The following is a 115343-nucleotide window of genomic DNA, read 5'->3' on the forward strand; positions in this document are numbered from 1 at the left end:
TTTATTTTGCAAATTTAATCGCTGTCATAGTTTTCGAAATCGTCGCTTTTAATGATAACGCTGTCATGTATCCTTCATTACAATGCAACATTTCGTACGTTATCAGTATCTGAGCAAAAAAAATGAAGTTAAAAAATCAGACATATTTATTATCTCTAATTATCCTTGTTGCCGTCGTCGCTGTTGCGATATCAGGCCTTTGGTCACTTCGTGTCGCTAGCGACAGTGACAATAAATCTCGAGTGACTGAGATTTTTACGAGTACTTATTCAACGATCGCTGAACTAGAAAAGTTAGCAATAGAAGGTACCCTCGCTGAATCAGAAGCTAAAGCAATTGCAACACGCATACTTAGGAACAATGTCTATAAGGACAATGAGTATGTGTATGTCGCCGATGATCAGATGACCTTTATTGCTGCTCCTTTGGATCCTCAACTGCACGGTACAAGTTTCCACGATTTCAAAGATAGCAGCGGTCGCAGCGTCGCTGACATCATTTTGAGTAAGCTAGGTAATACGTCAGGCTCTCTCATTGAGTATCATTGGTCTCAGGCTCTGCCAGATGGCTCGGTAGAGGACAAACTGTCTATTGCTGAGCGTACACCTCACTGGAACTGGGTCGTAGGTACGGGGATTGGTTTTAATGAAGTGAACGAACGTTTCTGGTCAACCGCTAAGTGGCAGTTGTCATTCTGTTTGGTCATAATTGTTGCCATCGTCGGTCTTTTGCTGACTTCTCTAAATAGAATGACTTCTATCTTAGGTGGAGAGCCTTCGGATGTGCTTAAAGCCGTTCGAGATGTTGCAGATGGTAAGTTAAAGACAAACTTTAAGCATAAAGCTATTGAAGGCAGTATTTATCATTCAGTGCAGACCATGAACCTCTCACTTGCTTCATTGCTGTCTAGTATCGAGAAGGTAACTGCCTCTATTACGTCTCAGCTTTCAGATGCTGATTCTCGTTCTTCGGTTATAGCGACACTTACATCAACTCAACAACAAAGCACAGAGATGATTGCTACGGCGATGACGGAAATGGCGTCCTCTGCTTCTCATGTGGCTCAATCGGCGACTGATGCGGCGCAAAGTACGGATGAAGCAGATAAACAGAGCCAGCAAGTGAGCCAGCTTATTCTGGCGACAGTATCGAATATCGAAGGTCTAGCTACCCAGCTGGAGGGAGCGAGTACCGCAGTCTCAGAACTCGATAGTGATGTGCATAATATCGCGCGCGTTCTTGATGTTATTGGCGATATTGCAGAGCAAACGAACCTTCTTGCATTGAATGCCGCAATAGAAGCTGCACGTGCGGGCGAACAAGGAAGAGGCTTTGCAGTGGTGGCTGATGAAGTACGTAATCTAGCAGGCCGCACTCAGCAAAGTACTAAAGAGATCCAAGAGATGATAGGTAACTTACAATCTGGCTCTCAAAATGCGATTCAGAGCATCTTACTTTGTGCTGAAACAAGTCAAGCGACAGTATCGGAATCTCAAACCGCCTCACAAGCACTACAAGAGGTGGTATTGAGTCTCGAAGCCATCACTGAGAAAAGCCAACAGATCGCGACAGCTGCTGCTGAGCAAACAGAAGTGAGTGATGATATCTCCCAACGCATTAATATGATTGAACACAGTGGCAGCGAATTAAGAGGTGTTGTCGACGAAACTAAGCGTGCCACGCAAACATTGAACCAGCTTTCTGAAGACCTAAGTTCGAAAGTCTCTCGTTTTGAAGTGGCTTAACACAAAATAAGGTCTGCTGTAGGCGTTAAAATTGATACTTTTTTGGTGCTTGGGAACTGTCTCAAGTCCAGTAATAACGTGGTCTACAATTGTCTGATCCACTGCTAGGGCTTGTTTTTGAGCACCAAATGAATAAAAATAGAACGCTAAGTATATAAAAGCAACAAACGATATTTTTTTTGCAATTTAGTGTTGACCTAAAGGCTGAAAAACCGTTTAATACACCTCGTCGCCCGGATAGCTCAGTCGGTAGAGCAGAGGATTGAAAATCCTCGTGTCGGTGGTTCGATTCCGCCTCCGGGCACCACAATTTAGATTGTTGGTGCTAAGACAATTAGTACGAGCAATAACAAAATAAAGTGTCGCCGACTTAGCTCAGTAGGTAGAGCAACTGACTTGTAATCAGTAGGTCACCAGTTCGATTCCGGTAGTCGGCACCATTTATTTACGTAAAGTAATTCCCCCTTAGTTCAGTTGGTAGAACGGCGGACTGTTAATCCGTATGTCGCAGGTTCGAGTCCCGCAGGGGGAGCCACTTTTAAAAGTAAGCGAAAGCTTGCTTTAAGTGCCGACTTAGCTCAGTAGGTAGAGCAACTGACTTGTAATCAGTAGGTCACCAGTTCGATTCCGGTAGTCGGCACCACTTTATTGCGAAAGCAATTCCCCCTTAGTTCAGTTGGTAGAACGGCGGACTGTTAATCCGTATGTCGCAGGTTCGAGTCCCGCAGGGGGAGCCACATTTAAAAAGGCCGTATCGAAAGATACGGCCTTTTTGCATCTAGCTCATATCTATTTTAATACCAGTTAATCGACCCTGTTGTTTAGAGTCGCTCGCTTGAAGCTTTAGCATCAGTCGTAGGTCGTTTGGTGAGTCTGCACTGTGAAGAGCATCGCTTTGATTGATTTTATTTGCCATAACAAGATCATATAGGGCTTGGTCGAAGGTTTGCATTCCGACTTCCTTGCTTTTGCTCATCGCTGTTTTGATTTCGTGGAGGTCCCCCTTGCGTATGAGTTCTGCCACCCTCGGACTGTTCAGTAAAACTTCGAATACCCCATGTCTACCGCGACCATTTTTGTCCCGTATGAGTTGCTGGGCGACAATGCCTCTTAAGTTGGTTGAGAGATCAAACAGAAATTGCTCTTTGCGCTCTTTGGGTACTAGATGAAGTATTCTTTCCAATGCTTGGTTGGCGTTATTAGCATGAAGAGTCGCCATACAAAGGTGGCCTGTTTCTGCGAATGCCATCGCATATTCCATGGTTGAGCGCGTGCGAATTTCACCAATTAGGATCATATCAGGTGCTTGCCTCAGCGAATTCTTCAAGGCGACGTCGTAGCTTTCAGTGTCTAAACCGACTTCTCTCTGGGTAACAATGCATTTGTGGTGCTCATGAACAAACTCAATGGGATCTTCAACCGTTAGGATATGTCCACTTCGATTGTAGTTGCGATAACCTGTCATCGCAGCCATCGTGGTTGATTTTCCAGAACCGGTTGCACCAACAACAAGTACCAGCCCACGTTTCGCGATCGCTAAGTCTTGGAGAACATCCGGTAGTGCTAGCTCTTCAAAGCTAGGTATTTTGGTTTCGATGCGGCGTATTACCGCACCAGGGAGCTCTCGTTGAAAAAAGGCACTGACGCGAAAGCGGCCAATCGCTTTTACGATCGCGAAGTTTGCCTCTTTGGACGCGAGATAATCTTGTCGAAGATTAGTATCCATGACGGCGTTTAATAGTTCGTGAATCGCTCGTTCGGTAAGCGTTTCTCCCCGGGATTTTAGCTCCCCGTCGACACGATAAAGAACAGGTGCCCCAACCGTTAGATAGAGATCGGAAGCTTTGAGCTCTAGCATGTGATTTAGAACGTCATCAATGATTATCATGGTGCTTCCTTACTGAAACAGATTGTCATTTTGAACCACTTTCTTACCGATCTCTTCAATATCGATTAGGCCTTGAGAAAGAAGCTGCCTTGCGTGCTGCTCCATGGTTTGCATTCCATTCGCAGCTCCAGTCTGAATAACCGAAAACATTTGAGCCACCTTGTCTTCTCTGATGAGGTTACGTATCGCTGGGGTACCAACCATGATTTCATGACACGCAACTCGGCCACCCCCTAGGCGCTTAAGTAGTGTTTGTGCAATGACGGCTCGCAGTGACTCAGAGAGCATAGAGCGAACCATGTCTTTATCTTGGCCAGAAAACACATCAACTATCCTATCTACAGACTTAGCCGCAGAGTTGGTGTGCATAGTGGCAAACACTAAGTGCCCGGTTTCAGCCGCTGTCAACGCAAGGCTAATGGTCTCTTGGTCGCGAAGCTCGCCGACAAGAATAATATCGGGGTCTTCCCTCAGAGCAGAGCGAAGCGCGGATTTAAAGCTATGAGTATCCCGGTGCACTTCTCGTTGATTTACCAGGCACTTTTTGTTTTTATGAATAAATTCGATAGGATCTTCAATGGTCAAGATGTGCTTGTTCTGATGTTCGTTGATGTGATTGACCATAGCTGCGAGTGTGGTGGATTTACCTGAGCCAGTTGGCCCGGTTACCAGTACTAGTCCATTCTCGAGGTTCGCAAGCTCGGCAAACTTGCTCGGTGCACCAATACTGTCGAGTGTCGGTATTTCGGTCGGGATAGTTCGAAACACGGCTGAGCAGCCGCGTGATTGATTAAACGCATTGGCGCGAAAGCGGCCGATATTGGGTAGCTCAAACGAAAAGTCAATTTCTAAATGCTCTTGGTACTCGTTGCGCTGCTTGTCATTCATGATATCAAAGATGAGTTTATGAACTTCAGAATGCTCTAACGCCGGGATGCCCAGTTTTCTCACTTCTCCATCGATGCGTATCATGGGGGAAACCCCTGCAGAAAGGTGTAGATCTGATGCATTATGTTTTACACTGAAGTCTAGTAACTCGGTGATATCCATTCATTTTCCTTTTGACTTTAAATCTATGACTAGCATTCAGAACAATATACAACTAATTAACTCGCAAATTGCGGCTACAGAGCAAAACTGCGGGAGAGTGCAAGGTGAGGTGCAACTGCTCGCGGTAAGTAAAACTAAGCCTGTGGAAGCGATTCTAGAAGCCTGTGAAGCTGGGCATCGCATGTTTGGTGAAAACTACGTGCAAGAGGGTGTTGCTAAAGTAGCGTTATTCAGAGAGCAGCATCCAGAGCTAGATATCGAATGGCACTTTATTGGCCCAATTCAATCGAATAAGACCCGACCAGTCGCTGAGCACTTTGATTGGGTACATACCATCAATAGAGATAAAATTGCTCAGCGCCTGAATGAACAAAGGCCTGCAGACATGCCGCCACTTCAAGTACTCATCCAGGTGAATACCAGTGGTGAAGCAAGCAAGTCTGGCGTTGATGATGAGCAGGTGTTTGAGCTTGCCCAGTTGATATCCGAGCTTCCCAACCTCACGTTAAGAGGAGTGATGTCCATTCCTGAAAACGTTAGTGACTATCAATCTCAGCTTGTTGCCTTTAAAGCTCTAGCAAAACTGAAAAATGCACTGGCAGAACGCTATCCGCAGGTTGATACGTTATCGATGGGAATGAGCGGAGATATGCAAGCGGCGATTGAAGCGGGCAGTACCATAGTACGTATCGGCACTGCAATATTCGGCGCAAGAGATTACAGTAACAAAGCATAGGCAGCATCTAGCTTAGCTTTCATTTTAGGATTAGTTTCATGGAACAAAGAAAAGTCGCCTTTATCGGAGCGGGCAATATGACGCGCTCGATAGTTGCAGGCCTGGTCGCTAGTGGATACGAGCCAAGCAAAATCATTGCTACCAACCGCAGTGAAGAGAAGCTTACTGCATTGCAACAAGATTATGGTGTACGGGTAACCACAGACAATGTTGCTGCGGCTCAGCAAGCTGATGTTGTCGTCATGGCGGTAAAGCCTCAATTAATGGAAGAGGTGACAAAACCGCTTCAAGCCGTCGATTTTAGTAATAAGTTGGTTGTCTCAATTGCTGCGGGAATTAACATTGCGAGAATGCAGCAAATGTTTGCATGTGAGTTAAACCTCATTCGCGTTATGCCAAATACACCATCACTGGTTGGTGAGGGCATGAGTGGCCTGTTTGCTTCCCAAGAGACGCCTGAGGCTGATAAACAGTTTGCTAGTGAATTAATGCAAGCTGTCGGTAAGGTATGTTGGGTTGAGCAAGAAGCAGGTATCAATGATGTGATTGCAGGCGCTGGCAGCGCACCTGCTTATTTCTTCTTGTTTATGGAAGCGATTCAGCAGCAAGCAATAGCAAGTGGTTTTGATACGGAAACCGCTCGTTTGTTGGTTCAGCAAACAGCATTAGGAGCCGCAACTATGGTGGCTGCTAACCCAGAGACCGATCTTGCGACATTGCGTCAGCAAGTGACTTCTAAAGGTGGAACGACTGCAGAAGCGGTACGCACCTTTGAAGAAAGCGATATTCGTGGCATTGTAGCCAAAGCGATGCAGGCGGCAGTGGCGCGTGCAGAAGAAATGGAAAAACTGTTCTAATCCCACTAATGATTATTCGTAAGGGTTTTATATGAATTCAATGAGTTTTTTAGTTTCGACCTTGTTTGATCTTTACATCATGGTCGTTATTTTACGTATTTGGCTGCAGGCTGCGCGAGCGGATTTTTACAACCCGTTCTCTCAGTTTATCGTCAAGGCAACGCAACCTGTGGTCGCGCCATTGCGTCGTGTTATCCCATCGATCGGCAGTCTCGATATGGCTACGCTACTATTTGCGTATTTGCTCTGTGTCGGTAAGTATGTGACGCTGGTTCTGATTGCCTCTGGTGGTAACTTCAGCTTTGGTGTTGATTTCCTATTTTTGGGGCTGTTATCTCTTATTAAAGCTGCTGGCGGCCTGCTATTCTGGGTGTTGTTGCTTCGCGCGATTCTGAGTTGGGTTAGCCAAGGCCGCAGTCCAATTGAATATGTGTTCCATCAACTGACTGAGCCAATGCTCGCGCCAATTCGTCGCATTATCCCTGCAATGGGCGGCTTTGATCTGAGCGTATTAGTGCTGTTTATCGTACTGCAATTTGCCAACATGCTTATGGGTGATGTCATCGGGCCAGTCTGGTTCCGACTATAATGTCAGCCGCTACTTTAGTGGGCGATGACCTAGTGTTAGGTATCTACGTACAACCTAAGGCAAGCCGAGATAAGTTGGTGGGAGAGCATGGCGATGAGTTTAAAGTCGCCATAACCGCCCCTCCCATTGATGGCAAAGCCAATGCACACTTAAGTAAATACTTGGCCAAGCAATTTAAAGTGGCGAAAAGCCAAGTGTTGATAGAAAAGGGCGAACTCGGTCGCCATAAACAAATCAGGATAATTGCGCCCTCGCAAATACCCAAGGAATTCCAAGCCCTCTTATGAGGGCTTTTTACAAGGAGATAACGGATGAAAAAGTCGTTGTTATTCATCTTTGCTGTACTTATGAGCAGCGCTGCAGCAGCAGGGCAGTTTAAAACCATCAAAGATGCAGAAGTGCATTATGTTGTATTTAACTCGACGTTTATGACGCCAAAGATTGCCCGCAGTTACGATTTAAAACGTAACGAGCATATTGCTACCGTCAATGTGAGTGTGCTCGATCGAGCTAGCGCAGGTAAGCCGGCGATGGAAGTAGGTATCAAAGGGGTTGCTAAGAACCTTATCGGTCAAATGAAAACTCTAGAGTTTAAGCAAATTAAAGAGGGAGATGCGGTATACTATCTCGCTCAATTTCCGATCGTGAACGAAGAGATGTACCAGTTTACGATTGATATCGATGCGGGAAACAAAGGCCGTGGTCCGGTTTCCTTTAGTCAAAAGCTTTATGTAGAACCTTAACCCTCGAGAGACTCTCATGAACAAAAAAATCGTCCTAGCAACCGGTAACCAAGGGAAAGTCAAAGAGATGGCAGACCTGCTGTCAGACTTTGGCTTTGAGGTTCACGCTCAAAGTGAGTTCAACGTTTCTGAGGTCGCCGAGACAGGAACGACGTTTATTGAAAATGCCATCATAAAAGCCAGACACGCGGCACAAGAAACGGGTCTTGCAGCGATTGCGGACGACTCAGGTTTAGAGATTGATTATCTGAAAGGTGCGCCTGGTATCTACTCAGCGCGTTATTACGGTGAAGGCGCGACAGATAAACTTAACCTAGAAAAAGTGCTTACTGAAATGCAAGGCGTACCAGAAGAGCAAAGAACGGCGCGTTTTCACTGCGTACTGGTATTAATGCGTCATGAGAACGACCCAACGCCACTGGTTTGTCATGGTAAGTGGGAAGGCAGGATCTTAACGGAAGCATCGGGCGAAAATGGCTTCGGCTACGACCCGATTTTCTTTGTTCCTGAGGAAGACTGTGCTTCTGCAGAGCTAGAGCCAGTGTGTAAAAAGCAGCTTTCTCACCGTGGTAAAGCGCTAAACGAGCTTTTCGCGACTATCAAGGCTCAAGGTCTGTAAACGATGTCGACTCTTTCTGCCATCACTCCACCGCCTCTTAGTTTGTACATTCATATCCCATGGTGTGTACAAAAATGCCCTTACTGTGACTTTAACTCTCACGCTCAAAAGGGTGAGATACCACAGCAGGCATACATTACTGCACTTCTTGAAGATCTGGATGCTGATATCGCTCGCTATCAACTTGCTGATGATGAGCGTCCATTGCACTCGATCTTCATTGGTGGCGGTACGCCAAGCCTAATTACGCCTGAGCTTATTGCGGAGCTGCTGGATGGTGTGAGGCAGCGCATTCCATTTCGTGATGATATTGAAATCACCATGGAAGCCAATCCAGGCACTATCGAAGCGGCGAGGTTCAAACGCTATCAAACTGGCGGTGTGACTCGTATTTCTATTGGTGTACAGAGTTTCCAGCAACAAAAACTGGAGCGCTTGGGGCGTATTCATGGTGAGAGTGAAGCGATCAATGCAGCCAAGCTGGCTCATACCATTGGTCTAAATAGCTTTAATCTAGATTTGATGCACGGCCTTCCTGAGCAGTCAGTGACTGATGCACTGAGTGACCTTCAGCAAGCCATTGACCTTAAGCCGCCGCACCTCTCTTGGTACCAGCTGACCATTGAACCGAACACCCTGTTCTACTCAAAGCCGCCGACCTTGCCAGACGATGACGATCTTTGGGATATCTACGAGCAAGGTCATAAGATGCTTGAAGAGGCTGGCTATCAGCAATATGAAGTCTCCGGCTACAGTAAGCCTGGTTATCAATGTCAGCACAATCTGAATTATTGGCGATTTGGTGATTATCTAGGAATTGGCTGTGGTGCTCACGGCAAGCTGAGTTTCTCAGATGGTCGTATTGTTCGCACCACTAAGGTGAAACACCCTAGAGGTTATCTCAATATGATCAAGCCTTACTTGGACTCTGAGATGGAAGTCGAAGCCCAAGATAGACCGTTTGAGTTCTTCATCAACCGTCTGCGCCTGTTAGAAGCTTGTCCTAAAGTAGAGTTTACCGAGCGTACCGGGTTAAGCTTGAGTGTTATTGAGGCTCCGATGACGCATTGTATCAACAATGGTTATATTGATGATCTAGGTGATCGCTGGGTAGTTACCGAGAAAGGCAAGCTGTTTCTCAACGATGTATTAGAGCAATTTGAACTGGAATGATGACCAACCATTACCGTAACTTACTTCTGTTGAGGTAACGGTTTGGCTATAATTCGCGCCCAGAAAGATATGTTACTGTAATGAAACAGTAACCTTTTGAAATTACTGGGCGCAATATGATCCTTTCTTTAGTAAAAATTGTCGTGATGCTGACACTCTTGTCGGTTATTTCTAAAGTTACTTTTCTTGGTTGGCATGAAATCAACTATTCAGACTCTTCATTGGTCGAGTTCCTGAAAGCCGTTATTTGGGGCGTCCGATTCGACCTGACGGTTTCCCTTCTTCTGACGGGCTTAAGCTTACTTTTGCTCACTCCATTTGCCTACTTTAAGCGCGTCTATCAAGGTTTGTTTCACACTTGGCTGTTAGTTTGTGGTGCATGGATCATTTTCTCGACCATGGGCGATACTATATACCTTAGCCAAGCAAACCGTCATGTGACCGTTGATTTGCACTTAGGCAAGGGAATGGAGTTTGAGCTGCTATCAACCGTCGCGACTCAGTTTTCTGGTCTTATCATCTTAGCGCTTGCTATGCTAGCCGTCTTCGGCCTATTGCTCCGTAAGTACCCGCTAAAGATTACTTTTAGTCAGCGTTGGTATCAATCGGTGTCTATCGCAATGGCAACTATTGTTGCTGTCGTTGTTGCGGTGCGCGGAGGTTTTAGCGATAAACCACAAACACCTATGTACGCCTATAAAATTGGTGATATCAACCAAGCTCGTATTGCCTGGAGTGCTCCATATGCCATTACTTATTATTCACTAGTAGGTGAAGATAAGTCGGGGCATCGCTGGACACCAGAACAAAGCTCGCAGCAAATGGCTGAGCTTAAAGCCAAGATAAATTCGAAACCGAAAACTAGGGTCAATCGACTTAAGCAACATGACGTCGTGTTAGTACTGCTGGAAAGTTGGACTGCCTATGATATGCAAAGCTACGGCGCTGATGTTAATGCCACCCCGAACTTTGATGCACTTCGTGATAAATCGTTATCGACAGAGGCGTTTTATTCCAACGGTTTTCGAACCGTAGAAGGTGTTTTTGCTACCATGTGCTCACAGCCTAACCCGGTTGGCGGCAGCGTGGCCGGAACCCGTTTAGAGAGCATGCCGTACCGCTGTTTGCCGCAACTACTAAAAGAGCGCGGCTGGGAAACGTCTTTTGTTCAAGGTAGTGGTGAAGGCATGGTCGGTGCCTTTGCTCAATCGCTAGGGTTTAGCGATTCCTACGGTAAGTTTGACTACCTAGATAAAGGGCAAGATCAAAACTATTGGGGCTATATGGATGATGGTATTTATGATTTCGCGTTAGATAAGTTGGCGAGCGCCAGTGATGCGCCGCAGTTTGTTGCGATTAACACAGGGACTACGCATGATAGCTATTTACCGCATGAGTCCGACTATGTATTTGGTGATGAAACAGATGAGCAAACGCGCCGTAGTGTGTTGCACCATGCTGACCAGTCGCTAGGACGTTTTGTTGAGCGTTTGAAAGCGCAAGCTACGCGCCCAACGCTCTTAGTGCTGGTGGCTGACCACACTATGGTGGGGGCGAAAAACGATCTCAGACATGTTTCTATTCCATTTTTGATTCACGGTATCAATATGGATATACCGACAGGCACCTTACCGTTCGCAGCTTCTCACAAAGATGTCGCACCAACTGTGGTCGATCTATTAGGAGGGCAAGTCGGTTGGTTCTCAGGACAAAGTCTCTTGGCGAAAAACTACGAAGAAGGTGCAGATTTTACCGTGAATAACCAGTTTTATTGGTTAGCTAACAACAAAATGATCCGAATTAACGCAGAAAACGGTCAAAAAGAGGCGTGCTATCGAGTCGGTAGTGATACAGTGAGTTTGGAACCATTTGATTGTAGTGAATCGAAACGCACTAAGGCTATGTATGAAAAGGGCCTTAATTACCTGCTTTACAGTCAGCAGCGCTTGTTTGATGGCAGTACGGCACGTTACTAAAGTTGGGTTGCAATCGATAAAAAAGAAGCTGGTGGAGGCCAGCTTCTTGCGTTTTGAATCTTGGAGACGGCATTAGAAAATTGAGCGACCGATTCGTTCAGAAAGCATTTCTAATGCGCGAGTGCCGGCGAGTGAGTTACCAGACTTATCCAGTTCAGGTGACCATACGGCTATGGTCATCTCACCCGGCACAATCGCGATGATCCCGCCGCCCACGCCTGACTTGCCTGGCATGCCGACGCGGTAAGCAAATTCGCCCGCACCATCATACAATCCACAAGTCGCCAGTAGTGCATTGAGTTGCTTGGTTTGTGTTGGTGTGATGATCTGCTTTTTGGTGTTGACCGACTGACCTTGGTTAGCAAGATAGCTAAAGGTCTTAGCAAGGTCTACACAGCTCATTTTAAGCGCGCAAGCGTGAAAGTAATTATTCAGTACTGGGATAACATCATTGTTGAAGTTACCGAATGAACGCATCAGATAGGCGATTGCGGCATTACGGTCGCTGTGCATCATCTCAGATGCAGCAACAATCTTGTCGTAGACAATATGGCTATCTCCAGACAATACACGTACAAACTCCAGCAGACGCTGTCTAGGGGCTGACAGGCGGCTTTGTAGCAAGTCTGCCACCACAATGGCGCCAGCGTTGATAAACGGATTACGAGGAATGCCTTGCTCCATTTCAAGCTGGATCAGCGAGTTAAATGCCTGTCCTGATGGCTCTTTGCCAACGCGTTGCCAGATTTCCTCTGGCTTATACAGCATCATGGCAAGCGTTAGGCTTAGCGCTTTAGAAATAGATTGAATTGAGAAGTTCTCTTCCGCATCACCTGCGGTGATCACTTCCCCTTCATTGGTATACACCGCGATACCCAATTTGGTATTGGGCACATTGGCAAGTGCAGGGATGTAGTCGGCGACTTTACCTTGTCCAATTAGCGGTTTTACTTCGCTTAGGATGGTAGAAAGGATCTGTTTTGTTGGTTTCATGGTTATTGTTCTCCCAACATTAGCGCTAAAAAAAGCCAACGTTGGGTTGGCTTTTCATTAATAAACTTTCGCGTTTTGCTTACGCAGTGCGACGGTATTTGATATCCCAAACACCGTGACCAAGGCGGTGACCACGAGCTTCAAATTTGGTCAGTGGACGCTCTTCAGGGCGCGGTACGAAATCACCATCAGTGGCAATGTTTTCAAAGCCCGGTGCTTCGTTCATGACTTCGACCATGTGCTCCGCGTAGTTTTCCCAGTCAGTTGCCATGTGGAAAATACCAGATTCAGGGATAAGTTTAGTTCTTACCATTTCTGCAAAATCTAGCTGAACAATACGGCGCTTATGGTGACGCTTTTTGTGCCATGGGTCTGGGAAGAACAGTTGCATTGTGCTTAGGCTGTTCTCTGGAATCATGTTAGCAAACACTTCAACTGCGTCGTGACACATTACACGTAGGTTGGTGACACCAGCATCGCGTGCTGAAGACAGGCAGGCGCCAACACCCGGGCTGTGTACTTCAATACCGATAAAATTCTTTTCGGGTGCGTTCTTTGCCATTTCGACTAAAGACGCGCCCATGCCGAAACCAACTTCAAGTACAACAGGGTTTTTGTTGCCAAATACCTGCTCCCAATCGAGTAGTGACTCTTGGTAATCAATACCCATTGTAGGCCAGCACTCTTCCATTGCCGATTCTTGGCCTTTGGTTAGGCGTCCTTCACGACGAACAAAACTGCGAACTTTGCGAATCAGTTTGCCATCTTCAGTGTATTCGTTAGTAGTCACTTCACTCATTGGTTTAGCCTGTTCATTCAATAATCAGAGCGGGAATTATCCAAAGAATTTGCCATCAAGCAAGCATTATCGGATCAGAAATTCACGCGGTTTTACTTCTGTTACTAAGTGTGGTGCAATTTCCGGCAAATTATAAGAGAGAAGAGAAACATTGTGACGCCTTTTGCACGCTCAATATTAGACTGGTACGACAAATTTGGTCGTAAACAGTTGCCGTGGCAGCAAGACAAAACCGCTTATAAAGTGTGGCTGTCTGAGATCATGCTGCAGCAAACCCAAGTCGCGACGGTCATCCCATACTACGAGCGATTCCTAGAGCACTTCCCAACGGTTGAATCTTTGGCTAACGCGCCACAAGATGAGGTATTGCACCTTTGGACTGGGCTTGGCTATTACGCTAGAGCTCGCAATCTTCATAAAGCAGCCAAAGTGGTTGTAGAGCAATATGGTGGGGAGTTTCCGTTAACGTTAGAAGAGATGAATGCGCTGCCAGGTGTTGGCCGCTCAACCGCCGCCGCAGTGCTTTCTTCGGTTCATAAACTCCCACATGCGATTCTAGATGGGAACGTAAAGCGAACGCTGGCTCGCAGTTTTGCCATAGACGGTTGGCCTGGTCAGAAGAAAGTAGAAAATCAATTATGGGAAATTGCTGAGCAGCATACGCCAGATATTGATACCGATAAGTACAACCAAGCTATGATGGATATGGGAGCCATGGTGTGTACGCGCAGCAAGCCGAAATGCACGCTATGCCCAATCGAATCACTTTGCGCGGCGAATAAGCAGGGTAACCCGCTTGATTATCCCGGTAAAAAGCCTAAAAAGCAGAAGCCAGAGAAGGAAACTTGGTTTGTGATTGTTATGCATAATCAAGAGCTTTGGCTTGCACAGCGTCCGCAAACGGGCATTTGGGGCGGGTTATTTTGTTTTCCAGAAAGCCCAACAGCGGATATTGAGCCGGTACTTGAAGGGTTAGGCATCGGTGAGGCGATGATAGCCTCTACGGACGTTGAGATAGCATTTAGACATACCTTTAGCCATTATCACCTAGATATCACCCCAATCGTCGTGACGCTGAACCAGCTTCCGACAATGATGATGGAACCGTCTAAAGGTCTTTGGTATAACATTACCCAACCAGAAAAAGTGGGGCTGGCTGCGCCAGTAAAGCAGCTTATAGACACCTTACAACGATATTAATTGAGGATAACATTATGAGCCGTATGGTTTTTTGTGCTCGTCTACAGAAAGATGCTGAAGGCCTAGACTTTCAACTGTACCCAGGTGAACTGGGTAAACGTATCTTCGATAACATTTCTAAACAGGCGTGGGCTGAGTGGCAATCTAAGCAAACGATGCTGATCAATGAAAAGAAGCTGAATATGATGGATCCTGAACATCGTAAGCTGCTTGAAGCAGAGATGGTTAACTTCTTGTTTGAAGGGAAAGACGTCATTATCGACGGTTACACGCCACCATCTGAGTAATTGACCAAGGAATAATTCAAGCACCACCTCACAGGTGGTGTTTTTAAATGGTATCTATGAAGAAGCTAATCTATTTTTTAACGCCGCTACTATTGCTCGGTTGCAGTCGTGAGTTCATCGAAAAAATCTACGATGTGAACTACGAACCAACCAACCGTTTTGCTAAGAACTTGGCACAGTTGCCGGGTCAATACGTCAAAGATGTTGCAGCGCTTGATGCACTCATCAGCAGCTTTAATGGCAACATTGAGAAGCGATGGGGTAGCAGCGAGGTTAAAGTTGCAGGTAAAAGCAACTACGTTAAATACATAGATAACTATTTGAGCCGCGCTGAGGTTAACTTTAGCAAAGGTTTGATTACCATTGAGACCGTTTCCCCAACGGAACCTGAAAAGCACCTTAAAACGGCGATTGTGACCACGCTGCTTACGCCAGACGACCCGTCTAGCGTTGACTTGTTCTCATCAAAGGGTATTACCTTAGAAGGCCAGCCGTTTCTGTATAACCAGGTTGTAGATCAAGAGAAAAAGCCTATTCAGTGGACTTGGCGTGCGAATCGTTTTGCGGACTACTTGATAGCTAACAAACTAAAAACCAAGAATGTGGATTACAAGAAGGCGTATTACGTTGAGATCCCTATGGTGGCTGATCACTTTAAGCAGCGCAGCTACCAGTATTCGGACATCGTTCGTCGTGCTTCTCAGCGCTACGATATTCCTGAAGACTTGATTTATGCCATCATCAAGACCGAGAGTAGTTTCAACCCGTATGCCGTGAGTTGGGCCAATGCCTATGGTTTGATGCAGGTGGTGCCGAAGACCGCAGGGCGAGATGTATTTAAACTGGTTAAGAATAAGCCTGGGCAGCCAACACCAGAGTACCTGTTTAATCCAGAGCAGAATATTGATACAGGGACCGCGTATTTCTACATTTTGAAAAACCGCTACCTTCGCGCAGTACGTCATCCATTGTCGTTGGAGTACAGCATGATCTCGGCGTACAACGGTGGTACTGGCGGTGTATTGAACACCTTCCACCGAACAGACAGAAAGCGGGCGATGAACGATCTTAATTCACTGCAGCCGAATCAGGTTTATTGGGCACTGACGAAGAAACACCCAAATGCAGAAGCACGTCGTTATTTGGAGAAAGTAACTAAATTCAAAAAAGATTTTAATGCTGGAAAAGGCTAATTTTGCCAAATTTGTCTAAAACAAATACGATTCGCTGAAAAATGCAGCGCTTGAACGCTTTTTTAAAGTTTTTTTCCAAAAAGCGTTGACGGGAGGCCCGAAAATCCGTTTAATAGCGCCCCGTTGCCCGGATAGCTCAGTCGGTAGAGCAGAGGATTGAAAATCCTCGTGTCGGTGGTTCGATTCCGCCTCCGGGCACCACAATTTAGATTGTTGGTGCTGTTAACAGAAGCACGAGCAATAACAAATAAAGTGTCGCCGACTTAGCTCAGTAGGTAGAGCAACTGACTTGTAATCAGTAGGTCACCAGTTCGATTCCGGTAGTCGGCACCATTTATTTGCCTCGATAGCTCAGTTGGTAGAGCAGCGGATTGAAAATCCGCGTGTCGGTGGTTCGACTCCGCCTCGAGGCACCATTATTTGGTGTTAAGCTGATAATGGTCTTACGACCTAGCTTGCACAAATAATTCCCCCTTAGTTCAGTTGGTAGAACGGCGGACTGTTAATCCGTATGTCGCAGGTTCGAGTCCCGCAGGGGGAGCCACTTTAAGAAAAAAGCCGTATCGAAAGATACGGCTTTTTTCGTTTCTACGTCTGTCTCCTGATTTCAAAGCTGTAAAAAAGCCCCGCAAATTCTGCGAGGCTATTTTGAATAAGCTTGCTACTAATCCTGCTGAGCTTTTATCTCGCCCTCAGGCTGCGTTTCTTTCTGCATCTCTTTCTCAGCTAATTTAGCCTTCTCAATCATAGGTGTAATGGTTGAGCCTTGAATCAAGATTGAGAACACCACAACCGAGTAGGTCATGACCATGATGATCTCTTTAACATCAATGAGCTTGTCCTCAATCACCCAGATGCCGGATGGGATAGAGAGTGCCATTGCTAGAGCAAGGCCACCGCGTAAGCCACCCCACGTTAAAATGCGCACCGACCAAGGGTTGTAGCGGCGGTAGCGCTTAAAGCCTACGTAGGCCAGCGCTACACTCAAATAACGCGCACAAAGCACAAGCGGTACCGAGACGGCCATCATAATCCAGTCTTCTTGGTGGAATTGGAATAGCAGCATTGACATACCGATAAGCAAAAATAGTACGCCATTCAAAAACTCATCGACTAACTCCCAGAAGTGATCGAGGTGCTCTTCAGACTGTTTTGAAAAGCCAATGTAGCGTGTCCAGTTACCAATCATAATGCCCGATACCACCATAGAGAGTGGCCCAGAGACATGCAGGAACTCAGCAAAGGCGTAGCCTGCGGTTGGGATACCGATAGTCAGTAGCAGTTCCATCGAATGATCGTCAGTGGAGCTGATGAGGTAATGGAATACTAAGCCGAGTACAAAACCATAAACAATGCCGCCAATGGCTTCCTGGAGGAACAGAGCCGTTACGCTGCCAAGTGTGGGTGCTTCACTGCCAAATGCAATGGTAAATAGAGTGACAAAGATAACCAGACCAAAACCGTCGTTGAATAGCGATTCGCCCTCAACTTGGGTCGAGACTCGCTGCGGAGCATCGAGCTTTTTGACAATGGCAAGAACGGCGATGGGGTCGGTAGGGGAGATCAGTGCGCCAAACAGCAAACAGTAGATAAGATCAAACTGAATGCCAATCAGTAAACAGAAACCATAGAGCACAAAGCCAATAAAGAAGGTGGAAAAAAGCGTCGCACCTAAGGCAAGAACGGTGATCTCCCATTTTTGATCTTTAAGGTGGGGTAGTTTGATGCCTAAACCGCCGGCAAACAATAGAAAGCCAAGGATTCCTTGAAGTAGGAAGTCTTCAAAATCGATATCAGCAACGGTCTCGGTTGCCAGCTCAGTTAAGTGGAACCAATCGTTTTGACCAGCAACTAAGATGAGTAGTGATAGCATCATAGCACCGGCAGTAATCGCGATGGTGGTTTGCATTTTACCTATCTTGCTGTTTATTAGGGCTATTAACATAGCTGCTGCGGACAGAAAGCATAAAGTCTGATAGACGGACATCACTTCACCTAAGTGTGTAAAAAAATGTTAATGGGATTTTGTTCTTCTCCCTCGTGAATATCAATCACTATTTGTGAAATCATTTGTCAATTTTATAGTTTAGAGTGGCTCAGGCGATGTCGTTGTTTTTTATTCGTTCCGTGGACTTACTAGATCATGAACAACTTGTTTCTGCTTCAAGAGTCCGATAGTTTGAGGGATAACAAGTCAGTAAAGATTTTTTAGACGTCTAGATTTCTAAAAAATCTATGATACGATGACAGCATTAGCAAGGAATGAGGCAGTATCGTGGGAAGCAGTAAGTACGTTGAAAGCAACTATGCTCAAGGCAAGAAAGCTCTTAGCAAAAAAACTCAGATAGAAAATCAGCTCAAGCAGCGTATTCTTTTGATCGATGGTGGTATGGGCACCATGATCCAAGGATACAAGCTTGAAGAAGATGACTATCGCGGCGAGCGTTTTGCAGATTGGCAGTGTGATCTTAAAGGCAACAATGATCTTTTAGTTTTAACTCAGCCAGATCTTATTAAAGAAATCCATAGCGCTTACCTAGAAGCGGGTGCGGATATTCTTGAAACCAACACTTTCAACGCCACCACGATCGCCATGGCCGATTACGAGATGGAATCTCTGAGTGATGAAATTAACTACGAAGCGGCTAGGCTTGCTAGAATTGCTGCCGATGAGTGGACGGCAAAAACGCCAGAACGCCCTCGTTACGTAGCCGGTGTACTTGGTCCAACAAACCGCACTTGTTCAATCTCTCCTGACGTTAATGATCCAGGCTACCGCAATGTAAGCTTTGATGAGTTGGTGGAAGCTTACTCTGAGTCAACTCGCGCGCTGATTCGCGGTGGCAGTGACTTAATTCTTATTGAAACCATCTTCGATACCCTAAATGCAAAGGCCTGTTCATTTGCGGTTGAATCCGTATTTGAAGAGCTAGGTATCGAGCTTCCGGTCATGATCTCAGGTACCATCACCGATGCCTCTGGTCGTACTCTTTCAGGGCAAACCACCGAAGCTTTCTATAATGCCCTGCGTCACGTGAGGCCACTTTCTTTCGGCCTTAACTGTGCACTCGGTCCAGATGAGCTAAGACAATATGTTGAAGAGATGTCTCGCATCTCTGAAGGCTTTGTTTCTGCTCACCCGAACGCCGGTCTACCGAATGCCTTTGGTGAATACGACCTCTCCCCAGAAGACATGGCTGAGCATATTGGTGAGTGGGCACGAAGCGGTTTCCTAAACCTAGTGGGTGGCTGTTGTGGTACCACGCCTGAGCATATTCGCCAAATGGCAAAGGCTGTTGAAGATGTGGCGCCTCGTCCACTTCCAGAACTGACGACGGCTTGTCGACTATCCGGTCTAGAGCCGCTAACTATCGAGAAAGAATCCCTATTTATCAACGTTGGTGAGCGTACTAACGTAACTGGTTCTGCTCGCTTTAAGCGTCTTATCAAAGAAGAACTGTATGATGAAGCGTTAGAGGTTGCTCGTCAGCAGGTTGAAAATGGCGCACAAATCATCGATATCAACATGGATGAAGGCATGCTTGATGCTGAAGCCTGTATGGTTCGATTCCTAAATCTTTGTGCTTCTGAACCAGAGATCTCCAAAGTACCTATCATGGTTGACTCTTCTAAGTGGGAAGTCATTGAAGCGGGTCTTAAGTGTATCCAAGGCAAAGGCATTGTTAACTCAATCTCGCTAAAAGAAGGCAAAGAGAAATTCGTTGAGCAAGCTAAGCTGATCCGCCGGTATGGCGCAGCGGTTATCGTGATGGCGTTTGACGAAGTGGGGCAGGCGGAAACTCGCGCGCGTAAGCTAGAAATCTGTACTAAGGCTTATCGTATTCTTGTTGATGAGGTTGGCTTCCCACCAGAAGACATCATCTTTGACCCGAATATCTTCGCGGTAGCGACAGGTATTGAAGAGCACAATAACTACGCCGTCGACTTTATTGAAGCGGTAGCAGATATCAAACGTGACCTACCACACGCAATGATCTCTGGTGGTGTCTCCAACGTTTCCTTCTCGTTCCGTGGTAACAACTATGTACGTGAAGCGATTCATGCCGTGTTCCTATACCACTGCTTTAAGAACGGTATGGACATGGGTATCGTTAACGCCGGTCAACTTGAGATCTACGACAACGTTCCTGACAAACTACGTGAAGCGGTAGAAGATGTAGTACTCAACCGTCGTGATGATGGTACCGAGCGACTGCTTGATATTGCGGCTGAATACGCTAACAAAGGCGTTGGTAAAGAAGATGATGCCAGTGCGCTAGAGTGGCGAACATGGCCAGTAGAGAAGCGTCTAGAGCATGCTCTCGTGAAAGGTATCACTGAGTTCATCGTTGAAGATACCGAAGAAGCGCGCGTCAATGCCTCAAAACCTCTCGAGGTAATTGAAGGCCCACTAATGGATGGCATGAACGTGGTCGGTGACCTGTTTGGTGAAGGTAAGATGTTCCTTCCTCAGGTAGTAAAATCGGCACGTGTTATGAAGCAGGCGGTAGCGCATCTAGAGCCTTATATCAACGCTTCTAAGCAGGCGGGTTCGACCAACGGTAAGATCCTACTTGCGACGGTTAAAGGTGACGTTCACGATATCGGTAAGAACATCGTTGGCGTGGTTTTGCAGTGTAACAACTACGAGATCATCGACCTTGGCGTCATGGTGCCTTGTGAGAAGATCCTCAAAGTTGCCAAAGAAGAAAACGTCGATATTATTGGCTTGTCAGGTCTAATCACTCCATCGCTAGATGAAATGGTTCACGTTGCCAAAGAGATGGAGCGTCAAGGCTTCGACCTTCCGTTACTGATTGGCGGCGCGACGACATCAAAAGCGCACACTGCGGTTAAGATTGAGCAGAACTACAGCGAGCCTGTGGTATACGTAAACAACGCGTCACGTGCGGTGGGTGTGTGTACTTCGCTACTCTCCAATCAACTAAAACCTGCGTTTGTCGAGAAGCTGGATATCGATTACGAACGCGTTCGTGACCAGCACAACCGCAAGAAGCCGCGCACTAAGCCAGTAACACTGGAAAAGGCGCGTGAAAATAAGGTCGACATCGACTGGGAAAACTACACGCCGCCAAAGCCGGCTAAGCCGGGCGTGCACGTATTTGAAAACTTCGATATTGCGACACTACGTAATTACATCGACTGGACACCATTCTTTATGACTTGGTCGCTGGTGGGCAAGTACCCAGCCATTCTAGAACATGAAGAAGTGGGAGAAGAGGCAAAGCGTTTGTACAAAGACGCTAACGACCTACTTGATCGCGTTGAACGTGAAGGGTTGCTAAAAGCTGCGGGCATGTGCGCACTTTTCCCTGCTGCTTCTGTGGATGACGATATCGAAGTCTACACAGATGAAACGCGCAGTGAAGTTCGCACTGTACTTCACAACCTTCGTCAGCAGACTGAGAAGCCAAAAGGCTTTAACTACTGTCTATCGGACTATATTGCGCCGAAGGAGAGTGGCAAGCAAGATTGGATTGGCGCCTTTGCGGTAACTGGTGGCATTGGTGAGCGTGAACTTGCCGATGAATACAAGGCGCAAGGTGATGACTACAATGCCATCATGATCCAAGCAGTAGCAGACCGATTGGCGGAAGCTTTTGCTGAGTGCTTGCACGAGAAGGTTCGTAAAGAGATCTGGGGTTATTCTGCGGATGAAGCGCTGTCGAATGACGACCTTATCCGTGAGAAATACCAAGGCATTCGCCCTGCACCGGGTTACCCAGCGTGTCCGGAGCACACAGAAAAAGGCTCGCTTTGGGAAATACTCAATGTAGAAGAAACCATTGGTATGTCGCTAACGACTAGCTATGCGATGTGGCCTGGGGCGTCGGTATCTGGCTTCTATTTCTCTCATCCGGATTCTCGCTACTTTGCGGTTGCTCAAATTCAGCAAGACCAAGTAGATAGCTACGCAGATCGTAAAGGTTGGAGCTTAGAAGAAGCTGAGAAGTGGCTTGGCCCTAACATTAACTAGTCTCGATATCTCAAATATCTGCAAGCAAATTAAAGCAAAACGGCACCTTTCGGTGCCGTTTGTTTATGTGTTCATAGTGTCTTGATAGCGGTATTGAGTTTGCTGATTAACTCTTGTTTTTCGCTTTTGGGAAAACCTTTACCATCTTGATGCGGTTCTCTTCTAGCTCAACAATTTCCATCTGATGCTCAGCAACTTGTACACTTAGGTGACTCTCAGGAATATCTTCTAAGTATTCTAAGATAAGGCCATTTAGCGTGCGCGGTCCGTCGGTCGGTAGCGTCCATTTTAGACCTTTGTTGATATCACGGATGTTGGCACTGCCTTCAATTAGGAAGCTGCCATCACCTTGCGGTGTGATTTCATCGGACAATGTTGGTGCCATGGATGTGGTGAACTCACCGACGATCTCTTCCAGAATGTCTTCAAGCGTCACTAGACCGTTAATATCGCCATATTCGTCAACAATGAGACCAATGCGTTCTTTGTTGCGCTGGAACTTGAGCATCTGCACGTTGAGTGGTGTCCCTTCCGGAATGAAGTACACCTCATCAGCACTGCGAAGTAGGGTTTCTTTAGTGAACTCGTTTTTCTCCAGCATCAAACGATACGACTCACGTAGCCTTATCATCCCTACCACTTCGTCGATTTGGTCACGATAAAGTACTACACGGCCATGAGGAGAGTGTGTTAACTGGCGAACTATCGATTTCCAGTCATCATTAATGTTGATGCCGGTGATCTCATTGCGCGGGATCATGATGTCATTCACGGTCACATGCTCAAGATCGAGGATCGAAATCAGCATATCTTGGTGACGACGAGGGATAAGCGAGCCCGCCTCATTTACCACGGTGCGCAGCTCTTCCGAGCTCAAATGGTCTTCATCGTTATGATCGACCCGAAGCCCAAGCAGGCGGATAAAGCCGTTAGTAATGAAGTTAACCAAGATAACCAGAGGCGAAAGCAGCTTCATCAGGATAGTGAGTACGATACTGCTCATAAACGACACTCGCTCTGGATAGAGAGCGGCAAGCGTTTTTGGTGTTACTTCCGCAAACACCAAGATGACCATGGTCAGTGCACCGGTTGCGATTGCGACACCTAAGTCACCAAATAGACGCAGGCCAAGTACCGTAGCGATTGCAGACGCCAATATATTAACTAGGTTATTTCCGATTAGGATCAGGCCGATGAGTCGGTCAGGGCGGCTCAGCAGTTTCTCAACGCGCTTTGCACCTTTGTGGCCTGTTTTAGATAAGTGTTTAAGTCTGTATCGGTTCAAAGACATCATCCCTGTCTCTGAACCCGAAAAATAGCCGGAAATTACAATTAGACCTGCAAGGATTGCAAATAAAATACCGGTCGAAATGTCGTCCAATGCCCTAGAATTCCTTTAGTAAATAGCTGGTTAATTTATGAACTACTTAATCCCTATTGTCAACGCGCCTTTAGTTGTAGTGCGTCTAAGGTCGACTTAGTTCAAGATGATCTCTCTTACAAAGCGGCTGCCAAAATAAGCGAGCGTGAGAAGTGTGGCGCCCGCGACAGCGAACCATGTGACTTTTTTGCCGCGCCAGCCTTTTTGATAGTGACCCCAAAGCAGCACAGAATAAACAATCCACGCCATGAAGGACAAAATGCCTTTATGCGCCTTACCTTGAGCAAACATATCTTGGACAAATACAAAACCTGTGATCAAGGTAGCGGTTAATAAGGCGGTACCGATCAAGATGATATTGAAAAGTTGTCTTTCCACCATCATTAATGGAGGAAGGTTAGGGTTGATCGTTAGCGCTTTCTTGTTTTTAAGCTTGTGATCAAGCCACGCCAGTTGCAGTGCATACAGTGCGCCAATAGACAGCGTTGAGTAAGAGAACAGTGCCAGTGAAATGTGAATCAACAGTTTCGGGTTGTGCTCGAGGTGCGTGATAAAGGCCGTCGGTACAAATGTAGCTGCGCTTAGGTTGATAGCCGCGAAGCTGTAGACCACAGGAAGCAAGAACCAAATACGAGTTTTCACCATCGCGACGCTCATAAATAGCGAGATTATGAAGCTAATCAGTGAAGCGACGTTAAGAATACTTAGGTTCTGGCCGGTGCCACTGAAGATTAAGTCGCTGAGCAATACTGCGTGAAACGTCAGCGCGAGAACAGCACTAACCAGAACAGTTTTCGTACGGATCCCGACCTGATTTACCAAGCCTGGGATGATTGTTGCGATGGCCAAGCCATAAAGTATGGCGGCCGCAATTGCGATTAAACTGTCCATTTTTCCTAAAAAATCGATTGCTTAGAGCACGAATTATACCCTGCATCGTCCTATTGGGCTACGTCAGATGTAAAAACTATTGACTCGTATTTGATCTTGTTAGATATGACTCTCACTGCTGGCTAAGGTATACTCACTGCAATTGATCGCCCAGTTTGAAGCGAAGAGAAAGAAATGTTTGAGAATTTAACGGATCGTCTATCCAAAACGCTGAAGAACATCAGCGGTAAAGGTCGTCTGACCGAAGACAACATCAAAGACACGCTACGCGAAGTTCGTATGGCGCTACTTGAGGCGGACGTCGCTCTGCCAGTTGTTCGTGAGTTTATCAAAGGTGTTAAAGAGCGCGCTGTTGGTGTTGAGGTGTCTAAATCACTCACGCCAGGTCAGGAGTTCATCAAGATTGTTCAAGCTGAGCTTGAGCAAGTCATGGGTGAATCGAATGAAGCGCTTGACCTTGCTGCGCAGCCGCCAGCTGTCATTCTTATGGCGGGTCTACAAGGTGCCGGTAAAACCACCAGTGTGGGCAAGCTCTCTAAGCTTCTAAACGAGCGCGAGAAAAAGAAAGTATTGGTTGTGTCTGCCGACGTTTACCGTCCAGCGGCAATCAAGCAGCTTGAAACGCTAGCTGGTGATGTGGGTGTGGACTTCTTCCCATCGACAGCCGATCAAAAGCCTATCGATATTGCTAATGCTGCAATCGAGCACGCTAAGAAGAAATTCTACGACGTACTGATTGTCGATACCGCAGGTCGCTTAGCGGTTGACCATGAAATGATGGATGAAATCCAGCAGCTTCATGCGGCAATCACCCCAGTTGAAACCTTGTTCGTGGTTGATGCCATGACAGGTCAAGATGCGGCGAACACAGCCAAAGCTTTTGGTGATGCACTGCCACTAACTGGTGTGGTTCTGACTAAGGTGGATGGTGATGCTCGTGGTGGTGCGGCACTGTCTGTTCGCCATATTACAGGCAAACCAATTAAGTTCTTGGGTGTAGGTGAGAAGACCGACGCACTAGAACCGTTCCACCCAGACCGCGTGGCTTCACGTATCCTGGGTATGGGTGACGTACTTTCTCTTATCGAAGACCTTCAGCGTAATGTCGATACTGAGAAAGCAGAAAAGATGGCGAAGAAGTTCAAGGAGAAGAAAGGTTTTGACCTTGAAGACTTCCGTGAGCAGCTTGGTCAGATGCAGAACATGGGCGGCATGATGGGCATGATGGACAAGCTTCCAGGCATGTCTAACCTTCCAGACAACGTCAAAGATAAAGTTGACGACAAGATGTTCAAGCAGATGGAAGCCATCATTAACTCGATGACAATGAAAGAGCGTCAGCGTCCTGAACTCATCAAAGGCTCTCGTAAAAAACGTATCGCGGCAGGTTCTGGTACTCAGGTACAAGATGTGAACCGTCTGCTTAAGCAATTCACCCAAATGCAGAAGATGATGAAGAAAATGCAGAAAGGTGGCATGCGCGGCATGATGCGTAATATGCAGGGTATGATGGGTAGCATGGGCGGTATGGGCGGCGGTGGTAATCCGTTTGGCCGATAGTCTTGCGATTCGCGCAGGGTAGCAGAGCGACTGAAAGCAACTCATTGATCTTTCAAACTGTTACCCAGCTCACATCTTCATCAGTGCCCGAAAACTGGTGAAAAAATAGCTAAACCCCTTGCAATGCCTCGGAATAAGAGTAAAATTCCGAGGCTTTATTTTGGCACGAGACCTCAGGTTGCTCATTAGAGAAACATTTCTGAGGTCATTTTTATTATTGAGAAAGCAAAGAGGACGATATGGTTACCATTCGTTTGGCACGTCACGGCGCTAAGAAGCGTCCATTCTATCAAATCGTAGTAGCGGACAGCCGCAATGCAGCAACTGGCCGTTTCATCGAGAAAGTGGGTTTCTTTAACCCTACTGCTACTGGTCAAGAAGAAGGTCTACGTCTAGACCTAGAGCGCGTTAACCACTGGGTTGGTCAAGGCGCAACAGTTTCTGACCGCGTTGCTAAGCTAGTTAAAGACGCTCAAAAAGCGGCTTAATTCTAGTTAAGTAAGCAGTATGTCGTCGATGAAAGGTAAAGACACAATGAGCAATCAAGACGAAAGAATTGTTGTAGGTAAATTTGGTTCTACTTACGGCATTCGCGGATGGCTTAAGGTGTTTACCTACACAGACAATCCTGAAAGTATTTTCGATTACAGCCCTTGGTATATTAACCAAAAGGGTGAATGGGTAGAGTACAAAGTCGAAAGTTGGAAGCGCCATAACAAAGGTATGGTGTGTAAACTAGAAGGTCTTGAGATTCGTGAAGAAGCTCACCTACTGACCAACTTTGAGATTGCAATCGACCCAGCTGTGCTACCAGAGCTGTCAGAAGATGAATTCTACTGGCGCGAATTGTTCGGAATGAAAGTAGTGACCACGAAAGGTTATGACCTCGGGGAAGTAACTGACATCATGGAAACTGGTTCGAACGATGTTTTGGTTGTGAAAGCAAATCTGAAAGATGCTTTTGGGCAAAAGGAACGGTTAGTACCGTACCTTGAAGAGCAAGTGATCAAGAATGTTGATCGCGAAGCTCAACGGATCGAAGTTGACTGGGATCCTGGATTCTAATTCATTTTTAGTAACTTAATAGAGCGAGAGAACAGATGTGGGTTGGCGTAATTAGCCTGTTTCCAGACATGTTCCGCAGCGTTACTGATTATGGAGTAACAGGTCAAGCGGTTAAAAAAGGTCTACTGTCGATTGAGACATGGAATCCTCGTGATTTCACTCACGACAAACATCGCACTGTCGATGATAGACCTTACGGTGGTGGTCCTGGCATGTTGATGATGGTTCAGCCATTGCGCGATGCCATTCACGCAGCCAAACAGGCATCACCGGGTAAGACGAAAGTCATTTACCTTTCTCCTCAAGGTCGTAAACTCGACCAAACTGGGGTAGAAGAACTAGCGAAAAACGACAACCTTGTGTTGATTTGTGGACGCTACGAAGGGGTAGATGAGCGCATCATCCAAACTGAAGTTGACGAAGAATGGTCAATCGGAGATTTTGTGATGACAGGTGGGGAAATCCCAGCCATGACGCTAATCGACTCAGTCTCACGGTTTGTTCCGGGAGTACTAGGCGATTTTGCTTCAGCAGAAGAAGATTCTTTTGCTAATGGCTTACTCGATTGTCCGCACTTTACGCGCCCTGAAGTGTTAGAAGATTTAGAGGTACCAAGTGTCCTCAAGTCTGGTAACCACAAGGATATTCGTCGCTGGCGACTAAAACAGTCGTTAGGCCGTACTTGGCTAAGAAGACCGGAGCTCCTGGAAAACCTAGCTCTGACTGACGAACAGGAACAATTACTTGCCGAGTTCATTAAAGAAACTCGAAATAACAGCAAGTAACCTATTTAATTTAGTATCAGTTTATTCTAGGAATTTAAGAACATGAGTAACATCATCAAGGCTCTTGAAGAAGAGCAAATGAAATCAGGCCTACCTAAATTTGCACCAGGTGATACTGTTGTAGTTCAGGTTAAAGTAAAAGAAGGTGACCGTGAGCGTCTACAGGCTTACGAAGGCGTTGTAATCGCTATCCGTAACCGTGGTCTTCACTCTGCTTTCACTGTTCGTAAGATCTCGAACGGCGAAGGTGTTGAGCGTACGTTCCAAACTCACTCTCCAATGGTTGATAGCATCGAAGTTAAACGCCGTGGTGCAGTACGTCGTGCCAAGTTGTACTACCTACGTGAGCGTTCTGGTAAGTCTGCTCGTATCAAAGAGAAACTTGCTAAGAAGTAATGCTATTTTACTAGCGTTCTCAAATATTAAGCGGAGTCCTTGGACTCCGCTTTTTTTGTGTTTGAAGCAAAGGAAGAACGTTAATGTTGTGTCTTTTATTGACTTGCACGTACTGGCCGTGCGCTTACGCAGGCAGGAATCTACTTAAGGCTTGGTGAACGCTTCAATAAGATCCCTGCCTACGCAGGGATGCCGATAATTTTGAGTTATTGTGCTCACAACGTGTGTCATTCCTGCGCAGGCAGGAATCTATTTAAGGCTTGGTGAACGCTTCAATAAGATCCCTGCCTACGCAGGGATGCCGATAGTTTTGAGTTATTGTGCTCACAATGTGTGTCATTCCTGCGCAGGCAGGAATCTATTTAATGGTGAACGCTTCAATAAGATCCCTGCCTACGCAGGGATGACGATAATTTAGGTCGGGATGACTATAGATTGGTAGGGATTACGATAGCTCTAATTGGGACAAGGCATCCCACGTGGTTAGTAATTGTCTTCTGACCAGCCATCGCTGTCCGACATATCGGGAGCACCCGGAATGGTGTTCTCTTCATCCGCCCATTCACCAAAATCAATCATTTGGCACTGCTTAGAGCAGAATGGACGAAACGGGCTCTCTTCACCCCATACCACGTCTGTTTGACATTGTGGGCATGGGACAACAGTTGGTTTACTCATAATAATTCCTGAGTGTGACAGTTCACTGAGTTTGCAGTTAAATGAGTGGGCAGTTAACTGCAAATCGCTAATTCAAATTCAACATCGTTAGGGTAGGCTTGCCCAGACTCAAAAGCAATAAACTTCACCGTAAAGCGGCTCTTATGGCCTGATACCATTGGGTAAACGCCGTAATGCATTGGAATATTGAGTCTGATGATATTCGCCTCTTCAGCTTCACTTTGAAGCAGGCCTGAACGCGCTATTTGCGGTTTAAAGCGGCCGGTTTCGCGAGTGAGTTTTAGCCACAAGTGCAGTGCGTTCATCAGTGGCTTGAGTGATGTCAGCCACATTTCAGCATCATGCATACGCTTGTCGATAGGCAAGTGCAGCCAATGGTGCAGTGTTGGCAAATCAAAACAGCAGGCGCCGCCTGGCAGACCAAAACGCTGACGAATCGCACTTAAGAATCGGTCTTCTTTAAAGGACTGACCGAAACGTTCTGCGCCCATCAGTTCGCGGTGAACGCTATCGAGATCGCCTAGGATCGACCCAAGCATCTCTTGATCGACATCGTCGATGTTGAGCCAGGCTCGATAGGTTTGCCTCTGCTTTTCAAGATCCTTAGCCAGCTCGCTTTTAAGCTGGATCTGCTCAAAAATCTCTAATAAATCAAACAGAGATTTAAAGAAGATCTGGTGCTGGTAGTTATCTGAAAAAGACGAGGAATGCTGTAGCTGTCTCAGTAGAGATTCAACTCTTAGATATATTCTGGTTTTTTCGTTAAGAGGGTGTTCGAATCTATTTGTGATCATGTGCTAGCCTTTAAACGCTTCCTTGCTATTTTCACCGATTTTTACCGCATAATGCTAGGTACTTTTGGTGCAATTGTGTGACTTGGGGCAAAAGTTGAGCGTTATCAGTATTATTATCAATCACATCATCTGCATGCATTAGTCGGGTATCTCTATCGACTTGTGCTTTGAGTATAGAACGCACCTGTTGTTCGGGCACCCCGTCACGTGTCATTGTTCGGTAAATTTGTGTGTCAGCGGCAACATCGACCACAAGCACGCGATCAGCCATGCTCTGCAAGCCGTTCTCGATAAGCAGCGGTACCACGAGTAAGGTATATGGGCTGGTTGAGGCATTAAGACGCTGCTGCATCTGCTGGCGGATCATCGGATGCAGTAAGTTGTTTACCCACTGTTTTTCTTCATCATTGGCAAAGATGCGCGCCCTAAGTGCAGCGCGATCCAGCGAGCCGTCAGTTTGCAAAATATCACTACCAAAATGCAGTGCTAATGCGTTTAGACCCTCTGAGCCAACCTCAACTACATCGCGGGCTACCACGTCAGCATCGACCAGCTCGATGCCAAACTCATGATGAAACAGATTGGCCACGGTAGTTTTTCCGCTCGCAATGCCACCCGTTAAGCCGACTACAAATCCCACTAGTATACTCCCGTTACCGTCGCCAAATAGAAGTGCGTGATGGCATCACCCCATAGAGCGCTAACCCAGCCTGCAATTGCTAGGTAAGGACCAAAAGGAAACGCCACATCTAAACCTTTGTTTTGCATTCTAAGCTGAATCAAACCAAACACAACGCCAACAACTGAGGAAAGTAAAATAATCACTGGCAGATGTGCCCAGCCAAGCCAAGCGCCCAGAGCCGCGAGCAGCTTGAAATCGCCATAGCCCATACCTTCTTTACCCGTCACTAGCTTAAATAGCCAATAGACAGACCATAAACATAGGTAACCGGCGATAGCGCCAATCACGGAATCTTGCAGTGTAATTGGTGAGATGCCGAATAGCGCAAGGGCTATACCTGTCCAGAGTAGCGGTAGAGTTAGTTGGTCGGGCAGTAGCATAGTATCAAGGTCGATAAAGGTTGCCGCGATAAGCACAAACGTCATGGCAATCAGCGCCACACTGTAGAAGCTAAAACCCAGCTGCCAAGCGACAGTGCCGCTAAGGACGGCGGTGAGCAGCTCGACTAGTGGATAGCGGATACTGATTCTGTTGTCACAGTGACGGCAGCGACCTTTGAGCAACAGCCAGCTTAACAGCGGGATGTTGTCGACAATACGGATGGGCGTGTTGCATGATGGGCAGCTGCTTCTTGGAATGCTGAGATCAAAGCGTCCTTCTGGTGGCGTAATCTTGTATTCAGGGAAGGCTTCTGCACACTCTTCGCGCCAGCCGCGCTCCATCATGATGGGCAATCGGTGGATCACCACATTGAGAAAGCTTCCGACAATAAGGCCAAGAATGGCTGCGAATAAAACAAACAACCAAGGGTAATAAATCAACACGTCCATTTGCGGCTACACAGGAAATAAATCAATAAGTTAATGTCTATGTTAGCCTATTACGGTCATTAAGTTAAAGATAGGAAGGTACATTGCGACCACAAGCCCACCAACGAGGGTTCCTAGAAAAACAATGATAAATGGCTCGAGGATCTTACCCAGATTATCAACGGTATTATCGACTTCCGCTTCATAGATGGCCGCCACGCGATTGAGCATGTCATCAAGGGTGCCGGACTCTTCACCAATCATTACCATTTGCAGCACCATTTCGGGAAAGGCATCCGCTTGACGCATCGCTAGATGGATTGGTGTACCGGCAACAATATCGGAATGGATCGATTGAATCACTTGTTGGTAATAGAGATTGTCAGCGGTTTTTGCACTGGCTTGTATGCTCGATAATATCGGTATTCCGGCGCTAAAGCTGGTAGATAGAGTGCGACTGAACTTGGCAATGGAGGCTTTAGTGATCACTTGGCCTATGATAGGTATTCGCAATACAAGGCGACTGGTGTAAAGCCGCACGCTAAAACTGCGCTGACGAGCGACCTTTAGGCCAAAAGTGGCAAGAATAAACAGGTTAATACTCAGAAAACCATTCTGTTGAAACCACGCTGAAAGATTGAGCACTTGCTGAGTAAACCAAGGAAGGTCGGCATTAAAGCCGCGAAACATCGATTCAAACTCTGGCACTACGGTGGTGAGCATCAGATAGGTAACACCAAGTGAAACCAATAGGATCATGACTGGATAAATCAGCGCTTTAACCACTTTGGAACGCAGCATCTCTTGCTTTTCACGATAGTCCGCTAAGCGATCAAACACACCCGCTAAGTTACCTGAGTTTTCTCCGGTGGCGACCATATCGACATAAAAGCTATCAAAGTGGCGGCTAGCCACCTGCATTACGCGTGAAATGGGTGTACCGGCTTCCAGTCCTTTGCTGATTTGCGACAGTATCGATTTCATCTCTGCCTTGGCCTGATTGTCAGCTATCAATTTGATGGCATGAACAATGGGAATACCTGTGCTCAGCATGGTGGCAAGCTGGCGGGTAAGGATGGTGATGTCTTTGCCTTTGATGCGTTGAGTCAGCTTAGTCCAAGTAGAAATGCTGCGTTTTCTGAGTTTACGAACCTGGATATGTTGCTGCTTGAGGGTTTCACGCGCCTCAGGCTCGGTCAGAGCCAATGTTTGACCTGAGACTTTCTTACCTTGGCTGTTCACGCCTTTCCAGTGAAACGCTTTGAGCGTTGGTTCGAGCTTTTTACCCATACTGCTTAACCCATGATTAGAAATAGAGCACGCGCTGCAACTCTTGATAGCTGGTCACGCCATCTCGAAGCTTTTCAATGCCCGATTGTTTGAGAGTGGTCATCCCTTGAGATTGTGCCAATGCTTCTATCTCTTGCATGCTTGCACCGATAAGCAAAGCATTGGCGATTTCGTGGGTACACTCCATCACTTCATAAATGCCTGTACGCCCCAAATAGCCATAGTTACAATGATTGCAGCCCTGCTCGCTGGCTTGATAGATAAGTTCATCGTCACTAATGGCGAGGGAGTGACGCAGTGGCGGTAACATAGGGTCGATAACCTTACAATGCTGACACAGCTTGCGGGCTAGGCGCTGAGCAATGATGAGTGAGAGTGAAGAGGCGAGGTTAATGCTTTCAACGCCCATATTTTTAAGTCGCATCACCGTCTCTGCCGCTGAGTTGGTGTGCAGAGTAGAAAGCACTAAGTGGCCGGTTTGCGCTGCTTTCACCGCGATCTCCGCCGTTTCAATATCACGGATCTCTCCCAGCATCACCACATCCGGATCTTGACGTAGAAACGATCGCAGCGCGGTCGAAAAATCAAAGCCGATCTTTGGATTGATTTGCACCTGATTGATCCCATCTAGGTGGATCTCAACCGGATCTTCCGCCGTTGATACGTTGCGCTCAGCGGTATTGAGGATATTGAGTCCAGTATACAAAGAAACGGTTTTTCCGCTTCCCGTCGGCCCTGTCATTAAGATCATACCTTGTGGCTTTTTAAGTGCAGCAAGGTAGAGGGATTTTTGCAGTTCGTTATAACCCAGTTGATCGATATCGAGATTAGCAGAATCGCCATCCAGCAGACGTAATACGATCTTCTCACCCCACATAGTAGGTAAGGTCGATACGCGCATATCAATCGAAGCAGTTTCCGATAGCCTCAATTTCAAACGCCCATCCTGCGGCAATCGGCGCTCGGCGATATCTAGCTTTGCTAGGATTTTGATCCTCGCCGCCAAACGTCGACTCAACTGAGTGGCAGGCTGGTGGGTCTCAATCAAGATCCCATCGCAGCGTAAGCGAATGCGGTATAGATGCTCATAGGGCTCGAAATGGATATCAGAAGCTTTTTTGCGTACCGCATCCATGAGGACTTGGTGGATAAAGCGACTGACTGGCGAATCATCTTGGGAGAGATCTTCGATGTTGTCGATTTCGGCATCGCTGACTTGGACTAGGTTGGCGAGATCGTCTGAGGTGAGTTGTTTGGTTTCTGAGCTGGAGTCTAGGTTATTGTCACCGAAAAGTTTACGTATTGTAGAGCGAATGTCTTGGCAATTAGCTAGCACCAACTCAGTTTGCAGCCCCGTAGCAAAGCGAAAGTCATTTTCAGTTTCTACTACAGTAGGATCGGATATTGCGATAGTTAAACAGTGATTTTCGAGGCTCAAGGGAAGAGCACGATGTTTAATGATTGTATCGCGAAGGCCTATCTTTTGGCACAAATCAGAAGGGTTGTAGTCATGCAGTTCTTTAATGGTGAGAGAGAAAAGCTTTCCTAGGAAGCTATTTAACTCTTGGGCTGAGATCCAGCCCAAGTCTACAATCCTCTCCGGTATTGAACCTGCATTTAATGAAGCCCACTCAACCAATTGCTCTTTTTGAGTAGTGGATATTAGATGGGCATCATTAAGTACAATTGGAAGGCGAGAATTTATCAAAACCTAATTACAGCCTTTCGGTAATAGGTCTGCGTCAATATTATTAGTTGTACAACTCCAGGCCCCAGCGTCCGTTCTTTGCAAACTTAGAGTATTGGTAGCTATTTTAGGGCTAGAATCACCAGACCTGAACTGAATGTTTATGGTTCCAGCGCCACTACTTTGAGGTGTCAATGAAATGTTACCTAATGCATAAGAGATAGAAACTCCAGCAGCACTGAGATCTGCGGGAAACGCTCCTGTCTCTAGAGTTGTTGTTTCAATAGGTGTTTTAAGGGCTGTAAGTGTTGCAAGCGCAGATGCTGTCTCACTCTTAGCAATGTAGTTTTGGTAAGTTGGAACAGCCACAGTAGCCAGCACCCCAATCACCGCCACCACAATCATCAACTCAATCAAGGTAAAACCTTGTTGTTTTGTTGTTTTTCTCATTTTTTATCCTTAATAAATTAGTTGTACAAGGAAAACATACTCTTGAGGTTTACCCCAATAAAGTTAATGACTTAGCGCGCTAGAGACGGTTCTAAAAAATGAAGAGGCGTTGCAGTAGGTTGCAGTTTGAATGCGAGTGATATTGAAGTGAAAGGTCTAGCACTGACTGATAAATAGTCAGTAAAAACAGTGACTCACGGAGTGATGAGATCAAAAAAGCGAAGCTGTTTGCTTCGCTTTTCGTAACGCAGATTTATGGTCTTGGATGATTAGTCCTTAAACCTCATCGACAAATCCATCGCCTTAAGATGCTTAGTCAACGCACCAACAGAAATGTAGTCGACGCCTGTTTCAGCAAACTCAGCGATAGTGTTTAGAGTAACATTGCCTGAGTTTTCAAGTGCTGCGCGGCCAGCGTTGATTTCAACGGCTTTGCGCATCATGTCGGTGGTGAAGTTGTCGAGCATGATGATGTCTGCGCCAGCATCGATTGCTTGTTGCAGCTCTTCCAGTGATTCTGTTTCCACTTCAACCGGTTTGCCTGGGTTTAGCTGCTTAGCGGTTTCAATAGCTTTAGTGATGCCGCCACATGCGATGATGTGGTTCTCTTTAATTAGGTAAGCATCAAACACACCGATGCGGTGGTTGAAACCGCCGCCACAGGCTACAGCGTATTTTAGTGCGCTACGCAGACCCGGGATGGTTTTACGAGTATCAAGTAGGCGACATTCAGTATGAGCGATTTTTGCCGCGTACTTCGCCGTTACTGTCGCGCAGCCTGATAGCGTTTGAATGAAGTTCATTGCGTTACGCTCACCAGTCAATAGCGTGCGCGCAGGACCGGTTAGTGTGCAAAGCACTTGGTTTGGCTCAACTTTGTCGCCATCTTGCACGTGCCATTCAATGCTGACTTCGCCGCCAAGCTGTTTAAACACTTCATCCGCCCACATTTGTCCGCAGAATACGCCGTGTTCACGAGTGATGATCGTGGCTACGTTCTGAGAGTCTGCTGGGATCAGGCTTGCCGTGATATCTGTAGTGACATCCAGTGTTCCGCCCAGATCTTCACGAAGCGTGTCGGCCACGGCACGTGTGATTTCTGAAGGAAGTTGCTGCTTTAGATATTCAAGACGTTCTTGGCTGTTATGTGTGTTTTTCATCGCTTAACGTGTTTAGTGGGGGAACGAAGTGGGCATGATACTCTTGCTTGTGCGGAATTTCAGCATCAAATCTCGCATTTTATTGGCCGTCGGATAAAATCAAAGCGATAGCGATGTAGATGAGCTCAAAATATATGCAAAACCAAGATAGAACCTATGCCAATCAAGCCGCGGTGAGCGATGCTATGCCAGATACTGTTTCAGGTGTTATCGATGAGCAAGGCTGGTATCCACGAGCAAGGCGAGTGCCTTCTCCCCATTTTGATGCCAGACCCGATAAGGAGGATGTCTCCTTGCTGGTGGTGCACAACATTAGCCTTCCTCCAGGGCAGTTTGGTGGGGGCTATATAGAAGACTTTTTCCTTGGCAAGCTTGATTCGGCTATCCATCCTTTTTTCCACGTGATTAAAGACATGCGTGTTTCGGCGCACTGTTTAATAAGGCGAGATGGTGAAGTGGTTCAGTTTGTTCCTTTTCATGCTAGGGCTTGGCATGCGGGGATGTCGAGCTTTGCAGGCCGAGCAAGGTGCAATGATTACTCGATTGGTATTGAGCTTGAGGGCACAGATTATGTGGCATATACCGAAGCGCAGTATCAGAGCTTGCAGTGCTTAACCTTGTCACTACAAGCGCGTTATCCAGCAATGACTCGTGAACGCATTACCGGGCATCAATACATTGCGCCGCTTAGAAAAAGTGACCCTGGTCTCGTTTTTGATTGGCGTCGTTTCAAAAATTCTCTGTCATAAAAGATTCACTCCACCTCATAATGATGATTTCATGGCCGTTTTGCCGTGCCATGAAATATTTTGTTATTCAAATTATTAATAACCAGTGATGCGGTTATTCCTTTCTTTCTTGATATTGGTCAATTTCCTTTGTCTGACAAATAAGGTTCTTTGTTATTGATTTATAAGGATTTTTATAGCACGTAAATTACCCGGTAAGTTTCTTTTATGTAATTGGTCTGACCATGGGTGTTGATGTTTTAATCTATAAATGTTTCATCAAGGTTAACGCAAGGCCAGTTCTATGATGTGAATCAATTTTTCACTAGACATTGGTGTTTTAAATGTGTTAATTTTTACCCCAACTTATAAATTGGTAATACCAATTAACAGCTCAAGCAAGTAGAAGAAAAAAGAATAATAGTTATGGCTTATCAAAGGATCCGTCAGCCGAAACTTTCGGATGTTATCGAGCAAGAATTGGAGCGCTTGATTGTTGAAGGGACACTTTCAGCAGGACAGCAGCTTCCACCTGAACGCGAGCTGGCAAAACAATTTGATGTTTCTCGTCCTTCTATTCGAGAAGCCATTCAGCGACTTGAAGCGAAAAAGCTTCTTACTCGTCGTCAAGGCGGTGGCACGTTCGTTAGCGAGAACATCTGGAAAAGCTTCTCAGATCCCTTGTTAGACCTTCTATCTTCTCACAACGAGACTCAGCTAGATTTGCTTGAGGCTCGTCATGCTATGGAAGGTATTTCTGCTTACTTTGCCGCTTTACGTGGTACTGATGAAGATTTTGCTCAAATCGAGACTTGTCTAAGCAACATTCGCATCGCTCAGGAAGCGGATGATGTGGAAGCTGAAGCTTCAGCTGTGATGGCATTTCTGGTGGCACTTACGGAAGCGGCACACAACGTTGTGTTACTGCATATTGTGAGAAGCTTAGCTCCGCTGCTTGAGCAAAATGTTCTACAGAATTTAGAGCTATTACATCGCCGCTCTGAGGTGGTGGAGAAAGTCAGTAAACACCGAGCTAATATCGTTGAAGCGATCGTCGCTGGTCAGCCAGAAAAGGCACGTGAGATGTCGCATTCGCATTTAGCTTATATCGAAGAAACATTGTTGGATTTGACCCGAGAAGCGTCTCGTCGCGAGCGCTCTTTAAGACGAATTCAACAAGATAGTGATTCTTAAAACTAGAAACGCTTACTTTAATTAAGTAGATCCAACCAACAGAAGGATAGATCGCCATGTCTGACATGAAGCATGACGTAGATGCACTGGAAACTCAAGATTGGCTTCAAGCACTTGAATCCGTTGTTCGTGAAGAAGGTGTAGAACGTGCACAATTTCTACTAGAAACTGTTCTAGAGAAAGCTCGTTTAGATGGCGTTGATATGCCAACAGGCATCAACACTAACTACATCAACACCATTCCAGCAGCTCAAGAACCAGCATACCCTGGTGATACCACACTTGAGCGTCGTATTCGTTCGATTATTCGCTGGAACGCAATCATGATCGTATTGCGTGCTTCTAAGAAAGACCTAGACCTTGGTGGTCACATGGCTTCTTACCAGTCTGCAGCAGCATTCTACGAAGTTTGTTTCAACCACTTCTTCCGTGCTCCAAACGAGACGGATGGTGGCGATCTAGTTTACTACCAAGGTCACATCTCACCGGGTATCTACTCTCGTGCGTTCGTTGAGGGTCGTCTAACTGAAGAGCAGCTAGACAACTTCCGTCAAGAAGTAGACGGTAAAGGTGTTCCTTCATACCCACACCCTAAACTGATGCCTGAGTTCTGGCAGTTCCCAACAGTATCTATGGGTCTTGGTCCAATTTCTGCTATCTACCAAGCGCGTTTCCTTAAGTACCTAAACGGCCGTGGTCTGAAAGATACGTCTGCTCAACGCGTTTACGCCTTCCTAGGTGACGGTGAGATGGATGAGCCAGAATCACGTGGTGCTATTTCTTTCGCTGCGCGTGAGAAGCTAGACAACCTATGTTTCCTAATCAACTGTAACCTACAGCGTCTAGACGGTCCTGTAATGGGTAACGGTAAGATCATTCAAGAGCTTGAAGGTCTATTCAAAGGTGCTGGCTGGAACGTAGTGAAAGTTATCTGGGGTAACAACTGGGACGCACTACTGGCTAAAGATACGACGGGTAAGCTACTACAGCTTATGAACGAAACGATCGATGGCGACTACCAAACATTCAAATCTAAAGATGGCGCATACGTACGTGAGCACTTCTTTGGTAAGTACCCAGAAACAGCTGCACTTGTTGCAGATATGACTGACGACCAAATCTTCGAATTGAAGCGTGGTGGTCACGATTCTTCTAAGCTGTTTGCTGCGTTTAACAATGCAAAAGAAACAAACGGCAAGCCAACGGTAATCCTAGCTAAGACTGTTAAAGGTTACGGCATGGGTGAAGCGGCTGAAGGTAAGAACATCGCTCACGGTGTTAAGAAGATGGACATGACTCACGTACAATACCTACGTGATCGTCTAGGTCTACAAGACCTTCTTTCTGATGAGAAAGTGGCTGAACTGCCTTACCTAAAACTGGAAGAAGGTTCTGCTGAGTACGAATACCTACATGCTCGTCGTAAAGCTCTGAAAGGCTACACGCCACAGCGTCTACCTAAGTTTACTCAAGAGTTCAAAGTACCAGAGCTAGAAGAGTTTGCTCCTCTACTAGGTGCTCAGAAGCGTGAAATTTCAACGACAATGGCTTATGTACGTACGTTGAACATTCTTCTTAAAGACAAGAACATCGGTAAGAACATCGTTCCTATCATCTGTGATGAAGCGCGTACGTTCGGTATGGAAGGTCTATTCCGTCAGGTTGGTATCTACAACCCTGACGGTCAAGAATACACACCTGAAGATAAAGGCATCGTTTCTTACTACAAAGAAGCAACATCAGGCCAAGTTCTTCAAGAAGGTATCAACGAACTAGGTTCAATGGCATCTTGGGTTGCTGCTGCTACTTCATACAGCACAAACGATCTGCCAATGATTCCGTTCTACATCTACTACTCAATGTTCGGTTTCCAACGTATTGGTGACATGGCATGGCTAGCAGGTGACCAACAAGCTCGTGGCTTCCTACTAGGCGCTACAGCTGGTCGTACAACACTGAACGGTGAAGGTCTACAGCACGAAGATGGCCACTCGCACATTCAAGCGAACACTATCCCTAACTGTATCTCTTACGACCCAACATTCGCTTACGAGCTAGCAGTAATCATGCAAGATGGTATCCGTCGTATGTACGGTCCTGAGCAAGAAAATATTTACTACTACCTAACAGTAATGAATGAAAATTACGCGATGCCAGCAATGCCAGAAGGCGCTGAAGAAGGCATCCGTAAAGGTATCTACAAGCTTGAGTCTCACCTTCCTCAAGGCGAACAGGCTGCTAAGGGTAAAGTTCAGCTAATGAGCTCTGGTACTATCATGAACGAAGTACGTAAAGCAGCGACTATCCTGAGCGAAGAGTACGGTGTTGCGTCTGACGTGTTCTCTGTAACATCGTTCAACGAGCTAACTCGTGACGGTCAAAACGTAGAGCGTTACAACATGCTTCACCCAGAAGCAGAGGCGAAAGTACCTTACATCACAACAGTTCTAGGTAACGAGCCAGCAATCGCTGCGACCGACTACATGAAGAACTACGCTGAGCAAGTACGCGCATTCATGCCTACTGAGTCATACAAAGTACTTGGTACCGATGGTTACGGCCGCTCAGACAGCCGTGAAAACCTACGTCGTCACTTCGAAGTTAACGCTGGCTACGTGGTAGTTGCAGCGCTAACTGAACTAGCGAAGCGCGGTGATGTTGAGAAGTCTGTTGTGGCTGAAGCAATCGCTAAGTTCAACATCAACACTGAAAAGACTAACCCACTTTACGCTTAATACAGCGCTTAATTAGAAGGTAAATAAGCAATGGCAATCGAAATTAATGTACCTGACATCGGTGCGGATGAGGTTGAAGTTACTGAGATTCTTGTAAGCGTTGGCGACAAGGTGGAAGAAGAGCAGTCTCTTATCACGGTTGAAGGCGACAAGGCTTCTATGGAAGTTCCAGCGTCTCAAGCAGGTATCGTTAAAGAAATCAAAGTAGCAGAAGGCGATTCTGTTACTACTGGTTCTCTAATTATGATTTTCGAAGCCGAGGGGGCAGCTGACGCTGCTCCTGCTCCTGCGACGGAAGCGGCTCCAGCAGCGGCTCCAGCTCCAGCAGCAGCGGCTGAACTTAAAGAAGTTCACGTTCCAGATATCGGTGGCGACGAAGTAGAAGTTACTGAAATCATGGTTAAAGTTGGCGATGCAGTAGAAGAAGAGCAATCTCTTCTAACTGTAGAAGGCGACAAAGCTTCTATGGAAGTACCAGCTCCATTTGCAGGTACGGTTAAAGAGATCAAGATTGCTGAAGGTGATTCAGTAACGACTGGTTCTCTTGTTATGGTATTTGAAACTGCCGGTTCTGGTGCGCCAGCAGCTGCTCCTGCAGTTGAAGCAGCTCCTGCAGCAGCTCCTGCGGCGTCTGCTGAAAAAGAAGTTAACGTTCCAGATATCGGCGGCGACGAAGTAGAAGTTACTGAGATCATGGTTAAAGTTGGCGATACAGTAGAAGAAGAGCAATCTCTAATTACTGTAGAAGGCGACAAAGCTTCTATGGAAGTACCAGCACCATTCGCAGGCACAGTTAAAGAGATCAAGATTGCTGAAGGTGATTCAGTAACAACTGGCTCTTTAATCATGGTATTTGAGGTGGCCGGCACTCCGGTGGCTGGCGCAGCTCCAGTAGCAGCTCCTGTTCAAGCGGCGGCACCTGCGGCAGCGGCTCCGGCTCCAGCAGCGAAAGCGGATGCAGCACCGCAAGCGAACGACTTCCAAGAAAACAACGACTACGCACATGCGTCTCCTGTTGTTCGTCGTCTAGCTCGCGAATTTGGCGTTAACCTATCTAAGGTTAAAGGTACTGGCCGTAAGAGCCGTATCCTTAAAGAAGACGTTCAGTCTTACGTTAAAGATGCACTTAAGCGTCTTGAGTCTGGTGCTGCGGCATCTGGCAAAGGCGGTGACGGCTCTGCTCTTGGTCTACTACCTTGGCCGAAGGTTGACTTCAGCAAGTTTGGTGAGACTGAAGTTCAGAAGCTTTCTAAGATCAAGAAGATCTCTGGTGCTAACCTACACCGTAACTGGGTAATGATCCCGCACGTTACACAGTGGGATAACGCGGATATCACAGCGCTAGAAGCGTTCCGTAAAGAGCAAAACGCTATCGAAGCGAAGAAAGATTCAGGTATGAAGATCACGCCACTAGTGTTCATCATGAAAGCTGTTGCTAAAGCACTTGAAGCCTTCCCAGCGTTTAACTCCTCTCTATCTGAAGATGGCGAGAGCATCATTCTTAAGAAGTACGTAAACGTTGGTATCGCAGTGGATACACCAAACGGTCTTGTTGTTCCTGTATTTAAAGACGTGAACAAGAAGGGCATCTACGAGCTATCTGAAGAGCTAATGGTTATCTCTAAGAAAGCACGTTCAGGCAAGCTAACTGCTGCAGATATGCAAGGTGGCTGTTTCACTATCTCAAGCCTAGGCGGCATCGGTGGTACTGCATTTACACCTATCGTAAATGCACCTGAAGTTGGTATCCTTGGTGTGTCTAAGTCTGAAATGAAGCCAGTATGGAACGGTAAAGAATTTGAACCGCGCCTACAGCTGCCACTTTCACTATCGTACGATCACCGTGTGATTGACGGTGCGGAAGGTGCACGTTTCATTACTTATCTAAACAGCTGCTTGAGCGATATTCGTCGCTTGGTGCTTTAAGGTAGCTGACTGACCCCCTCTAGCTCCCCCGGCTACGCGCCGCGTTATTAAGGGGGAGAACTACGGGCTAGCTCCTAGCGTCGCATCACCTTTTCAAACAAGCGATGCGCAGCGAGCCTAAGTTCCTTCCCTTAATAAGGGGAGGCCAGGAGGGGTTAAAAACCAAATTCATACAACAATTCCCCGTGAATTGTCGTCTAGCTCACAGGCTAAATTGATTTACTTTTCACACCATTAACATCTCTGTAAAATGTTGGCGGTCTGAAATCATAAATATTTAAACTCATTACGCTATAAACGTTGTCATAAGGCGTTTGAGCGAAGTTTATAAAAAAGAAAATCAATACCCACTCAGCCTGTTAGGGATAATGACTACAAGAGGTCAAAATGAGCAAAGAAATTAAAGCCCAAGTTGTTGTACTTGGTTCTGGTCCTGCTGGTTACTCTGCCGCATTCCGCTGTGCAGACCTAGGTCTTGAAACTGTTCTTATCGAACGTTATAGCACCTTAGGTGGTGTGTGTCTGAATGTGGGTTGTATCCCATCTAAAGCGCTTCTTCACGTTTCAAAAGTTATCGAAGAAGCCAAAGCAATGGCTGAACATGGTGTTGTTTTCGGTGAGCCACAAACAGACATCAACAAGATCCGTATCTGGAAAGAGAAGGTTGTAAACCAGCTAACTGGTGGTCTTGGCGGTATGGCTAAGATGCGTAAAGTTAACATCGTTAACGGTTACGGTAAGTTCACTGGCCCTAACTCGATCCTTGTTGAAGGTGAAGGCGAGTCAACAACAGTAACGTTTGACAACGCTATCATCGCAGCAGGCTCTCGCCCGATCAAACTGCCATTCATTCCACACGAAGATCCACGTATTTGGGACTCAACCGACGCTCTTGAGCTAAAAGAAGTACCAGGAAAACTGCTTATCATGGGTGGTGGTATCATCGGTCTAGAAATGGCTACGGTATACCACTCTCTAGGTTCTAAAGTTGACGTGGTTGAGATGTTTGACCAGCTTATCCCTGCAGCGGATAAAGATATGGTTAAGGTTTACACCAAGCGTATTAAGAACAAGTTCAACTTGATGCTTGAGACCAAAGTAACGGCCGTTGAAGCGAAAGAAGACGGTATTTATGTTTCAATGGAAGGCAAGAAAGCCCCTGCTGAAGCTGAGCGTTACGATGCAGTTCTTGTTGCTATCGGTCGCGTGCCAAACGGTCTGCTTCTTGATGCCGAGAAAGCGGGTATTGAAGTGGATGAGCGCGGCTTTATCAATGTTGATAAGCAAATGCGTACTAACGTTCCACATATTCACGCTATCGGTGACATCGTTGGTCAGCCAATGCTTGCTCACAAAGGTGTGCATGAAGGTCACGTAGCGGCTGAGGTTATTTCTGGTAAGAAGCACTACTTTGACCCGAAAGTGATTCCTTCAATTGCTTACACTGAGCCAGAAGTGGCATGGGTTGGTAAGACAGAAAAAGAAGCGAAAGCGGAAGGCATTAACTACGAAGTGGCGACATTCCCATGGGCAGCATCAGGCCGTGCTATCGCGTCTGACTGTGCTGATGGTATGACTAAGCTTATCTTTGATAAAGAGTCTCACCGTGTTATTGGTGGTGCTATCGTTGGTACTAACGGTGGTGAACTGCTTGGTGAAATCGGTCTAGCGATCGAGATGGGTTGTGATGCAGAAGATATCGCTCTGACTATCCACGCTCACCCAACACTACACGAATCTGTAGGTCTTGCAGCAGAAGTATTTGAAGGCACAATCACTGACCTTCCAAATGCGAAAGCGAAGAAAAAGAAGTAAGTTCTGAATAAAGAAAAACGGCCAGTAGCAATACTGGCCGTTTTTTTATGGTTTTGATTTATCGCTTTGAATTGTCACTTCTATTTGCGCGAGGCAAGTAGCTAGCGAGGTTCTAGTCGCGATGAGCAAACTAAGATGCGTGCGCTTCACCGTTGTTGTAAATACACACCATGTCCATATAGCAATCAGTGAGTGATTTTACGATATCGCTATCGTTAGTGCGCATTGCTTCTACAAATAGTGAGTAGCAAAGACCATGGAATAGGCTAGTTAAGTGTTTTGGATTGTGGTGTGGGCACACTTCACCGCGTTCAATGGCTTTAATGAACATGTTTTCAATCAAAGCTTGGCTGGTTTTGTTTGAGCTAACAAACAGCGGCCAAACTTCATCACGTGTCGATGTGCTCCACTCAAACCAGACTTTACTCCAGTGACAATCTTCGACCACCATGTCGACCACACCATCTAGGATGTTCGCCAAGTTGTCTTTGATGTTCACATCAAGATCAATCGTGTTAGATAGAAAGTTTGAGTACTGGCATACGACGTGATTGAGTACTTCATCCACCAAGTCTTCACGAGTTGGGAAATAGTTGAATACTGTTGCCACCGAGACCTGTGCGATTTCAGCGATATCGGCGTGTCCCCCGCGTCCAATGCCACGCTTTGCAAATACTTCAAGCGCTATCTCCATAAGCTGTAGTTTACGCTTTTGTGGAGACAGACGAGTCCTAGGTCTTTTTACTATAGAGTCCATATTGTTTTTCCTTGCCAACGATTGTCGAGGTGGTGACTTTTTATTAGTCGCCTTATTCCTCGTTTATTATGAGTCAGCCATTTCACATGACGGAAAACCACATAAACCCTTTGACCGATGACGTTATACCAGTCTTTGTAGGGTTATTTCCAAAATGGAAATTAACTGCTCCTATTTTTCTAATTCCAAATAAGTGTAATGGTGCATATGTTAATGGTCAATAGTCATACACTGATAATTATCATAATTAAGAGTAATTTATCTGCGTATCACATTTTGTTGTGAAATTAATAAAATATTTCAACAGAAGTCGTTAACAGTGGGGCGGTTATTGTAGTTGTTACCAAGGACTATGAGCGTGCTGCGGGTTTTTATCGGATGGTATAAAGTGATACTATTGCGCGCAAATTGACAGGCATGCCTAGGCGAGCGACTTTATCTTGATGTTTTATACTCTATCAAGGTGCGCGGTCATGGCTGCGTTTGTTCTACCCATATACCAACATCGAGATAGATATGAAACATACTGTAGAAGTCATGATCTCTGAGCAAGAAGTTCATGAGCGCGTACAAGTGTTAGGCAAAGCCATCACCGAACATTACCAAGGCAGCGAAGATCTAGTGATGGTCGGTCTGCTTCGTGGCTCATTTGTGTTTATGGCGGATTTGGCTCGTGCGATTGATTTGACCCACTGCGTGGACTTCATGACCGCTTCTAGCTACGGCAACACGATGAAAAGCTCTCGCGATGTGCGCATTCTTAAAGATCTTGATGATGACATTAAAGGTAAAGACGTACTGCTAGTAGAAGACATTATTGATACAGGTAACACGCTAAACAAAGTGAAAGAGATTTTGTCGCTGCGCGAGCCTAAGTCTATCGAGATTTGTACTTTACTGGATAAGCCTTCTCGCCGTGAAGTTGACGTTGATGTAAAGTGGATTGGTTTTGAGATCCCAGACGAGTTTGTTGTGGGCGTGGGTATCGATTACGCTCAGAAATATCGTCACCTGCCATATATTGGCAAGGTAGTGCCTCAAGAGTAATCTCTCGAGTAATAAAAAAGCCCACTAGTGGGCTTTTTTTGATTCTGTGTGGGCTTATTACTCAGCGCCGAGGATTGTCTGCATTGCCGTTTGGTAGTTTGCTTCCAATGTTTCACGGCTTGAGCAACGAACACCTAAATCTTCAAGTTTGCCATCACCAATACCATAAACCACACCATGCACTTCTACGTCTTGGCCTCTTTCCCACGCATTTTGCAGAATCGTTGAGTTGCCAAGGTTATAAACCTGTTCAGCAACGTTGATCTCGCATAGCTTGTCACCCCACGTCTCACGCGGTAAATCATTTAAGAACTTACGGTGCTTGAGGTACAAATCGCGAATATGCAGAAGCCAGTTATTGATAAGACCTAGTTGAGGATTGTCGATAGCCGCATTTACACCACCGCAGCCGTAGTGGCCACATACAATAATGTGCTTCACTTTGAGAACGTCAACCGCGTATTGCACCACGGACAAGCAGTTCAGGTCGGTATGAATGACTTGGTTAGCCACGTTTCGATGAACAAAAAGCTCACCTGAATAGAGGCCTGTGAGTCGCTCTGCTGGGACTCGGCTATCGGAACAACCGATCCAAAGAAAGCCCGGGCTTTGTCCCTCTTCAAGCTTAGCGAAATACTCAGGGCGCTGAGAGGTGATCTCTTGCGACCATTTTGAGTTGTTGTCAAAAAGTTGTTTGATTTCCGGCATGGTACTTCCCTTCAATGATTCGCCACACTATACACAATGTTACAAATTGAATCTCGTTAAAAAGTGTCACAAATTCACTCATCTGACGTGTTCTTGCACGTAAAATCAGATATTTAACGATTGCGTGACAAACTGTCATAACTTATGTCGAATGAGCAGTATTTAATAAATATTAACTCATCGTCACATTTGTTAACCTGAATCAATTTTTTGGTTATTTTTCAGGGATAGTAATGAAGTTAGGACGTCGTTTTGAAGATATTAACCTAAAAGGAGATCTGTTTGGTGGTGTGACCACCGCGATTATCTCTTTGCCACTTGCGCTCGCATTTGGTGTTGCCTCTGGAGCAGGCGCGGAAGCGGGTTTATGGGGTGCGATCATGGTTGGCTTGTTCGCCGCGCTATTCGGCGGTTCATCCACTTTGATCTCTGAGCCGACCGGCCCGATGACCGTCATCATGACGGCCGTGTTAACCAGTATGATGGCCAAATACCCAGAAACTGGTCTGGCGATGACCTTTACCGTCGTCATGATGGCGGGTGTATTTCAGATATTGCTTGGTACATTAAAGCTGGGGAAATACGTCACCTTAATGCCATACAGTGTGGTGTCGGGCTTCATGTCAGGGATTGGCGTTATTCTTATCATACTCCAGTTAGCGCCACTGCTTGGGCAAGCCGCACCATCTGGTGGAGTGATTGGTACCTTAACAGCGTTGCCAGATATGTTGGCGAACATAGATGTAGCGGAGCTGTTTTTAGGCGTGTTAACACTCGCAATTTTGTTTCTTTTACCTAAGAAGTATCGTCAACACGTGCCGCCGCAGCTTGTTGCACTGGTGGCTGTGACGCTGCTGTCGGTACTGCTGTTTGACAATGAATCCATTCGCCGCATTGGTGAAATTCCAGCAGGTCTACCTTCACTGGTGATGCCGCATTTCAATGCAGAAATGTTCACAGAGATGGTGATTGATGCTCTAGTTTTAGGCACGCTGGGCTGTATCGATACACTGCTTACCGCGGTTATCGGTGACTCATTGACTCGTAAAGAGCACGATTCAGACAAAGAGCTGCGTGGTCAAGGGCTTGCTAATTTACTGGCGGGTTTATTTGGCGCACTACCAGGTGCAGGTGCGACCATGGGGACAGTAACCAACATTCAAGTTGGAGCTCGTTCACCTCTTTCTGGCGTGGTTCGCGCTTTGGTACTCATGCTGGTGGTATTGGTCGCCAGTGGTTTAACAGAACCGATCCCAATGGCGGTACTGGCAGGTATCGCAGTGTACGTCGGTTTCAATATTTTGGATTGGAGCTTCATTCAACGAGCTCATAAAGTCAGTATCCCGGGTATGGCCATCATGTATGGTGTGATGCTTCTGACGGTGTTTGTCGACTTGATTGTCGCGGTCGGACTTGGGGTGTTTATCTCAAACATTATTATTATCGAGCGTTTGAGCCGTGAGCAAGCAAGGCAGGTAAAAGCCATCAGTGATGCCGATGATGACGATGTACCATTAACGGATGCGGAAAAAGCACTGCTCGACAAGTCGCAAGGCAAAGTACTGTTTTTCTATTTGTCGGGACCGATGATCTTCAGTGTATCGAAAGCGATTTCTAGGCAGCACTCGAGCATTGCTGATTACCAAGCAATGATCCTCGATTTGACTGATGTTCCTATGATCGACGTAACGGTCGGGTTGGCATTGGAAAATGCGATTAAAGATGCACAAGATGCTCACTGTCATGTCTACTTACTCTGCCCACACGATAAGATCCGTCAACAACTTGATAAATTCCACGTTGTTGATTTGGTGCCGGATGACAATATCTTCATTGAACGTGAGGCGGCTTTAGAGGCGGCACATGTGGCTACGGCATAGAGACCGATAACTTTACCGAAAAGCGAGTGCGGATTTATCCACACTCGCTTTTTTATATTCATTTTTGCTAATTGACTTGAAAACTGGTGCAGCAATCATCATGTGTAGTACCATCAGATAACTTTTCGATATTGATGGAAATATTCCAGTTTCTATCAAGGCAGATTTTGGAAACAAGCTATGGTCGCATTAGAAATAGAACAGCTAAAAAAAACATACGCCGGTGGCTTTGAAGCGCTTAAAGGTGTGAGCCTGACCGTTGAGCAAGGTGACTTCTACGCATTGCTTGGGCCTAACGGAGCGGGGAAGTCGACCACCATCGGCATTATCACTTCATTGGTTAACAAAACCTCAGGCAAAGTGAGCGTGTTTGGTCATGATATCGATAAAGAGCTAGAGCTCGCGAAGCAGCAACTAGGTTTAGTGCCGCAAGAGTTCAACTTCAACCAGTTTGAAACGGTGGAGCAAATTGTCCTCCAGCAAGCGGGTTACTACGGTGTACCGAAAGATGTCGCTAAACAAAGAGCACAGAAGTACCTATCTCAGCTTGATTTGTGGGAAAAACGCAGCGAGCGTGCTCGTCATTTGTCGGGTGGGATGAAACGTCGTCTGATGATTGCTCGCGCCTTAATGCATGAGCCTAAACTGCTGATCTTGGATGAACCAACCGCAGGGGTGGATATTGAACTGCGCCGCTCCATGTGGGATTTTCTTAAAGAGATCAATCGTCAAGGTATTACTATTATTTTGACGACTCACTACCTTGAAGAAGCGGAGCTGCTGTGTCGTAACATCGGTATTATTCAGCGCGGTGAGCTGATTGAGAACACGTCGATGAAAGCGCTGCTGAATAAACTGCATGTCGAGACCTTCATTCTTGATATCGAAGGTGATGCAGATATCCCTGAGCTTGAGGGTGTGAATGCACAGCATCTGGTTAATGGCTCTTTAGAGATTGAAATTGAGAAGACTCAGGGGCTTAACCATATCTTCAGTCAGCTATCGGCTTCTGGCATTAAAGTATTATCAATGAGAAACAAAGCGAACCGACTTGAAGAGCTGTTTGTCTCCATTGTTCGTGAACAAACGGAGGCAAAATAATGAACATGTATGGTTTGTATTGGACGGCTTTTAAGAGCTTACTGACCAAAGAGATCAATCGCTTCACACGTATTTGGGTGCAAACTTTGGTACCGCCAGCGATCACCATGACGCTGTACTTTATTATCTTTGGCAGCCTTATCGGCTCACGCATCGGCGAGATGAACGGCTTTAGTTACATGGAGTACATTGTGCCGGGTCTTATCATGATGTCGGTAATTACTAACTCTTACTCTAACGTGGCATCGTCATTCTTCAGCGCTAAGTTTCAGCGCAATATTGAGGAGTTGCTCGTCGCACCGGTGCCAAACTACATCATCATTGCAGGCTTTGTGATGGGCGGCGTAGTGCGTGGGTTACTCGTAGGTACCATAGTGACGATTGTATCGCTGCTGTTTGTCGATCTGCGTGTAGAGCACTGGGGCATCATTATTGCGACGGTATTTTTAACCTCGGTAGTATTTTCACTGGGCGGTCTTATCAACGCCGTGTTTGCAAAGACATTCGATGATATCTCTATTATTCCAACGTTTGTGCTGACCCCTCTGACTTACCTTGGCGGCGTATTCTATTCCATAAGCTTGCTGCCTGATTTTTGGCAGGGCGTGTCGAAAATCAATCCTATAGTCTACATGGTCAACGCGTTCCGCTACGGATTTTTGGGTGTGTCGGATGTAGGGATTGTGACATCTTTTGGCGTACTCTTAGCGTTTATCGTGGTACTTTATGGTGTAGCCCATCATTTAGTGACCAAGGGAATTGGCTTGAGAAGCTAAGGCTTTTTAGCAAGTTCCAAATGATCACAGCGACAAGCGAATGAAACAAGTGGTGGCCTCGGTCACCACTTTTGTTATGAGTCGAGACAAGGACGACAAATGCAACTGCCTCCCGAATTACAACAAGACGCTGATAAGGCGTTAGCGCAACTCAAAGACACCTATTCCGATTTCTCCCAGTGGTCTCAAGAGAGACTAACTCAGCTTCAACAAGTGACGGCAATGAGCAAGTTTGTCACTGAAGCGCTGCAACAAGATCAAACGCTGTTTGAACAACTGCCAGTGATGCTCGCTGAATCAAGCCGCGAGCAGGCGTATCGAGAACGCTTGGCGGCTTTACTGGCTGTATGTGAACAAGAAGTCGATGGTCACCGTGTGTTGCGCCGCTTCCGAAATCGGGAAATGGTGTATATCGCTTGGCGAGATTTCCTCAATGACTGGACGCTGGAAGAGAGCCTAAGTCATTTGTCGATGCTTGCTGAAGCGATGATTGTTGAGACTTACCAATGGCAATACCAAGTTTGTTGTAAGGAGTGGGGCACGCCGTGCAATGCTGAAGGCGAAGCGCAGCCAATGCTGATCATCGGTATGGGTAAGCTTGGCGGTGGCGAGCTTAACTTCTCCTCCGACATCGACCTTATCTTTACCTATCCAGAAAATGGTGAAACTCAAGGTGCTCGCCGCTCGATCGCCAATGCCCAGTTCTTCACTCGCCTCGGTCAGCGCATCATAAAGGCGCTTGATCAGCAAACTTTTGATGGCTTCTGTTATCGCGTAGATATGCGTCTAAGACCATTTGGGGAAAGTGGCCCTTTGGTAATGAGTTACGCAGCACTGGAAGATTATTATCAAGAGCAGGGGCGTGACTGGGAGCGTTACGCCATGGTGAAAGCTCGGGTGATGGGGCGTGAGATGTACCCTGAATACCAGGAGCTTAGACAGATGCTGCGCCCCTTTGTGTTCCGTCGTTACATCGACTTTAGCGCCATCCAATCTTTGCGTCGAATGAAGTCGATGATCAGCAGCGAGGTAAGACGTCGTGGCTTAGGCAACAACATCAAACTCGGAGCCGGTGGCATTCGAGAGGTCGAGTTTATTGCTCAGGTGTTTCAGTTGATCCGCGGTGGCCGTGAGCCAAGTCTTCGTGGCCGAGGCTTGCTGGAGACATTGGACGCCATTGAAACGTTGAAGCTGCTTGAGCTAGGCGAAGTCGATCAACTAAGAGACGGATATTGTTTCTTGCGCCGTCAAGAAAACCTTCTGCAAGCGATGGCTGATAAACAGACTCAAACTCTGCCAGACAACGAGCCCGAACAGCGTAGGCTTGCCTTTGCTATGGGCTTTGACGACTGGCAGAGTATGCTGAGCGCCACTGAGCAGCATATGCTCAACATCCATAATGTGTTTGCTAATCTGATTGGTGAAGATGAGGAAGACGAAGACGCTAATCCAATCGCCAAGCACTTTCATGAACTATGGGACATGGTTGGCCGTGCAGAAGTAATCGAACACATTTTGCAGCATGACCTCAATGTGGAAAATGCACACGACAAGTGTGCGACTATTCAGCAGTTCAAAGCCGATCTGGCTAAAAAGACCTTAGGTCCAAGAGGACGTGAGGTGCTCAACCGATTGATGCCAAAAGTCTTTAGCGCCATTTATAGCCACAAAGACGCTGAGTTCGGTTTACCGCGCGTGTTGCATGTTCTGCATCGAATAGTCACTCGTACGACATACCTGGAGCTGCTCGATGAGCACCCAGCAGCACTGACTCAGCTTGTACGATTGTGTACCGCTAGTCCGATGATTTCAGAGCAGTTGGGGCGCTATCCAATTCTTTTAGATGAGCTTCTCGATCCTGCTCATCTTTATAACCCAGTGCCTTTGGAGTCCTATAAAACTGAACTGCGTGACTACCTAGCTCGTATCCCTGAAGAGGATATGGAGCAGCAGATGGAGGCGCTAAGGCAGTTTAAACAAACCTGTATCCTTCGAATTGCCGCTGCCGATATTGCGGGCGTACTGCCAGTGATGAAGGTAAGCGATCACTTAACTTACCTAGCTGAGGCGATTGTCGAGGCGGGTATTAACCAAGCTTGGCAGCAAATGGCAGCCAAGTATGGTGAACCAACGCATCTAAAAGACCGTGGCAGCAAAGGGTTTGCTGTTATTGGCTATGGCAAAGTTGGCGGCTGGGAGCTTGGCTATAATTCAGACTTGGATATCGTATTTATGCATGACTGCCCTGTGAGTGTGTATACCGACGGTAAGAAAGAGATTGATGGTCGTCAGTTCTACCTGCGTTTAGCGCAGCGCATCATACATATCTTCTCGACACGCACCGCATCGGGCATCCTGTATGAAGTAGATACTAGACTGCGCCCATCTGGTGCGTCAGGGCTACTGGTAAGTCCAACTGATGCGTTTGATGACTATCAGCACAACGATGCTTGGACTTGGGAGCATCAGGCATTAGTACGAGCACGAATGATTTATGGGGACGCGCAATTGGAGCAAGCGTTTGGTGCTACTCGCCACAATATTTTGTGTAAGTCTCGCGATAAGGGTGCTCTGATCGAGCAAGTGGTCGATATGCGTGAGAAAATGCGTGACCATTTGGGCGGTAAGAAAGCGGGGCGCTTTATGCTTAAGCAAGATCCTGGTGGTATCACTGATATTGAGTTTTTGGCTCAGTACTTGGTGCTGCAATACAGCCATGACAAACCGAAACTGACGCGTTGGTCTGATAATGTGCGTATCTTTGAGTCGATGATGGCACAAGGGGTGATGGCAGAAGGGCAGGCGATGGCACTGACTTGTGCTTACACCACATTACGTGATGAGATCCATCACCGTAACCTTCTCAATTTGGATGCGGATGTGGCCGAAGAAAAGTTTGAACCGGAAAAAGCCATTGTGGTCGAAGCATGGAATGCCTGGCTTGGAACCCGCTAGCGAAAAGCATGGCTTGTTTTAGTAGTGCATCGATGAGTTGTGCTACTATCCCATCAAAGGCTTACTGAGATAAAGCCAAAGTAAATTATGATAAGAAGATGCTATGGCATCTTCTTTGTCACTATGTGGAGTACAGAAATGAAACCCATCCTACCGAATTACAGCGACTCTGGCGTATTAATTGTTGGCGATGTGATGCTTGATCGCTATTGGTATGGCCCAACAGGGCGTATCTCACCAGAAGCGCCAGTACCTGTAGTGAAAGTAGAAAACAACGAAGAGCGTCCGGGCGGTGCTGCGAACGTGGCTATGAACATCGCTTCTCTTGGTGGTCATGCTCACACTATTGGTTTAGTGGGTATGGATGAACCAGCGAAAGTGCTTACCGAGACTTTGACTTCACTGAAAGTGAAATGTGACTTTGTTGCTTTGCCAGACTACCCAACCATCACCAAATTGCGTGTATTGAGCCGTGGTCAACAGCTTATCCGTCTTGATTTCGAAGACAAATTTGAGAACACGGATCCAGAGTTGGTACTGGCGAAAATGGAACAAGCGTTACCTGATGTTCGCGCCGTGATCTTATCGGATTATGCCAAAGGCGCACTAGAACACGTTCAGCGCTATATTCAAAAAGCTAAAGCAGCCGGCGTTCCAGTATTTATTGATCCGAAAGGTGCGGATTTTGAACGCTATCGCGGCGCAACGTTGCTGACACCAAACATGACAGAGTTTGAGCATGTTGTCGGCAAGGTGAAAAACGAACAAGAGTTGATTGAAAAAGGTAATGCACTTATCGAACAGTTCGACTTTGAGGCGCTATTGGTGACGCGAAGCGAGCACGGTATGACCTTACTGCGCCGTGGCCAAGAGCCATTCCATCTACCGACCCAGGCTAAAGAAGTCTATGACGTAACAGGTGCAGGCGATACGGTAATATCAGTATTGGCGGCATCGGTTGCAGCAGGTAAACCGCTGGATGAAGCGTGTGCACTTGCTAACGCAGCGGCAGGTGTGGTTGTGGGTAAACTGGGTACGTCAACGCTTTCAACTATTGAGCTTGCGGAAGCTATTCACGGTAGTCAAGATACCGACTATGGCGTGATTAGTGAGCAAGCACTTATCGAAGCGGTTGCTAAAGCGCGCGCGAAAGGCGAGAAAGTAGTCATGACCAATGGCTGCTTTGATATCTTACACGCTGGCCATGTTTCTTATCTGAACCACGCAGCAGAGCTTGGCGATCGCTTGATTGTTGCGGTGAATACTGATGAATCTGTGCGTGAACTGAAAGGCCCTGGTCGCCCGGTGAATCCAACCGATCGCCGTATGGCAGTACTTGCTGGTCTCGGTGCTGTGGATTGGGTGGTTCCGTTTTCGGAAGAGACGCCACGTCGTTTGATCTCTGAAGTATTGCCTACACTTTTAGTGAAAGGCGGCGATTACAAACCAGAAGAGATTGCTGGTGGTAAGGAAGTGATTGCTGCGGGCGGTGAAGTGAAGGTGCTTAACTTCGAGGATGGCTGCTCAACCACAGAAATCATTGAAGCGATTAAAGGTGGCAGAGGCTAATTTAATCCTTTATACCAAGCTAAGCAAAAGGGACGCCGAGGCGTCCCTTTTTGGTATTACTAACTATGAGTTAGTTCGCTTTCTTAAGGCCAGCATTGATATCAATGATATCTTGCTCACTCAAGGTGCCAACTGATTGACGTAGGTTTAGAACACTCACAATGTAGTCGTAACGAGCATCAGACAGGTTGCTTTCTGCATCGTACAGCGCCTGAGTTGCTTCTAGTACGTCAACGATAGTACGCGTACCCACATCAAAACCTGCTTTGGTTGCTTCCAGTGCCGATTCAGCAGAAATTACTGTCTGCTCAAATGCACGGATTGCACCGATGGAAGAGTTGATGTTGTTGTTATTCGCACGAACATTACGAACTACCGAGCGGTAAGTTTGCTCTAGCTGTTCGCTTGACTCAACGTACGCAAACTCTGCCTGGCGGGTTTGCGAGGTAATGTTACCACCTGTATATAGCGGCACAGACAGGTTGATACCGGCGTTGAACACATTTGTTGTATCATTTCCGCCTAAAACACGAGTGTTGCTTGAGTTACGCTCATTGTCATAACCGTAACCACCATCAAGTGTAAGCTTAGGTAAATGACCAGAGCTTGCTAACGTGATGTTGTCTTTCGCAATATCTTGACCGATACGTGCTGAGAGTAAATCCAAGTTCTTCGACTGTGCTTCTTCTAGGAAGAAGGTAACGTTTTGCTCTGGGCGAGCCGCTGCGAAACGATCCGTATCAAGGACATCGATATTGTTGTGCTCTTGACCTGTGATTTCACGTAGTGCTTCGTATTGGTTCAGTAGGTTGTTTTCTGCAACCACTTCATCGGCAAGTACGCGGTCATACTGAGCTTGCGCATCGTGTACGTCAGTAATTGCTGATAGACCTACTTCAAAACGCTGTTTAGTCTGCTCTAGCTGGCGAGCTACTGCTGCCTTGTTGGCGCGAACCGATTCAAGAGCATCTTTAGAACGCAGCACTTCAAAGTATGCTTGCGCGGTACGAAGGATTAGGGATTGTTGCGCCGCTGCATATTGAGAGTCCGCTTGACGTGCTGTTTTCTCAGCCGTGTCTAGCGTGATCCAACTTGTACGGTTGTACAGCTCTTGAGAAAAGCCAACGCCAGCTGTTAGGTTATCACTGTCTCCACCTGTGTAGTCCGCACGAGTAAAGTCATACCCAGCGGTCAAGTTGATTTGTGGTAGAAGTGTTGCACGAGCAGAATTGATCGCTTCAAATGCACGATCACGCTGAGCCGCTGCACGCAGCAACTGAGGATCGTTTTGCTTTGCTTGATCGTAGATCTCGGTTAGGGAGTCGGCCCATGCCGCTGCACTTACGCTTCCTAATGCAGCTGTAATAAAGAGTGGAAGCAGTTTTTTTCATTTGTCCTAATCCTGCCTAATACTAATAAAGGTATGATTCACAGTTTAACTTAAATTGGCCGTAATTCACTCGAAACTTTGCACTTTTTTACGCAAGCTCACCAAAAGTTGAGACAAATAATTAACCAGAATCAAATTAATTTTGAATTTTTACGTGAAAAATTGAGCCGTGTCCTTGGTAGTCGCTCTATTCCTTGAGTAAACTATAAGGTTCACGGAAGCCAGAGGTCGATGATGAAAGACGGATTACAGCCAAACGAACAGTATACGTCGCAAGACGTAGAGGTTGTGTCAAAACAAACCGTATTTAAAGGTTTTTTTGAAATGGTTCAGTTTCGCTTCAAGCATAAACGCTTTGAAGGGGGCTGGAGTGCATTAATTGACCGAGAAATGTTTGTTCGTGGTGATGCAGCCGCTATGCTGCCTTATGATCCGATTACTGACCAAGTCGTGCTTATTGAACAAATCCGTGTTGGCGCTCTCGAGCATCCTAATCCGTGGCAAATAGAAATTGTTGCCGGCATTGTCGATAAGCAAGAGAGTATCGAAGAGCTGGTTTGCCGTGAAGCAGTGGAAGAAGCGGGCGTTGATGTAAAGCAATTGGTGCCGATCACGCGCTATTACCCATCTTCAGGTGGCTGTAATGAGCGTATTTCCGTGTTTGTTGGCTATGTTGATGCGACGCAAGCGTCTGGCGTACATGGTCTGGAAAGTGAAGGTGAAGATATTCGCGTAAGCGTGGTATCTCGCGAACGTGCATACCAAATGGTGGAGAGTGGCGAGATTGAAAATGGCGCCTCCATTATCGCCTTACAATGGCTACAACTGAATTACCAAAAGCTCAAGCAGCAATGGTAGAGGGAATTTTTATGGCTCGCGTTGTCGATACTAATACGTATCATGTTGATCTTGCTGAGTTAATGCGTGTCTATGAAACCAACTACGCTAAGCTCAATCGCTTGATCCCGACACAGCCAGAAGTTGGGGATGTACGCTGTTATCAAGCGGGCTCACTGACTTACCAGTTAGAAGTGCGAGAAGTGACGAAGTACACAACATTGGTTGAAATTTTCCAAGATGATGAGCTTCCTGTTTTCCCATTGCCTAAAATGACCGTTAGGCTCTATCACGATGCAAAAGTGGCAGAGGTAAGTGATTGTGAAAACGCGTCTCGCGTCCAAGCAAGGTACGATTACCCCAACGCAAAAATGCATCAAAAGGACGAAAAATTTCAGTTTAATCAGTTTTTAAGTGATTGGCTGACGTTCTGTTTAAAAAATGGCATTAGTCGAGCTCCGATCATGTATCGCAGCTAACAAGAATTATAATTTCAGGTTTTTAATATTTTGAACACAACACCCAGTGATGAATCTCAGTTAAGTAGCGTTAGGTTGCTGCAATTAACGGACACGCATCTGTTTGCGCCTGATGATGGTTGCTTACTGAGTGTTAATACCCAAGATAGTTTTCACGCCGTCGTAGCGGAAGTTATGCAGCAAGGCATACCGTTTGATGCCTTGCTTGCGACGGGCGATATTTCTCAGGATCATACCGAAGCGTCGTATCAAAAATTTGTCGATGGTATCGAACCGTTAGGCTTGCCTTGTTATTGGCTGCCTGGCAACCATGACTATAAGCCGTGCATGAACAGTGTCGTGAGCGCACCGCTTATTCAAGATGTGACTTACGCATTGCTCGGTGAGCATTGGCAAGTATTGTTGCTTGATTCGCAAGTGGTTGGTGTGCCTCACGGTAGGCTCAGTGACAGTCAGTTGGACTTTTTAGATCGTAAACTGACCGAGCACAGCGACAGACATACATTAGTGCTATTGCATCACCACCCGATGCTGGTGAATAGTGCATGGCTTGACCAACACTCGCTCAAAGATGCGCACGAGTTTTGGCAGGTAGTTGAAAAGCACAACAATGTACGCGCTGTATTGTGTGGCCATATCCATCAAGAGTTGGATCACATTCGCAATGATGTTCGCGTGCTTGCAACACCATCAACGTGTGTGCAGTTTAAACCAAACTCTAATGAGTTTGCGCTTGATACTTGCTCACCAGGTTGGCGCGAGTTAGAGCTTTGTGCTGATGGAGAGGTAAAAACAACGGTAAAAAGGCTGCCGCATGGCGCATTTCGTCCTGACTTTAACGCGGAAGGTTACTAATGAGCGTAAAGCGTCCACTGCTTCTTTATATCCACGGCTTTAACAGCTCACCCAAGTCGTTTAAGGCGCAAGCCATGTTGGCGTATTGTCAGCAGGCGAGACCCGATATCAAAGTTGTCGTACCGCAAATGCCGTGCTTTCCAGAGCAGGCTGCCCGTTACCTTGAGCAGATCGTGACGCAATACCAAGCGGACTACCAGATAGCACTGGTTGGGAGCTCACTGGGGGGATACTTGTCAACCTGGCTCAATCATCATTATGGCTTTAAAGCCGTATTGATAAACCCAGCGGTTAAACCTTACGAGTTATTGCTCGACTTCCTCGGTGAACAGCAAAACCCATATACTAACGAACGTTACACGTTGGAAGCGAAACACATTGATGATCTAAAAGCACTCGATGTCGAGACCATTCAATCACCTGATGATTTTTGGCTGTTGCAGCAAGAGGGCGATGAAGTTCTAGATTATCGCCAGGCAGTCGACAAGTATCGCCAATGCATGCAAACTGTCGAGGAAAATGGCGATCATAGCTTTGTCGGTTTTGAACGATTCCCTGAACAGATTATCCGCTTCTTAGGCCTGTAATCGTCGCTTTTTTCGTCTCCCCTTGAGGAGACAGTCATAATTTTCCCTCCAACTTCTGCGTGAAACTTGACAACACCTGCATTGGGCCAGACTATGATGTGTCTGTACTTACGCGTAGCCCGCAGTGGTGCACTAGTCAACGATGCACGACTGAACAAACGGGCCAGCGACTTTAAGTCGCAATCTCTATTTTTGCTGCTAAGTATCAATCATTATTTGAGTAAAATTTCCGTATTATGACAGAACAATATAATGCTGGAGCCATTGAGGTTCTCAATGGTCTTGAGCCAGTACGTCGCCGACCAGGGATGTATACGGATACAGCGCGCCCAAACCATTTGGGCCAAGAAGTTATCGATAACAGTGTCGATGAAGCGCTAGCCGGACATGCCTCTAAGGTACAAGTCATTCTGCATGCCGACCAATCGCTAGAAGTGATTGATGATGGTCGTGGTATGCCCGTCGATATCCACCCTGAAGAGAAGATTTCAGGTGTTGAGCTTATTTTCTGTAAGCTCCACGCGGGTGGCAAGTTCTCGAACAAAAACTATCAATTCTCCGGCGGTTTGCACGGGGTTGGTATCTCCGTGGTTAACGCACTTTCGAAACGCGTTGAAGTGGCAGTGCGTCGCGACGGCCAAGTGTATGAAATGGCCTTTGAGCACGGTAATAAAGTTCAGGAGCTGACAGTCACTGGCACTTGTGGTCGCCGTAATCGCGGTACCAGCGTTCATTTCTGGCCTGATGTGAGCTATTTTGACTCGGCGAACTTCTCGGTCACTCGTCTGGTGAACAACCTGCGTGCGAAAGCGGTGTTGTGTCCGGGTCTGGAAATTACCTTTACCGATAAGGTAAATGGCAAAGACTATAACTGGTACTACGAAGATGGTCTAAAAGACTATCTAGCGGAAGGCGTAAAAGGTTACGCAGTCCTACCTGAAGCACCATTTACCGGCGAATTTACCGCAGAGACTGAAGCGGCAACCTGGGCTGTGATCTGGCAGCCAGAAGGCGGTGAGATGATCACCGAAAGCTATGTTAACTTGATCCCAACAGCTCAAGGCGGTACGCACGTTAATGGTCTGCGTCAAGGCTTACTGGATGCGATGCGCGAGTTCTGTGAGTTCCGTAATTTGCTTCCTCGTGGCGTTAAGCTAACCGGTGATGACGTATTTGAGCGATGCTCATACGTACTGTCTATTAAGATGCAAGATCCGCAGTTTGCAGGACAAACTAAAGAGCGCCTCTCTTCTCGTCAGTGTGCTGCGTTTGTTTCTGGCGTGGTCAAAGATGCGTTTAGCCTATGGCTAAATGAAAAGCCTCAGCTTGCTGAGCAATTGGCAGAAGTCTGTATTGCCAACGCGCATCGTCGTATGCGTGCCAGTAAAAAAGTGGTGCGTAAGAAGGTAGCTTCTGGTCCTGCACTACCGGGTAAGCTGACGGATTGTTCACAACAAGATCTTAACCGCACCGAAATTTTCTTCGTGGAGGGTGACTCGGCGGGTGGCAGTGCCAAGCAGGCACGCGATCGTGAGTTCCAAGCAGTGATGCCATTGCGTGGTAAAATCCTCAATACATGGGAAGTATCGGCAGACCAAGTTTTGGCGTCGCAAGAAGTACACGACATCTCCGTGGCTTTGGGTATTGACCCAGATACCGAAAACCTTGATGGTCTTCGCTACGGTAAAGTCTGTATCCTTGCCGATGCGGACTCGGATGGTCTGCACATTGCGACGCTTCTATGTGCACTCTTTACTAAACACTTCCGTTCATTGGTTGCCGCCGGGCACGTCTATGTCGCAATGCCACCACTGTATCGTATCGATTGTGGTAAAGAGGTGTTCTACGCCCTTGATGACGATGAAAAAGATGGCGTGCTTGAACGTCTGAGCAAGAAAAAAGCGAAGATCAACGTCCAACGATTTAAAGGTCTGGGTGAGATGAACCCATTGCAGCTGCGTGAAACCACGATGGATCCAAATACCCGTCGCTTGGTGCAGTTGACCATTGATGATGACGAAGCCACCAATGAGATGATGGATATGCTGCTTGGTAAAAAGCGTGCTGACGATCGTCGTAGCTGGCTACAAAACAACGGTGACATGGCTGAGGTATAACAATGTCGACTGAAATGTCTTTTGATGGTGTAGAACAGCTGCCTCTGCGAAAGTTCACTGAAGACGCCTATCTGAATTACTCAATGTACGTGATTATGGATCGTGCATTGCCTTACATCGGTGATGGATTAAAACCCGTGCAACGCCGCATTATCTATGCGATGTCTGAGCTGGGTCTGTCCGCATCGGCGAAATACAAAAAATCTGCACGTACCGTTGGTGATGTGTTGGGTAAATATCACCCACACGGCGACTCTGCGTGTTATGAAGCCATGGTATTGATGGCTCAGCCATTCTCATATCGCTACCCATTGGTGGACGGTCAAGGTAACTGGGGTGCCCCAGATGATCCTAAATCGTTCGCGGCAATGCGTTATACCGAAGCCAAGCTGTCTAAGTTTGCTGAAGTTTTGCTGGGTGAAGTTGGCCAAGGCACGGTTGAGTGGCAGCCAAACTTTGACGGCACGATGAAAGAGCCGAAGATCTTACCGGCACGATTGCCCCATATCTTGCTTAATGGCATTACGGGTATCGCAGTTGGTATGGCTACTGATATCCCACCGCATAATATGCGTGAGATTGCCGACGCGACAATTCATCTTATTGATAAGCCAAAATCTGAGCTTGCTGAGGTGATGGAGTTTGTTAAAGGGCCGGATTACCCGACTGAAGCTGAAATCATTTCACCGCAAGCCGACCTAGAGAAAATCTATCGTACGGGTCGTGGTAGCGTGAAGATGCGTGCAGTGTGGCACAAAGAGGGCTCGGAGATTGTGATCACTGCGCTGCCACATCAGGTTTCTGGCGCTAAGCTTTTGGAGCAGATTGCAAACCAGATGCGAGCGAAGAAGCTGCCTATGGTAGACGATCTTCGTGATGAGTCTGATCACGAAAACCCAACGCGTATCGTTGTGGTGCCGCGCTCAAACCGCATTGATTGCGACCAGCTTATGAATCATTTGTTCGCATCGACCGATCTTGAGAAGAACTTCCGTGTGAACCTCAACATGATTGGTCTCGATAACCGTCCACAAGTGAAAGGTCTGATACAGATCTTAACAGAGTGGATTGAGTATCGCCGTGAGACAGTGCGCAAGCGTCTTCAGTATCGTCTAGACAAGATCCTTGCTCGTTTGCACATCCTTGAAGGTTTGTTGGTTGCGTACCTCAACCTTGATGAAGTGATTGAGATTATCCGTACTGAGGACGAACCAAAAGCCGTACTGATGGCGCGCTTCGGGATTACGGATATTCAAGCGGATGCGATTCTGGACACCAAACTTCGCCACCTTGCGAAGCTAGAAGAAATGAAGATCCGCGGTGAACAAGGCGAGCTTGAGAAAGAGCGTGAGAAGCTTGAAAAGCTACTTGGCTCTGAGCGTCGTATGAACACGCTATTGAAGAAAGAAATCCAAGCTGACGCTGAGAAATACGGTGACGATCGCCGCTCTCCAATCGTTGAGCGTGCAGAAGCGAAAGCGATGACCGAGCGTGACTTGGTACCAAGCGAACCAATCACTGTTGTGCTTTCGGAGAAAGGTTGGATCCGTCACGCGAAAGGCCACGATGTGGATGCGAGCGGGCTCAACTACAAAGCGGGCGATAAATTCTTAGCCTCCGCTAAAGGTAAGAGTAGTCAGCCAGCGGTATTCCTTGGCAGTGATGGGCGCAGTTACTCGTTGGAGTCACACTCGTTGCCATCGGCTCGTAGCCAAGGTGAACCAATTACAGGTCGACTCAACATCAGTGCTGGCTCAACAGTGCGCCAAGTCGTGATGGGTGAAGAAGATCAGCTATGGTTGATTGGCTCAGATGCGGGTTATGGCTTTGTGTGTAAAGGTAGTGATCTGCTATCGAAGAACCGCAGCGGTAAAGCGTTGGTGACTCTGCCACAAGCTTCTGAAGTGATGACGCCAGCAACGGTTGGCGATCTTGAGTCAGACGAAATCTTAGCGATCACCAACCAAGGCCGTATGCTACTGTTCCCGATTAAAGATTTGCCGCAGTTAGGCAAAGGTAAAGGGAACAAGATCATCAACATTCCATCGGCTAAGGCTAAAGCGCGTGAGGAGTTTGTCTCTCACTTGATGGCATTGCCACAAGGTGTATCCATTACCCTTTATGCGGGTAAGCGCAAGCTTGGACTGAAAGCGAGTGATCTGGATAACTTCCGTGGTGAGCGTGGGCGTCGTGGCGGGCTACTACCAAGAGGTCTTCAGCGTGTGACTCGTATTGAGGTAGATACTGGTAACGCACCAGAAGCTGCTATCGAAGAATAGTAAGCGAATAAAACAAAAAACCTCCGACACTGTCGGAGGTTTTTTTATATCTGCTATAAAGTACTAAGTCTAGCGATGCGCTAGTCTCGGCTGTCTTCACCCACAGTGACCGGTAAGATAAGCTCCTTGCCGTCCCGCAGCAGTTTCACGTCAACCGTAGTGCCGGGTCTCAGGTCGGTAACTAAATCCAAAACGCCTTGACGGCCATTCAGTTTATTGCCGTCAATCATTAGGACGATGTCTTGCACTTCAATACCGGCTTTGGCAGCCGGCCCTTCAGGATCAAGCCCTAGCACTATGATGCCACCAATGTGTTCATTGCCGAGTAGGCGAGCAGTGACGGAGTTAATATCTTGGCCATCAATGCCAATATAGCCGCGGATAACGCGTCCATCAGCGATGATTTTTTCCATGATTTTACTCGCCAACTGATAAGGAATAGCAAATGAAATACCGTAGGTTTCTAAATCAGTTGCTTGCTGGAATGAGGCGGTGTTAATACCAACAAGCTCACCAAGCGTATTTACCAATGCACCCCCTGAGTTACCTTGGTTGATAGCTGCGTCGGTTTGGATGAAGGCTTGAATACCGCCAGCGCTAATGGATGAGCGTCCAGTGGCAGAGATGATGCCGAAGGTGGTGGTCTGTCCTAAGTTGTATGGATTACCAATCGCCAGTACCACATCGCCAACTTTTGGTGAGTAGTTTGGATTGAGTGGGATTACAGGGAGGTTCCCCCCTTCAATGCGCAGTACCGCAATGTCGGTGCGCTGATCTTTACCAACAAGCTGGGCAGCAGCAACGCGCCCATCTTGCAGTGCGACAATGATCTGGTCAGCATTGGCGACGACGTGATAATTGGTAATGATGTAGCCTTTATCACTGACGATTACGCCTGAGCCTAGACCTTGTGTTGACAGTGTGGTGCGATCGCTCTCTTTATACTGACGACTGTAAATATTGACGACTGCAGGCGCCGCCTTGCGTACTGCTTGATTAAATGAGACTTGCTGAGATTGATCGTATTCAGGTTGCGAGACGATATTATTCGGTATGACGTTTTGTCTGAGGGAAGGTACCGCTAGTAGCACTAAGAGCGCCGTAATAAGACCCATAGATACAGAGCGGATTAAAAAGTTCAGCATTTTTCCCTCGAGTTGAATCGAAAATATAGCCGCAATGTCAGACTTAGCAAACGGTCACCTTGTTAAGTTAGTATTAACTAACTCGCAAAACGAGATAATTTTTTGAAATCAACCAAAAAAGTAAAAGACGTACAGCAGAGTTCGAAAGGATATCATTTATACCGCTGAGAATAAAAGAGCAGCCTCAACAGGGCTGCTCTATGACACAAAATTAACCAAGTTGAGTCGTGATTATCGAACGACTAGGTAGATGGTTCTGTCTCCGCGCTGAATGTTCAGTGCTAATACACCAGGTTTTTTCTCAAGCAGCTTACGCAGCTGTGCGACGTTTTTCACTCGAGTACGGTTCACGCCGATGATGATGTCATCTTTTTGCAGCTCGTATTGAGCGGCAGGAGAGCCTTCTGCAACCGATGTCACCTTGACCCCTTCAATGGCATCACTGCTGGTCGTGTTGGCAAACTCTGCTCCAGTGAGTCCTTCATGAAGCTTGTCCGCTTTAGTTGCTGATTGTGTGGACTCTTTCAGCGTCGCTTCGAAAGACTTTTCTTTGCCATCACGAACCACGCCAAGCGTGACCGTTTTGCCCGCCCCGAGAGTGGCGACTTTGGCACGTAGTTCGCTAAAGGTGGAGATTTTCTTACCATTTACCGAGACGATGATATCGCCAGCTTCCAGCCCTGCTTTGTCTGCTGCACTATCAGGTACGACTTGGCTAACAAACGCACCTTTGCTTGAATCATAGCCGAGTGCTTCTGCAAGCTCTGAGGTGACTTCGCCACCTTGAACGCCCAGCATGCCACGTTTCACCTCACCAAACTCAATGATTTGACCGGTAAGGTTGGTCATCATGTTCGATGGGATGGCGAAACCAATACCAACGTTGCCACCATTTGGTCCTAAGATGGCAGTGTTGATACCAATAAGCTCACCGTTGAGGTTTACCAAGGCACCACCAGAGTTACCGCTGTTAATAGCCGCATCGGTCTGAATGAAGTTTTCAAAGTTTTCAATGTTGAGGCCACTTCGCCCTAGCGCGGATACAATACCGGAAGTAACAGTTTGTCCTAGACCAAATGGGTTACCAATCGCGACGGTAAAGTCACCGACACGAAGCCCGTCTGAATCAGCCACTTTAATTTCTGTAAGGTTCTTAACGCCATCCACTTTTAGCAGGGCGACGTCCGACATTTCATCACCGCCAACAAGTTCAGCGTCGAACTCACGTCCATCACCAAGTTTGATGCGGATTTCTTCCGCGCCATTGATGACGTGATAGTTCGTCACGATGTAGCCTTTATCGGCATCAATGACGACACCGGAGCCTAGCCCGCGGAATGGGCGCTCTTGAAGCTGTTCTGTAGGAAAGTCAGGACCAAAGAAAAAGCGAAACTGGTCTGGCAGTTGTTGTCGAGAAACTTGTGTCCCCTCTACGGCGATGCTGACCACCGCTGGGGTGACCTTTTCTAACATAGGTGCAAGGCTTGGTAGTTGTTCACCGTTAACAGACAGTGGTAGAGCGGCCGTCGCAGGTAGTGGGGCGATGATTGCACTTAGGCTTAACGAAAGAACAGTTAACACAAGTACGGGTTTTTTCATCATAAAACTCCTCATAGGATCAGTAAGGTTTATGACTCAACGATTGTAGTAAAGTTCAGCCTTAATATAAAAACGGCCAGCGATTGATTTAATGGCTGGCCGATTCCGGTGTTTCTAATTAAGAAGCTTTGGCTGTGGTTACGGGCTCTTGAGCGATGGCCGAAGGGGCTTCGACCACTTCTTTTTTCTCTTCTCTCAATAGACCGGTTGCACCGTTAACATAATCTTTAGGTGGCTGATCAGTAGAATCGTTAGCGTCAATGACTTCTACGTTGTGTTCAGCAATTTTCTTCACAAATGGATTATCTTGCTCAGGAAGGTTAGGCATTAGCTCAGTTGAAGTTTTAGCCATGTGTTGATAAAGCTTAGTGTAGTCTTTGCCCAGCGTGTCGAGCATTTCTGCGGTTTGCGCAAAATGATCCGACAGTTCTTGTCTTTGCTGTTCTAATGCAAATTTAGCGGATTCGAGGTCTTTTTGTAGCGTCTTTTGTTTTTTGTATTGTGGAGTAGTCAGTCGGGAAATCACAATTCCTAGAATAGCACCAACTAGCAAGCCGACAATGGCATAGATCCAAGGCATAACAGCTCCTTTATAATGATTATTAACATGCGCGTTACCAAGTGGTTACACACGTCGTATAGCCATGTTACTATGAGAGTTCGAGCCAATAAAGCAAAAATACGCGCTCTTTAGCCCTTGGATCAGTGTTGCGAGTAATCCATGACGCCCATAGAAAGATATGAACACGATATTGAAACAAATGGTTTCCAGGCAGACCCTGCCCAACGCACTGCAGTGGAAGCCTTAGACAAACTACACCATCAATTTAGTGACTATTTAAAATTTGAAGCGCCTCCGCTTTCAATGATGCAAAAGCTGCTAGGAAAGAAGCCAGAACAAGCAATACCTCCGAAGGGGCTGTATTTCTGGGGTGGAGTAGGGCGAGGCAAAACCTATTTGATGGACGCATTTTTTGATAGTTTGCCGACATCGAGAAAAATGCGAGTCCACTTCCACCGCTTCATGTATCGCGTACATGATGAACTAAAACGACTTGGAGACGTTGAAAACCCGTTAGAGAAAGTCGCAGACATCTTTGAATCCGAAGCTAAAATTATTTGCTTCGATGAGTTTTTTGTCTCTGATATTACGGATGCGATGATTCTAGCGACCTTGCTACAAGAGCTGTTTAAGCGTGGGGTTGTTCTTGTCGCAACGTCCAATATCCCTCCGGAAAACTTGTATCGCAACGGCTTGCAGCGTGCCCGATTTATGCCGGCCATTTCGCTGATTCAAAGTCAGTGTGTGGTGCTAAATGTCGACAGCGGTATTGATTATAGACTTCGAACGCTTGAGCAGGCAGAGATTTACCATTTCCCACTCGATGAGGCGGCTAACCAAAATCTTGAGCGCTATTTCAATCAGTTGGTAATGGACGATCGCGTTCATGACGCTAGTATTGAGATTAATCACCGTGATGTTGACGTGTTTGCCGCCGCTGACGATGTCTTGTTCGCAAGTTTCGCACAGTTGTGTCAAACCATGCGTAGTCAAAACGACTATATAGAGATGTCTAAAATTTATCACACGGTGCTGCTGGCTGATGTGAAGCAGATGGATGCGAAACTGGATGATGCCGCTAGGCGCTTTATCGCGTTAGTGGATGAATTTTATGAAAGACGGGTAAAGCTGATCATTTCAGCCGAAGTCGCTTTAGAGGAGTTGTACACTCACGGTCAATTGGAGTTTGAGTTTAAGCGATGTATTTCGCGACTCACCGAGATGCAAAGTCACGACTATTTGGCTTCTGAGCACCTCCCTTGATGTTTTTGGCCAATTTGTCCAAAAAATAGATGATTTTTTCCGCGAGCTTCTCTATAATCCTGCGACCCACCGTTACTGCAGGCGAGTTTCTTCAAATTTTTTGAGGAACGATGCCGAGAGTTTCAACACTCGAAGGGGTGATGTATGGGCTCTTAGACAGTGGGAGCGAAAGCTCCTTAAGTGTAAATTAAATTAACGGGTTATTATTAGCATGAAAACTTTCGTTGCTAAACCAGAAACTGTAAAACGCGACTGGTACGTTGTAGACGCTGAAGGTAAAACTCTTGGCCGTCTAGCAAGTGAAATTGCATCTCGCCTACGTGGCAAACACAAAGCTGAATACACTCCGCACACTGACACTGGTGATTACATCATCGTTGTTAACGCTGAGAAAGTTACTGTAACTGGTAACAAGGCTAAGAACAAAGTTTACTACCGTCACTCTGAGTTCCCAGGCGGCCTAAAATCAATCACTTTTGAAAAGCTGATCGATCGTAAGCCTGAAATGGCTCTTGAGCTAGCGGTTAAAGGTATGCTACCACGTGGTCCTCTAGGCCGTGCTATGTACCGTAAGCTTAAGGTTTACGCTGGCGCTGAGCACAACCATGTTGCTCAACAACCACAAGTACTAGACATCTAATCGGGGATTTCGAAAATGGCAGAGAATCAATACTACGGCACTGGCCGTCGCAAAAGCTCAGCTGCTCGTGTTTTCATCAAACCAGGCACTGGCAATATCGTAGTTAACAAGCGTGAACTAGAAGTATACTTCGGTCGCGAAACTTCTTGCATGGTAGTTCGTCAGCCTCTAGAGCTAACTGAACTAACTGAGAAGCTAGACCTATTCGTTACTGTAAAAGGTGGCGGTATTTCTGGTCAAGCAGGTGCTATCCGTCACGGTATCACTCGCGCGCTAATGGAATACGATGAGACTCTACGTCCTGCTCTACGTGCAGCTGGCTATGTTACGCGTGACGCTCGTTGCGTTGAACGTAAGAAAGTTGGTCTACGTAAAGCACGTCGTCGTCCACAGTTCTCTAAGCGTTAATTTTCTCCTTACCGAGAAGATTATGCTTTCCAACTATATGTTGGAATGTGGATTCAAAAAGCTCAGCTTCGGCTGGGCTTTTTTGGTTTTATACGTCCAATAACCCTACTAAATTCAGAAACTCTGATCTTCACTCTCTCCTTTTCCCTCCTTTTGTGAACTAGCAAGCGAATTCCCGCTATAGATGTTACGAAAAGGTAGCTTTATCTTGTCAAAAAGTAGGGTTTTCTTTATCATTTGCTATCAAATAAATACAACTAAAATTCGTATTTTGTTAGCCATGCTCTACTGGTCGGAATCGATGTCTGAGCAGACTCAAGTAGCCAAAAATAATTAGTACTATTGGCTCGTTCAATTTGAAGGAAAATAGCCCAAGGAATGGTTCCCCAATGGGTTATTCCATCTAAAAGAGCAACTTGGATTCGCTCAGTATTGACCCAAAGGAGCAAATGGGAGAAATGTTGGATGAGCAATGCGCCTTTAAATAACGGTCGCAGGCGTTTCCTTACTGCGACAACTGCGGTTGTCGGTGGTTTGGGAGCAGCTGCAGTCGCCGTTCCTTTTATTAAATCTTGGAACCCAAGTGCCAAAGCTAAAGCCGCTGGTGCCCCTGTTGAAGTGGACGTCAGCAAGCTTGAAGAAGGTCAAATGGTTCGTGTTGAATGGCAGGGTAAGCCGGTATGGGTTGTGCGCCGCGCACAGTCTGTTTTGGACAACCTAAATAACCTAGCCGCTCAATTGCGTGACCCAGACTCAGGGGAAGAACAGCAACCAGAGTATGCACAAAACGTGTACCGCTCCATTAAACCGGAGTACTTTGTCGCTGTTGGTTTCTGTACCCACCTAGGTTGTTCGCCTACCTATCTTGCTGATTCCTTTAGTGAACAAGTTCAGGGTGTGAAATCGGGTTTCTTCTGCCCATGTCATGGCTCTAAGTTTGATATGGCTGGTCGTGTTTTCCAGAACGTACCAGCACCACTCAACCTAGTCATTCCTAAACACATGTACTTGAGTGATACCAGAATCCTTATTGGTGTTGATGAGGGGGATGCATAATGCAAGCGTTACTTGATTGGGTAGAAAAACGTCTACCTGCGATGAATGCTTATAAAAAGCATCTATCCGAATACCCAATGCCAAAAAACTTTAACTTTTGGTACCTGTTTGGTTCACTAGCGATGCTAGTGTTGGTCAACCAAATCCTAACCGGCATTTGGCTGACAATGAACTACGTACCTTCTGGTGAAGGTGCATTTGCCTCTGTTGAATACATCATGCGTGATGTGGAATACGGGTGGCTACTCCGCTATATGCACTCAACGGGTGCCTCGGCCTTTTTCGTTGTTGTCTACCTACATATGTTCCGTGGTCTTATCTATGGTTCTTATCAGAAGCCGCGTGAGCTGCTTTGGGTGTTCGGCATGCTGATCTTCCTTGTGTTGATGGCAGAAGCATTCATGGGTTACCTACTGCCTTGGGGACAAATGTCTTACTGGGGTGCACAGGTAATCATCTCGCTATTTGGTGCGATTCCAGTTATCGGTGATGACCTAACGCTTTGGATCCGTGGTGACTACATCATCTCTGGTGCAACGCTAAACCGCTTCTTCGCACTGCACGTGATTGCGCTACCAATCGTGCTACTACTGCTGATTGTGCTGCACGTACTCGCTCTACACGAAGTGGGTTCAAACAACCCAGATGGTATTGAGACTAAGCTTCCGAAAGGCAGCATGGGCGATGACTACAAGACGCAGTTCAAGTTCCACGACTACTACAGCAAGAAATACGACATCATCGATTCGATTCCTTTCCACCCTTACGGTACGGTAAAAGATCTCGTTGGTGTAGCTGGCTTCTTCTTCCTGTTCTGTTATGTGTTGTTCTTTAACCCAGAGATGGGCGGTTATTTCCTTGAGCCACCTAACTTTGAAGCTGCGAACCCGCTGAAGACACCTGAGCACATTGCTCCAGTATGGTACTTCACTCCGTTCTACGCGATTTTGCGTGCGGTACCAGACAAGCTACTTGGTGTTGTTGCAATGGGACTATCGATTGTATTCCTGTTCCTACTTCCTTGGTTCGACCGTTGTAAAGTTCGCTCTTATCGCTACAGAAGTAAGATTCACCTAATCAACATCATCCAGTTCACCATTAGCTTTATTGCTTTGGGTATTCTTGGTGCGCTACCAGCGACGCCAACGTACACGCTACTGGCTCAGATCTTCAGTTTAGGTTACTTCATGTTCTTCGTTCTGCTGTTCTTCTACAGTAAGAATGAAAACACCAAGCCATTGCCAGAGAGGGTGACATTCAAATGAAAAAGTGGATTGTAGTACTTTTCGCATTGCTGCCATCTCTAGCACTAGCCGCTGGTGGTAATGTAAATCTTGATAAAGCAAACAATGATTTGACGGATAAAGCGTCGCTTCAAAACGGTGCTAAGCTGTTTATGAACTACTGCTTTGCGTGTCACTCGACGCAGTATCAGCGCTATGAGCGTGTAGCAACTGACTTGGGTATCCCTGTTGATCTAGCTAAAGAAAACCTAGTTTTCGATCCAGAAGCAAAGATCGGTGACCTGATGGTTAACGCAATGCCTCAGAAACAAGCAGCAGCTTGGTTTGGTGCTGCGCCACCAGATCTTACTTTGGTTGCTCGTGTTCGTGGTGTGGACTGGTTATATACTTATCTACGTACGTTCTACGCCGATCCAAGTCGTCCGTTTGGTGTGAACAACACCACATTCCCAAATGTTGGTATGCCGCATGTTCTTGAAGAGCTACAAGGTATCCCAACGCCGATCTTCGAAACGAAAGTGGTTGATGGTGAAGAAGTTCAGGTGATTGTTGGTACTGAAACTGATGGTCGTGGTGAACTCAGTTCAAGCGAATATGACGATGCGGTACGTGACCTAGTTAACTTCCTTGAGTACTCAGGTGACCCTGTGAAACTCGAGCGTCATGCACTAGGTTGGTGGGTGATGGCGTTCCTAGTCATCTTCACTATCGTTGTAGTGCTGCTCAAGAAAGAGTATTGGCGTGATGTTCACTAATTGTGCTATAATAGCGCGTTAATTCCAATTTGTTCACAATGGAGGCCTTGCCTCCATTGTTTTTTGTAAGTATCCCGGAGGGCTCCATGGCTGTAGCTGCCAATAAACGTTCTGTGATGACTCTTTTTTCCAGTGCTACTGATTTATATAGCCACCAGGTTCGAATCGTTCTTGCGGAAAAAGGGGTTAGTGTTGAAGTCGAGTTAGTGGATGACGTGAACATCCCAGCTGAGCTTGCTGAGCTAAACCCATACAAGACTGTTCCAACTTTGGTCGATCGTGAGCTAGCCCTTTACGACTCAAAGATCATCATGGAATACCTAGATGAGCGTTTCCCTCATCCACCACTAATGCCAGTATATCCGGTAGCTCGTGGTAACAGCCGCTTAATGATTTATCGCATTGAGCGTAACTGGTACTCGCTTGCAGAGAAGGTAATGAAAGGTTCTGCAGAAGAATCAGAAGCGGCACGTAACAAACTTCGTAACGACCTACTGACTCTCGCGCCTATTTTTGCTGAGTACGAGTACTTCATGAGCGAAGAGTTCAGCCTAATTGATTGCTACCTAGCTCCACTATTATGGCGTTTGCCAGAGATGGGCATCGAGCTTGTTGGTCCTGGCTCAAAAGAAATCAAAGTGTATATGAACCGTGTATTTGAACGTGATTCATTCCTAGCTTCTCTAACAGAAGCTGAGCGTGAGATGCGTTTGGTTCGCTAGTCCTTATAGGTTTCTCTCGAGACGATGGATATTGAAAAAATGACACCTCGCCGACCATATATGCTTCGTGCATTTTATGATTGGCTAGTTGAGAATGATTTAACCCCGCATATTGTTGTTGATGCAAATATGCCGGGTGTGCGAGTTCCTTTGGAATTCGTGCAAGATGGTCAGATCATTCTTAATATTGCTCCAAGAGCGGTCGGCCAGCTTGAGTTGGGTAATGAAGCGATTACGTTTCATGCTCGATTTGGTGGTAAGCCGCACTCTGTGATTGCTCCTTTGTATTCGGTACAAGCGATTTATGCTCGTGAAAACGGTGCAGGCACTATGTTCGAACCTGAAGATGCGTATCTTTCTATTGAGGAAGAAGACATCTCAGAGCCAGAAGTGGTGACCGGTTTGTCCGTGGCCGCAGAAACTGAGCAGCCAGAGCTAAGCAGTGAAGAGCCTAACGGAGATGATGAACCGCCTAAACCAAAAGGGCGACCAAGTCTTCGTGTAGTCAAATAGCAAAAAGCCGCATTGATATGCGGCTTTTTTGTACCTCTAACACCTTACCTTTTTCTCATCTTATTGCTAACAGCGACTTTCTTCTTGCTTTTGAGACGTGTAAAAAACGTGCCACTGTATTAGACTTTAGTCTAATGCTGATTAAAACTTGACCTGTTAAGTGTAATCAGTAAACTAGGCGTTCTTGGAGTAAGGTCACACTTTTGGGTTCACATTTTCTCCTTCCTCAAGAATGGAATTTACTTTTGATTGGACAGTATTCACTTGGATGTCAATGGGTTAGGTGATAGAGGTTTGTTATGTACAATCACTTTTTGGTAAGGCTCACCGTCGGCGCTTTGGTCGTACTGGGCATCAAGTTGAGCGCATTATACTTTTTGCCTATGGTGCTTCTGCTCAACACGCATCACAAAGAATTCTTTGGATGGTAAAAATCGGGGCTAGCCCCGATTTTTTGTTTAATTCATTTCGATTTCGCTGACCGTTGGTTCGATGTCTTTCATCATATCATTGAGATATTGGGTCAGTTGCTGACGAGCTCCGTCGATGTCTTTATCGAGGGTCAGCTTCATCATCTTCTCGTGCTCTTCAAGGTTAAACAGCTCTGAGAAAGCTTTAGGTGAGTGACTTAGTGAGATGCGGCGATAGCGTTTGACTTGTCTGATGATGTCATTAAAAAAGTCGAGCATGTTCTTAGAGAAGCATCCGCTGAGCAAAGAACTATAGAAAGCTTCATGACGATCTTCCCATTCCTGCCAGTTAAAATTATCCCCTTGGAACTTAAAGCGAGATAGCTTGTGGAACTCTGTTAGGATCTCTAACTCCCAACTTTCGCTGCCTTGTTGGATTGACTTCTCTAACAGTACTGACGAGACAACCTTCAAGCTTTCATACAAATCATACAGCTCTAACTTTGAAATAGGCGCTACCCAGCAACCTTTTTGTGGTTCGAGTTTGACGTATTTAATCCACGAAAGTTGAATCAGTGCTTCTCGAATAGGAGAGGCTCCTACGTTGTACTTTTCCTTAAGCTCAGCAACCACCAGTTTTTGGTTTGGCTTGAGCTCCCCCGATAGAATATCCTGACAGATCATTTTAGCGACTTTGTCTGTCAATGTTGGGCTTGACACGTTACACCTCTTAACTCAGAAAATAAAATCTGGAAACGCACGGCGGTATGCCGTGTTGTAAAGCATGTCTGATAGTACAGCGTGTTGAAAATTTGGGCAAGAAAATTATAAAAAAAAGAGGGCGTAAGCCCTCTTTTTATAGATATTTTGTATATATCTTCGGAATTATAGTACGTGAACAGACGCTGTGTTCGTTGTACCAGATGCTACTAGAGCACCAGAAACCATAACTACGATGTCGCCTTTCTTACCAAAACCAGACTCTAGAGCGTACTCTTTACCGTTTTTGTAGAACTCATCAGTGCTGTCGATTGAATCAACAAGAACTGGACGAACACCTTTAGTCAGAACTAGCTGTGCAGCTGTCTTAGAGTTAGTCGTTAGTGCAACGATGCTTGCTGTTGGGAAGTACTTACGTACAGAACGTGCAGACTTACCACCTTCAGTAGCAACGATGATTAGTGGAGCAGCTAGCTTCTCAGCTGTGTCTACTGCACCTTTACATACTGCTTCAGTGATACGTAGGCGTGGGCTGTCTAGACGAGAACCTAGTTCAGCTTTTAGTGCACCGTCAGTACGGTTCGCGATTTGAGCCATGATAGTTACCGCTTCAACAGGGTACTTACCTTTCGCTGTTTCACCAGAAAGCATTACTGCATCAGTACCGTCCATGATTGCGTTCGCAACGTCACCCGCTTCTGCACGAGTTGGACGTGGGTTTTGAATCATAGAATCAAGCATTTGAGTTGCAGTGATAACAGTCTTACGTGCACGGTTACACTTCTCGATCATCATCTTCTGAGCGAAGATTACTTCTTCAGCTGGGATCTCAACACCTAGGTCACCACGTGCAACCATGATGCCGTCAGAAAGCTCAAGGATCTCGTCGAAGTTATCTACACCTTCTTGGTTCTCAATCTTAGAGATGATGTGGATGTTCTCGCCGCCGTTTGCGTTTAGCACGTCACGGATTTCTTTAACGTCTGCCGCTTTACGGATGAAAGATGCAGCAACGAAATCAACGCCTTGCTCACAACCAAATTTAAGGTCGTTCTTATCTTTTTCAGATAGAGCTGGAAGCTGAACAGAAACGCCTGGAAGGTTAACACCTTTGTTTTCACCAAGTGCGCCGTTGTTAAGAACTTTACACTTAACTTCAGTGTCAGTTGTAGAGATAACTTCCATTTCGATTAGACCGTCGTCTACTAGGATAGTGTTACCAGCAGAAAGGTCTTTTGCGAAACCTGCGTAAGTTACAGCAACAGTGTCTTTGTTACCTACAACAGCGATGTCAGTTGTGAAAGTGAATTCTTGACCAGCTACTAGATCAACGTCGTTGCCGCCTTCTAGCTTGATAGTACGAATTTCTGGACCTTTAGTGTCTAGAAGAATTGCAAGTTGCTTACCTACGTTTGCCATTACTTCACGGAAGTTAGCAATACGAGTGCCGTGCTCTTCGTAGTCACCGTGAGAGAAGTTTAGACGCATAACGTTCATGCCAGCGTTTACAAGCTCAGTTAGCTTCTCTACTGATTCAGTTTTAGGGCCAATCGTACATACGATTTTGGTCTTTTTCATGGAAGATACTCTCCGGTAAATATTATTACAATTTGAAAGTTAGTATTAGTCTCTCTAGAAGGCTAGGGATGCCCACAAATAATTCACGTGAGCTATCAATCTTTTCTCTAGTTTCGCTTCTTCTAGAAGTGAAAGTCTTTCATCAAGTTTAGTCATTTTATGACTAAATGAGGCGCTTTCTAGGCCACTTTTTTGGCCGCTTACTAGGGTAATTCAGTAAGATTGCAAAAAAATAACCGCTAATTCTGTAATTTTTTTTCTTTTCGGGCACGAATTCTACCACCGAATTGATCGGATTTCACTGTGCATAAGTTGTTTTAGAGCAAGGTTTCGGCGCTTAAGATTTAATTTTTGGATCAAAATAAATAAACCGGATGAATCGACACCATTTGGTAACTTTTTTTCAAAATGGTTACCAATACGGTACATAATCCTGTCCATTGAAGAGGCTCATTGCTGGTGATATTGTGTACTCAGCATGGCTGTTTACTGTTCAAAAAGAGCCAGTTGGGATCGAGAGGTGCAGTAAAATATGGCTTCAAATCACATCAAATGTGTAATTTTTGATTGTGACGGTACGCTTATCGATAGCGAACGTCTATGTATACAGGCAATCGTCGAAGTACTTGAGGGTGTTGGCGTTCATGTTGATTATGTGAACGTGAAAGATCAGTTCCAAGGGGTGAAGCTTGAAAAGATTTTTGGCGAACTTATCGCTGGTAGTTCATTGCTTAGTGATGATGGCTTAACAGGACTTGTTCGGCACTATCGTCAGCGCTGTCAGGAGCTGTTCACTGAGCAGCTAACGGTCATTGATGGCGTTTATGAGGTTTTAAATGAGCTCAAAGCCAACAACATTGCGATATGCATAGCGTCAAATGCCCCTCACGAAAAGATGGCGTTCACCCTGCCGCTGACAAAACTCGACCACTATTTCGAGGGCACGGTGTACAGCGCAATAGACGCACATGCCTGGAAGCCAGATCCTAAACTTCTGCACTTTGTCATGGACAAAATGCAAGTGAGAGCAGAAGAGTGTCTATTTATTGACGACTCTCTTGTCGGTGTTCAAGCAGGCATAGGCGCACAAGTAACCACCTTGTATTTCTCACATGCAGAGCCTCATAAAAAGATTGAAATCGATAGCCCTTACCTACACTACATTTCCGATATAAGACAATTGCTATCCTTTGTTCAATGATTTTCAAAGCATAGGTCAGTTGTGCTTGTCTGGGCGATTGGCAGATTGGTTGAGTAACTGATTAGCGGCGAGTAATTTGCTACGCATGCTGACAACAGATGCATCCAGTATGTCGATAGCCCATAGCGGTAACTTATCTGAGATGGAATAAAACGCCCATTGTCCTCGGCGTCGATCACTAACCACCCCACAGTTTCTAAGCACGCCAAGCGCTCTGGAGATCTTTGGCTGAGATTCTTGCAGCGCGTCGCACAACTCACCCACGCTGAGTTCCACTTCGGTAAATATCATTAAGGTGATGAGAAGCCTTGTTTGGTCGCTCAGACACTTATGAATCACCAGTGGGTCAAAATCTAAATCATTGCTGTCACTGTGCACGGCCACAAACAGTTCGATTCGCTTGTACAGGTCATATAAAGAGGCGTCAAAAGAAGTCTCTGATAAAGAGGTGGGGGAGGGAAGATCCCAAAACAGGCTCTCTTGGCTGTTTTCAAATACCCCGCATTCCTTATGCGCCGAGGAACATAGCGTGATGACATAATCAAAATGCTGTCCGTCGAACTCTTCTACCGACTTTGAGCGCAGACCCCCGCTATCAAAACCAGACTCTTTGAGTGTTGTTAGCGTTCTATTGTCGACATGACTTGGATTGCTACCAGCGCTAAATGCTTGGTATTGATCCGCATAATCTCTGTTGACGATCGCCTCTGCGAGCTGCGAGCGTGCCGAGTTTCCTCTGCAAACAAAGAGTATTTTTTTTGTCATGGTGTCCTCATCAAATCGGCTTGTACTAGCGCACACAATATTATGAAAGCTTATCGGTGCGAATGAAAGCATTGTATACCTCTGTTGTCCCTCAATCGTTTTAACCTGTATCGGCTACATTCTGTAAGAATCTTTTATGACAGTATAAAAAGATCCTTGACTCGCTCGTGATATTTTTTAATATATACGCATATCCATATATGAGTATTTAAAGATGCTTCCACATGAGTTTTTTAAATTGATGTCTGATGAAACCCGTATTCGAACCCTACTTTGGGTATCGGCCAACGGCTCTGTCTGTGTCAACGATCTGGTGGAGGCATTGGGAGAGAGCCAACCTAAGGTATCGAGGCACCTTGCTATGCTACGACAAGCTGGTGTGCTCAAGGATACGAGGCAAGGGCAGCATGTCTTTTACAGCTTAGCTGAAGGATTGCCGGGTTGGCTTTATCGAACATTGAAAGGGCTTGAGCAATCGAACTGTTTGCAAAGCGCTTATCAACTAAACTTTAACGAGCTTGCGTCATCATCAAACGATGCCTAGGGCTTGACGGTACAACCGAATATTTTACGTAATTAAGAGATTAAGTTATGGCGATTAAAGTAGGTATTAACGGATTTGGTCGAATTGGCCGTTTGGCGCTTCGCGCAGCATTTGATTGGGACGAGCTAGAGTTCGTATTGATCAATGACGTTGCAGGTGATGCAACCACACTAGGTCACTTATTGGAGTTCGATTCAGTGCAAGGCACATGGCACCACGGCGTAACCGTGGAAGGTGATGAGCTTGTGGTGAACGGCAAGCGTATTAAGACGACTCAAGAGCGTGATATCGACGCGATTGATTGGTCTGGTTGCGACGTTGTGATTGAAGCAACAGGTGTGCACCGTAAAACCAAATTCCTAAACAAATACCTCGACCAAGGCGTTAAACGTGTTGTGGTATCCGCGCCAGTGAAAGAAGAAGGCATTGCCAACATCGTTGTCGGTGTGAACGATGAAATCTTTGATGCAGCAGCTCACCGAATCGTGACAGCGGCGTCTTGTACTACAAACTGTATCGCTCCAGTGGTGAAAGTGATCCACGAGAAACTCGGTATTGAACAGTCGTCGTTCACGACTATCCACGATCTAACGAATACCCAGACTATCCTTGATGCGCCGCACAAAGATCTGCGCCGTGCTCGTGCATGTGGTATGAGCCTTATCCCAACTACGACGGGCAGCGCAACAGCGATTGTTGAGATTTTCCCTGAGCTAAAAGACAAGATCAATGGTCACGCGGTTCGTGTACCTCTAGCAAATGCGTCACTAACGGATATCATTTTTGACGTGAAGCGTGATACAACGGCTGAAGAAGTCAACGCGCTACTGAAAGAGGCATCACAAGGCGAGCTAAAAGGTATTCTTGGTTTTGAAGAGCGTCCACTTGTGTCTATCGATTATCGTGGCGACCAACGCTCAACTATCGTCGATGCGCAATCGACTATGGTGGTCGGTACTCGCATGGTGAAAATCTACGCGTGGTATGACAATGAAATGGGCTATGCAACACGCACAGCTGAATTGGTTCGTAAAGTCGGTCTAGCGGGGTAATGATGATGCATCCAACATGGGAATTAAACGTAGATAACGCAGCGTTAGTGCTAACGCCTTGTCCAGGTACCAAAGAGGCGTCGTTAGACGACTCATTAGCGCAACTTAAAGAGCAAGGTGTCACGGTTATCGTGACTGCTCTGGATAATCACGAGATGGCAGAAGCAGGCGTGGCTGAGCTTGGAGAAAAAGCACAGGCGCTAGGCATCAAGTGGTTCCAAACGGCAATTGAAGATGACCGAGCGCCTGGCGCTGAGTTTGCTGCTAACTGGAAAGCGATCTCTCCAGAGCTTCATCAAGCAATTGAAGCGGGCGAGAAAATTGTGATGCACTGCATGGGCGGCTCTGGTCGTACTGGCCTTCTTGCTGCAAACCTTTTGCTTGAGAAAGGTTGGGAACTTGAGACCATTCGCCGTGAAGTTCAGGCGCTACGCCCGGGCGCTTTCACAAAGCAGCCGCAAATTGACTACGTAGAGAAGCTTGCTGCGACTTTCTAACCCGAGTCTCCTTAGCGAGTAAAATCAGCGAGTAAAGCCCTCTGATGAGGGCTTCTATTCCTGAACCCTTATCCCTGTTATTAGGCAGAATAATTATGTTGTCTAACCTTAGCAAAAGCGTTCGCCAGTATATGCTGGTGACCTTTAACTACTGGAATTTCACCATTACCGATGGTGCCTTGAGAATGCTGGTGGTGCTTTACTTCCACGATCTCGGCTACAGTTCACTCGCCATTGCCTCACTGTTTCTTTTCTATGAGTTCTTTGGTGTGGTTACCAACCTTATTGGTGGATGGTTAGGGGCGCGTTTAGGCCTTAACCGAACCATGAACGTTGGTCTCGGGATGCAGATCTTTGCATTGTTAATGCTGGCCGTCCCGAGTGCTTGGTTAACCATCCCGTGGGTGATGGCGGCACAAGCGCTATCAGGTATTGCTAAGGATCTGAACAAGATGAGTGCCAAAAGTGCCATCAAGACCTTGGTTCCTGATGAGCAGCAAGGGGCGCTTTACAAATGGGTAGCCATTCTGACAGGTTCTAAGAATGCACTGAAAGGCGCAGGCTTCTTTATCGGTGGCTTATTGCTGTCTGTCCTGGGTTTCCAGTATGCCGTTGCAGCCATGGCGGCGGTACTGACACTGGTGTTTATTGGTAGCGTTATCAGCTTAGAAAGTGATATGGGTAAGGCAAAAGCTAAGCCTAAGTTTAAGCAGATCTTCTCTAAGTCAGAAAGTATCAATATCTTATCCGCTGCGCGTATGTTCCTGTTTGGCGCACGTGATGTTTGGTTCGTAGTTGCCTTACCAATTTATCTTGGTTCTGTCTTTGGTTGGGATCATACCTTGGTAGGGGGATTTCTTGCGCTATGGGTCATCGCTTATGGCTTTGTCCAAGGTGTTGCACCAAAGGTTACCGGCAAGGCGCAGGGCAGAGTGCCAGATGGCAGTGCTGCCATGTGGTGGGCGTTAGCATTAGCCGTGGTGACAGGAATTATTGCATATTGTGTTCAGATGCAGTGGTATCCGCAAGTGGTTATTGTTGTGGGGCTATTGATTTTTGGCGCTATCTTTGCGGTCAACTCATCCTTACACAGCTATTTGATTGTGAGTTATGCAAAAGGCGATGGCGTGTCGATGGACGTTGGCTTCTACTACACGGCTAACGCGATGGGTCGTTTAATTGGCACCGTGTTGTCTGGTTGGGTGTTCCAAATGGCGGGTTTAGCGGCTTGCATGTGGGTGTCGTTTGCCTTCTTGGTACTGACGACTATTATCTCCATTAGCTTGCCAGGCGCGCCTAAAGCGGTTGCAGGATAACGGAATTGAATCAAAAAAAAAGAGTTAATCGTTAAAAGACGATTGACTCTTTTTCGTTTCAGGCGTATGTTAATCGTCAAAAGACGATAGGGGATACACAGTGACCAGTTGTAGTGTTGAAAATCCAGACATGTTTATCGCGACTGAGCAGCAGTTAGCCACAGAAAAAAAGCTAGCCGTACAAGCGAAGGCTTTGTCGCATCCTGCACGTATCCGAATTATCCGTATTCTGTCTGATTTAGAGCGTGCTGGTGGTTGTTTGAACAGTGACCTTGTATCGCAGTTGGGTCTTGCCCAATCAACCGTCTCTGAGCATTTACGCATACTTAAAGTGGCGGGGTTTATTAGTGCAGAATCAACACCACCGAAAGTCTGCTATCGTATTCAGCGTGATGCGTTAAACGAGTTTTCTTCGTTGACCTTATCAGCATTTGATTAGGCCAATTCGAATTAATAATATCATTGAGTCGGCATTGCGGACTTTTATTACCACTGAATTATCGTTATTCGACGATTAACGATGTTGGAGAGTTACCATGTCTCAGCTAGCCATTGAGCAACCAAAAAAATTGGGGTTTCTGGATAGATTCCTAACCTTGTGGATCTTCTTAGCTATGGGGTTCGGCGTACTATTGGGCGTCGCTTTTCCTAGCCAAATCGAAAGCTTGAATGAGTCAATGACGATTGGTAGTACCAACATACCGCTTGCTATTGGTCTTATCTTGATGATGTACCCACCGCTTGCCAAAGTGAACTACGGCTTGATGGGCAAAGTGCTGCAAGATAACCAAGCTGTTACTCTCTCATTGGTGATGAACTGGTTGGTCGGGCCAATCTTGATGTTTGTGCTCGCTCTAATCTTCCTTGGCGATGAGCCTAGCTTAATGACAGGCGTTATCTTAATTGGCCTAGCACGCTGCATTGCTATGGTGTTGGTGTGGAATGATATTGGTGGCGGTAATAAAGAATATGGTGCAGCGTTAGTCGCTCTAAATAGTGTATTCCAAATTATCACTTATAGTTTCTTGGCATGGCTATTCATCACTGTGTTGCCACCTATATTCGGTTTTCAAGGCCAAGTGGTGGAAATCTCGATGGGAGAGATTGCTGAGAGTGTGCTGATTTATCTTGGTATTCCATTTTTGGCTGGCTTTTTAAGCCGCAAGATCTTAGTCGCGAAAAAAGGCGAGCAGTGGTACAACGAGACGTTTATTCCGGCGGTATCACCTATCACGCTTATCGCATTGCTAGCCACCATTGTGCTGATGTTCAGTCTCAAGGGGGAAATGATGGTTGAGCTCCCAATGCAAGTGGTTCGTGTCGCTGTTCCGTTGACTATCTATTTCTTCTTGATGTTCTTTGTGAGCTTCTTTGTGGCGAAAAAGATGGGCGTGCCATTCGATAAGAATGCGTCGATCGCTTACACCGCAACAGGAAACAATTTTGAACTGGCTATTGCTGTTGCGATTGCCGTATTTGGTTTGAACTCACCAGAGGCGTTTGCGGGCGTGATTGGCCCCCTAATTGAAGTGCCGGTGCTGATTGCATTAGTGAACTTTACCTTAAAAATGAAGTCACGCTATAACGCGTAATGACAATAGAAAATGGAGCGTTTTCGCTCCATTTTTTGTATTTAAGACGGATTTTTTGAATTGACAGAACGCTTGGTATGCTTGGATTGGTACATAGCGAGATCGGCTTTTTTTAATGTGATGCGTAAGCTGGTTTGGTAGGGGGCATAACCGATGCTGTGACAAAGCATGGGGTACTGAACAAAGTTATCTCGAAACAATACGGAGAGCTTATCTAGCGCTTGGTTTAGCCTTGCTTCATCCTTATCGTGGGTTAAAACCACAAACTCATCACCACCATATCGAACTAAAATGTCCTGTCCGGAGAAAGCTTGGCGCAAGCAGCGTGCGAATCGCATCAATACGATGTCTCCCTCACTGTGGCCTGAACTATCGTTAACGTGTTTGAAGTTATCAAGGTCGATCACCACACAAAAACCAGAATGCCAATTCACAGAGCTAAGGTAGGCGAGGTTGTGCAGCTTGGTGAGGGGATCGGTGTACGCTTTTTTTTCCAAAAACTTTACTTCATGGTGTAAGTCGGACACATCAAAGCTGGTGGTGTAAATGTAAGGTTCGCCATCAATGTACACTTTAAACTTGAGTACATTGAAGTAAGAGACAGAATCTAGACCTTGAAACGTAAGAATTTTCGGCGCACATTGCCCCGCTTCAAGGTATTCCAAGCTGGCATCGTGGCACTCATTGAGCATATCTCCGACATTGCTTGGTACGAGTTTGGCCAATTGATTGGCATTGAGGCCTATAGGATCTGCATCAGAGTATTGGCGTAACCATGCAGTGAATCGGTCGTTTAGGTAAACGTATTGGTGCTGCGCATTGCGAATAGAAAGAAAGCCAGGGAAATGGCGAAATAGCGCCAACGCCTGTTGGTACGTCAAATCTGTCACTGCAAAATCTCATCGTTTCTTTCAACCTCGAAAGCGTTTGGCTATCGGAAGTTTTTGAAAGAGTTATAGTTTTTGAGTGCTTTCTATCATGCCCTTTGCATAAGAACTGTGATGCTTATCATTCTGTGGCCAGTTCTTGATGAAGTTCACCTCTATTCTCAGTTCTGAGACAAAGTGAACACAAAAAAAGCAGCTTTTGCTGCTTTTTAGGTCGTTTAGTTATCTCTACCGTTTAGGGCGTCGAGTGGTTGTGACGGTGAAGATAATGACAGGCATTATCGCTGCCCATATAGCGAGCGAGTGAACGTTGGGGGACTCGCCTTAAGTCGACGACAATCAATCCATCAAGAGCATTGTTAAAGTCAGGGTCGACATTGAAGCTGACAAGCTTACCGTTGAGACTAAGGTACTGTCTGAGTAATACAGGTACGCTTTTGCCTTGGTCAAGGCGAGCGATAACACGAGAGAGTAACTGCATATCAGCCAGCGCGGACAGCAACTGAGCGTTCCAGTTGGGATGAGCAGCAAGCTTGGGTGGGTTAGGGGCACTGACATGCTGTGCGCTGTCTTGGTCGTAGTGGTGTAAGGTCATGGTATCGGTGAGTAACTGTCTTGCGACATCGCTATAGTCACTACTGATACTGACCGGACCAAACAGGTGAGTATAGTCTGGGTGGCGATGCACAAACTCAGCGATACCTTTCCAAAGCAGTAACAGTGCGCTCATGCTCTTTTGATACTCTTCGGCAATCACGCTGCGACCCATTTCAATCGATTTGCCCATAGTAGCCAAAAAGGGGTGTTCATAGTCAAAAAGAGTGCGCGAATAAAGGCCTTGAATGCCGTGCTTCTCCAGCAATGTATCAACCAGACCAAGACGGTAAGCCCCCACTAATTTATTGTTCGCTTTGTCCCAAATAAATAGGTGTTGGTAGTCCTTATCAAAGTGGTCGATATCCAGTGCTTGCCCAGTCCCTTCGCCTACCAAACGGAAGTTGTGTTCTCGCATGCGACCAATCTCATGCATCAAGGCTGGAATATGCTCCATGGTCGTGCAGTAGACATCAAACTCACCGCTAGAGAGTAAGTGGTGCTGCGATGGTAACTGGTTGATATCGTTCAGCAGTTCGCTTAAAGGTAGAGCCGAGGCAACCGGCTCTGGGTGTGTTAGTGATGACGATTGAGTATTCGGGTTCGTCTCTGCTGGTATTTGGCTTTGCTGTTTGCCCAGTAGGTAAGTATTGAGACGAAGGTAGTTCACCAACTGACGATTATCTAAGGTATTGACCTCTTTGAACTTGATTACTTCGCCGATAGAGATGCTTATGGGGCGATTTTTCTTGTTCAGCAGTTCACGGCCGAGCATGGCTGTTCGAAGCATTGGATGAACCTTACCCGCCAGATAAAAACGCTTGGAGTTAAGGCCGCCAATGTGCACTGGGACGGTCAGTGCTTTGTATTTCTTAATAAGCGTACTGACCGAGCGGCTCCACTCTTTATCTTCGAGGCAAAGTGCTTTGCTATCGACCAGTTGCGAGACTTCACCCGCCGGGAACACCAATAGTGCGCCGCCCTCTTCAAGGTGATGATTGGCTTGGCGTAATGCACGGGTATTGGACTTGTGTGCATTGGCGCCATCAAATACGTCAACGCCAATAAACAAGGGTTCTAGTTCAGGAACCAGTTTTAGAAACTCATTGGCTAGGATCTTCACATCTTTGCGCCGTTGCAACAGAAGCTCAGCCAGTATCACACCCTCAACGCAGCCTAGCGGGTGATTAGCGACAATGAGGGTCGCGCCCGTTTGAGGCAGGTTATCTCGACTTCCAGTAACAATGTGATAGTCAATGCCCAAGATCTCGAGTGCAAAGCGAAGAAAACGCTCGGTATCACAACCTGGTGGACGCTGTGCATATAAGTGGTCTAATACAGAAAGGCCGGTTGCCCACTCGGCAACATTTTCTGCAATGCCCAGTGGGGTTTTTCTCGGTAAGCGAAACGGGCTGGTGGTATCCATAGCAACCTCTAAACAATTTCCATGTAGTGTCGTTAAGAGGGTATGACGTCTATATGTCAGAATTGCGTAGCCTAGATGGAAGATGGATGACGTATTGATGTCAAACGGGTGACGAGGTGAACAATAAGCAATAAAAAAGAGCGCCGTAGCGCTCTTTGTATAAGAAAGGGATAGTTAGAATGAAGCGTTGACTGACAGTTTAAAGCGGCGCTCATTGCCATAGTGCACATCCGTAACGACACCGTGGCTGGTGCTGCCACCCGTGCCTGATACATATTCGGTATCAAACAGGTTTTCGATGTTGAAGCGGAAATCCCAAGTTACATAGTCGCTGCTGATTTTGTGCGATGCACCGGTATCAACGCGGGTGTAACCATCAAGTGTGACGGTGTTTGCGTTATCTGCCCAGCGCTCACCTTGATAGAACAAGCCGATATTAAATGCCGTTGCGTCAGTAAATGCGTAGCGTGTCCAAACGGAACCAGACCACTCAGGTACGTTTGCTGGTGTCTTATCTTGATATAAGTCGTGCTGGTCGTACTTAGCATCTAGGTACATGGCAGATGTCATCACAAACCAGCTATCAGATAGCTGACCTTGCGCGCCAGCTTCAGCGCCGCGGTGGTGTTGATTACCATTTTGCGTAGTGAAGCCATTCTCTTCGATACTGATGTTACGTTTTTCGATATCAAAAAGCGCACCTGTTAGCAGTAAGCGGTTATCCAAAAGCTCCCACTTTGTTCCCAGTTCGTACTGGCGGCTCTTTTCTGGTGTACGCTCAGTAATTGACCCATCATCATTGACAACATTGTCCACCGGATTGAAGCTTTCTGAGTAGTTGGCATAAATGCTGCCTGAATAGCTTGGATGATAAATCACGCCGAATTTTGGTGAGAAAGCTTGGCTGTCGTTCGCGCCATTCACGGTGTCACCGTTACTATTCGTACCATCTTCGAAGTACTGATCGTAGCGGCCACCCACAAGCGCTTGCCACTGGTCGTTGAAAGTAATCAGATCTTGCGCATAGATACCGTAGAAGTGGTTGCTACTTTCGTAGGCAGTATCGTCATTGTGATAGTCTAGACCCGGATTCTTAGGAGATTCGCCTGGGTTGACATTGATAGTACTGCCTCTAACGAGTAGCTGGGTGTACTCATAGAATTGGCCGTTAGCACCAAATAGCACTTGATGATCGACACCAAGTGCCGAGAAGTCGCCGTGTAAGTCAGCATGGAACGCTTGAGTTTTCCACGTATCATGACGGTCAAACGGACTCATTGTGTAGCTGCCATCGACGATGGTTTGAGCCGTCGGTTTTGGGCTAGAGTCATAGCGGTGACGCTTCATATGCTGTGAGTTATAACTGAAGTTAGCGCGCCATTGTGAGTTGATGTACACATCAAGATCAGCACCCCAGTTTTCCACATCGTTGTTGATGAATGACCAAGAGGCATCGCGGATCGTATCGCGATCGCTAATTCGGTTGCCTTGCATGTCTAGCCAAGAACCCGTGTCCAGCGGCGCGTTGTCGTTGGTCTTTTCATAGTTAACAGATAATAGACCCCAGTCAGACAGATCCGCTTCAATCACACCATAGCCTAGGAAGCGATCTCGCTCGCGCTGTTCCCCATTAGCATATTGACGAGATTCCACAGCGTCTTGTTTCACCAGCACAGTACGACCTCTCAATGTGCCAGATTCATTAAGCGCACCAGAAGCGTCAATGTGATAGCGAGTGCTACCAAGGTGGTCGATATCGGTACCAACATTGACTTGTGGTGTCGCGGTTGGCTTTTTAGACACCATGTTGATCATGCCACCAGGCGCCGAGTTACCGTAAAGAAGGCTCGATGGTCCTTTAACGACCTCGATACGATCTAAGGTCTCAATCGGCAGCATGTAATGAGTAAAGAGTGAGTGACCGTTTCTTAGATAGCCGTTGGTTGATGAGAGCTCAAAGCCGCGCAGATAAAATACTTCGCGATTCCACTTTTGAGAGCCCGCATTGACACTGGCGTCGTTTTGCAGCGCTTCACCTAATGTGGTGGCCAGCTGTTCATCGAGCACAATTTCAGGAATGACGTTAACCGACTGTGGGGTTTCTAGCATGGTAGTATCGGTGCGCATAGCGCCGCTTGCACTGTCAACTTTATAGTCGTCGAAGCTTTGGGCGTGTATTACCAAGGTTTCGTCAGTTTTTGTTGGTTCTGATTGGGCAAATACCGGAGAAGTATTGAGTGCAAGTACCACTGCACTGCAAAGTGTGGTCACTTTGAAATTCATTGGGGCTATCCTAGCTCGATTATCCGAGACAATTGTTTTTGTTATTAGCAGAATGAACCTGAAGTAGGTCTACGATTGAACTGCGAAATGAATGCTAATGCGATTTATTATTATTTGCAATTGTAATAAATGTAAGCATTTGTATCTTTTGTAGGTACAAGGGATTGATTGCATATAAGTGGTAGATAGGGTGTAATTATCTTGTTGTAATTAAGGAGGTTCTATCAATGGAATGGGGACAAGAACAACAAAAACAGAGCTACCGTTTCTTGCAGCCGGGAATGAAACTTACCTTGTCTTCGGTGAGTGATTCACACATCAAAGGTGTGGCTGTTAACTTGCTTGGCTACAAAATTGATGAGTTTATTGTCGTTGATACCTCAGGACTGACTCCGGATGTGCAGCAGCAAATCAATGACGGTGAGTTTGTGGTGCGTGGACTCTCAGATACCAGTTTTGGTCACGTTATCGCGTTTCGCTGCCATGCTCTTTCCAGTTCAGAATTACCTTGCAGTCACCTGTTCCTATCGTCTCCGGCAGAGTTTGTATCCAAGCCGATCCGCGAGCATTCTCGTTACAAACTCTCTATGCCTTGCACGGTGTCTTATGGTCAATCCAGCATTGAAGGTAAAATTGTCGATTTCTCGCTGGCTGGATGTGGAGTTTATCTAGAACAAGCTCACGACTTTTGTAAGGGGCTCGATGTGAAAGTGGAGTCGACACTGAATCAGTTTCTGCCTGCGGGGATGGTGTGTGAGGTGGTAACGGTGCGAAAGCAGGGTCGTGGGAGTCTGCTGGGTATCCAGTTTAACCAGCAAGTGCTGATGTCGAACCGTTTAAAGACCACCTTAGCGGAACAGTCCCTCGCGGTTTCCTAGTACAAACTTCATTTCAGAGAAGCGCTGCTACGCTCGCGAAAGTGCGCTAAACGTCAAGCCAGTGGTATGCGCTCGTCAAGATTAAGCTAGTGGGTGCTCACTTTTGTACCTAGGATGCAACAATGCTTTTTCTTCGCTTATTTCAAGGTGTAAACTGTGCTATATAAAGAGCAGAATTTCTCAATGGAATGTTCCGACTTATGCGTATCTTCACTCTTGTGCTGCTAATGGTTTTTTCTTGGCTTCAATACACCCTCTGGTTTGGAAAAAATGGCATTGTTGATTTCCAACAAGTGGATACAGAAATCCAAGTACAGCAACAAGTTAATGGCAACTTACAAACCCGCAACGATGAAATGTTTGCTGAGATTGACGATCTTAGACAAGGGTTGGATGCCATTGAAGAGCGAGCGCGACATGAGCTAGGAATGATTCAACAAGGAGAAACCTTCTACCGAATCATAGGTGAGGATAACCAATGATCCCTGAGCATCATCCTATTATTGCTATCGTGCCTGCCGCAGGTGTTGGTAGCCGCATGCAAGCGGATATTCCCAAGCAATATCTCAAAATCCATGAACAAACCATTCTTGAGCACACCATAGAGCGCTTGCTGGCGCATCGAAGTATCGATAGCGTCATCGTAGCGATCAGTGATGGCGACCCATACTTTGAAGGTTTATCGTTTATCTCAGATAAGCCTGTTGTACGGGTCTTGGGAGGTGGTGAGCGGGCAGACTCAGTGCTGTCGGCCATTGAGTACGTCAAACAGCGTATTCCTAATGCGTGGTGCTTGGTTCATGATGCGGCAAGGCCGTGCATTACCCATGAAGATATTAGCAAACTCATCTACGAAGTAAGCACTCACCCAGTTGGTGGTATACTCGCAGCCCCGGTGAAAGACACGATGAAGCGCGCTAACGATGCACAAGGTATCGATCATACTGTCGATAGAGCAGGTCTTTGGCATGCGCTAACCCCACAGATGTTTAAAGTAGAGTTGTTGCATAGTGCGCTCAGTGATGCGTTAGCCGAAGGGGTCACTATCACTGATGAAGCATCAGCGGTCGAGTGGACAGGTTTGTCCCCACTGTTGGTTGAAGGGCGCAGCGACAACATTAAAATTACTCGTCCAGAGGATCTCGCTCTGGCGGAGTTTTATCTCAAAAATAAGGAATTAGAACAATGAGAATAGGCCATGGCTTTGATGTACATAAGTTTGGTGGTGAAGGACCTGTCATCATTGGTGGTGTCGCCATTCCTTATGAACAAGGGCTAGTTGCCCATTCTGATGGTGATGTGGCGTTGCATGCACTGTGTGATGCACTGCTAGGCGCTATTGCTGCAGGCGACATTGGTCGTCATTTTCCTGACACGGATGAAGAGTGGAAAGGAGCAGACAGCCGCGCATTGCTTCGTGATGTCTACAGCAAGGTCAAATCACAAGGTTATGAGTTGGTGAATGCTGACGTAACCATCATGGCACAAGCACCAAAGATGGCTCCGCACATTGAAACTATGTGCCATACCATTGCCGCTGATTTGGAAACCGACATTGGTAACATCAATGTAAAAGCAACCACGACGGAAAGACTCGGTTTTACAGGACGTAAAGAAGGTATCGCCACAGAAGCTGTGGTTCTGATCAACAAAGTAACGTCCTAAAGGCAAATATCATGACTGATGTGTTAGAAAACCTGAATTATCTTCACGGCAAACCTGCGGTTAGCGCTAAGTTTAAAGCCAGCAACCAAGACTTCATTGTCAATGAGGTTCTGGGGTTTGAGTTTGCGGGAGAAGGGGAGCATTTGATGCTCCGCATACGAAAAAATGGTGAAAACACCAGTTTTGTCGCCAATGAATTGGCCAAAGTGTGTGGCGTAAAATCGAAAGATATTGGTTGGGCCGGCCTCAAAGATCGCCATGCCGTGACTGAACAGTGGTTAAGCGTCCATTTACCAAAGAAGAACGTACCAGACTTTAGCGCCTTCTTGGCGCAGTATCCTAGTATTGAGATAGTGGCGACCGATTGGCACAACAAAAAGCTGCGTCCAGGCGATCTTGCTGGTAATGAGTTTGCCATCCGTTTGACTGAGGTGTCAGATGTTGAAGCACTAAAAGCGCGCGTAGCGCTCGTTTGTGATTCTGGCGTACCAAACTATTTTGGTCAGCAGCGTTTTGGACACGATGGTAACAACGTGAGCGAAGCGAAGCGTTGGGGACGTGACAACGTGCGCACTCGCAATCAGAATAAACGCAGTTTGTATCTCTCTGCGGCGCGCTCATGGATCTTTAATCACATCGTTTCAGAGCGTTTGCAGCAAGATTGCTTTAACACTGAGCTGGCCGGGGACATTCTTGACGAAACTGGGATGATCACCGCTGCATTGGCAGGTGATAATGCGCTACCAACCACCGATGAGGCCGAGAAGCTTGAACAAAGCATCTTAGATCAAGAGCCAGATTTGATGGCGCTTATCCGCGGTAATCGCATGCGTCACGACAGACGCGCTATTGTGTTAAAGCCTGACTCATTGAATGCACAATGGGATGAAGATTCTGTAACACTGAGCTTTTTCTTGGATTCAGGCAGTTTTGCGACCTCGATTCTTAGAGAGCTGGCAAATGTAGAAGAAGTAGAAAGGCAATTCTAGGATTCATGGAAACAAACAAACAGAGAATCAAAGTCCTCATCAGTAATGATGATGGCGTACACGCCGAGGGAATTCGCACATTAGCGGCGGAGCTGGCAAACATTGCTGATGTGACCATCGTTGCGCCAGACAGAAACCGTTCGGGCGCATCGAACTCATTAACGCTTGAGCAGCCGCTGCGTGTTAACGAAATTGAGCCTGGTGTTTTCTCGGTTCAAGGAACGCCAACCGATTGTGTGCACTTTGCGCTTAATGAATTGATGAAAGACGATCTTCCCGATTTAGTTCTGTCTGGGATCAACCATGGGGCTAACTTGGGCGACGATGTGCTCTATTCTGGTACTGTAGCGGCGGCTATGGAAGGACACTTTCTAGGCGTTCAATCCATCGCTTTTAGTCTGGTTGGTAAACAGCACTTTGCTGTAGCGGCGATCATCGCTCGTCAATTTGTCGAGCGTCATTTGGCTACTCGTGTGCCGACCAATCGACTATTGAATATTAATATCCCAGATAAGCCGCTGGCGCAGCTTGGTGATGTTGCCGTGACTCGATTGGGTGCCCGTCACCATGCTGAAGCGATGATTAAGCAGCAGGACCCAAGAGGGCACGACATTTATTGGTTGGGACCTCCAGGGAAAGAGCAGGATGCTGGAGAGGGCACCGATTTTTACGCAGTTGAACATGGGCGTATTTCTATTACACCACTGCAGGTGGATTTGACCGCACATGAGTCGATTGGTGCGATGGAACGTTGGGTGTCAGGGAGAGAGTAATTAATGAACCCACAAGCAGCGAAATTAGTGGAGTTTATCCGAGCGCACGGTGTAGCTGATCCCCGTGTGCTGGATGCTATCTTCTCCGTACCCCGTGAGCAATTCGTGTCACAAGCGATGCTTCACCAAGCCTACGACAACAATGCTTTGCCTATTGGTGCTGGGCAGACGATTTCTCAGCCCTACATTGTCGCGAGAATGACCGAGCTGCTTGAGCTGACACACGATACTCGAGTGCTTGAAATCGGAACTGGCTCAGGCTATCAAACTGCCGTGCTGTCGCAGTTGGTGGAGCATGTCTATTCGGTTGAGAGAATAAAAGCACTGCAATGGGAAGCAAAGCGCAGGCTAAAGCGTCTTGATATTTACAACATCTCCACCAAACACGGTGACGGTTGGCAAGGCTGGCAAGCCAAGGGGCCATTTGATGCCATTATCGTCACGGCTGCAGCTTCCGAAGTCCCTCAAGCACTATTGACCCAGCTCAATGATGGTGGACGTTTAGTGATCCCTGTCGGTGATAATGAGCAACAACTATTAAAAATCACTCGTAAAGGTGATAGCTTTACTACCGAAGTTATTGAATTAGTGAGGTTTGTTCCTCTCGTAGCAGGTGAATTAGCGTAAATGCAAAAGCGGTTAAAAGCAGTGGTCTCCGTTGTTTTTTTGTCCAGTGCACTGATTGGGTGTGCTGGGCATTCGCCTGCGCCTGTCTCAAATCTGGGAGGCAAGTACGATAGTGTTTCCCGTGGCAGTTATCGTGGCAGTTACTATGAAGTGCAAAAAGGGGACACCCTATATTTTATCTCATACGTCACGGATAAAGATGTTAACGATCTGATAAGACTCAATAATCTTAAGAAACCCTACACCATTCACCCAGGCCAGCGTTTGAACCTGTGGCGCCCGGTCTATTCCCCACCGGTGTTTGCTGGTTCTGGTTCAGGTGAGGTTGCAACCGCCTCTGTGGCAACGGCTGCAGCGAGCTCGAGCACCGCGACAACGGCGTCAAAACCGCCTTCAAAAGCGGGTAGCTCATCAACGCAAAATAGTCAAAAAACCGCCGCAAAGAAGGTTGATCAAACTCAAACAAAGGAGTATGGTGAGGCTAAAGGTAAACAAAATGTTAACAAGACTAAGCCCCAAACGGTAAAACAGACAACCAAGCCAGCCGCGAAGCAAACTGTCGCGAAGGCGAAACCAGCACCGAAACCGGCGCCAAGCACAGCGGCAAAAGTATCAAGTTGGGTCTGGCCGACTAAGGGTCGTGTCATAAAGAACTTTTCTGCAGGGGACCAAGGAAATAAAGGAATCGATATTGCAGGCCGCCGAGGCCAAGATATCGTCGCCACTGCAAAAGGAACCGTGGTTTACTCAGGCAACGCACTACGTGGTTATGGAAACCTCGTTATTGTTAAGCATAACGACAGTTACCTAAGTGCTTACGCTCACAATGACAGACTATTGGTATCGGAAGGACAAAGTGTTAAAGCCGGACAAAAAATCGCTACGATGGGAAGTTCCGGAACCAACAGCGTTAGACTGCACTTTGAAATCCGTTATCAAGGAAAATCAGTAAACCCAAAACGCTACTTGCCGTAACTGCCGTATAACGAATACACCATACGAAAAGCTACTTGCAATTTGATTGACTTAATCAGAGAAAGTTAGCGACATAGTTGAGTTGTCATGTCTTGCTAGCTCGCCAGGGGGAGGCGCTATGAGTATCAGCAATGCAGTAACCAAGAACGAAAACTTCGATGCCAACAGTGAGACTGTTGATGTTGTAGAACCTACACTGACGAACGATGACGCCGCAACAGAGACTGAAGACAAGGATTTGTACGATGCCTCTGCGAAAAGCTTAGATGCCACCCAGCTCTATCTCGGCGAAATCGGCTTTTCACCACTCTTGACCGCAGAAGAAGAAGTGCTCTATGCAAGACGTGCACTGAAAGGCGATGAAGCAGCCCGTAAACGCATGATCGAAAGTAACTTGCGATTAGTGGTTAAGATCTCTCGACGCTACAGTAACCGTGGTCTAGCGCTTCTTGATTTAATTGAAGAAGGCAATTTAGGTCTTATTCGTGCAGTAGAGAAATTCGACCCCGAGCGCGGCTTCCGTTTCTCAACGTATGCGACGTGGTGGATACGCCAAACTATTGAGCGTGCTTTGATGAATCAAACACGCACGATTCGTCTGCCTATCCATGTGGTAAAAGAGCTCAACATTTACCTACGTACAGCCCGTGAACTGTCCCAAAAGCTGGATCATGAGCCAACAGCCGAAGAAATTGCACATAAGCTGGATAAACCGGTGAGCGACGTTTCCAAGATGCTGAGACTCAATGAACGTATCAGTTCGGTTGATACGCCAATTGGTGGGGACGGTGAGAAAGCGCTGTTAGATATCATTCCGGATTCAACGCACTCAGATCCTGAAGTCTCAACCCAAGATGACGATATTAAATCATCGCTTATTCACTGGCTTGATGAACTGAATCCAAAACAAAAAGAAGTGTTGGCACGACGCTTTGGATTGCTAGGCTATGAGCCTTCAACCCTTGAAGAAGTTGGGCGAGAAATCAATCTTACTCGCGAGCGTGTGCGTCAAATTCAAGTCGAAGGTCTACGTAGACTGCGTGACATTTTAGTCAAGCAAGGCTTGAATATGGAATCACTGTTTAACTTTGACGACGATTAAATCGTAATTGAACCGTAATAAAAAACCGCCGTGAGGCGGTTTTTTTGTATTCAAAGTCATGCTCTAAGCATTATGCCCAGCCATTAGGACTCTTCTTACGACGTGGGATAATGTGAGGAAGGATAAGACCAAACAAAAGGCCTACACCCGCAACACCACCGCCATACATAAAGTAGCGCAGTAGTAGGTCTTCTTTTTGCGTATCCAGTTTAGCACGTAGCTCGCGGATTTCTGTTTGAGAAGACGTCAGCTGCGCGCTGATGTCAGAGTAGTTTTGCTCAAGCTCTGCAATTTGCTTGTTGCGCGCTTCTAGAGAGCTGACTAGGCCACCTTTCTCGCTGTCCGCAGTTTCGCGTGCATTTGCTAGCTGAGATTTAACTTGCGTCAGTTCTTTCTCAAGACGAGGTAGGCGTACCGCCATACTTTCTTGAGCCGTGACGAACTTCGAGTCTACCCAGCCTTTACGGCCGCGGTTGTCTTGAACTTGGGAGTAGCCCGTGTCACGGTTAGAAGATAGTAGTTGCACTTTGTCACCAGCGTTAATGCTGCCGATGATACGATACTGAGCGCTTGGCCCTGAGTGCAGATAGGTAAATAGCTTGTCAGCAATATATCGATCTTGAGCCAACGCTGCGGGAGCAGCGAGTAACGACACCATGATCATGCAGATCAGTTTTTTCACAGTAAGTCCCTTAAGTGTATCAATGGGGAATGATGAAGAAAGTCGCGTTTGCAGCTGGGCTGATACGCACTCTCAAATTGTAAACTTTTAAGAATGGGCAAATAGTATGAAGTTTCTCAATCGGGTGCAACAAAGAAGGGAGGCAAAGCCTCCCTTTATTTGAATTTGAGTCAAATATGACGTGAGCTTCACATCTCCCTGACTTTATCTAAGCCTTGGCTTATGCACCAAATATCGCTTGCATCATGTAGTAGAATACTACCGCAAGTAGTGCACCAGCAGGTAGAGTCACTACCCAAGAAGCCACGATATTACGTACAACACCTAAGTTAAGTGCTGCGATACCACGAGCGAAACCAACACCCAATACCGCACCTACAAGCGTTTGTGTGGTCGAGATAGGAAGACCGGTACCCGACGCTAGAACAACGGTACAAGCCGTTGCTAGCTGCGCTGCGAAGCCGCGGCTAGGCGTTAGTTCAGTGATACCTGTACCTACCGTTGCCATTACTTTGTGCCCCATAGTCGCGAGACCCACAACGATACCGATACCACCTAGTGGAAGAATCCACCATGCGATGGTGCTCTTAGCGTTGATTTCACCCATGTGCTCAACCGTTGAAACAACAGCAGACAGCGGACCAATCGCGTTCGCTACGTCGTTTGAACCGTGTGCAAATGCCATCGCACAAGCTGTGATAACCATCAGAACGCTGAAGATACCTTCTACGCCACTAAAGCCATGGTCTTCTTCACGGTCTGCAAATTTACGTTGGATGTAGATGTATCCGCCAATCATAACTAGAGACGAAACGCCTGCAGCCCACGCCCACGCTTCCATACCTTCAAGGTGCAAGCCTACGTGTTTTAGACCTTTCTTGATGGTTACCAGCGCAATCACCATAGTGGTAATGAACATGTACACTGGAACAAAGCGCTTAGCGTTAAACAGTGGCTTTTCGGTATCGAAAATCAGGCGCTGTGCGCTGACAAAGATAAGGTAAGCGAAGAAACCAGAAATCACAGGTGTGATAACCCAGCTACCTACGATGCCTTTTACTGAACCCCAGTCAACCGCTTCAGTACCCACAGACACACAAGCGAAACCGATGATAGCGCCAATGATTGAGTGAGTAGTTGATACCGGCCAGCCCATGTAAGAAGCGAGCAATAGCCAAGTACCTGCCGCTAATAGAGACGACATCATACCGAATACTAGAACGTCTGGCTGGTGAGCAAACAGCGAGGTTTCAATCACACCCTTACGGATAGTGTCTGTTACCTCACCGCCAGCAAGGTATGCGCCGGCGAATTCGAAGATCATCGCGATGATGATAGCTTGCTTAACTGTTAGAGCTTTAGAGCCAACAGAAGTACCCATTGCATTGGCAACATCGTTTGCACCGATACCGATCGCCATAAGGAAACCGAACATCGCCGCAACAAGAATCAGGATAGTGCCGTAGTTTGCAAGAATATCCATTGTAATACCTAGTTTTGTTTCATAACAAGCGGAGCAAAAGTTTGGCGCAGGGCAATCTCTTAAGCATTGTCTGTGCTCAACGCCTAATACTTCTTCGCTCTTTGTTACTTAGTTAACGTGTGTTTAAGACCTAGACAGCATGAGTTCAAGACGAGCGCCTACGCGCTGAGCTTGATCTGCAATACCGCCGACCCATTCAAGAATTTTGTACAAGAACATAACGTCGATTGGGTTCATGTCTTGTTCAATCGCCATCAGTTGCTGACGAAGCTGGATTTGCATGGCATCGGTATCATCTTCGATGACATCGAGTTGGTGAATCATCTCTGCTACCAGAGTCACTTCACGACCTTTAAAGCCTGTCTCTAGCAGTTCATCCAGCTCATTGATAACTTTCTGAGCTTGGTTTGCTGCATCAAGACAACGCTTCACATAAGCGATGAAGTTTTCTTGAAGTGGCGCAGGAATGACAAGTTGGCGACCGTAAACACGACCGGCAATGTCTTTGGCAAGGTTGGCAAGCTTATCTTGCTGCGTCAGTAGCTCTAGCATATCGCTACGGTCTACAGGCAAGAACAGGCCGCGTGGTAGTTTAAGACGGATCTCACGTTTCAAAACGTCGGCTTCTTTCTCAAGATGAGAAATCTGCGCACGGATCTCCGCTGCTTTTTCCCAATCACCCTTTGAGCTTGTCTCAAAGAAGTTGATAAGGTGAGAGCAACATTCTGTTACGCACACAACGTGGCGCTGCAAAGGCTTAATTGGGGACTTTGCAAATAACCCCATAATTGTATTTACTGGCATGGTTGTTCAACCTAATTAATATAACCTGAAATAAACATACACCAATATCATGGTGAAATGTTGAGCGATGGCTATAAAGGCGCGCATGTTAACCCATTAAAACGCCGATTTAAACTGTTTTAGATCATCATTTGGGTGATATTTGTCACTTGCTGATTAGTACAATTGCTCATATCCTGTTGTGAGTGTCCCCGAAAGGTAAAACTATGGAAACCGAGATAGAACTGAAGTTTTTTGTTTCTCCTGATTTTTCAGAAACTTTACTCAGCAAGATTGCTGAAACAAAAGTACTTCAGCACAGTTGTCGCGAGTTAGGAAACACTTACTTCGACACCCCCGATAACTGGCTTCGTCAGCATGACATTGGACTGAGAATTCGTCGTTTCGATGATGTTTTTGTGCAAACCATGAAAACCGCAGGTCGCGTCGTTGCGGGGTTGCATCAACGTCCGGAATTTAATGCTGAACACACATCAAATGATCCAGAACTCACGCTACACCCCCTCGACATCTACCCAGAAGGGCGCAGCGTTGAAGAGCTGCAAGCTCAATTGGTGCCGATTTTTGCCACCGACTTTACGCGTGAGCAATGGTTGATTGGTATGGCCGATGGCAGTCAGGTAGAAGTGGCGTTTGATCAAGGTTTAGTGTCATCAGGGGACAAAACTTACCCTATCTGCGAAGTCGAACTCGAGCTTAAATCGGGGCAAACAGACGTGCTATTTACGCTTGCTCGCGCCTTCTGTGAGGCGGGCGGTATTCGTCTAGGTAACTTAAGTAAAGCTGCGCGAGGCTATCGCTTAGCGGCGGATTATGGCGGCGATCCGGTGAAAAGCCTGGAGCTGGTGGACACCTCGGACACAGACAGTGTTGAAACCTGCTTTATCCAGTCTCTAGAGCATGCTTTGGCGCATTGGCACTATCACGAGCAGATATATACCGAGCACGAATCGATTGAAGCGCTGCTCGAAATCAGCTACGCACTGAGCTTTATTCGTCAAACATTGACCGTATATGGCAGCATCGTCCCTCGACGCGCCAGCGCTATCGTTAGGCAAGAGCTGAAGTGGCTAGAGCAAGAACTTGCTTGGCTAAAGAGCTATGAACATTTTGAAACACTTTTGGAAGACAAAGGACACGTGCTTCGAAAGCTTGATGCTCGAAAATTCCTCGTTTCAAAGCTAAAAGAGCGTGAGCAAGACTTGCCAGATCGCGAAGATATGTTGCGACTGATTCATTCGGGACGATATGCGGGTCTGTTACTGGACCTCAGCCGTTGGATTTTGTCTCGCGGTTGGCAGCCATTCTTAGATGATAAAGCACGCGAGAAAATGGCTCAGTCAATCAAGCCATTCTCCATGCAGCAGTTGGCACGCACTTGGGCTGAGCTGATGGATGCCTTCCCGCCCAAAAAATCACTGACACGTCAGGAATACATTGAGCAGCAGTACCGACTGATGCGCAACCTTTACACGGGTGTTGGTTTCGCCAGCCTTTACAGCATGGAAGAGCGGAATAATTTTCGCTTGCCGTGGGCAGACTTGCTGCAAGGCATTGATGATCTGCTGATGTTAGAGCTTTTAGAGCCGCTGGTGGAAAAACTGGAAGGCGAAGAGCGTGAACAGCTTGAACGCTGGCTACGTCGCCAAGAGAGCTCGATTCTGCATGCCATGGAGCAAACTAGGCAAATCAGTATTGAAGCTGAGCCATATTGGCAAAACTAGTACAAATTAGAATAGGGAGGCTTTAGGCCTCCTTATTTTTTCTCGCGTTCTAGTGATTCAATTTTCTGTTCCATTTTCTCCAGCTTATGCAAAATCACCTCTTGCTGATTGAGCACCTTTTGTAACATCACTTCTTTGTGTTTGGAGCGTCTTTCATCCATGGAACTGGGTGAAGATAGGAGCGAAGTGATCAAGCCCGATGTCATACCAAACATACCGACACCGCAGATAATAATCATACCAGCCAAGACCTTACCCACACTTGTAACTGGGTAGTGATCACCGTAACCGACGGTCGATACCGTGACGAAAGCCCACCAAACAGCATCACCAATATGCTGGATATTCGCATCAGGATCGCCACTTTCCGCCCACATAATGAGTCCAGCGCCAACCGTAATTAGCAGCACAAGCAGCAGAAGGATCGAGGCGATTGTCGTCTCATGCTTGTTGCGAGCAAGCTGTCTTAACAAGGTTTCACCAGAACGAATGACAAGCACTACGCGGAAAATGTGAAAGACACGAGCAAAGCGCAGTGGCTCGATCATCGGCAGACTGGCGAGGAAATCAATCCAATGCGTTTTCATAAATTGCACTCGATCTGTGGAGCGGATCAGATCCACAACAAGTTGCAGAATAAATAAGCTACAGATAATAAAGTCGAGGCCGATAAGAACAGTACGCTCATCCTCGTTGATGGGAGCAAACAATAAGGCTGAGATCACAAATAGAGCCATAAAAGAGAGGATAAGTGACAATAAGCTCAGAGGCTTAACTTCAGTTTTGGTATCATTTGCTTTCATACGAGGCTCGAAATAAATAACTTGGTCTCATGAGTCACAATTCCCCCTACGGCTTTGGCATGCAGGCAAGTGATGATGACATTCAGTTAGAGAAAGATTCTCTAACTATATAATAATTAATGGAGAACGGATAATGACCGCACTGACATTTAAACCATGGGAGCGACTCATCACGGATGTACGCTTGATCCCTAAGATGTTGATGTTGATGATTTTTAGTACCGTATTGCTGATTGGTAAGCAGTTGTGGGATGCAAGCACATTTTACGACTCCCTTCTTGCCGCAACCCAGAACGAAGCGATTGCTCAGCAGCACTACGAAGCCTATCTAATTCAAGTCGTATGGCAGACTGCCCTAATGATTGTTCTCTTCGTGGCTCTATTGTTGTTTGCCGCGAAAACTATGCTTAAGCAAACCAACTATTTAAGTGATGCGATTAAGCGTATGGCCGATAAAGATCTTACCATTCCTGTGCTTATGGAATGTAAAGATGAATACGGCGATGTGGCGCGTGAACTTGAGAAAACGCGTGTCCACCTGCAAGACATCATCAAGACTCAGGTAGCGACCTCTCAAGAGCTAGCGACGCTGACTGAAGTGATGACACTTAGCATGTCTGAGACCAAAGAATCTTCTCAAGAAGAGTTCCAAGAAATTGATCAACTGGCGACGGCAATGAGCGAAATGACGTCGACGGTACAAACTGTGGCTGATCATGCGCAAAATGCTTCGCAGCTGACTGAACAAGCGTCGGGTCAAGCAGAGACAGGTCAGCGCTTTGTACAAGGTACCGTGACTAAGATGAGTGAGCTGTCGAATGATATCTCTGCATCAGCCCAGGCGGTCAACCAAGTGGAAGAGCGTGTTGAGTCGATTGGTAGTGTTGTTGGCACTATTCAAGGCATTTCAGAGCAAACCAACTTACTAGCGCTTAATGCGGCGATTGAAGCGGCACGTGCGGGTGAAGCTGGCCGCGGCTTTGCTGTGGTTGCGGATGAAGTACGTAACTTAGCGCAGCGCACTCAGCAGGCGACGGTTGAAATCCAAGAGATGATTTCTCACCTTCAATCGAGCGCCAATTCTGCGGTAGAGCTAATGGAGAAAAGTGTGGTTGAAGCGGCAGATGGTGTGGAGCTTGTGACCAATGCCGGTGCTGAACTTGATGGCATCGTTAGCCAAGTCAATCAAATCAATGACATGAACTTCCAAATCGCGACCGCAGCGGGTCAGCAAAGCAGCGTAGCGGAAGAGATGAACCAAAATCTGACCAATGTTCGCGAGTTGGTTGAAGCGTCTGTGACGGTGGTGACAGAGCTTTTAGAGACATCAGAGATGATGCAAAGCAACGCAGAAGAGTTGGACGGAAAGATCAAATCATTCCGAGTTTAATGCGAGCTCATGGCGTCTAAACCGGAAGGTTTACATCATTAAAAAACGGCTCACTTGGTATCAAGTGAGCCGTTTTTCTATCTATTATTCATCTCTATTCAGTGGCCATCTTTATTGGCTGGCAACCGCAATCGTGATGACTATTGATTTTCTTCGCTGCTTGTCTCAGGTTCCACTTGGGTATGCTGAAGTTCGAGTACTTGATTGTCAATCAGGCGCGCTTTGCCCAAAAACGCTGACATTAAAATGACCGCTTGCGCCGAGCTCTCGTTGATCGCTTGTAGGGAGTGTGCATCACGAATGAAAATTTCATCCGGCTGCAGACCTGCTGCGCGCAGTTGGTCACTAGCATCTTCAATGATAGATGGGTAGTCGTCACGGCCGCCACGAATCGCGCTGTTCATCCAACGCATGGTTTTAGCCAGTACTGGTGCACGTTGACGCTCATCCATAGTTAGGTAGCCGTTACGTGAACTCATTGCGAGACCGTCCATCTCACGGACAGTTGGCACACCAATGATCTCGATATTCATCGCCAGATCGCTCACCATTTGACGGATCAAAGCTAACTGCTGGAAGTCTTTCTCACCAAAGCAAGCGACGTCCGGTTGCACGATGTTAAACAGCTTAGTAACGATTGTTGCGACGCCTCTAAAGTGCCCTGGGCGTGATACGCCTTCGAGCATGTGTGAGATGCCCGGCACTTCAACAAACGTCTGTTTGTCTAAACCTTGTGGGTACATCACTTCTGGTGTCGGCGTGAAAACCAAATCGACGCCTTCAGCGGTCAGCTTACTAAGATCATCTTCGAGTGTGCGAGGATAGTTGTTGAGGTCATCCGCGCGCTCAAACTGCATAGGGTTAACAAAAATACTCGCTACCACTACATCTGCATTCTCACGAGCTTTGCGCATCAGCGTTAGGTGACCTTCGTGAAGGTTGCCCATAGTCGGAACAAAGGCAATTCGGCGTTGTTCACGCTTTAGCTGAGCAATTTGCTCTCTAAGTTCTGCAATATCAGCGAAAGTTTGCATGATTCCCCCTAGGCAATCGTATGAGCGTCGTCTGGGAAAGCACCGCTTTCCACATCCGCGATATATTTAGCAACGGCGCTACGCATGTCGCCCGTTTCAGCCAAAAAGTTCTTTGAGAATTTAGGCATGTAGTTCGCTGAAATGCCAAACATGTCGTGCATTACTAGGATTTGACCATCGGTGCCATTACCTGCGCCAATGCCAATCACTGGAACATCAAGCACTTCTGTAATGCGCGCTGCGAGTTCAGCAGGAACACACTCAAGTAGAATGATCTGCGCGCCAGCTTCTTGTAGTGCAAGTGCGTCACGTACCATTTTGTCCGCGTTCTTTTGATCGCGGCCTTGTACCTTGTAGCCACCAAAAATGTTCACACTTTGTGGTGTTAGGCCTAGGTGAGCACAAACGGGAACCGCTCGCTCAGTCAACATTTTTACTGTATCAACCAGCCAGTCGCCACCCTCTAGCTTCACCATGTTTGCGCCAGCGCGCATCAGTGTTGCTGCGTTCTCACACGCTTGCTGTGGGGTTGCGTAGCTCATAAACGGCATATCTGCCATCAACAAGCAGTTAGGGCTACCAGCACGCACTGCACGCGTGTGATAGGCGATGTCTTCAACAGTCACTGGCAAGGTATCGTTGTGGCCTTGCAGTACCATGCCGAGTGAGTCGCCGACTAAAATAACAGGCATCTCTTGGCTTTCAAACAAAGCCGCAAAGCTCGCATCATACGCGGTGGATGTTGCAAATTTGCGACCTTCGTTTTTCCACTTCATGAGGTCGTTAATGTTGATTTTTTTCATTTTTAATCCTTATTAGGGGCTTGGCTAGGATTGCCAAACTCTGAGTCCATTGCGGTCGACTTGGTCGATAAGTACAGTGAGCTCAGTCCCATCAGGGAGTTGTAAATTTGGTGCGATTTCCATAAGCGGATAGAGAACAAACTCACGTTGTTTCATTCCATAGTGCGGAACCGTTAAGCGCTCGGAATCGATCACCTCATTGCCGTAAAGAATGATGTCGAGATCGAGAGTTCTTGGGCCCCATCTCTCATCTTTACGGACACGCCCACGTTCTAGCTCGATAGCTTGGGTGCAATCGAGCAGTTCCAAAGGCGTTAATTCGGTAGTTACCTTTGCCACAGCGTTGATGTAATCGGGCTGATTTTGTGGCCCCATCGGTGTACTGCTGTAAAGGGAAGAGCAAGCCAATAGCTCGCTCTTTGGTAGTGTTTTCAATGCCTCAATGGCCACTTTGGCTTGCGAGACAGGATCGGACAGGTTGCTGCCAATCGCAATGTAGCAGATGGTCATTACTCAGCACTCTTCGCTTTTTTGGCTTTTGGGCTGCGTTTGCGACGTGAGCCAGAACGCGAGCTCGAACCACCAAGGTCATTCACCATTGCTTGACGCATATTGCGACCTGCTGATTGGAATGTGCCCCACCATTTAGCTAGAGCGGCCACTTCACCACCTTCGATTTCGCCACGCATTTCGAGGAAGTCGAAGCCGGCGCGGAACTTGTTGAGCTCCATGAGGCGGAAAGCGCGTTTGCCAGAGCGACGCGGTAAGCGAAGTTGTAGCTGCCAGATCTCGCGAATCGTCGCGGTGTGACGACGTGGAATTGCTGTCGATTTCACCTGCTCATCAAGGACAATGTTGCTGGCTTCCATCATCGCGTCGTATTCGGACATGCCGCGCTCCATCAACTCTTTGGCGTGCTCCATCATTGGGTACCAAAGCATGGCTGCGAACATAAACGCTGGATTGACGCGTTTACCTTCCTCGATACGCTCATCGGTGGCATCAAGGACCAAATCAAGTACTTGCTCTGACTGGGACGAGTAGTCCTCGGTAAAGTGCGGCGCAATAAGTGGGAACAATTGTTGGAACAAGTTGTACTCACGCATTAGGTGATAGGTCTCTAAACCGTAACCAGATTGCAGCAGCTTAAGTGACTCTTCGTACAAACGTGCAGATGGGATGTCACGTAGCAGTGGTGCAAGCTCTTCAATCGGTGCTGCCGTATCTTCTTCGATATCAAAATCGAGCTTGGCGGCAAAACGAACTGCACGCAGCATACGAACAGGATCTTCACGGTAGCGCACGTCAGGCTCGCCAATGAGGCGAATCAAACGGTCTTCAAGATCTTCAACACCGCCAGCGTAATCGTGAATCGAGTAGTCACCAATGCTGTAGTACATCGCATTGATAGTGAAATCACGACGCTCAGCATCTTCATCAATGCTACCGTAGACATTGTCACGCAGCAGCATGCCATCTTTGCTCTGTTGAGAGACGTTCTTTTCTTGCTCTTGGTGATGACCTCGAAACGTCGCGACCTCGATAATGTCACGCCCAAACATGATATGAGCAAGGCGGAAACGGCGGCCAATCAGGCGACAGTTTCTAAACAGCTTCTTGATCTGCTCTGGCGTTGCGTTAGTCGCTATATCGAAATCTTTAGGTTGTTCTCCAAGCAGCAAATCACGCACGCCACCACCAACGAGGTAGGCGTCATAACCTGCACCGTTTAAGCGGTAGAGGACTTTTAACGCGTTATCGCTGATTTGCTTGCGCGAGATGTTGTGCTCGTCACGTGTATAGACCTGTAAGGATATGTCACTATATACATGATGAGCTTTCTGGGAATTTTCTTTTTTATTCATAGTATTAACGCAATTAAGGTTCGCGAAACTGGGTGATTTTTACCCAAGCTCCGTGCCTGACGCATGAAATTTGCCGCTTATTCTAGCCTAGAGCGACTCATTTGAGAATGGTGGTTTGATTTTGAGCTGATTTGGAAGCTGAAATAGCTGCCAATTCTCAACTCCCCATTGCACGATTTTGGCGATATTTTGACCGGCGATATCGTCGCTTATCTCAAAGCCTAGAAAGCGCATTGCATTGAGCAAGGTCGGTTTCGGGTTGCTGAGATCAATCGCTGTCGCGTGATTTTGCTTAGACAGCTTATTGCCACTGTCATCAATCGCGAGCGGCAGATGCAGATAAGTGACAGGTGCGGCACCTAAGGTCTTATACAAGCTGATTTGGCGCCCGGTTGGCTCAATGAGATCAGCGCCACGTACGACCTCTGTGACGCCTTGATGGATGTCGTCGAGCACCACGGCAAGGTTATACGCAAACAAGCCATCACGGCGTTTGATAATGAAGTCTTCCTTAGCGAGTCCATCTGGGATCGTCAATGTTCCGTGTTTCTCATCCACAAAACAAGAAATTGGATAATGCATCTTAAGACGTACGGAGCAGCCTTGGCTATCAGTAAGCGCTTTGTCGCGGCATGCCCCTTGGTAGAAACCGCCTGCGGCCTTAATTTGCTTGCGAGTACACTCGCATAGGTAAGCTTGCTCCTCTGCTAGCCAACGGTCAATTTGCGCTTGATAATCGTCTAGGCGCTGACTTTGGTATAAAACCTCACCATCCCAATTAAGCTCGTAGGCTTTTAGGGTTTGTAGAATTAGCTCTGAGGCACCTTCAACTTCTCGTGGTGGATCGATATCTTCGATGCGAACCAGCCAAAGCCCATTTCGGGACTTAGCTTGAAAGTAACTGCCTAGAGCAGCCACGAGAGAGCCAAAATGAAGGGGGCCTGACGGAGAGGGGGCGAATCGACCAATATACATAGTGCTTAAATATAGCCAGTGCTTAATTGTGTTTGAGGAGTAGATCAAAAAAGGGAGCGTGTGCTCCCTTTTTTCGCTTGTTAGCCTTGCATCTGTCTTTCTTTGATTTCTGCAAGTGTCTTACAGTCGATACACAAATCAGCTGTAGGACGCGCCTCTAAGCGGCGGATACCGATCTCGATACCACAAGATTCACAGAAGCCAAAATCGTCTTCTTCAATCTTGTTTAGCGTTTTTTCGATCTTTTTGATCAAACGACGCTCGCGGTCACGGTTACGTAGCTCTAGGCTGAACTCTTCTTCTTGAGAAGCTCTGTCAACCGGATCTGGAAAGTTAGCTGCTTCGTCTTGCATGTGGTGCACAGTACGATCAACTTCTTCCCTAAGTTGGTTGCGCCAAGCGCTTAAGATTTTAGTAAAGTGATCCAATTGAGGCTGTGACATGTATTCTTCACCAGCTTTTTCTTGGTATGGATCAACACCTGCAATGGCTAGGATGCCTAGCGCTTTTTTCTTAGATTCTGGCATGCAGCATCTCCTACTTACACCTAGTCAACTGTGCGAACAGTTAATTTTAAGGCGGGTATCTATAGCAAAAACAAATGCCGGTGGCAAACGAAGTTTGTTAATCTTCTTCTCAATGTGAAGTGGCATCACTTTTAACTGAAATCCAGCGCGGATACGAGCCTAATTTCATTGTCAGAAAACGCTGCCTTATAACAAATCACTTCAACCCCAGCCTGCCTTGCTTGCTCAAGTAATTGTGAATATTTCGCATCTATATGGTGTGCCACTGACACTTTTTCAATCCCTGAATGCAAAACTGCGAAAAATAATACGGCTCTATGTCCGGTTTGAACCATTTCTGTGAGCTCTCTCAGGTGCTTCTGACCACGAGTGGTCTTGGCATCTGGAAAATACCCTTGTCCCGTATTGCCTTCATCCAGCAGTGTGACACTTTTTACTTCGATGTAGCAATCCGCACGATCACTATCTTGCAATAAAATATCCACTCTGCTGTTTTCTTGACCGTATTTCACCTCGGTCTTTAGAGTTTGGTAACCAATCAGCTCTTTTACAACGTTATTTTCTATTGCTTCAACCACTAAGGTGTTAGCACGAGCGGTATTGACGCAAATCGAGTGTCCTGCCTTAGTATGGGTCAGTTCCCAACTATTTGGGTATTTGCGCTTTGGATTGTCTGAAGTGGAGTAAAAAACAGTAGAGCCAGGAGCGGCGCATCCTGTCATTGCTCCTGTATTGGCGCAGTGAATGGTGATCTCTTGGTTATCACTGAGCGTGATGTCAGCAAGGAAGCGTTTGTAGCGCTGGACGAGTTTCCCTGATTTGAGTGGTGGATCGAAGTGCATTTTGAGGCCGTTTTTTATTAGAATGATGAACTTCATTACAACATAAGGTCATGCCCTTGTCACAGTTGCCTATCGAACTCGTGTTGCCACAGCTGACGCAAGCTATTGCAACAACGAACCAAGTTATTCTCAAAGCGGCCACTGGTGCTGGTAAATCGACTCACTTTCCATTGAGACTGCTGCAATCAGGTATGGTTAGCGGCAAGATTATCATGCTGGAGCCTCGGCGTATCGCGGCGCGCAACATTGCGGTCTATATCGCTTCTTTGCTGGGTGAATCGGTGGGTAAACGGGTAGGCTACCGAGTGCGTGGCGAGAGTAAAGTCAGTGCGGAAACAAAGCTAGAGATCGTGACGGAAGGTGTATTAACCCGTATGCTGCAAGACGATCCTGAGTTGACGGACATTGGGATGATCATCTTTGATGAATTCCATGAGCGCAGCTTACATGCTGATACTGCGCTCGCCTTTGCTCTGGAGAGCCAAGAAGCGCTGCGCGATGATCTTTGTATCGTCGTGATGTCAGCGACCTTAGATGCAGGCGATCTCAAGCGCGTACTTCCTGATGCGAAATACATCGAATCTGAGGGACGTTCTTTTCCCGTTGATATCGACTATCAGTCGATGTCGCAAAACGATCGACTGCCGGAGTTTATGGCGAAACAGATTGAACGCTTGCTACTTCGTGAGTCGGGATCTTTACTCGCATTTCTCCCCGGTGTTGGCGCGATTAAGCGAGTGCAAGAGCTACTTGAGCAAGCGCAAATAGAGGCTAGCATTTGTCCATTATACGGACAGCTCGATTTTGCTGCGCAGCAAGCGGCGATTGAGCCGGCAAAGCCCGGAGAGCGTAAAGTCGTACTGGCGACCAACATCGCGGAAACTTCACTGACGATTGAAGGCATTCGCTTGGTGGTCGATTCTGGCCTAGAAAACCAAGCGTGGTTTGATTTAAAAACCGGTATCTCCCGTCTTGAGCAAGGGCGTATCGCTCAGTCTTCGGCGATTCAGCGTGCTGGCCGAGCTGGGCGAATAGAATCAGGGCTGTGCGTTCGCCTGTATAGTGAGACTCAATTTCAATCACAGCCAGAGCAGAGTATCCCGGAAATTTTGCGCAGCGACTTAGCCTCGTTGCAACAAGAGCTGATTCGCTGGGGCTGCACCAATGCCAATGACCTTGCTTGGATTGATGCACCGAAACACGCCCACCTTCAGCAGGCGTGCGACTTGCTGACTAAGCTCAGGCTCATTGATCGTGCAGGCAAAGCCACTCAACTTGGTCAGAGGGCGTATCAGCTTGGCGTTGAGCCTCGCTTAGCGAGCATGCTACTGCAAGCAGAGGCGCTTGGAGAGCAAGCACTTAGCTGCGCGATTGCGTTGTGCGCCTTGATTGAGGAACCTGAGCGTAATGAAGTCGATGTGCGCCAATCGCTGCATCGTTGGCAGCAAGGAATTATCGCGCGTCGTTCGCTTCTTATGCAGCGAGCCAAAGCCATCGCTTCTCGCTTTAAGCTTAACTTCTCGCTTGGTCGCGTTGATGAATCTTTACTTGGCGTTGTCGCAGCATTGGCATTCCCCGATAGAATAGCGCTGGCGCGAAACCACTCAGGACACTATTTGCTCGCAAACGGCCATGGTGCTTCGTTAGATAATCAGCATCGCCTCTCTGACGAGAAGTTGTTGGTGGCGCTGGATTTAATGCGTTCAGGGCAGGGCAGCAGTGCGATTTATAAGGCACTGCCGATTGATATCGATGAGTTAGAAAGCACTCTGCCAGGGCTGATTGAAGCGTTGACTGTTGTTGATTGGGATGACGACAAAGGACGATTTATTGCTAGTGAGCAACGTCGGATTGGCGCAGTGGTGATTGCGAGTCGAGAAATTCCCGTGCCGAATGACGCAGATACAGCTAGCGCGCTACTTGGGTATGTTCGCCGAAAAGGGCTTGGCGCCTTAAATTGGACTGACAGTGCTGAGGCACTGAGCCAACGAGTACAATGTGCTCAGTTGTGGCTCTCTGAGTGCGATTGGCCAGCAATGAGTCAGGAAGCGCTGCTCGACAACCTAGAGCAGTGGTTGCTGCCGTTTATGACGGGCATCAGCAGCGCTAAGCAGCTTAAGAAAGTGGATCTGATGGCCGCCTTAGAGGCGATGCTGGGGTGGGATAAATTAAAGCTACTCGATGAACTTGTGCCCACTCACCTAACAGTGGCATCGGGGAATCGCAAACGGATTCGTTATCAGGCAGGAGAGGCGCCGATGCTATCGGTGAAGCTGCAAGAGATGTTTGGTGAGAAGACGTCGCCAACCATTGCTCGCGGTACTCAGGCGATTGTGCTTGAGCTGCTTTCTCCTGCACAAAGGCCACTGCAAATTACCCGCGATCTCGCGGCGTTTTGGCAGGGAGCCTATATAGAAGTACAAAAAAGAGATGAAAGGGCGTTACCCCAAACATCCGTGGCCCGATGATCCAATGAATCATCAGGCGACCAGTAAAACCAAAAGACAACTAAATTCATGATAGTAAGAAATAAACAAGCGGCGCCGGGCAAGAAGCCTGCGCCAAAGAAAACGCCGGCCAAAACAACGACCAAACGCAAAACAGCGCCACGTCGTCCAAAGCGCAAATCGACGCGCGGTAAAAAGGGCAAAGTGGGTTGGGGCAAGCGTCTGTTTTCCATTGGTTGGAAACTGGCGTTAGTCGGCACGGTAGCGATGGGGGCGGTTCTTTATTACTTGAATCAAGTGGTGAAAGAGCGCTTTGAAGGAGAGTTGTTTGAGCTGCCGACGGTCGTTTATGCTCGAGTGCTGAACCTCTCTGTGGGCGATTCAATTACACCTGCGCAGCTTCGTAACGAGTTGGATGTGCTTAGCTATCGCAAGGTGTCAGCGCCACGTCATCCTGGAGAGTACTCGTCTTCATCGACTAAGATCGAACTGATTCGTCGTCCGTTTGAATTCGCGGATGGCCCTGAACCTGATCGCCATGTGATGCTTTATTTCAATGACGGCACACTGTCTCGCATTCAATCGCTAGAGCAAAAGGGCGATCTGGGCTTTTTGCGAATTGAGCCAAAAATGCTGGGCATGCTTGAGAAACAAGCCGATGAACAGCGTTTGTTCTTAAGGCGTGACCAGTTTCCGGAGATCATGATTGATGCACTGATTGCCACCGAAGATAGAGATTTCTATCAGCATGACGGTATTTCTCCAACAGCGATCGCGCGTGCCTTTTTTGCCAATATTCGTGCCGGACGCACGGTGCAGGGGGGCAGTACGCTGACTCAGCAGCTAGCGAAAAACCTATTTTTAACCAGTGAGCGCACCTTATGGCGTAAAGTGCGTGAGGTGTTCATTGCGCTGATTCTGGACTACCGCTACAGCAAAGATCAGATCCTAGAAGCGTATTTAAACGAAGTGTACTTGGGACAAAGTCGAGGTGAAGCGATCCACGGCTTTGGTCTGGCGGCGCGTTTGTACTTTGGTCAGCCGCTGCAAGATTTGCGTATTGATCAACTCGCGTTGTTGGTCGGCATGGTCAAAGGACCGTCTTACTACAACCCAATTCGTCATCCAGAGCGTGCCAAACAGCGCCGTGATTTGGTGTTGAAGCTGATGATGGATCAAGAGATGCTCACTGGGCGTGAGTTTGAAATGGCCGCGTCACGCGATTTGGATCTGCAAAAAAATCCACAGATAGCCAGTCGTCAGCCAGCTTATTTTCAGCAGCTTAAGCGAGAGCTTAGCCGTAAGGTCGGCGATAAGATCAAGGCTTCAAAAGGTGTCAGGATCTATACCTCGCTCGATCCGGTATCGCAGGATAAGCTAGAAAAAGCGATCGCAAAGCGTGTTCCTCAGCTTGAGAGAACCTCGGGCAAAGGACTAGAAGCAGCAGCGGTTGCGGTGGATAGAACGACGGGAGAGATCCGCGCTATGGTGGGCGGTAAGCGCACCGGATACAGCGGCTTCAATCGAGCGCTGAATGCCAGTCGCCCTATTGGCTCTTTGGTGAAACCGGCAGTCTACTTGACTGCTTTAGAGCAGCCAGAGAAGTACGACTTAGCGACCACACTTCAAGACACATCACTGACCTTAAAGGGCAGCAAGGGCAATGTGTGGCAGCCGCGTAACTACGATCGTAAGTTCCGCGGTGATGTGCCTCTGTATCAAGCTCTGGCGAAATCACTCAACGTACCCACAGTGCGCCTTGGCATGTCTTTGGGCATTAAAAACGTTTCAGATACTTTAGTGCGCCTTGGCGTGGATGCTGACGAAATCCGTCCAGTACCATCGATGTTCCTTGGAGCAATATCGTTAACACCTTATCAAGTGGCACAGATGTTCCAAACGCTATCGAACTCGGGGCGTCAAGCTGAGCTGTCAGCGCTGCGCTCTGTAGTTACCGTCGATGGTGATGTGATTTACCGTTCGTTGCCGAAAGCGAGTCAGAAAGTGCCTCAGCAAGCGGCATGGCTGACTACGTTTGCGATGAAAAAAGGTGTAGCAGAGGGGACGGGGCGTTACTTGAACAGTCAATTTGCTTGGGCGGCACTGGCGGGTAAAACCGGCACCAGTAACGATACCCGAGATAGTTGGTTTGTCGGTGTGGATGGGCGTGAGGTCACCACCATTTGGGTCGGACGAGATGACAACAAATCGACGAAACTTACGGGTTCAAGTGGTGCATTACGCGTTTACTCGGATTACCTCGCTGCGCGCATCCCAGAGAAGCTCATTTTACCGTGGCCTAAGAACATCAGCATGATTGGTTTTCAGTCTCAGCAAGGGGGGGCGCTGCAGCTTGATTGCGGTAACCCGTTCGAGTTACCGGTATGGGATGAAGGCGGTGAGCTTAAAGCATCGTGTGACAACCAACCCAAACAGTGGATAAAAAATCTATTTGATTGGTAAATTGGATTAGTGTTAATTATATGGAGAGTCGTTAATATACTGATATATTGACCATAATTATTAAGCGCTTTTAGGGATGAATGTGAAACGCCTAACTCATTGGCTTTTAGCCGTCGCCACCTTCTCTTGCAGTGGAGTGTTGGCCGCACAGAACGTAACACCAAAGGCTGAACATGCCGATGAGCGTCCAACCATTGGGGTGGTGCTTGCCGGCGGCGGTGCGAAAGGCGCCGCACACATTGGTGTCCTAAAAGCGCTAGAAGAGATGCAAATACCGGTGGACATCATCACCGGTACCAGTATGGGGGCGTATGTCGGAGGGCTTTATGCTACAGGCATGAGCGCCGAAGAGATCGAAAGCTTCATCTACACGGTTGATTGGAATAATGGTTACCGCGATCGCGTTAACCGAAGTCAGCGCCGTATCCGCGACAAAGAAGCCGAAGACCGTTATCAAATTCGTACCGATATTGGTCTGCATTTTGGTTCCATCGAAGCACCGAAAGGGGTGGTTCAGGGGCAAAATATGCTGCGTATCTTGCGTAAAACGACAGGCAACCTTCCACAGTTTGAATCCTTTGACGAGCTCGCCATTCCGTATCGCTCGGTCGCGACCGACATCCTTAAACTTGAACCTGTGGTAATGGAAGATGGCTATCTGGTTGATGCCATGATGGCTAGTATGTCCGTGCCGGGTGCCTTACCGCCTTATGAGGTTGACGGTTATCTATTAGTCGATGGTGGTGTGACTAACAACATGCCAGTTGAGCTTGCTAAACAGATGGGTGCTGACATCATCATTGCGGTGGACATCAGCAGTGATTACAAAACTCGTGAGGACTTCAATAGCTTCTTTAGCGTCGGTGAGCAGTTGTCTAACTACTTAGTAAGACGCAGCACTGAAGAGCAGATGCAAGCACTAGAGGATGGTGATATCTACCTTCATCCAGGTGTTGGACAAATCTCGACAACAGATTTTTCCTCCATGCCTCGTGCTTATGAACTTGGCTATCAAGTAGCATATAAAAATGAGCAGCAGCTGCGCGCACTATCCGTTAATGGCTCCAAATACCAGCACTACATTGATGACAAGCAGGCAGCGAGACGTGAATTGGTGTACGGTGACGAGAATGTTGTCGATAAAATCGTTATCAATAATCAGAGCCACTACAGTGATGAGTTAATCACTACTCGTCTTGGGCTAACCGCTGGTGAAGTACTTGAGACCGATGAGATAGAGCGCCGTATCGAGGAGTTGTATGCTCTTGATCGTTTTGAGCTGATTACCTACCAGTACAAAGAGGTCGATGGTGAGACCAATCTGTTGGTCGACGTTAAAGAAAAATCCTGGGGTCCAAACTACATGGACTTTCGCTTTTACCTTGAGGAAGACTTTAACGCCAACAGCTTTTATTCCATCGGGGTAACCACCAACTTTACGGATCTCAATGATCGCGGTGCTGAGTTGCGTGTGAATGCTGACTTTGGTACCGACAAACGTGTCGAAGCTGAGCTCTACTCGCCGTTTATGCTCAACCAAGATTTGTTCTGGTTAGCGGGAGTGAAGTACAGCAGTGATAAACGCAATGTGCTTTGTGAGATCAACCCGTCAGGGGATGATTGTGTGAAACCAGCGCTCAAAGGAAGTGCGGACTTTATTCCAGTGACCTATCGAGAATGGGAAGGCGAATTAGCCGCCGGATACCAGCCTGCGTTATGGCAAGAGTTTAAACTGGGGGCTCGATACACCACAGGAGAGTCGCTTGTGTCGCCTCTGCCATCGGCGGGTAAATTTGACTTTGATCGTAAGGGGTTATTTGTTAATTATCGCCTCGACACCCTCGATGACTTCGTGTTACCGACCAAAGGTTGGTACGTGAATCTGGAGTACTTACACTCTCATGATAGCGGAGAACAAAACCTTAATACCGAAGCGTCGAGCTTTTCGGATTACGCCAAAGAAATCACGGTGCAGACGAAATATGCGCGCACGATTGGGCGCAATACCTTCGTTGGTTCTGTTGATGTGGGGATGATTTCCACCGAGAATGATTCTTTACCTGTTAGCCCCCGAGAGCTTGGCGGATTCTTGAATTTATCCGGTATTCCTCGCAACAGCTTAATTGGTCAGAACAAAGCGTATGGTAGTTTGGTCTACCGTTATCGCTGGTTTGATAATGACTTTGGCATGTTCCAGTCCCCTGTTTATTTAGGGGCGTCTGCAGAATATGGTGGCGTTTGGACGGATGAGAACTTCTCGGACGCACCATTGTTTCTAGCAGGCTCAGTGTTTGCAGGAATAGACTCACCGGTTGGGCCAATAATGCTCTCCTATGGGCAGGTTGAGACGGGACTGCGTTCGTTCTACTTGATTATTGGTTCCTCTTACTAACTGAATGCCTTCTAAAGCCCAGGTTGTTAATCAGGTCTAGCTATCACCGAAAGTAATACTGAACATAAATGCAAAAAATGAAGGGCCAATTTGACGCTAACGCGTTGCGACTTTAGTCG

General features: G+C 46.9%; 101 protein-coding genes, 9 tRNA genes and 1 pseudogene. 73 read left to right on the forward strand and 38 right to left on the reverse strand.

The genetic code is table 11. The features are described 5' to 3' along the window. The first annotated feature begins 122 nt into the window (after positions 1-122). The 6 genes from PG915_RS02620 (at position 123) to PG915_RS02645 (ending at position 2482) form a co-directional block, all read left to right on the forward strand. Complete coding sequence (locus tag PG915_RS02620; protein WP_353497756.1) at positions 123-1745, forward strand: methyl-accepting chemotaxis protein; 1623 nt, start codon at positions 123-125, stop codon at positions 1743-1745. Between the two features lie 231 nt (positions 1746-1976). Beyond that, positions 1977-2052: transfer RNA gene (locus PG915_RS02625), tRNA-Phe, on the forward strand. 57 nt (positions 2053-2109) lie between these two features. Continuing rightward, positions 2110-2185: transfer RNA gene (locus PG915_RS02630), tRNA-Thr, on the forward strand. A gap of 19 nt (positions 2186-2204) precedes the next feature. Beyond that, positions 2205-2280: transfer RNA gene (locus tag PG915_RS02635), tRNA-Asn, on the forward strand. Positions 2281-2312: 32 nt separating this feature from the next. Next, positions 2313-2388, forward strand: a tRNA-Thr gene (locus PG915_RS02640). A gap of 18 nt (positions 2389-2406) precedes the next feature. After that, positions 2407-2482, forward strand: a tRNA-Asn gene (locus PG915_RS02645). Positions 2483-2523: 41 nt separating this feature from the next. Here PG915_RS02645 and PG915_RS02650 read toward each other — a convergent pair. Both PG915_RS02650 and PG915_RS02655 read right to left on the reverse strand, forming a co-directional pair. Beyond that, positions 2524-3630, reverse strand: a complete 1107-nt coding sequence (locus PG915_RS02650) for a PilT/PilU family type 4a pilus ATPase (protein WP_418642298.1) — start codon at positions 3628-3630, stop codon at positions 2524-2526. A gap of 12 nt (positions 3631-3642) precedes the next feature. Beyond that, on the reverse strand, positions 3643-4683 hold the full coding sequence (locus tag PG915_RS02655; RefSeq protein WP_353497758.1) for a type IV pilus twitching motility protein PilT: 1041 nt from the start codon (positions 4681-4683) through the stop codon (positions 3643-3645). Positions 4684-4708: 25 nt separating this feature from the next. Between PG915_RS02655 and PG915_RS02660 the strand changes: the two genes are divergently transcribed. The 8 genes from PG915_RS02660 to PG915_RS02695 all read left to right on the forward strand — a co-directional run bounded on the left by PG915_RS02660 (position 4709) and on the right by PG915_RS02695 (position 11376). Further along, on the forward strand, positions 4709-5419 hold the full coding sequence (locus PG915_RS02660) for a YggS family pyridoxal phosphate-dependent enzyme (RefSeq protein ID WP_353497759.1): 711 nt from the start codon (positions 4709-4711) through the stop codon (positions 5417-5419). A 38-nt stretch (positions 5420-5457) separates the two neighbouring features. Beyond that, a complete protein-coding gene (proC, locus tag PG915_RS02665) occupies positions 5458-6276 on the forward strand; it encodes a pyrroline-5-carboxylate reductase (RefSeq protein WP_353497760.1) in 819 nt (272 codons plus the stop codon). Between the two features lie 31 nt (positions 6277-6307). Then, positions 6308-6865, forward strand: coding sequence for a YggT family protein (locus PG915_RS02670; RefSeq protein ID WP_353497761.1), 558 nt, complete (start codon positions 6308-6310; stop codon positions 6863-6865). Further along, entirely contained in the window at positions 6865-7152 is a 288-nt protein-coding gene (gene yggU, locus PG915_RS02675; protein ID WP_353497762.1) for a DUF167 family protein YggU, read from the forward strand. The genes PG915_RS02670 and yggU overlap by 1 nt, the downstream gene beginning before the upstream one ends. A 24-nt stretch (positions 7153-7176) precedes the next feature. Next, positions 7177-7608 (forward strand): DUF4426 domain-containing protein, encoded by a 432-nt coding sequence (locus PG915_RS02680; protein WP_353497763.1) that lies wholly within the window; start codon positions 7177-7179, stop codon positions 7606-7608. Between the two features lie 16 nt (positions 7609-7624). Continuing rightward, entirely contained in the window at positions 7625-8227 is a 603-nt protein-coding gene (locus tag PG915_RS02685; RefSeq protein ID WP_353497764.1) for an XTP/dITP diphosphatase, read from the forward strand. A gap of 3 nt (positions 8228-8230) precedes the next feature. Continuing rightward, a complete protein-coding gene (hemW, locus tag PG915_RS02690) occupies positions 8231-9400 on the forward strand; it encodes a radical SAM family heme chaperone HemW (protein WP_353497765.1) in 1170 nt (389 codons plus the stop codon). Between the two features lie 116 nt (positions 9401-9516). Beyond that, on the forward strand, positions 9517-11376 hold the full coding sequence (locus PG915_RS02695) for an LTA synthase family protein (protein WP_353497766.1): 1860 nt from the start codon (positions 9517-9519) through the stop codon (positions 11374-11376). A 72-nt stretch (positions 11377-11448) separates the two neighbouring features. Here the strand turns inward: PG915_RS02695 and glsB are convergent, their stop codons facing one another. Further along, on the reverse strand, positions 11449-12369 hold the full coding sequence (gene glsB / locus PG915_RS02700; protein ID WP_353497767.1) for a glutaminase B: 921 nt from the start codon (positions 12367-12369) through the stop codon (positions 11449-11451). Between the two features lie 79 nt (positions 12370-12448). Further along, a complete protein-coding gene (gene trmB / locus PG915_RS02705; RefSeq protein WP_112459440.1) occupies positions 12449-13168 on the reverse strand; it encodes a tRNA (guanosine(46)-N7)-methyltransferase TrmB in 720 nt (239 codons plus the stop codon). A gap of 153 nt (positions 13169-13321) precedes the next feature. Between trmB and mutY the strand changes: the two genes are divergently transcribed. From mutY to PG915_RS02740, 7 genes are all read left to right on the forward strand, one after another. Then, positions 13322-14368: an A/G-specific adenine glycosylase gene (mutY, locus tag PG915_RS02710; protein ID WP_353497768.1), complete on the forward strand. Its 1047-nt coding sequence runs from the start codon at positions 13322-13324 to the stop codon at positions 14366-14368. Positions 14369-14382: 14 nt separating this feature from the next. Then, positions 14383-14655 (forward strand): oxidative damage protection protein, encoded by a 273-nt coding sequence (locus tag PG915_RS02715; RefSeq protein WP_042501045.1) that lies wholly within the window; start codon positions 14383-14385, stop codon positions 14653-14655. Between the two features lie 56 nt (positions 14656-14711). Beyond that, a complete protein-coding gene (gene mltC, locus PG915_RS02720; RefSeq protein WP_353497769.1) occupies positions 14712-15848 on the forward strand; it encodes a membrane-bound lytic murein transglycosylase MltC in 1137 nt (378 codons plus the stop codon). 125 nt (positions 15849-15973) lie between these two features. Further along, positions 15974-16049: transfer RNA gene (locus tag PG915_RS02725), tRNA-Phe, on the forward strand. Positions 16050-16105: 56 nt separating this feature from the next. Further along, positions 16106-16181, forward strand: a tRNA-Thr gene (locus PG915_RS02730). Between the two features lie 7 nt (positions 16182-16188). Continuing rightward, positions 16189-16264 (forward strand) — tRNA-Phe (locus tag PG915_RS02735). Between the two features lie 52 nt (positions 16265-16316). After that, positions 16317-16392: transfer RNA gene (locus tag PG915_RS02740), tRNA-Asn, on the forward strand. 120 nt (positions 16393-16512) lie between these two features. Here PG915_RS02740 and PG915_RS02745 read toward each other — a convergent pair. Continuing rightward, entirely contained in the window at positions 16513-17835 is a 1323-nt protein-coding gene (locus tag PG915_RS02745) for a cation:proton antiporter (RefSeq protein ID WP_353497770.1), read from the reverse strand. A gap of 288 nt (positions 17836-18123) precedes the next feature. Between PG915_RS02745 and metH the strand changes: the two genes are divergently transcribed. Continuing rightward, positions 18124-21846, forward strand: a complete 3723-nt coding sequence (gene metH / locus PG915_RS02750; protein ID WP_353497771.1) for a methionine synthase — start codon at positions 18124-18126, stop codon at positions 21844-21846. A 106-nt stretch (positions 21847-21952) separates the two neighbouring features. Here the strand turns inward: metH and PG915_RS02755 are convergent, their stop codons facing one another. Then, the gene (locus PG915_RS02755; protein ID WP_353497772.1) at positions 21953-23227 is read right to left on the reverse strand and encodes an HlyC/CorC family transporter; all 1275 of its coding nucleotides are present in this window, start codon (positions 23225-23227) and stop codon (positions 21953-21955) included. A gap of 96 nt (positions 23228-23323) precedes the next feature. Further along, complete coding sequence (locus PG915_RS02760; RefSeq protein ID WP_353497773.1) at positions 23324-24118, reverse strand: cytochrome C assembly family protein; 795 nt, start codon at positions 24116-24118, stop codon at positions 23324-23326. Between the two features lie 174 nt (positions 24119-24292). Here PG915_RS02760 and ffh point away from each other — a divergent pair, with 174 nt between their 5' ends. The 5 genes from ffh (at position 24293) to rplS (ending at position 27924) form a co-directional block, all read left to right on the forward strand. After that, complete coding sequence (ffh, locus tag PG915_RS02765; protein ID WP_353497774.1) at positions 24293-25678, forward strand: signal recognition particle protein; 1386 nt, start codon at positions 24293-24295, stop codon at positions 25676-25678. A gap of 239 nt (positions 25679-25917) precedes the next feature. After that, on the forward strand, positions 25918-26166 hold the full coding sequence (gene rpsP / locus PG915_RS02770) for a 30S ribosomal protein S16 (protein ID WP_031494887.1): 249 nt from the start codon (positions 25918-25920) through the stop codon (positions 26164-26166). Between the two features lie 46 nt (positions 26167-26212). Further along, positions 26213-26743, forward strand: a complete 531-nt coding sequence (gene rimM / locus PG915_RS02775) for a ribosome maturation factor RimM (protein ID WP_353498648.1) — start codon at positions 26213-26215, stop codon at positions 26741-26743. 35 nt (positions 26744-26778) lie between these two features. Further along, positions 26779-27528 (forward strand): tRNA (guanosine(37)-N1)-methyltransferase TrmD, encoded by a 750-nt coding sequence (trmD, locus tag PG915_RS02780; protein ID WP_353497775.1) that lies wholly within the window; start codon positions 26779-26781, stop codon positions 27526-27528. Between the two features lie 42 nt (positions 27529-27570). Then, positions 27571-27924: a 50S ribosomal protein L19 gene (gene rplS / locus PG915_RS02785; protein WP_006074418.1), complete on the forward strand. Its 354-nt coding sequence runs from the start codon at positions 27571-27573 to the stop codon at positions 27922-27924. 483 nt (positions 27925-28407) lie between these two features. Here rplS and yacG read toward each other — a convergent pair whose 3' ends face one another. The 8 genes from yacG to nadC all read right to left on the reverse strand — a co-directional run bounded on the left by yacG (position 28408) and on the right by nadC (position 35474). Next, positions 28408-28602 (reverse strand): DNA gyrase inhibitor YacG, encoded by a 195-nt coding sequence (gene yacG / locus PG915_RS02790; RefSeq protein ID WP_353497776.1) that lies wholly within the window; start codon positions 28600-28602, stop codon positions 28408-28410. Between the two features lie 53 nt (positions 28603-28655). Continuing rightward, the gene (zapD, locus tag PG915_RS02795; RefSeq protein ID WP_338163453.1) at positions 28656-29396 is read right to left on the reverse strand and encodes a cell division protein ZapD; all 741 of its coding nucleotides are present in this window, start codon (positions 29394-29396) and stop codon (positions 28656-28658) included. Between the two features lie 31 nt (positions 29397-29427). Continuing rightward, positions 29428-30036 (reverse strand): dephospho-CoA kinase, encoded by a 609-nt coding sequence (coaE, locus tag PG915_RS02800; RefSeq protein ID WP_353497777.1) that lies wholly within the window; start codon positions 30034-30036, stop codon positions 29428-29430. After that, complete coding sequence (locus PG915_RS02805; RefSeq protein ID WP_353497778.1) at positions 30036-30908, reverse strand: prepilin peptidase; 873 nt, start codon at positions 30906-30908, stop codon at positions 30036-30038. Before PG915_RS02805 ends, coaE begins: the two co-directional genes overlap by 1 nt. A 42-nt stretch (positions 30909-30950) precedes the next feature. Then, positions 30951-32177 (reverse strand): type II secretion system F family protein, encoded by a 1227-nt coding sequence (locus PG915_RS02810; RefSeq protein WP_353497779.1) that lies wholly within the window; start codon positions 32175-32177, stop codon positions 30951-30953. A gap of 16 nt (positions 32178-32193) precedes the next feature. After that, complete coding sequence (gene pilB / locus PG915_RS02815; protein WP_353498649.1) at positions 32194-33882, reverse strand: type IV-A pilus assembly ATPase PilB; 1689 nt, start codon at positions 33880-33882, stop codon at positions 32194-32196. Positions 33883-33888: 6 nt separating this feature from the next. Beyond that, positions 33889-34314: a pilin gene (locus tag PG915_RS02820; RefSeq protein ID WP_353497780.1), complete on the reverse strand. Its 426-nt coding sequence runs from the start codon at positions 34312-34314 to the stop codon at positions 33889-33891. Positions 34315-34583: 269 nt separating this feature from the next. Further along, entirely contained in the window at positions 34584-35474 is an 891-nt protein-coding gene (gene nadC, locus PG915_RS02825; RefSeq protein ID WP_353497781.1) for a carboxylating nicotinate-nucleotide diphosphorylase, read from the reverse strand. Positions 35475-35659: 185 nt separating this feature from the next. Between nadC and ampD the strand changes: the two genes are divergently transcribed. The 5 genes from ampD (at position 35660) to lpdA (ending at position 43872) form a co-directional block, all read left to right on the forward strand. Continuing rightward, positions 35660-36223, forward strand: a complete 564-nt coding sequence (gene ampD / locus PG915_RS02830) for a 1,6-anhydro-N-acetylmuramyl-L-alanine amidase AmpD (protein WP_353498650.1) — start codon at positions 35660-35662, stop codon at positions 36221-36223. A 405-nt stretch (positions 36224-36628) separates the two neighbouring features. After that, positions 36629-37396, forward strand: a complete 768-nt coding sequence (gene pdhR, locus PG915_RS02835; RefSeq protein WP_112459454.1) for a pyruvate dehydrogenase complex transcriptional repressor PdhR — start codon at positions 36629-36631, stop codon at positions 37394-37396. 56 nt (positions 37397-37452) lie between these two features. Then, positions 37453-40131, forward strand: coding sequence for a pyruvate dehydrogenase (acetyl-transferring), homodimeric type (aceE, locus tag PG915_RS02840; protein WP_353497782.1), 2679 nt, complete (start codon positions 37453-37455; stop codon positions 40129-40131). 30 nt (positions 40132-40161) lie between these two features. Beyond that, positions 40162-42057 carry a pyruvate dehydrogenase complex dihydrolipoyllysine-residue acetyltransferase gene (gene aceF, locus PG915_RS02845; RefSeq protein ID WP_353497783.1) on the forward strand — a complete coding sequence of 632 codons (1896 nt, stop codon included), beginning with the start codon at positions 40162-40164 and terminating at the stop codon, positions 42055-42057. Between the two features lie 387 nt (positions 42058-42444). Further along, a complete protein-coding gene (gene lpdA / locus PG915_RS02850) occupies positions 42445-43872 on the forward strand; it encodes a dihydrolipoyl dehydrogenase (protein ID WP_353497784.1) in 1428 nt (475 codons plus the stop codon). A gap of 130 nt (positions 43873-44002) precedes the next feature. On the opposite strand, the gene PG915_RS02855 is transcribed toward lpdA, so the two are convergent. After that, positions 44003-44629 carry a LuxR/HapR/OpaR family quorum-sensing transcriptional regulator gene (locus PG915_RS02855; protein WP_353497785.1) on the reverse strand — a complete coding sequence of 209 codons (627 nt, stop codon included), beginning with the start codon at positions 44627-44629 and terminating at the stop codon, positions 44003-44005. Positions 44630-45145: 516 nt separating this feature from the next. Between PG915_RS02855 and hpt the strand changes: the two genes are divergently transcribed. Next, positions 45146-45676, forward strand: coding sequence for a hypoxanthine phosphoribosyltransferase (hpt, locus tag PG915_RS02860; protein WP_353497786.1), 531 nt, complete (start codon positions 45146-45148; stop codon positions 45674-45676). A gap of 57 nt (positions 45677-45733) precedes the next feature. Here hpt and can read toward each other — a convergent pair whose 3' ends face one another. Continuing rightward, positions 45734-46384 (reverse strand): carbonate dehydratase, encoded by a 651-nt coding sequence (gene can / locus PG915_RS02865; protein ID WP_353497787.1) that lies wholly within the window; start codon positions 46382-46384, stop codon positions 45734-45736. A 233-nt stretch (positions 46385-46617) separates the two neighbouring features. Between can and PG915_RS02870 the strand changes: the two genes are divergently transcribed. From PG915_RS02870 to hldE, 5 genes are all read left to right on the forward strand, one after another. Further along, the gene (locus PG915_RS02870; protein ID WP_353497788.1) at positions 46618-48264 is read left to right on the forward strand and encodes a SulP family inorganic anion transporter; all 1647 of its coding nucleotides are present in this window, start codon (positions 46618-46620) and stop codon (positions 48262-48264) included. A gap of 180 nt (positions 48265-48444) precedes the next feature. Further along, the gene (locus tag PG915_RS02875) at positions 48445-49365 is read left to right on the forward strand and encodes an ABC transporter ATP-binding protein (protein ID WP_353497789.1); all 921 of its coding nucleotides are present in this window, start codon (positions 48445-48447) and stop codon (positions 49363-49365) included. A gap of 5 nt (positions 49366-49370) precedes the next feature. Beyond that, positions 49371-50141 (forward strand): ABC transporter permease, encoded by a 771-nt coding sequence (locus tag PG915_RS02880; protein WP_112459491.1) that lies wholly within the window; start codon positions 49371-49373, stop codon positions 50139-50141. Positions 50142-50240: 99 nt separating this feature from the next. Beyond that, positions 50241-53096, forward strand: a complete 2856-nt coding sequence (gene glnE / locus PG915_RS02885) for a bifunctional [glutamate--ammonia ligase]-adenylyl-L-tyrosine phosphorylase/[glutamate--ammonia-ligase] adenylyltransferase (RefSeq protein ID WP_353497790.1) — start codon at positions 50241-50243, stop codon at positions 53094-53096. 138 nt (positions 53097-53234) lie between these two features. Continuing rightward, a complete protein-coding gene (gene hldE / locus PG915_RS02890) occupies positions 53235-54665 on the forward strand; it encodes a bifunctional D-glycero-beta-D-manno-heptose-7-phosphate kinase/D-glycero-beta-D-manno-heptose 1-phosphate adenylyltransferase HldE (protein WP_353497791.1) in 1431 nt (476 codons plus the stop codon). Positions 54666-54735: 70 nt separating this feature from the next. On the opposite strand, the gene tolC is transcribed toward hldE, so the two are convergent. Continuing rightward, complete coding sequence (gene tolC, locus PG915_RS02895) at positions 54736-56046, reverse strand: outer membrane channel protein TolC (RefSeq protein WP_353498651.1); 1311 nt, start codon at positions 56044-56046, stop codon at positions 54736-54738. A gap of 243 nt (positions 56047-56289) precedes the next feature. Between tolC and nudF the strand changes: the two genes are divergently transcribed. The 6 genes from nudF to parC all read left to right on the forward strand — a co-directional run bounded on the left by nudF (position 56290) and on the right by parC (position 63209). Next, a complete protein-coding gene (gene nudF / locus PG915_RS02900) occupies positions 56290-56913 on the forward strand; it encodes an ADP-ribose diphosphatase (protein ID WP_353498652.1) in 624 nt (207 codons plus the stop codon). Positions 56914-56924: 11 nt separating this feature from the next. Next, positions 56925-57371, forward strand: coding sequence for a DUF1249 family protein (locus tag PG915_RS02905; RefSeq protein ID WP_112459463.1), 447 nt, complete (start codon positions 56925-56927; stop codon positions 57369-57371). A 30-nt stretch (positions 57372-57401) separates the two neighbouring features. Continuing rightward, positions 57402-58226, forward strand: coding sequence for a 3',5'-cyclic-AMP phosphodiesterase (gene cpdA / locus PG915_RS02910; protein WP_353497792.1), 825 nt, complete (start codon positions 57402-57404; stop codon positions 58224-58226). After that, positions 58226-58813: an esterase YqiA gene (yqiA, locus tag PG915_RS02915; protein ID WP_353497793.1), complete on the forward strand. Its 588-nt coding sequence runs from the start codon at positions 58226-58228 to the stop codon at positions 58811-58813. The genes cpdA and yqiA overlap by 1 nt, the downstream gene beginning before the upstream one ends. A gap of 236 nt (positions 58814-59049) precedes the next feature. Further along, entirely contained in the window at positions 59050-60930 is a 1881-nt protein-coding gene (gene parE / locus PG915_RS02920) for a DNA topoisomerase IV subunit B (protein WP_353497794.1), read from the forward strand. 2 nt (positions 60931-60932) lie between these two features. Beyond that, on the forward strand, positions 60933-63209 hold the full coding sequence (gene parC, locus PG915_RS02925) for a DNA topoisomerase IV subunit A (RefSeq protein ID WP_353497795.1): 2277 nt from the start codon (positions 60933-60935) through the stop codon (positions 63207-63209). A gap of 80 nt (positions 63210-63289) precedes the next feature. Here the strand turns inward: parC and degS are convergent, their stop codons facing one another. The 3 genes from degS to zapG all read right to left on the reverse strand — a co-directional run bounded on the left by degS (position 63290) and on the right by zapG (position 66533). Then, a complete protein-coding gene (gene degS / locus PG915_RS02930) occupies positions 63290-64354 on the reverse strand; it encodes an outer membrane-stress sensor serine endopeptidase DegS (RefSeq protein WP_042501093.1) in 1065 nt (354 codons plus the stop codon). Between the two features lie 231 nt (positions 64355-64585). Further along, positions 64586-65953, reverse strand: coding sequence for a Do family serine endopeptidase (locus PG915_RS02935; RefSeq protein WP_353498653.1), 1368 nt, complete (start codon positions 65951-65953; stop codon positions 64586-64588). Between the two features lie 118 nt (positions 65954-66071). Beyond that, positions 66072-66533, reverse strand: coding sequence for a Z-ring associated protein ZapG (gene zapG, locus PG915_RS02940; protein ID WP_353497796.1), 462 nt, complete (start codon positions 66531-66533; stop codon positions 66072-66074). Positions 66534-66674: 141 nt separating this feature from the next. Between zapG and zapE the strand changes: the two genes are divergently transcribed. From zapE to sspB, 8 genes are all read left to right on the forward strand, one after another. After that, positions 66675-67778: a cell division protein ZapE gene (zapE, locus tag PG915_RS02945; RefSeq protein ID WP_353497797.1), complete on the forward strand. Its 1104-nt coding sequence runs from the start codon at positions 66675-66677 to the stop codon at positions 67776-67778. A gap of 211 nt (positions 67779-67989) precedes the next feature. Then, positions 67990-68418, forward strand: a complete 429-nt coding sequence (gene rplM / locus PG915_RS02950; RefSeq protein ID WP_234494550.1) for a 50S ribosomal protein L13 — start codon at positions 67990-67992, stop codon at positions 68416-68418. Between the two features lie 15 nt (positions 68419-68433). Continuing rightward, entirely contained in the window at positions 68434-68826 is a 393-nt protein-coding gene (gene rpsI / locus PG915_RS02955; RefSeq protein ID WP_042501109.1) for a 30S ribosomal protein S9, read from the forward strand. A gap of 465 nt (positions 68827-69291) precedes the next feature. Then, on the forward strand, positions 69292-69882 hold the full coding sequence (petA, locus tag PG915_RS02960; RefSeq protein ID WP_042501112.1) for a ubiquinol-cytochrome c reductase iron-sulfur subunit: 591 nt from the start codon (positions 69292-69294) through the stop codon (positions 69880-69882). Next, complete coding sequence (locus tag PG915_RS02965; RefSeq protein ID WP_353497798.1) at positions 69882-71147, forward strand: cytochrome b; 1266 nt, start codon at positions 69882-69884, stop codon at positions 71145-71147. The genes petA and PG915_RS02965 overlap by 1 nt, the downstream gene beginning before the upstream one ends. Beyond that, on the forward strand, positions 71144-71881 hold the full coding sequence (locus PG915_RS02970; RefSeq protein WP_353497799.1) for a cytochrome c1: 738 nt from the start codon (positions 71144-71146) through the stop codon (positions 71879-71881). The genes PG915_RS02965 and PG915_RS02970 overlap by 4 nt, the downstream gene beginning before the upstream one ends. An 86-nt stretch (positions 71882-71967) precedes the next feature. Then, complete coding sequence (gene sspA, locus PG915_RS02975) at positions 71968-72603, forward strand: stringent starvation protein SspA (protein ID WP_338163482.1); 636 nt, start codon at positions 71968-71970, stop codon at positions 72601-72603. 24 nt (positions 72604-72627) lie between these two features. Next, positions 72628-73116, forward strand: a complete 489-nt coding sequence (gene sspB, locus PG915_RS02980; protein ID WP_353497800.1) for a ClpXP protease specificity-enhancing factor — start codon at positions 72628-72630, stop codon at positions 73114-73116. A 458-nt stretch (positions 73117-73574) separates the two neighbouring features. Here the strand turns inward: sspB and PG915_RS02985 are convergent, their stop codons facing one another. Both PG915_RS02985 and pykF read right to left on the reverse strand, forming a co-directional pair. Beyond that, complete coding sequence (locus tag PG915_RS02985; protein WP_353497801.1) at positions 73575-74246, reverse strand: GntR family transcriptional regulator; 672 nt, start codon at positions 74244-74246, stop codon at positions 73575-73577. 165 nt (positions 74247-74411) lie between these two features. Further along, a complete protein-coding gene (pykF, locus tag PG915_RS02990; protein WP_353497802.1) occupies positions 74412-75824 on the reverse strand; it encodes a pyruvate kinase PykF in 1413 nt (470 codons plus the stop codon). 532 nt (positions 75825-76356) lie between these two features. On the opposite strand from pykF, the gene PG915_RS02995 reads away from it, so the two are divergent. Then, a complete protein-coding gene (locus PG915_RS02995) occupies positions 76357-77025 on the forward strand; it encodes an HAD-IA family hydrolase (protein ID WP_353497803.1) in 669 nt (222 codons plus the stop codon). Between the two features lie 15 nt (positions 77026-77040). Here the strand turns inward: PG915_RS02995 and PG915_RS03000 are convergent, their stop codons facing one another. After that, complete coding sequence (locus PG915_RS03000; RefSeq protein WP_353497804.1) at positions 77041-77790, reverse strand: metalloregulator ArsR/SmtB family transcription factor; 750 nt, start codon at positions 77788-77790, stop codon at positions 77041-77043. A gap of 214 nt (positions 77791-78004) precedes the next feature. Here PG915_RS03000 and PG915_RS03005 point away from each other — a divergent pair, with 214 nt between their 5' ends. From PG915_RS03005 to arsB, 6 genes are all read left to right on the forward strand, one after another. Further along, complete coding sequence (locus PG915_RS03005; protein WP_112459474.1) at positions 78005-78334, forward strand: metalloregulator ArsR/SmtB family transcription factor; 330 nt, start codon at positions 78005-78007, stop codon at positions 78332-78334. Between the two features lie 47 nt (positions 78335-78381). Further along, positions 78382-79386 (forward strand): ArsJ-associated glyceraldehyde-3-phosphate dehydrogenase, encoded by a 1005-nt coding sequence (locus tag PG915_RS03010; RefSeq protein WP_353497805.1) that lies wholly within the window; start codon positions 78382-78384, stop codon positions 79384-79386. 2 nt (positions 79387-79388) lie between these two features. Then, positions 79389-79883 carry a cyclin-dependent kinase inhibitor 3 family protein gene (locus PG915_RS03015; RefSeq protein ID WP_353498654.1) on the forward strand — a complete coding sequence of 165 codons (495 nt, stop codon included), beginning with the start codon at positions 79389-79391 and terminating at the stop codon, positions 79881-79883. Between the two features lie 95 nt (positions 79884-79978). After that, complete coding sequence (gene arsJ / locus PG915_RS03020; protein ID WP_353497806.1) at positions 79979-81199, forward strand: organoarsenical effux MFS transporter ArsJ; 1221 nt, start codon at positions 79979-79981, stop codon at positions 81197-81199. Between the two features lie 130 nt (positions 81200-81329). Continuing rightward, entirely contained in the window at positions 81330-81638 is a 309-nt protein-coding gene (locus PG915_RS03025) for an ArsR/SmtB family transcription factor (protein ID WP_353498655.1), read from the forward strand. Between the two features lie 97 nt (positions 81639-81735). After that, positions 81736-82791: an ACR3 family arsenite efflux transporter gene (arsB, locus tag PG915_RS03030; RefSeq protein ID WP_353497807.1), complete on the forward strand. Its 1056-nt coding sequence runs from the start codon at positions 81736-81738 to the stop codon at positions 82789-82791. 41 nt (positions 82792-82832) lie between these two features. Here the strand turns inward: arsB and PG915_RS03035 are convergent, their stop codons facing one another. From PG915_RS03035 to PG915_RS03045, 3 genes are all read right to left on the reverse strand, one after another. Continuing rightward, positions 82833-83681, reverse strand: coding sequence for a GGDEF domain-containing protein (locus tag PG915_RS03035; RefSeq protein WP_353497808.1), 849 nt, complete (start codon positions 83679-83681; stop codon positions 82833-82835). Between the two features lie 232 nt (positions 83682-83913). Next, positions 83914-85698 carry a lysophospholipid acyltransferase family protein gene (locus PG915_RS03040; RefSeq protein WP_353497809.1) on the reverse strand — a complete coding sequence of 595 codons (1785 nt, stop codon included), beginning with the start codon at positions 85696-85698 and terminating at the stop codon, positions 83914-83916. 174 nt (positions 85699-85872) lie between these two features. Continuing rightward, positions 85873-87981 (reverse strand): TonB-dependent siderophore receptor, encoded by a 2109-nt coding sequence (locus PG915_RS03045; RefSeq protein ID WP_353497810.1) that lies wholly within the window; start codon positions 87979-87981, stop codon positions 85873-85875. 227 nt (positions 87982-88208) lie between these two features. On the opposite strand from PG915_RS03045, the gene PG915_RS03050 reads away from it, so the two are divergent. The 9 genes from PG915_RS03050 (at position 88209) to rpoS (ending at position 94990) form a co-directional block, all read left to right on the forward strand. Continuing rightward, a complete protein-coding gene (locus PG915_RS03050; protein ID WP_353497811.1) occupies positions 88209-88859 on the forward strand; it encodes a PilZ domain-containing protein in 651 nt (216 codons plus the stop codon). Positions 88860-89059: 200 nt separating this feature from the next. After that, positions 89060-89341, forward strand: a complete 282-nt coding sequence (gene ftsB, locus PG915_RS03055; protein ID WP_353497812.1) for a cell division protein FtsB — start codon at positions 89060-89062, stop codon at positions 89339-89341. Beyond that, a complete protein-coding gene (gene ispD, locus PG915_RS03060; RefSeq protein ID WP_353497813.1) occupies positions 89338-90048 on the forward strand; it encodes a 2-C-methyl-D-erythritol 4-phosphate cytidylyltransferase in 711 nt (236 codons plus the stop codon). Before ftsB ends, ispD begins: the two co-directional genes overlap by 4 nt. Then, positions 90045-90524: a 2-C-methyl-D-erythritol 2,4-cyclodiphosphate synthase gene (gene ispF, locus PG915_RS03065; protein ID WP_353497814.1), complete on the forward strand. Its 480-nt coding sequence runs from the start codon at positions 90045-90047 to the stop codon at positions 90522-90524. Before ispD ends, ispF begins: the two co-directional genes overlap by 4 nt. An 11-nt stretch (positions 90525-90535) precedes the next feature. Continuing rightward, positions 90536-91513, forward strand: a complete 978-nt coding sequence (gene truD, locus PG915_RS03070; protein ID WP_353497815.1) for a tRNA pseudouridine(13) synthase TruD — start codon at positions 90536-90538, stop codon at positions 91511-91513. A 5-nt stretch (positions 91514-91518) separates the two neighbouring features. Further along, positions 91519-92286, forward strand: coding sequence for a 5'/3'-nucleotidase SurE (surE, locus tag PG915_RS03075; protein WP_353497816.1), 768 nt, complete (start codon positions 91519-91521; stop codon positions 92284-92286). A 3-nt stretch (positions 92287-92289) separates the two neighbouring features. After that, complete coding sequence (locus tag PG915_RS03080; RefSeq protein WP_353497817.1) at positions 92290-92913, forward strand: protein-L-isoaspartate(D-aspartate) O-methyltransferase; 624 nt, start codon at positions 92290-92292, stop codon at positions 92911-92913. Continuing rightward, the gene (gene nlpD / locus PG915_RS03085; RefSeq protein ID WP_353497818.1) at positions 92914-93888 is read left to right on the forward strand and encodes a murein hydrolase activator NlpD; all 975 of its coding nucleotides are present in this window, start codon (positions 92914-92916) and stop codon (positions 93886-93888) included. It begins immediately after the preceding gene. Positions 93889-94006: 118 nt separating this feature from the next. Beyond that, positions 94007-94990, forward strand: coding sequence for an RNA polymerase sigma factor RpoS (gene rpoS, locus PG915_RS03090; protein WP_353497819.1), 984 nt, complete (start codon positions 94007-94009; stop codon positions 94988-94990). Between the two features lie 70 nt (positions 94991-95060). Here the strand turns inward: rpoS and PG915_RS03095 are convergent, their stop codons facing one another. From PG915_RS03095 to PG915_RS03105, 3 genes are all read right to left on the reverse strand, one after another. Then, positions 95061-95672: a TIGR04211 family SH3 domain-containing protein gene (locus PG915_RS03095; protein ID WP_353497820.1), complete on the reverse strand. Its 612-nt coding sequence runs from the start codon at positions 95670-95672 to the stop codon at positions 95061-95063. 220 nt (positions 95673-95892) lie between these two features. Further along, positions 95893-97155 (reverse strand): inorganic phosphate transporter, encoded by a 1263-nt coding sequence (locus tag PG915_RS03100; RefSeq protein WP_353497821.1) that lies wholly within the window; start codon positions 97153-97155, stop codon positions 95893-95895. Positions 97156-97278: 123 nt separating this feature from the next. After that, on the reverse strand, positions 97279-97959 hold the full coding sequence (locus tag PG915_RS03105) for a TIGR00153 family protein (RefSeq protein WP_353497822.1): 681 nt from the start codon (positions 97957-97959) through the stop codon (positions 97279-97281). 206 nt (positions 97960-98165) lie between these two features. On the opposite strand from PG915_RS03105, the gene PG915_RS03110 reads away from it, so the two are divergent. After that, on the forward strand, positions 98166-99683 hold the full coding sequence (locus PG915_RS03110; RefSeq protein WP_353497823.1) for an inorganic triphosphatase: 1518 nt from the start codon (positions 98166-98168) through the stop codon (positions 99681-99683). A 32-nt stretch (positions 99684-99715) separates the two neighbouring features. Here PG915_RS03110 and PG915_RS03115 read toward each other — a convergent pair whose 3' ends face one another. Then, complete coding sequence (locus PG915_RS03115; protein WP_353497824.1) at positions 99716-100486, reverse strand: potassium channel family protein; 771 nt, start codon at positions 100484-100486, stop codon at positions 99716-99718. A 133-nt stretch (positions 100487-100619) separates the two neighbouring features. Between PG915_RS03115 and PG915_RS03120 the strand changes: the two genes are divergently transcribed. Beyond that, positions 100620-101876, forward strand: coding sequence for a methyl-accepting chemotaxis protein (locus tag PG915_RS03120; RefSeq protein WP_353497825.1), 1257 nt, complete (start codon positions 100620-100622; stop codon positions 101874-101876). Positions 101877-102016: 140 nt separating this feature from the next. On the opposite strand, the gene panC is transcribed toward PG915_RS03120, so the two are convergent. The 7 genes from panC to sfsA form a co-directional block, all read right to left on the reverse strand. Then, on the reverse strand, positions 102017-102910 hold the full coding sequence (panC, locus tag PG915_RS03125) for a pantoate--beta-alanine ligase (RefSeq protein WP_353497826.1): 894 nt from the start codon (positions 102908-102910) through the stop codon (positions 102017-102019). An 8-nt stretch (positions 102911-102918) separates the two neighbouring features. Next, a complete protein-coding gene (panB, locus tag PG915_RS03130; RefSeq protein WP_353497827.1) occupies positions 102919-103713 on the reverse strand; it encodes a 3-methyl-2-oxobutanoate hydroxymethyltransferase in 795 nt (264 codons plus the stop codon). 24 nt (positions 103714-103737) lie between these two features. Then, on the reverse strand, positions 103738-104223 hold the full coding sequence (folK, locus tag PG915_RS03135) for a 2-amino-4-hydroxy-6-hydroxymethyldihydropteridine diphosphokinase (RefSeq protein ID WP_353497828.1): 486 nt from the start codon (positions 104221-104223) through the stop codon (positions 103738-103740). Further along, positions 104223-105578 (reverse strand): polynucleotide adenylyltransferase PcnB, encoded by a 1356-nt coding sequence (gene pcnB / locus PG915_RS03140; RefSeq protein WP_353497829.1) that lies wholly within the window; start codon positions 105576-105578, stop codon positions 104223-104225. The genes folK and pcnB overlap by 1 nt, the downstream gene beginning before the upstream one ends. Positions 105579-105665: 87 nt before the next feature. Continuing rightward, positions 105666-106553 (reverse strand): tRNA glutamyl-Q(34) synthetase GluQRS, encoded by an 888-nt coding sequence (gluQRS, locus tag PG915_RS03145; protein ID WP_353497830.1) that lies wholly within the window; start codon positions 106551-106553, stop codon positions 105666-105668. A gap of 80 nt (positions 106554-106633) precedes the next feature. Continuing rightward, positions 106634-107080, reverse strand: coding sequence for an RNA polymerase-binding protein DksA (dksA, locus tag PG915_RS03150; RefSeq protein WP_042501194.1), 447 nt, complete (start codon positions 107078-107080; stop codon positions 106634-106636). A gap of 131 nt (positions 107081-107211) precedes the next feature. Continuing rightward, on the reverse strand, positions 107212-107922 hold the full coding sequence (gene sfsA / locus PG915_RS03155; RefSeq protein WP_353497831.1) for a DNA/RNA nuclease SfsA: 711 nt from the start codon (positions 107920-107922) through the stop codon (positions 107212-107214). 56 nt (positions 107923-107978) lie between these two features. Between sfsA and hrpB the strand changes: the two are divergent. The 3 genes and pseudogenes from hrpB to PG915_RS03170 all read left to right on the forward strand — a co-directional run bounded on the left by hrpB (position 107979) and on the right by PG915_RS03170 (position 115224). Next, a pseudogene (hrpB, locus tag PG915_RS03160) lies at positions 107979-110442 on the forward strand (ATP-dependent helicase HrpB). Further along, positions 110439-112832: a penicillin-binding protein 1B gene (gene mrcB, locus PG915_RS03165; RefSeq protein ID WP_353497832.1), complete on the forward strand. Its 2394-nt coding sequence runs from the start codon at positions 110439-110441 to the stop codon at positions 112830-112832. The pseudogene hrpB and the gene mrcB overlap by 4 nt, the downstream one beginning before the upstream one ends. A 76-nt stretch (positions 112833-112908) precedes the next feature. Then, on the forward strand, positions 112909-115224 hold the full coding sequence (locus PG915_RS03170) for a patatin-like phospholipase family protein (RefSeq protein ID WP_353497833.1): 2316 nt from the start codon (positions 112909-112911) through the stop codon (positions 115222-115224). Positions 115225-115343 lie beyond the last annotated feature (119 nt).

This window comes from Vibrio sp. CB1-14, assembly GCF_040412085.2.
GTDB classification, from domain to species: domain Bacteria; phylum Pseudomonadota; class Gammaproteobacteria; order Enterobacterales; family Vibrionaceae; genus Vibrio; species Vibrio chaetopteri.

Coding starts and splice junctions, on each gene's coding strand:
- PG915_RS03110 (WP_353497823.1), top strand. CDS start 98,166: ATGGAAACCGAGATAGAACTGAAGTTTTTTGTTTCTCCTGATTTTTCA.
- PG915_RS02670 (WP_353497761.1), top strand. CDS start 6,308: ATGAATTCAATGAGTTTTTTAGTTTCGACCTTGTTTGATCTTTACATC.
- PG915_RS02620 (WP_353497756.1), top strand. CDS start 123: ATGAAGTTAAAAAATCAGACATATTTATTATCTCTAATTATCCTTGTT.
- nudF (WP_353498652.1), top strand. CDS start 56,290: ATGAAAGACGGATTACAGCCAAACGAACAGTATACGTCGCAAGACGTA.
- degS (WP_042501093.1), bottom strand. CDS start 64,354: ATGCTGAACTTTTTAATCCGCTCTGTATCTATGGGTCTTATTACGGCG.
- hldE (WP_353497791.1), top strand. CDS start 53,235: ATGAAACCCATCCTACCGAATTACAGCGACTCTGGCGTATTAATTGTT.
- rplS (WP_006074418.1), top strand. CDS start 27,571: ATGAGTAACATCATCAAGGCTCTTGAAGAAGAGCAAATGAAATCAGGC.
- proC (WP_353497760.1), top strand. CDS start 5,458: ATGGAACAAAGAAAAGTCGCCTTTATCGGAGCGGGCAATATGACGCGC.
- ampD (WP_353498650.1), top strand. CDS start 35,660: ATGCCAGATACTGTTTCAGGTGTTATCGATGAGCAAGGCTGGTATCCA.
- ispD (WP_353497813.1), top strand. CDS start 89,338: ATGATCCCTGAGCATCATCCTATTATTGCTATCGTGCCTGCCGCAGGT.
- PG915_RS02855 (WP_353497785.1), bottom strand. CDS start 44,629: ATGGACTCTATAGTAAAAAGACCTAGGACTCGTCTGTCTCCACAAAAG.
- PG915_RS02970 (WP_353497799.1), top strand. CDS start 71,144: ATGAAAAAGTGGATTGTAGTACTTTTCGCATTGCTGCCATCTCTAGCA.
- PG915_RS02810 (WP_353497779.1), bottom strand. CDS start 32,177: ATGGGTAAAAAGCTCGAACCAACGCTCAAAGCGTTTCACTGGAAAGGC.
- arsB (WP_353497807.1), top strand. CDS start 81,736: ATGTCTCAGCTAGCCATTGAGCAACCAAAAAAATTGGGGTTTCTGGAT.
- PG915_RS03010 (WP_353497805.1), top strand. CDS start 78,382: ATGGCGATTAAAGTAGGTATTAACGGATTTGGTCGAATTGGCCGTTTG.
- PG915_RS03120 (WP_353497825.1), top strand. CDS start 100,620: ATGACCGCACTGACATTTAAACCATGGGAGCGACTCATCACGGATGTA.
- rpoS (WP_353497819.1), top strand. CDS start 94,007: ATGAGTATCAGCAATGCAGTAACCAAGAACGAAAACTTCGATGCCAAC.
- panC (WP_353497826.1), bottom strand. CDS start 102,910: ATGCAAACTTTCGCTGATATTGCAGAACTTAGAGAGCAAATTGCTCAG.
- PG915_RS03045 (WP_353497810.1), bottom strand. CDS start 87,981: ATGAATTTCAAAGTGACCACACTTTGCAGTGCAGTGGTACTTGCACTC.
- trmD (WP_353497775.1), top strand. CDS start 26,779: ATGTGGGTTGGCGTAATTAGCCTGTTTCCAGACATGTTCCGCAGCGTT.
- trmB (WP_112459440.1), bottom strand. CDS start 13,168: ATGAGTGAAGTGACTACTAACGAATACACTGAAGATGGCAAACTGATT.
- rpsP (WP_031494887.1), top strand. CDS start 25,918: ATGGTTACCATTCGTTTGGCACGTCACGGCGCTAAGAAGCGTCCATTC.
- hpt (WP_353497786.1), top strand. CDS start 45,146: ATGAAACATACTGTAGAAGTCATGATCTCTGAGCAAGAAGTTCATGAG.
- arsJ (WP_353497806.1), top strand. CDS start 79,979: ATGTTGTCTAACCTTAGCAAAAGCGTTCGCCAGTATATGCTGGTGACC.
- PG915_RS02875 (WP_353497789.1), top strand. CDS start 48,445: ATGGTCGCATTAGAAATAGAACAGCTAAAAAAAACATACGCCGGTGGC.
- sspA (WP_338163482.1), top strand. CDS start 71,968: ATGGCTGTAGCTGCCAATAAACGTTCTGTGATGACTCTTTTTTCCAGT.
- glnE (WP_353497790.1), top strand. CDS start 50,241: ATGCAACTGCCTCCCGAATTACAACAAGACGCTGATAAGGCGTTAGCG.
- PG915_RS02965 (WP_353497798.1), top strand. CDS start 69,882: ATGCAAGCGTTACTTGATTGGGTAGAAAAACGTCTACCTGCGATGAAT.
- PG915_RS03015 (WP_353498654.1), top strand. CDS start 79,389: ATGATGCATCCAACATGGGAATTAAACGTAGATAACGCAGCGTTAGTG.
- ffh (WP_353497774.1), top strand. CDS start 24,293: ATGTTTGAGAATTTAACGGATCGTCTATCCAAAACGCTGAAGAACATC.
- petA (WP_042501112.1), top strand. CDS start 69,292: ATGAGCAATGCGCCTTTAAATAACGGTCGCAGGCGTTTCCTTACTGCG.
- PG915_RS02880 (WP_112459491.1), top strand. CDS start 49,371: ATGTATGGTTTGTATTGGACGGCTTTTAAGAGCTTACTGACCAAAGAG.
- can (WP_353497787.1), bottom strand. CDS start 46,384: ATGCCGGAAATCAAACAACTTTTTGACAACAACTCAAAATGGTCGCAA.
- PG915_RS03080 (WP_353497817.1), top strand. CDS start 92,290: ATGAACCCACAAGCAGCGAAATTAGTGGAGTTTATCCGAGCGCACGGT.
- PG915_RS03170 (WP_353497833.1), top strand. CDS start 112,909: ATGAATGTGAAACGCCTAACTCATTGGCTTTTAGCCGTCGCCACCTTC.
- PG915_RS02905 (WP_112459463.1), top strand. CDS start 56,925: ATGGCTCGCGTTGTCGATACTAATACGTATCATGTTGATCTTGCTGAG.
- PG915_RS02695 (WP_353497766.1), top strand. CDS start 9,517: ATGATCCTTTCTTTAGTAAAAATTGTCGTGATGCTGACACTCTTGTCG.
- ftsB (WP_353497812.1), top strand. CDS start 89,060: ATGCGTATCTTCACTCTTGTGCTGCTAATGGTTTTTTCTTGGCTTCAA.
- rimM (WP_353498648.1), top strand. CDS start 26,213: ATGAGCAATCAAGACGAAAGAATTGTTGTAGGTAAATTTGGTTCTACT.
- PG915_RS02805 (WP_353497778.1), bottom strand. CDS start 30,908: ATGGACGTGTTGATTTATTACCCTTGGTTGTTTGTTTTATTCGCAGCC.
- rpsI (WP_042501109.1), top strand. CDS start 68,434: ATGGCAGAGAATCAATACTACGGCACTGGCCGTCGCAAAAGCTCAGCT.
- parC (WP_353497795.1), top strand. CDS start 60,933: ATGTCGACTGAAATGTCTTTTGATGGTGTAGAACAGCTGCCTCTGCGA.
- zapD (WP_338163453.1), bottom strand. CDS start 29,396: ATGATCACAAATAGATTCGAACACCCTCTTAACGAAAAAACCAGAATA.
- aceF (WP_353497783.1), top strand. CDS start 40,162: ATGGCAATCGAAATTAATGTACCTGACATCGGTGCGGATGAGGTTGAA.
- zapG (WP_353497796.1), bottom strand. CDS start 66,533: ATGCCTTGGATCTATGCCATTGTCGGCTTGCTAGTTGGTGCTATTCTA.
- sfsA (WP_353497831.1), bottom strand. CDS start 107,922: ATGCACTTCGATCCACCACTCAAATCAGGGAAACTCGTCCAGCGCTAC.
- PG915_RS03000 (WP_353497804.1), bottom strand. CDS start 77,790: ATGACAAAAAAAATACTCTTTGTTTGCAGAGGAAACTCGGCACGCTCG.
- PG915_RS02660 (WP_353497759.1), top strand. CDS start 4,709: ATGACTAGCATTCAGAACAATATACAACTAATTAACTCGCAAATTGCG.
- nlpD (WP_353497818.1), top strand. CDS start 92,914: ATGCAAAAGCGGTTAAAAGCAGTGGTCTCCGTTGTTTTTTTGTCCAGT.
- PG915_RS02680 (WP_353497763.1), top strand. CDS start 7,177: ATGAAAAAGTCGTTGTTATTCATCTTTGCTGTACTTATGAGCAGCGCT.
- mrcB (WP_353497832.1), top strand. CDS start 110,439: ATGATAGTAAGAAATAAACAAGCGGCGCCGGGCAAGAAGCCTGCGCCA.
- PG915_RS02935 (WP_353498653.1), bottom strand. CDS start 65,953: ATGAAAAAACCCGTACTTGTGTTAACTGTTCTTTCGTTAAGCCTAAGT.
- glsB (WP_353497767.1), bottom strand. CDS start 12,369: ATGAAACCAACAAAACAGATCCTTTCTACCATCCTAAGCGAAGTAAAA.
- parE (WP_353497794.1), top strand. CDS start 59,050: ATGACAGAACAATATAATGCTGGAGCCATTGAGGTTCTCAATGGTCTT.
- rplM (WP_234494550.1), top strand. CDS start 67,990: ATGAAAACTTTCGTTGCTAAACCAGAAACTGTAAAACGCGACTGGTAC.
- PG915_RS03100 (WP_353497821.1), bottom strand. CDS start 97,155: ATGGATATTCTTGCAAACTACGGCACTATCCTGATTCTTGTTGCGGCG.
- PG915_RS02685 (WP_353497764.1), top strand. CDS start 7,625: ATGAACAAAAAAATCGTCCTAGCAACCGGTAACCAAGGGAAAGTCAAA.
- folK (WP_353497828.1), bottom strand. CDS start 104,223: ATGACCATCTGCTACATTGCGATTGGCAGCAACCTGTCCGATCCTGTC.
- zapE (WP_353497797.1), top strand. CDS start 66,675: ATGACGCCCATAGAAAGATATGAACACGATATTGAAACAAATGGTTTC.
- pdhR (WP_112459454.1), top strand. CDS start 36,629: ATGGCTTATCAAAGGATCCGTCAGCCGAAACTTTCGGATGTTATCGAG.
- surE (WP_353497816.1), top strand. CDS start 91,519: ATGGAAACAAACAAACAGAGAATCAAAGTCCTCATCAGTAATGATGAT.
- nadC (WP_353497781.1), bottom strand. CDS start 35,474: ATGAAAAACACACATAACAGCCAAGAACGTCTTGAATATCTAAAGCAG.
- PG915_RS03040 (WP_353497809.1), bottom strand. CDS start 85,698: ATGGATACCACCAGCCCGTTTCGCTTACCGAGAAAAACCCCACTGGGC.
- PG915_RS02760 (WP_353497773.1), bottom strand. CDS start 24,118: ATGGACAGTTTAATCGCAATTGCGGCCGCCATACTTTATGGCTTGGCC.
- gluQRS (WP_353497830.1), bottom strand. CDS start 106,553: ATGTATATTGGTCGATTCGCCCCCTCTCCGTCAGGCCCCCTTCATTTT.
- PG915_RS02820 (WP_353497780.1), bottom strand. CDS start 34,314: ATGAGAAAAACAACAAAACAACAAGGTTTTACCTTGATTGAGTTGATG.
- yqiA (WP_353497793.1), top strand. CDS start 58,226: ATGAGCGTAAAGCGTCCACTGCTTCTTTATATCCACGGCTTTAACAGC.
- truD (WP_353497815.1), top strand. CDS start 90,536: ATGACTGATGTGTTAGAAAACCTGAATTATCTTCACGGCAAACCTGCG.
- PG915_RS02655 (WP_353497758.1), bottom strand. CDS start 4,683: ATGGATATCACCGAGTTACTAGACTTCAGTGTAAAACATAATGCATCA.
- PG915_RS02745 (WP_353497770.1), bottom strand. CDS start 17,835: ATGTCCGTCTATCAGACTTTATGCTTTCTGTCCGCAGCAGCTATGTTA.
- yggU (WP_353497762.1), top strand. CDS start 6,865: ATGTCAGCCGCTACTTTAGTGGGCGATGACCTAGTGTTAGGTATCTAC.
- PG915_RS03025 (WP_353498655.1), top strand. CDS start 81,330: ATGTTTATCGCGACTGAGCAGCAGTTAGCCACAGAAAAAAAGCTAGCC.
- PG915_RS02870 (WP_353497788.1), top strand. CDS start 46,618: ATGAAGTTAGGACGTCGTTTTGAAGATATTAACCTAAAAGGAGATCTG.
- ispF (WP_353497814.1), top strand. CDS start 90,045: ATGAGAATAGGCCATGGCTTTGATGTACATAAGTTTGGTGGTGAAGGA.
- pykF (WP_353497802.1), bottom strand. CDS start 75,824: ATGAAAAAGACCAAAATCGTATGTACGATTGGCCCTAAAACTGAATCA.
- PG915_RS03115 (WP_353497824.1), bottom strand. CDS start 100,486: ATGAAAGCAAATGATACCAAAACTGAAGTTAAGCCTCTGAGCTTATTG.
- PG915_RS03105 (WP_353497822.1), bottom strand. CDS start 97,959: ATGCCAGTAAATACAATTATGGGGTTATTTGCAAAGTCCCCAATTAAG.
- hemW (WP_353497765.1), top strand. CDS start 8,231: ATGTCGACTCTTTCTGCCATCACTCCACCGCCTCTTAGTTTGTACATT.
- mltC (WP_353497769.1), top strand. CDS start 14,712: ATGAAGAAGCTAATCTATTTTTTAACGCCGCTACTATTGCTCGGTTGC.
- PG915_RS03050 (WP_353497811.1), top strand. CDS start 88,209: ATGGAATGGGGACAAGAACAACAAAAACAGAGCTACCGTTTCTTGCAG.
- sspB (WP_353497800.1), top strand. CDS start 72,628: ATGGATATTGAAAAAATGACACCTCGCCGACCATATATGCTTCGTGCA.
- PG915_RS02715 (WP_042501045.1), top strand. CDS start 14,383: ATGAGCCGTATGGTTTTTTGTGCTCGTCTACAGAAAGATGCTGAAGGC.
- lpdA (WP_353497784.1), top strand. CDS start 42,445: ATGAGCAAAGAAATTAAAGCCCAAGTTGTTGTACTTGGTTCTGGTCCT.
- PG915_RS02995 (WP_353497803.1), top strand. CDS start 76,357: ATGGCTTCAAATCACATCAAATGTGTAATTTTTGATTGTGACGGTACG.
- pcnB (WP_353497829.1), bottom strand. CDS start 105,578: ATGAATAAAAAAGAAAATTCCCAGAAAGCTCATCATGTATATAGTGAC.
- PG915_RS03005 (WP_112459474.1), top strand. CDS start 78,005: ATGCTTCCACATGAGTTTTTTAAATTGATGTCTGATGAAACCCGTATT.
- dksA (WP_042501194.1), bottom strand. CDS start 107,080: ATGCCAGAATCTAAGAAAAAAGCGCTAGGCATCCTAGCCATTGCAGGT.
- yacG (WP_353497776.1), bottom strand. CDS start 28,602: ATGAGTAAACCAACTGTTGTCCCATGCCCACAATGTCAAACAGACGTG.
- panB (WP_353497827.1), bottom strand. CDS start 103,713: ATGAAAAAAATCAACATTAACGACCTCATGAAGTGGAAAAACGAAGGT.
- aceE (WP_353497782.1), top strand. CDS start 37,453: ATGTCTGACATGAAGCATGACGTAGATGCACTGGAAACTCAAGATTGG.